Genomic DNA, 88,141 nt, shown 5'->3' on the forward strand with positions numbered 1-88,141 from the left:
CCAAACAAAAACTCCCGATACAAGACCGGGCAGAATCCGAATCAGAAAAATCCGATCACAAACACCAGAAACATCTGGCAAAAAAACGTTGCGCCCCCAAACGGGAAAATGCGGACACAACAAAAAACAACAAACAAAAACCACCAAACACACTATTGAGTTCTCAAACAACAGCCCCGACTGACCGCGCAAAGATCCCGCGGCTAAAAGCCGCGATCGCTACTGCGGGCAAATGAGGACCCTCACCTAAGTGAGTGACCTCTCGGGAGTCGGCCGCGCTCTCCGGGTTTTGGCCCGTGTCGCAGCGACTCCGATAAGTTACGTCAGGGATAACGCCGAGTCAAATGGCCTGCTAGGGCGGCTTTTTCGGGCCGATCCCAGCGCGCGCACGGCTGGCGTGCGTTGACTGCTGAAGTGACAACGCATGGGCGTGCGCAGTTGTTCCCGGCCCACCAAAACTCCCTGACCTGGACTTTTCGGCCCAGATGTCAGCCGGCCCTGTGCACGCCGGCGACATTGCGCTTGCCGCGGCGCAACACGAGCCACCGCCCGTGGAGGAAGTCCGACGGCTGTGCCACCCACTCTTCTGTGGCGATCCTCACGTTGTTCACCGACACGCCACCTTCGGCGATCGTCCGCCGAGCCGCCCCCTTACTGGCAGACAAACCGGTCGCGACCAGGAGGTCGACGATCGAATCCTCGCCTGCGGGAGGCACTTCCACGACATCGTTGTTACCGGCCTCCCGCAACGCAGCCGCGAGGGTGCGCTCGTCGAGATCGGTCAGCTCTCCCCTACCGAACAGCGCCTGGCTGGCGAGTTCCACCGCATCGGTGGCCGCCTGGCCATGGATGAGGGTCGTGAGTTCGCGCGCGAGGCGGCGCTGGGCGGCGCGCTCATGCGGACGTTCGGCGGTGGCCTCCTGGAGTTCGGCGATCTCGCCGGCGTCGAGGAAGGTGAACCACCGCAGATACCCGACGACGTCAGCATCGGCGGTGTTGATGAAGTACTGGTACCAGGCGTAGGGGCTGGTCATCTCCGGATCGAGCCACAGGCTGCCGCCGCCGGTCGACTTCCCGAACTTCCTGCCCTCTGAATCCGTCACCAGCGGCGTCGTCAGCGCATGTACTCCGGCGCCCGCCTTCTGACGGACCAGCCGCACGCCGGCGATGATGTTCCCCCACTGATCGGAACCACCGATCTGCAGCGAGCACCCGTACCGCTGATGCAATTCCACGAAGTCGTTGGCCTGCAACAGCATGTAGCTGAACTCGGTGTACGTGATGCCCTCGCCCTCTAGACGTCGGCGCACCGTGTCCCGGTCGAGCATGACGTTCACCGAAAAGTGCTTGCCGACGTCACGAAGGAACTCGATCGCTGACATCTCCTGGGTCCACGACAGGTTGTCCGCGATGATCGCGCCTGTCGGCGAGTCGTCGAAATCGACGAACCGCTCCAGCTGACCGCGGATTCGCACGGCCCAGTCCGCGACCGTGTCCGCGGTCTGCAGCGTGCGTTCGCCGACCTCACGCGGGTCGCCGATCATGCCCGTCGCACCGCCGGCGAGCACGATCGGGCGGTGCCCGGCCTGCTGGAATCGCCGCAACGTCAACAGCGGGATGAGGTGCCCGGCGTGCAAGCTGGGAGCGGTCGGGTCGAACCCGGAGTACACGGTGACCGGGCCGTCGGCCAGGGCTTCTCCGAGTGCGTCACGGTCGGTCGACTGCGCGATCAGCCCACGCCAGTCCAATTCGTCGAGGATGTCACTTCCCACGCACCGATCTTCCCGTACTAGTCGCTGTCGCCGGGAGCCGGTGCCCGCGGACTACGTCGGTAGGGCGACACTTCCGCACGACCTGCCACCCAGAAGCGCCACGGGCGATCGGCAGCCTTGCTGACCCCGGTGCGGGGTCCCTCGGCTGCGCGCAGACGGCGCCCCAACGAAAGACGGACCGGCGCAAGCGGATCGAAGAGGTCGAGGCCGTTGTCCCCCATCTCGATGCCGAGTGCCGAACACAGATTGCCTGGGCCTCTGGCCAGTGCGGACTCTTTGACCAGCTCGCCCCGGCGATCGCGGGCGGCACCCACGCCGTCGTCGATCACTGCCGCTCGCAGCAGTACCGCACCGGCGACACCATCGGTGGCGCACACCACGTTCGCGCACACGTGGATGCCGTGACTGCGATAGGTGTACAGGTGACCCGGCGGGCCGTACATCACGGTGTTGCGCCCCCCGCGCCCGCGGAACGAGTGCGACGCCGAGTCTGGCCACGGCCCGTCGGCCGGTCCCCCGTATGCCTCGACTTCGACGATCGTCGCCGTGACCTCGCGGCCCGTCAGCCGGGCGCCGAGCAAAAGCCGGGCGGCTCGAACGGGATCGACGGCCAGACGATCAGCCCCGGATGCGGGCTCTATCTCGGGGCTGAGCTCGGTGTCGTCCACCATCGGTCGCCATCCTACGGCTGCTCTTGACACCGTTCCGCGACCAGGCGCACTATTCATCACATGATGAGTTCATCGCACGATGAATTAACGTCGCTGCCGCGCGACGCCGCGATCGACATCGAGAATCTGCACGTCCGCCGCGGTGGCAGGACCGCAGTGGACGATGTCACCGTCCGCGTGACGCGCGGCACCATCACCGGTCTGCTGGGGCCGTCCGGATGCGGCAAGAGCACGGTGATGCGCAGCATCGTCGGCACACAGATCGTGTCGAGCGGATCCGTACGGGTGCTCGGCCTGCCCGCCGGCTGCGCGGCACTGCGCCATCGCGTCGGCTACGTCACGCAGCAGCCGACCATCTATCCCGATCTCCGCGTCGTCGACAACGTGCGGTACTTCGCCGCGCTGTTCGGCAGCGATGCGGCGGATATCGACGAGGCCCTCGACGCCGTGGGCCTCGGCACGCATCGCACCGCGCTCGCCGGCAACCTCTCCGGCGGCCAGCGCACCCGAGCGTCACTGGCCTGCGCGCTGGTGGGGCACCCCGAGGTGCTGGTACTCGACGAACCGACCGTGGGCCTCGACCCGGTCCTGCGCGCCGACCTGTGGGACCGGTTCGCCGCTCTCGCGCGGCACGGCACCACGCTGTTGATCTCCAGCCACGTCATGGACGAGGCCGACCACTGTCAGGACCTGCTGCTGATGCGCGAGGGCCGGCTGCTCGCGCACACCACCCCGAACAGACTCCGAGAGGACACCGCATGTCAGTCGCTGGACGAAGCGTTCCTGTCCGTCATCCGGCACGGCACCGCAGCCGCACGGGCCTGACGGCGGCCCGCCGGGACCGGAGGTGGCGCGCCTACCTCGCCACCACTGTGCGCATCCTGCGGCAGCTGGCCGGCGATCATCGCAGCGTCGCGATGATCCTGCTGGTGCCCAGCCTGATCATCGCGCTGATGTACTTCATGTTCGACGCCGTGCCCACCCGGCCGGGCATGCCGTCGCCGTTCGACAACGCGTGCCTGGTCATGCTCGGTGTCTTCCCGCTCATCGTGATGTTCCTGATCACGTCGATCACCATGCAGCGGGAGCGGGTGTCGGGCACGTTGGAGCGCATCCTCACCACACCGCTGGGTCGCTTCGCGCTGCTCGGCGGTTACGGCACCGCGTTCTCGCTCGCCGCGGCGGCGCAGGCCACCCTCGCCTGCCTGGTGTCGTTCTGGCTGCTCGGTCTCGACACCGCGGGCAGTCCGGTCTGGGTCTTCGCGATCGCCATCGTCAATGCGGTGCTCGGGGTCGGGTTGGGCCTACTGTGTAGCGCGTTCGCCCGCACCGAGTTCCAGGCCGTGCAGTTCATGCCGCTGGTCATCGCGCCGCAGCTGCTGCTCTGCGGCATCATCGTGCCGCGCGAGCAGCTGCCCGACTGGCTGCAGTGGGCGAGCAACGCGATGCCGGCCAGCTACGCTCTGGAGGCACTCCGCCAGGTCGGCGCCCACGCCGAGCTGACGTCGCTGGCCGTCCGCGACTTCCTGATCGTCACCGGCTTCGCGGTGTCGGCGCTCGCCCTGGCCGCAGCGACACTGAGGCGAAGGACACCGTAGGCACCGTGACGACCGACCAGGACCGCAAACGTCCGGGGCGGCCTCCGGGCGCCTCAGACACCCGCGATCGCATTCTGGCCGTCGCGCGAGACCTGTTCGCCCGCAACGGGTTCGACAACACCTCGATCCGGTCGATCGCCTCCGGAGCCGGCGTCGACGGCGCATTGGTGCACCACTACTTCGGTACCAAGACCCAACTGTTCGCTGCCGCGATCCACATTCCGATCGACCCCATGTCGGTGATCGGCCCGCTGCGCGAGGTCCCGGTCGAAGAGATCGGCCACGTACTGCCGTCGCTCCTGCTGCCGCTGTGGGATTCGGAGATGGGCAAGGGATTCATCGCCACGCTGCGATCGTTGCTGGCCGGAAGCGACGTCTCCATGGTCCGCAGCTTTCTGCAGGACGTCATCGCCGCGGAAGTGGGCAGCCGGGTCGACAGTCCGCCCGGCACCGGCCGCATCCGCGTGCAATTCGTCGCGTCGCAGCTGGTCGGCGTGGTGATGGCGCGCTACATACTCGAGCTCGAACCGTTCAGATCCCTGCCGGTCGATCAGGTCGCGGAGACCATCGCACCGAATCTGCAGCGCTACCTGACCGGCGACCTGCCCGCGCTCCGCGCGATCGACTGACGGTCAGGCGCCGTCGGCCGCGGCGGCCAGACGTCGATGCTCGTCGTCGTCCACCGTGACGGCCTCGTCGATCAGCAGGACCGGGATGTCGTCGTCGATGCGGTACTTACGATGCAGCCGAGGGTTGTAGAGACACCCATCGACGTAGAGAAGAGGACCCCGGTCTTCGGGGCACACGAGCAACTCGAGCAGTGCGGGATCGAGCGTCATCCCGTCCGACCGGGCATCGGGAAGATCGTGTCGTTGGGATCCTGGATCATCGGATTGCCCGGGCCCCAGCTCGGCCCCATCGGCGCCTGCACGATGCCCGGAGTCGCCGGCGGCGGCACCGCGGGCTGCTGGACCTGATTGGATGCCTGCATTTTGATCTTGCGCTGCGTCATCAGCGTCGCCTGCAGAGCTTCGACGAGCGGAGCCTGGTTCGGACGCTTGTCGAGTGCATCCGCCAGTGCCGCGGTGTTGGCGCGCGAGGGCTTGAAGCCCTGCATGCGCAGCGTCATCACCTGATCGATCAGCTTCGAGACCTGACCGCCACCCGACCCGGTGTTGTACTGCTCGTTGATCATCATGAGGATCCGATCGGGTGACACCGGCGGAGGCGCATCGCCTGTCGCCGGCGCTGCGGCCGGATCAGCGGCCGCCACCGGGGCCGACAGCCCCGCGGCAATGCCTCCGACCAGCGCGGCACCGGCCAGCGCTGTTCCGGCGGCGCGGCGCCAGGTGCGTGGTGACATGAATCCTCCTCGAGTCGCCAGCGCGAGCCTAACAGTGAGGCACGCGCCCGGCATCACTGCTGTGTGCCGGCAATCTCGCTGCGAACAGCCGCAGTCAACCGCTTGTACCGATGGGTATCGGCATCCCGGTACCAGGCGTTACGGGACGCTTTCGGAACACCGTCTGCCTGCAGCGGTCCGGCGAGTGGGCGGTACGTGGCGGTCAACGTCATGTCGGCGACGACGTGCACGATGTCAGGCGCCGCGCCGACGGGCAGATCGGAAAGCGCCTCGGAGAGATCAGCTGTCGTGATGCTGCCGCCCGGGCGCAGCGCCAACGCCGTCACCGCCAGCGTGTGGGCGTCGACGGGCACCGCATAGGTGACCGCCATGTCGACCGCGCCGAGGCGGCTGACCGCGTCGTTGACCGTGGCCGCGAAGACCGGTCCGCGCGCGGTGTGGATCACCGCGGCCCGGGTGTCGACGAGCCAGTAGTCGCCGTCCTCGTCACGACGGAACAGGTATTCGGTGGACACCCAGGTGTCCGCCGGCGCGAACACGCCACGCTTGACCGAGGCCAGCGGATCGACTGGACCACGCGGATGAGCGAGCAGGACGCCGACCTCGTTGGTGTCGGCGCGGCGGACGAAACCGCGGTCGTCCTCGAGGATCAAGTTGTCCTCGGGGTCGTAGGCGGCCAGCGCGATCTCCCCGCCACCGGGCAGCGGCCTGCCCTTGCTGCCGACCTTCGCACCGGCGACGTTGGCCAGTACCGCCTGCCCGTCGGTGGTTGCGAAGAACTCGACGACCTTGGCCGGTTCGAAGACCTCCACGACCCGTTTCCACAGCCCACTGGGCATACCGGAACCGATGAACACCCGCACCGGGTGATTGCCCGTCAGCGAGAACTCGGGGTCGTCGATCACCTCCCGCAGCATCGCCCACGTGTAGGACACCACCGTCACGCCGTACTGCCGGATCTCCTGCAGAAAGCGGTCAGGCCGCGGTCCCCGGGACAGTGCGATGCGCGCACCCGCCACCACCGCGCCACCCAGACTCACCAGCAGACCCGACTGATGGTGCAGCGGCGTCAGGCAGTAGACCGTGTCGTTGCGGCCGAGGTTCGCCGCCGACGCGGTGCCGAACGCCGACAACGCCCACCGGTAGTTGGTGATCTGCCGGGCGACGAGCTCACCGCTGATCGTGCTGAATCCGATGAAGGCCAGGTCGCGGGCAAGTCCGGGGTTGGGGCGGTACCAGCCGGGCAGTTCGACGCGCTCCGGGTCGATCTGCTCCATGTCGATGACGCCCGCGTCGTCGGGCAGGTGCAGGTCGCGGGACTCGCCGCCACCGAGGACGAGCACCCGCGTATCGAGGGTGCGGGCGGCGTCCAGGTGGCCCGGGTCGGCGATGATCTCGGTGACCGCGCCCAGCCGAGCCGCCGCGGCGAGGTCGGCATCGGGGGGCATCAGCACCGCGACCGCCCCGAGCCGCGACAGCGCGGCGATCGCGACCAGCGCGCTGGGCCGGGTGTCCATCAGCACGCCGACCCGCGCGCCCTGACGCACCCCGACCCCGATCAGGCCGCGCACGACGTTGTTGATGCGGCGATCCACCGCCTCGTAGGTGTGCACGCGACCGTCGAACAGCAGCGCCTCACCCTGCGGGGCATCCCGGGCCTGCTCACTCATGATGCGGCCCAAAGAGATCCGGGTGTGATCGTTGACCTGGCCCAGTCGCGCGAGGCGGGGCAGGGTGCGTGCGGTCTCGACGGCGAGCGTGCGTGCCGACCGATTCGCCGCGACCAGCGCATCGGCAGCGGACTTCGCCAGCGTGAGTGCCATCTCCGTCGCCGCGGCGGTGCCGTGCGCCAGCCGGGAGGTCAGGGAGACCCCACTTTCCGAGGATTCGGCGGGTGACAGCGCCATCGGCGCCACGCCCTCGGGCTTGGCCCCGGACCCGTCGAGCCACTGCACCCACTGCGCGACCGTCGGCCACGTCTGGTTGGCCGCCTTGGACCCGACGACCAGACCGAAATGTCCGGCGCGGATCAGGAACTCGTACACGTCGGCCTGCGGTGCGGCCCGCTTGATGCCGCGCACCGAGGCGGGCTGACCGATGTCGTCCACCTCGCCGACCACCGCCAGCACCGGGCAGTCGATGTCCGACAGAGTCACCAGATCGCCGTGGACGGAGAAGCCCCCGGTCATCATCCGGTTGTGGGCGACGAACTGTTTGAGCAGTTCGGAGATCGCCGGGCCGGACCACGCGATCCAGCCCTCAGAGGCCAGGAAACGGCGCTGCTGCTCGCGCGGGAGCAGGGCTTCCCTGTCGTGCAGCTGCAGCAGGAACTCCACCCGCGACTGAGCGGTCTTGATCGGGTCGAGCATCTGGAAGCCGGTACGGGCCATCCACCCGGGGATGTCGATGCGGCTGAAGACGTGGTCTGCCATGAAATCGGCGGCTGCCGGGGCGAGGGTGGCCGGCAGGTTCATCGGCAACGCCGCCAGCGTGTCGACCGGTGAGCCGAATGCGATGAGGCTCGCCAGATCTTTCGAGCGGCGGTAGGCCGCGGTCTGGTAGGCGAACATGCCGCCCTGCGAGTAGCCGGCCAGGTGGACATCGCGCCCGGTCACCGATTTGACCGTGTCGACTGCCTCGCTGAGCGCCACGATGTGGTCGGCCAAGGTGCGCTGCATGCCGCCTTCGACCTTGTCCGGCGAACCGAAGTCGATCACCCACGGGTCGACGCCGGCGCGGTGCAGGATGCCGACCGCCCCGTCCTCACGGGTGACGTCCCACATGTCGGCCGACATCATCATCGGGTGGACCATCAGCACGGGCGGGCCCGCGGGTGCGGCGCCGGGCCGGGCGTCGGGCGGGAAGTAGCGGCGCAGCCGGTACATCGGCACGCTCTCCACGATCTGGAACGGCGAAGGCACCGATCCGGTCTCCAGGCCGCCGTAGCGGAGCACCTCGAGACCGTTCTGAGCGGTCGCGACCAACCGACCGAACGGGCCGGTGATCGCCGACAGATCCACCAACGCCTGCTCCCCTATCGCCGACCCCGAACCTCTGATCCCCCCAGTGCAGAGGTCATCATGGCACAGCGGAGGCCTATCATCGGCGCCTGATGGCGAACCTGATCAACCTGGAAAAGGTGACCGTGGGCTACGGCACCCGTACGTTGCTCGATGCGGTCAGTCTCGGTGTCGAAGAGGGCGACGCGATCGGTGTGGTCGGCCGAAACGGCGACGGCAAGACGACGTTGCTCAAGGTCCTCACCGGCACACTGGCACCCGATTCCGGACGGGCCACCCACACGTCAGGGCTCTCTGTCGGCTATCTGCGACAGGCCGACGACTTCGCGCCGGAGGACACGGTGCGCGGAGTGATCGTCGGGGGTCGGCCGGACCACATCTGGGCTGCCGAGGCGAACACTCGTGCCGTCGTCGAACACCTGCTGTCCGGGGTGTCGCTGGACGCCCCGGCAGCGGATCTGTCCGGCGGCGAACGGCGCCGCGTCGCGCTCGCCGAGGTGCTGCTGGCCGCCCACGACGTGCTGGTGCTCGACGAACCCACCAACCACCTCGACGTGGAGGTGATCGGATGGCTGGCCGAGCACCTGTCCGCGCGGCCGGCGCGGGCGCTGGTGGTGGTCAGCCACGATCGCTGGTTCCTCGACGCGGTCGCCACGAGCACCTGGGAGGTGCACGACGGCGTGGTCGACGCCTACGAGGGCGGCTATGCGGCGTTCGTGCTGGCGCGCGCCGAACGCATGCGGATGGCCGCAGGCACCGAGGCGCGGCGCAGGAACCTGATGCGCAAGGAACTGGCGTGGCTGCGGCGCGGGCCGCCGGCGCGGACGTCGAAGCCGAAGTTCCGCATCCAGGCCGCCAACGACCTGATCGCGAACGAGCCGCCGCCGCGTGATTCGCTGGCGTTGCAGCGTTTCGCCACCTCGCGGCTCGGCAAAGACGTGTTCGATCTGCACCGGGTCGGCCTGCAGGTGGGCGACCCGCCCCGCACGCTCCTCGACGGCATCGACTGGTCGATCGGGCCGGGCGCGCGCATCGGGCTGGTCGGGGTGAACGGCACCGGGAAGTCGTCGATCCTCAAGCTCCTCATCGGTGAGATACCCCCGACCTCGGGCACGGTGAAGCGCGGTCAGACGCTGTCGATCGGATACCTGAGCCAAGCCCTCACCGAACTGCATCCCGACGAGCGAGTGCTCGACGCGGTCGAGAGCAACAAGCGTCTGACCGAGGTCGCGGGCGGTCGCGAGGTCAGCACCTCGACGCTGCTGGAGGACTTCGGCTTCACCGGAGACAAGCTGACCACCCGCCTGGGCGAGCTGTCCGGCGGTGAGCGGCGGCGGTTGCAGTTCCTACGGCTGCTGCTCGACGAGCCGAACGTGCTGCTGCTCGACGAGCCGACCAACGATCTCGACATCGAGACACTGACCGTCATCGAGGACTATCTCGACGGCTGGCCCGGCACGCTGATCGTGGTCAGCCATGACCGCTACTTCCTCGAGCGCGTCAGCGACGTGACCTACGCGTTGACCGGCGGCGGACGCTGCGATCTGCTGCCCGGGGGCGTCGAGCAGTACCTGGCCTCACGGTCGGCGGCCGATGCCCCGGCGCCCGCGCGCACCGACCCGGTGCGCGGTGAATCCGCCGCGGCGCGCGATCGCCGCGCGGGCAAGGAGATGTCGAGGATCGAGAACCAGCTCGCCAAGCTCGACGACCGGATCGCCGCTGTGCACGAGGCGATGGCCGACGCCGCCGCCGACCACGTGCGGGCCGGCGAACTCAACGGTGAGCTCGGCGACTTGCTCTCTCGGAAGGACGAATTGGAGCAGGCCTGGCTCGAGCTGGCCGAGGACGCCGGATGAGGACGGGGCTGTCCTATGTCGCGCGCCCTTTCGTGCTGTGCTGGCGGTATTGGCCTCAGCTCGCCGCCTGCTATCTGCTCGGGCTGCTGGGGCGCCGGGCCGCGATCGAGCTGGCTGCGTGGGCCGGGTGGGACAACGACCTGTGGGCCGCGCTGATCATGCCGCTGGCCGGTCTGGCGCGGCTCGGGTCCTACGTGGCGATGTTCTTCGTGCTCCGGCAGGGCATCCCGGCGCTGGCCGCACTGCCGACCCGCACCGCGCGCCGCGTCGATGTCTTCGCCACCGTCATCGTGCCGTTCTTCGCGATCTACCTGGCGTGGAAGATGTTCGCCGAGGACTGGATCGCCTACGAGAACCGCGCGCTGGACTATCGCATCGGCGACGCGATGACGACCCCCGGCACCGCCGATCTGCATCCCGAGTCCCTGCCCGTCGGCACCGTGACGCTGGTGCTGATCGTCGCGGCGCTCGTCCTGCGCTACGTGCTGAGCCGGTTCAAGGACGTGATGCCGCGGTGGATGATCGCGGTCCGGGTGTACGTCGACGCACTCTGGGTCTTCCTCGGCCTCAGCTTCGCCGCCAGCCAGGACGTCACGTTCTTCATCAACCCGACCGGTTGGCTCTCGCAGCGGCGGATCGTGGTGTGGTTCACCGAGACTCGCGCCGAGCTGTTCTCCCACTTCCGGCCTCTCGAGGTCATGTGGGACACAGTCACGTGGACTGTGAGCACCGTGTTCGGCGGCGCGACGATCCCGCTGCTGTGGTTGGCCGTCGCGGCGATCGTCTACGGCGTGTCGATGCCCGCGGACTGGCGCAGCGCCGCACGCCGCGTCGCCGGTCAGCGCGCCGACCTGATCTTCGAGCGCGCCGCGACGCGGCAGAAGCGGGTGCGGGACCGGTGGTCGCAGCTGCCGGAGGTCCGCCGTTCGGAGGCGCGCGACGTGGTGCTGTCCCGGCTCGGCAACTACCGGCCGATCACCGATTCCGCGCGGCTCATCCTGCATGGCGGCGTGCTCGCGTTGGCGCTCTACGTACTCGGCTATCTCGGGCTGGCCTGGCTGGACATGGCGGGCAGCTTCTACCGGCCCGAGGTGCGCGCCGGAAATCTCTTCCGCGGCGCGGCCTGGCTGCTGGGACCCCACCCGCAGGCCTACTGGGATGCCGTGCGCCCCACCCTGGTCTTCCTGTCACACCTGATCATCGAGCCGCTGCGGGTGTGCCTCATCGCGTCGACCGTGGCGTACTGTCTCGAACACGTACGCCCGCAGCAGGTCACAGCACCATCCGCACCGTGATCTGACCGTTGTTCGTCACGTCCAGGGCTGTGGGCACCACGTCGTCGGGCAGCAGGAACGTGAACTGCACGGGCCCGGGCAGGTTGCACAGCGACGTCACCCCCTCGGGCGGGATCGGGGTGTAACCACCGACGCCCTCGGCCGTCCAGCGCGTGGTGCCGTCGGTGATCACGGCGGTGCAGTAACCCTGGTCGGGGGTTCCGGATCTGTCGACGTCGAGCACGGTCAGCACCGTGCCGGCAGGAAGCGGCGGCCCGAACCGCGTCGGGCTGCGATTCAGATGCGTGATCGACGTCAACCGCCAGGTCTGCCCGCCGGCCGAACCGCTCTCGCCCTTTCCGATCACGACGCGGGGCTCGACAGAGTGCCGGTAGGCCGACCAGTCGGCTCGGAAGTCGATGATCACGTACACGGCGAGCGCGCAGACGACCACGACGGCGCCAAGGACGTTGCGCTGCCACAGCTGTGTGGGTCTCATGCGCTCGCCTCCGACGGCGCCAGCCGCAACTCGGCGCTGCGACCGATCGCTTCCGGCGGAATGGCGATCACGAGCCGTGAGTCGAGCAGGTCGCTGCCCACCCAGATGCGCAGCACGAGCGAGTCGAGATCATCGTCGTCGATCAGCGCCGACGCGACGTCGAAGACCCAGCTGCCGCGCTGTTCGATCCCCGGCGCCAGGGAACGCCCGAGGGTTGCGGTCAGGAAGCGGTCGGTGGGAATGTAGGTGTTCGGACCGACGAGCAGGTCGGCGTGCGGCACATCGGTGCTGCCCTGGGCCTCCACCGTCGTCTCGACGACGACCCACCGGCCGGCGGCCGGCACCGAATTGACCAGTGGTGCAACACGAACCGACGTGACGGTGGCGGTGACGCCGCGACCGCGCACGGGCTCACCGGCCTTGCCGTGCACGTCGAAGGGCCCGTAGAGATCGGTCGGCGTGGGAAGGTTGTGCCAGACCAGCGCCGCCGCCGCGACCAACACGAGGACGCATACCGCCGACAGCGTCGACCGTATCCTCGCCCCACTCATCCGGGTTCCTTCACGGTCAGCTCGGTGACACCGTAGTCGGTGAGGCTGTCCAGCCACTCCTTACCGCCGTAGGTCACCATCAGCTGCTTCAACTGTTTCTTCCACACCCGCACGCTGACCGTGTCGCCCGGCTGCAGGGCGTCGCGCGGCACCACCCACAGGTAGGCGAGCTTCTCCGTCAACCCGGGTCCGAGGGTCTGGACCTGCGACCCGTCGCGGATGCGCCACGCGCCGAAGAACTCCTTGCCCGGCACGTCCCGCAGATCGAGCTCGTTGCGCAGGCGTCCCGGCGTTGTGCCGTCGTTGGTCAGCGTGACCGTCACACCGAGGTACCGCTTGCCCGGCTGGGCGGGGCCGATGGTGCGGTTACCGCCGGTGACCTTCGGTAGCAGCGTGGCGCCGTGGACGGTGACGGTGTACTGACCGTCGGAGAAATCCTCGTCGGCGGCGAACGGGACGGCCCCGGTGTTGACGGTGTCGAGACCGCCGAACAGTGCCGCGACTGCGAGGACCACGGCGAGCGCCGCCTTCCACCACTGCCGCACCGGACGTTCCGCCAGCCAGCGCCGCATTCGAGGCCGCAGCCGGGCGCGGCGGCTCGGCACCGCGGGCTGCTCGGCGGAGTCCATGGTGGCAGATGCTAGCGGCGCAGCCGGATTCGCAAGTCGTCGGACGCAGCCCGGACCGCGCTGAGCTGCCGGGCCACCTGGACCGGGGCGGTGCCGCCCCGCGCGTCACGCGAATTGACCGACCCTTCGACGGTCAGGACGTCGCGAACCTCGGGACCGAGCTCGGAATGGATCGCGGCGAGTTCGGCGTCCTCGAGGTCCTCCAGACCGACGCCGCGCGCCTCCGCGGCGCGCACCGCCGCACCGGCCGCCTCGTGTGCCACACGGAATGGAACACCGCGGCGCACAAGCCATTCCGCGATGTCGGTGGCCAGTGTGTATCCCAGCGGGGCGAGCGCGACCATCCGGTCCTCGTCGAAGTCCAGCGTCGCCACCAGGCCCGCCATCGCCGGCAGCAGCAACTCGAGCTGCGCCGCCGAATCGAAGACGGGCTCCTTGTCCTCCTGCAGGTCACGGTTGTAGGCCAGCGGCTGGGCCTTGAGGGTGGCGAGCAACCCGGTCACGTTGCCGATGAGACGACCGGCCTTGCCGCGGGCGAGTTCGGCGATGTCGGGGTTCTTCTTCTGCGGCATGATCGAGCTGCCCGTCGACCACGCGTCGTGCAACCGCACGTACCCGAACTCGGTGGTGCTCCACAGGATGATGTCCTCGGCCAACCGGGACAGGTCGACCGCGATGAGGCCGAAGACGAATGCCGCCTCGGCGGCGAAATCGCGCGCCGCCGTAGCATCGACGGAATTGTCGGCGGCGGCGGAGAAACCGAGCTCCTCGGCGATCGCATCCGGATCCAGCCCCAGGGACGACCCGGCCAGCGCACCCGATCCGTACGGTGACACCGATGCTCGTTTGTCGGCGTCGAGGAGCCGGTCGACGTCGCGTAGCAGCGGGTGAGCGTGCGCCAACAGATGGTGGGCCAGCAGGATCGGCTGCGCGGACTGCAGATGCGTCTTACCCGGCATGATCGCGGTGGGATGCGCGGCCGCCTGGGTGGACAGCGCGGCGACGACGTCGAACACGCCGTCGGCGACCCGGCGGATCGCGTCGCGCAGCCACAGCCTGAACAGCGTGGCCACCTGGTCGTTGCGCGATCGGCCGGCACGCAAGCGTCCGCCCAGATCGGCACCCACGCGGTCGATCAGGCCCCGCTCCAGCGCACCGTGCACGTCCTCGTCCGTCGCGAGCGGGCCGAAGCTGCCGTCGGCGACGTCGGCGCCCAGGCTGTCCAGCCCGGCGAGCAGCCCGTCGCGCTGCTCATCGGTCAGCAGCCCGGCGCGGTGCAACACCCGCGCGTGCGCCTTCGACGCGACGACGTCGTAGGGCGCCAGCACCCAGTCGAAATGGGTCGACTTGCTCAGTGCGGCAAGCGCATCCGAGGGACCGTCGGCGAACCGGCCACCCCAGAGCGACCCCTCGTTCGTGCTCACGGCTGTTGCTCTTCGCGCAAGCGGCTCATCGATCCCCCGCCAGGTCCCGCCGCGCCGAAAGGCTCGACGACAGCCCGTGCACGTGCACGAAGCCCTTGGCCGAGGACTGGTCGAAGGTGTCGCCCTCGTCGTAGGTGGCGAGGTTGAAGTCGTACAGCGATTCGGCGCTGCGCCGGCCGTTGACCGCGATGTGACCGCCGTGCAGCACGAGCCGGATCTCACCGGTGACGTGCTGCTGGGTGTGCGCGACGAACGCCTCGAGCGAGGACTTCAACGGCGAGTACCAGAGGCCGTCGTAGACCAGCTCGCCCCACTTGCGGTCGGTGCCGCGCTTGAACCGGCCCAATTCGCGTTCCAGCGTGACGTGTTCGAGTTCGGTGTGCGCGGTGATGAGCACCATCGCGCCGGGCGCCTCGTAGATCTCGCGGCTCTTGATGCCGACGAGCCGGTCCTCGACGACGTCGAGGCGGCCCACGCCCTGCGCCCCGGCGCGGGCGTTGAGTGCTTCGATCGCCTGCAGCACCGTCACCGGCTGGCCGTCGATGCTGACCGGCACGCCCTTCTCGAATCCGACGATCACTTCGTCGGGACTGCTCCAGTTGACCGTCGGGTCCTCGGTGTAGTCGTAGACGTCCTTGGTCGGCGCATTCCAGAGCTGTTCCAGGAAGCCGGTTTCCACCGCGCGGCCCCAGACGTTCTGATCGATCGAGAACGGCGAGCGCTTGGTCACGTTGATCGGGATGTCGTTCTGCTCGGCGAAGGCGATCGCCTTCTCACGGGTCCACGCGTAGTCGCGCACCGGGGCCAGCACCTGCAGGTCGGGCGCCAGCGAGGCGAAGCCGACCTCGAAGCGGACCTGATCGTTGCCCTTGCCGGTGCAGCCGTGGGCGACGGTGCCGCCGCCGTGCTCGCGGGCCGCCTCGACGAGGTGCTTGACGATCAGCGGCCTACTCAGGGCCGACACCAGCGGGTAGCGATCCATGTAGAGCGCGTTGGACTGGATCGCCGGCAGGCAGTACTGCTCGGCGAACTCGTCGCGGGCGTCGACCACGACGGCCTCGACGGCACCGCAGTCCAGGGCGCGCTGGCGCACGACGTCCATGTCCTCGCCGCCCTGCCCGAGGTCGATGGCCACCGCGACCACTTCGCGGCCGGTCTCCTTGCCGATCCAGCTGATGGCCACCGAGGTGTCCAGACCGCCGGAATACGCCAGGATGACGCGCTCGGACATATCTCTTTCTCCCTTGTTCGTATCAGGCTTTGGCGAGGCTCTCCAGAGCCTCGCCGAGTTCGGCACCGGTCATCGGCTCGCGCGCGATGACGAAGATCGTGTCGTCGCCGGCGATGGTGCCGACGACGTAGGGCAGTGCGGCCCGGTCGATCGCACTGGCCAGGTAGTGCGCCGCACCCGGGGGTGTGCGCAGGACGGCGAGGTTGGCGCTGGCGTCGGTGGCGACCAGCAGGTCACCGAGCAGCCGCGACACCCGTTCGGTGCCGCCGGTGACGCCGCGCACCGGGCTGCCGTCCTCGGGCACGATGTACACCCCGCCACCGCCGTCGGCGCCGCGCAGCTTGACCGCACCGAGCTCTTCGAGATCGCGCGACAGCGTCGCCTGCGTCACGTCGATGCCGTCGGCGGCCAGCAGCGCCGCCAGCTCGCCCTGGCTGCGGACCTGCTGAGCGGACAGCAGCGCGACGATGCGGGCCTGGCGGCCCGCGCGGGTGGAGGCGGTCACGAATGCTCCAGCAGCCACACCAGCAGCGCCTTCTGGGCGTGCAACCGGTTCTCGGCTTCGTCCCACACGGCGCTGCGCGGACCGTCGATCACGTCGTCGGTGATCTCGTGCCCGCGATGAGCCGGAAGGCAATGCAGCACAACCGCTTCGGAGTCTGCGCGGGCGAGCAGATCGGCGTTGACCTGGAATGGACGGAACGGCCGGACCCGGTCGAGTCCGTCGTTCTCCTGACCCATGGAGATCCAGGTGTCGGTGACCAGCACGTCCGCACCGGCAGCCGCAGTCTGCGGGTCGTCGGTCATCGTCACCGTGGCACCGGTCTGCTGCGCCCGTGCCTCGGCGGCCGCGACGAACATCGGATGCGGGGCGAAGCCGTGCGGTGCGGCGATCGTGACGTCCACGCCTGCGGTGACTCCGCCCAGCATCAACGAGTGCGCCATGTTGTTGGCCCCGTCGCCGAAGTAGCTCAGTCGCAGCCCCTTCAGGCCGCCCTTCCACTCGGCGAGGGTCTGCAGATCGGCGAGCACCTGGCACGGGTGGAACTCGTCGGAGAGCGCGTTGACGATGGGCACGCTCGAGCCGGACGCCATCGCCGTCAGCCGTTCCTGGGCGAAGGTGCGCCAGACGATCGCGTCGACGTAGCGGGAGAGCACCGCGCCGGTGTCCTCGAGCGTCTCCTCCCGGCCCAGCTGCGTGCTGCGTCCGTCGACGACGACGGCGTGGCCGCCGAGCTGCGCGATACCCATCTCGAAGGAGAAACGCGTCCGGGTGGAGTTCTTCTCGAAGATCACCGCGACGCCGCGGGGCCCCTCCAGCGGCCGGCGGCTGAACGGCTCCCTCTTCAGGTCGGCGGCCAGCGCGAGCACCTCGGCCTGCTCGTCCGGGGTGAGGTCGTCGTCGCGCAGGAAGTGCCGGGTCATGAGTCACCCGCTGTGTCGAGGATGGCGGGTAGGGCGGTGACGAAGGACTGCGCCTGCTCCTCGGTGAGGACCAGGGGCGGGGCGAGCCTGACGATGCCGGGTGCGGCGGCGTTGACGAGGAAGCCCGCGTCGCGGGCGGCGGCCTCGACCGGCTTGGCGACCTCGGCGGTCAGCACGATGCCCCGCAACAGCCCGCGGCCGCGGACGTGGTCCACCAGCGGATGGCCGAGCTCCTCGATGCCGTGGCTCAAGGTCTTGCCCAGCACGTCGGCGTGCTCGATGAGGCCCTCGTCGGCGAGCACCTTCAGCACGGCCAGTGCGGCCGCGGTGCACACCGGGTTCCCGCCGAACGTGCTGCCGTGCAAGCCCGGCGTCAGCAGCTCCGCGGTCGGTCCGATGGCCAGGCACGCCCCGATGGGCAGGCCGCCGCCGAGACCCTTGGCCAGCGTGACGATGTCGGGGGTGATGCCGTCGTGCTGGTGGGCGTAGAAGGCGCCGGTGCGCCCGATGCCGGTCTGCACCTCGTCGAGGACGAGCAGGGCACCGTGGCGTGCCGTGATCTCCCGCGCGGCGACGAGATAGCCCGCCGGCGGGACGACGACGCCACCCTCCCCCATGATCGGCTCGAGGAAGACCGCGGCCGTCTCCGAATTGACAACGCGTGCAAGTTCTTCGATGTCCCCGTAGGGCACGTGCGTCACGTCGCCGGGCAGCGGCGCGAACGGCGCCTGCTTGGCAGGCTGCCCGGTCAGCGCCAGCGACCCCATGGTCCTGCCGTGGAAAGCACCCTCTGCGGCAACGAGTTTGGTGCGACCCGTCAACCGCGTGATCTTGAACGCGACCTCGTTGGCCTCGGTACCGGAATTGGCGAAGAACACCCGGGCGGGCGCTCCGAGGTGGTCGACCAGGGCCTCGGCCAGCGCAATGCCCGGCTCGGTGGCATACAGGTTCGAGGTGTGTCCCAGCGTGCTCATCTGTCGGTGCACCGCCTCGATCACCGCGGGGTGCCCGTGGCCGAGCACGTTGACCGCGATCCCGCCGAGCAGGTCGACATAGGACTTGCCGTCGACGTCGGTGACCACCGCACCCTGCCCGCTGGCCAGGGCCAGCGGCGGAGTGCCGTAGTTGTTCATCATGACCGCGGACCAGCGGTCGAGCAGAGTGTGGCTCATCACGGCACCACCTTCGTGCCGGCACCTTCGTCGGTGAACAATTCGGCCAGCACGCAGTGCTCGACGCGGCCGTCGATGACGTGTGCGCTGGGCACGCCGCCGGTGATGGCACGCAGGCAGGCCTCGATCTTGGGCACCATGCCCTCCTCCAACGTGGGAAGCAGTTGCGTCAAAGCGGCGGAATCGATTTCGCTGACGAGCGAGTCGCGGTCGGGCCAGCTGGTGTAGAGGCCCTCGACATCGGTCAGCATCAGCAGTTTCTCCGCCCCCAAAGCCTCGGCCAGGGCAGCCGCGGCGGTATCGGCGTTGATGTTGTGAACCCGTCCCTCGACGTCCGGCGCGATGGTGGACACCACGGGTATCCGGCCCGCCGCGATCAGATCCCGCACCGCGTCGGTGCTGACCCGCTCGACATCGCCGACCAGTCCGATGTCGGTGGCCACGCCGTCGACCAGCACACTGCGGCGCACCGCGGTGAACAGGTGCGCGTCCTCCCCGGTGATCCCGACCGCGTAGGGACCGTGCGCGTTGATCAAATTGACCAGTTCGCGGCCCACCTGACCGAACAGCACCATGCGTGCGACGTCGAGCACCTCGGGTGTGGTGACACGGAATCCGCCCTTGAATTCGCCGGCGATTCCGAGCTTCTTGAGCATCGCGCTGATCTGCGGACCCCCGCCATGGACCACGACAGGGTGGACGCCGCAGTTGCGCAGGAACACCATGTCCTCGGCGAAGGCCACCTTGAGCGTCTCGTCGGTCATCGCGTTGCCGCCGTACTTGACCACGACGATCTTGCCGTGCAACGCCTTGAGCCAGGGCAGCGCGGCGGCGAGGACCAGCGCCTTCTGCGACGTGGCGATGGTCATGAGCTGTAGGCCGAGTTCTCTTCGACGTAGGCGTGCGACAGGTCGGTGGTGCGGATCGAGGCCGAGGCGGCGCCGACCCCCAGATCCACCGTGACCACGATGTCCTCACCCGTCAGATCGACGTCGCGCGCGCCCGGCGCCCCCACGCTGTCCACACAGACCGGAAAGCCGTTGAACGACACGGTGATGCGATCGGCATCCAGCGGAACCGGCGCCATACCCACGGCGGCCAGTACCCGGCCCCAGTTGGCGTCCGAGCCGAACAGCGCGGTCTTGACCAGGCTGTCGCGAGCGATCACCCGCGCAGCGGTCACCGCGTCATCCTCGGTTTCCGCACCGGTGACGGTGATGAGAATTCGCTTGGTCACGCCTTCGGCGTCGGCCTGCAGTTGGGCGCACAGGTCCTCACAGACCGCGAGCACCGCGGCATCGAGATCGTCCTGACTCGGCGTGACCTCACTGGCCCCCGACGACAACAGCAGCACGGTGTCGTTGGTGGAGCAGCTGCCGTCGACGTCGAGGCGATCGAAGGTGGCCGCGGTCGCGCGACGCAGCGCACGGTCGAGCGCAGCGGCATCGGCGACGGCGTCGGTGGTCAGCACGCACAGCATCGTGGCCAGCGACGGCGCCAGCATGCCCGCACCCTTGGCCATACCACCGACGGTCCAGCGGTCCTGATGGTGCAGCGCAACCTGTTTGGGCACCGTGTCCGTGGTCATGATGGCCCGAGCGGCCTCCTCCCCACCGGTGAGGCCGCCGGCCATCTCGTGCACGATCTCGGTGACGCCGGCGCGCACCTTGTCCATCGGGAGGCGATCACCGATCAGGCCGGTCGAGCACACGGCGACCTCGATCGCCCCTGTCTCGGTGCCCCAGTCCGACAGTGCCGCGGCGACGGCTTCCGCGGTCGCATGCGTGTCCTGGAAACCGGCCGGGCCCGTGCAGGCGTTGGCGCCCCCGGAGTTGAGGATCGCCGCGCGTAGCCGACCGGTGGTGAGCACCTGCGTCGACCACAGCACCGGCGCGGCCTTGATCTTGTTGCGGGTGAACACCCCGGCCGCGGCGTGATCGGGTCCCTCGTTGAACACCAGGGCGAGGTCGAGCGCGCCGGATGCCTTGATACCGGCGGCGATTCCGGTCGCCCGGAATCCGGCGGGCGCGGTCACCCCCTGCGTGCGCAGCAGCCGGGCGCTGTCAGCCAGATCGGTCACGGAGCCACCCCCACAGTCGTCAGTCCATCGGTCTCGGTCCAGCCCAGCGCGAGGTTCATCGACTGCACCGCCGCGCCGGCGGTGCCCTTGACCAGATTGTCGATCGCGGCGATCGCGATGAAGGTCTGCGCATCGGTGTCGACGGCGATGCCGAGCTGGGCTGCGTTGCCGCCGACGACGGCCCCGGTCTGCGGCAACCGACCTTCAGGCAGCAGGTACACGAAAGGTTCGGCGTCGTAGGCCTTTTCGTAGACCGCACGCAGGTCGGACAGCGAAGCCTGGGTGCGCGCTGTGCATGTGGCCAGGATGCCGCGGGCGGTCGGGATCAGCACCGGGGTGAACGACACGGTGACGTCCGCACCGCCGGCGACTGCGGTCAGGCCCTGGGCGATCTCGGGAGTGTGCCGGTGCTTGCCGCCCACGTTGTACGCCCGCGCCGAGCCGATCACCTCGGCGGCCAGCAGGTCGACTTTCGCGGCGCGGCCCGCACCCGAGGTACCGCTGACCGCGACGACGGTCACGGCCGGCTCGACGAGTCCGGCCGCCACCGCCGGCCACAACGCCAGCAGGGCGGCGGTCGGGTAGCAGCCCGGCACGGCGATCCGGGTGGCGCCGCGCAACCGCTCGCGGGCGCCGGGCAGCTCGGGCAGTCCGTAGGGCCAACTGCCCGCGTGCTCGGAGCCGTAGAACCGCTCCCACGCGGCGGCGTCGGTGAGCCGGAAGTCCGCGCCGCAGTCGATGATCACGGTGTCGGGACCGAGCTGCTCGGCCAACGCGGCGGAGTGGCCGTGCGGCAACCCCAGGAACACGACGTCATGGCCCGCCAGCACCTCGACGTCGGTGGGCTCGAGGACCCGATCAGCGAGCGGCAGAAGATGTGGGTGGTGTTCGGCGACGGTGGTTCCGGCACTCGCTGCCGCGGTGAGGGCGCCCAGGGTCAGCGTGCCCTGCGCGTATGCGGGGTGCCCGAGCAGCAGCCGAAGGATCTCTCCTCCGGCGTATCCACTGGCTCCGGCCACGGCGACGGACGTCATGTCACGATCCTTGCATGCTTATGCAGGAACATGCAAATTCATTATTGAGCCTGGTCAGCGCCGCTGCTGGGCACCCACAGCGCTAGCCGCTGCGGCCACCGCGGCGTCGCGCGCCGCGCTGGCCTCGTCCTCGGTCAGCGTCCGGTCGTCGGCGCGGAAGCGCAGCGCCAGCGCCAGCGACTTGCGCCCCTCGCCGACCTGCGGTCCGGCGTAGACATCGAAGAGCCGGACGTCTTCGAGCAGCTCGCCGGCGCCGTCGCGCACCGCGTCGACGACCCGCTGTGCCGGCACCTCCTCGTCGACGACGAGCGCGACGTCCTGGAACACGGCGGGGAACGGCGAGACGCGCGGAGCAGGTAGCAGCTCGGTGATCGGCACCGCGTCGAGGTCCACTTCCAGCGCACAGGTGCCCTTGGGCAGGCCCGAGCGTTCGATGACCGCGGGGTGTAGCTGACCGGCGTGGCCGACGACCGTGTCCCCCAGGCAGATCGCGGCACACCGGCCGGGATGCCACGGCAGGTACTCGACGCTGCGCAGCGTGAACTCCACGCCGGCGGCCCGCCCGATGATCCGGACCGCCTCGAACGCGTCGAACGGCTCGACCGGCCGTCCGGGACCCCACGGGCCTGCGGGCTCGCGCAACCCGGCCAGCACCGCACCGACGTGCTGCGGCTGGCGCGGCAGCGACGCGTCCAAAGTGGCGATCTCGTCATCGGTGGGGCGACGGTCGGTGGGGATGCGGTCGACCGCGCGGGTCGTGGTGGTGGGTTCGACGACCTGCGCGAGCGCGAACAGCGCCGCGTCGGTGGCACCGCGGGAGACGTTGCGGCTCAACGCTTCCAGCAGGCCGGGCAGCAGTGTGGTGGCCAGCGCCGGGCGGTCGGACTCCAACGGATTGAGCACCCGGGTGGTGTGCCGGCGCGGGTCGTCGGCCGGCAGCCCCCACTGGTCGAAGATTCCTGCGGGCAGGAACGGCGTCGGAAGAATCTCCACGAAGCCGCCGAGCGCCAGGGCTGTGCCGATTGCCCGGCGCCGCCTCTGCGCCGGTGTCAGACCGCGGCCGGCGGGAGCGGCGGGCAGCACCGACGGGACGACATCGAGGCCCTCGAGCCGCATGACCTCTTCGACCAGGTCCGCCGGCTCACGCAGATCAGGACGCCAGCTGGGCGGTACGGCGGTGAGCTCGTCACCGTCGACGGTGACCGACGCGCCGATCTGCGTCAGCCGCCGCTGCGCGGTCCCGGGTGCGTACTCGACCCCGGCCATCCGGTCGGGCAGGCCGACGGGCATGCGGACCGGCGCCGGCGACCAGTCCTCGCGGGGCGGCTCGCCCCGCCAGTCGGTGAGCGTGGGTTGCACGGTGCCGCCGGCGATCTCGGCGAGCAGCGCGGCTCCCCTGTCGAGCGCGGCGACCGAGATCGCCGGGTCGACGGTGCGTTCGTAGCGGCGACCCGCTTCGCTGTGCAGTCGGAGCCGGCGCTGGGTGCGCGACACCGCGGCCGGATCCCAGACCGCGGCCTCGAGCAGGACGTCGGTGGTGCTGTCGCGGACCTCGGTGGTGCCGGCGCCCATGACGCCGCCGATCGCAGCAGTCGCGGCATCGTCGACGATCAGGACGTCGGCCGGATCGAGCCGACGCTCGACGTCGTCGAGCGTGACGACGGTCTCCCCCGGCTCGGCGAACCGCACCCGGAAGCCTCCGTCGATCAGGCTGCGATCGTGCGCGTGCATCGGGTGGCCGAGTTCGAGCATGACGTAGTTGGTCACGTCGACGGCCGGTGAGATCGCGCGAATCCCACTGAGCAGCAGGCGCCGTCGCAGCCACCACGGCGAGACCGCCGCCGGGTCGATACCGGTGACCGGACGCAGTGCGAAACGCTGCACACCGGCGGCGGGATCGATCGTGACCGGCAGCGCATCACCCTCGCTGGGGAGGCCGGGAACCTCGAGCGCCGGATCGACGTAGTCGAGGTCGTAGGCGTTGGCGATCTCGCGGGCCATGCCACGCACCGACAGGCAGTAGCCGCGGTCCGGGGTGATCGCGAGGTGGAACACCACGTCGTCGAGCCCGAGCACCTCGTGGGCGGAGTCGCCCGGTGCAGCGGTGCCCGGCGGGAGGACCATGATGCCGGAGTGGTCGGCGCCGAGGTTGAGCTCGGCCGACGAGCAGATCATGCCGTCGGAGGTGCGGCCGTAGGTCTTTCGGGTGGCGATCGTGAACTCGCCAGGCAGCACAGTGCCGGGCAGAGCCACCACGACCAGGTCGCCGACTGCGAAGTTGGTTGCTCCGCAGACGATGTCGCGCGGCTCGCCGTCCACGTTCTGTGAGCCGACGTCGACCTTGACCGCCCTGATGGGCTTCTTGAACTCGGTGAGTTCCTCGATCGATTCGACCCGTCCGATGGTCAGCGGACCGCGTACGGGTCCGACCGGGATGATCTCCTCGACCTCGTGACCGATCCGGATCAATGTCTGCTCGAGCTCTTCGGGGGTCACGTCCCAGCCTGGAGCCCCGGCTGCCACGACGTCGCGCAGCCAGCTGTAGGGAAGACGCATCAGGCGCCCACCCCGAACGGCAGTGAGAAGCGCACGTCACCTTCGACCATGTCGCGCATGTCCGGGATGCCGTTGCGGAACTGCAGAGTGCGCTCCAAACCCATGCCGAACGCAAAGCCGGAGTACTCGTCGGGGTCGATCCCACACGCGCGCAACACATTCGGGTTCACCATGCCGCAGCCGCCCCATTCGACCCAGCCGGGTCCACCCTTCTTGTCGGGGAACCACACGTCGACCTCGGCCGACGGTTCGGTGAACGGGAAGAAGTGCGGCCGCAGCCGGGTCCGGCCCTGCGGCCCGAACTGCGCGCGCGCGAACGCGTCCAGCGTGCCGCGCAGGTTCGCCATGGTCAGTCCTTTGTCGACGGCCAGTCCCTCCACCTGGTGGAAGACCGGTGTGTGGGTGGCGTCGAGTTCGTCGGTGCGGAAGGTTCGTCCGATCGAGACGATGTAGACCGGCAGCTCACGGTCGAGCAGGGCACGGATCTGCACCGGGGAGGTGTGGGTGCGCAGCACCTGACGTGAGCCGTCGGGCGCCACCTGGAAGGTGTCCTGTTCGCTGCGGGCGGGGTGGTCGGGCGGGAAGTTCAACGCGTCGAAGTTGAACTGCTCGGTCTCGACTTCCGGGCCCTCGGCCAGCTCCCACCCCATCGCGACGAAGGTGTCGGCGACGTGCTCGGCCAGCAGCGTGATCGGGTGTCGGGCCCCGATCGGCTGACGCGTCGAGGGCAGCGTCACGTCGATGCGTTCTGCGACCAGTACCGCGGCGTCGCGTTCGGCGCGCAGCGCAGCCAGCCGCTCGTCGTAGGCGCTCTGCGCGGCGGTCCGTGCGACGTTGACCCGCTTGCCCGCCTCGGCCCGCTCGGTCTTGGGCAGGGCGCCCAGAGCCTGGCGGGCCAGCGCGATCGGCGACCGGTCACCGAGGTGGTCGGTCTTCGCGCGAGCCAGGTCGTCGAGGGTCGCCGCGTCGGCGAAAGCGCGAGCGGCTGCGTTGACCGCATCGGTCAACGCGTCGTCGGTGAGGTTCCCTGGCTGATCAGCCACCCGGCGATCATAGGCGATGGCGCGTTACCCTCACGCCGTGGTGATCCGGCCGCTGGTGATCGCAGGAATCTGGCTGCTCGCGGTGGGCGCGGTGGCGCTGACCGTGCTCGCGCACGCAGGGTGGGGCGTCGCGGCGGCGGTGCTGCTGGGGCTCGCCCTGCTCGGTTCGTGGGACCTGATCCAGCGCCGGCACACGATCCTTCGGCTGTACCCGATCCTGGGCCACGTGCGGTTCCTGATGGAGATGATCCGCCCGGAGATCCGGCAGTACTTCATCGAGTCGAACATCGAGGCGACACCGTTCGACCGGGAGACGCGGGATCTGGTGTACGAACGCGCCAAGGGCACCAAGAGTGACGAACCCTTCGGCACCGAGCGCGACGTCACCGCGCTCGGCTACGAGTTCCTGCGCCATTCACTGCGTGCACGATTCGCCGACGACCTCGATCCGCGGGTCCGTCTCGGCGGCCCGGACTGCACGCAGCCCTACGACATCGCGCTGCTCAACGTCTCCGCGATGAGTTTCGGCGCGCTGTCGGCCAACGCGATCAGAGCACTGAACACGGGCGCGGCGCGCGGCGGCTTCGCCCACGACACCGGCGAGGGTGGGATCAGCCCCTACCACCTTGCCGGCGGCGGCGATCTGATCTGGGAGATCGGGTCGGGATACTTCGGGTGCCGGGATGCCGACGGGCGCTTCGACGCCGCCCAGTTCGCGGAGAAGGCCGCGCTTCCCGCGGTGAAAGCCATCTCGATCAAGCTGTCCCAGGGCGCCAAGCCCGGACTCGGTGGCGTGCTGCCGGGCGCGAAGGTCAGCGCCGAGATCGCCGAGACCCGCGGAGTCCCGGTGGGGCGCACCGTCGTGTCCCCTCCCGCGCACACCGCATTCGGCACGCCGGTGGAGTTCGCGCACTTCATCGCGGCGCTGCGGCGCGCCTCCGGCGGTAAGCCCGTCGGTTTCAAACTGTGCGTCGGCGCCCGCACCGAGTTCCTGTCGCTGTGCAAGGGATTCCTGGCCACCGGGATCACGCCCGATTTCGTGATCGTCGACGGCGCCGAGGGCGGAACCGGTGCCGCCCCACAGGAATTCGAGGACCACGTCGGGATGCCGTTGACCGAGGGCCTGATGCTGGTGCACAACTGCCTCGTCGGCACCGGGCTGCGGGATCGGGTCGCTGTCGGCGCCTCGGGCAAGGTGGCGAGCGGGGTCGACATCGTCAGCCGGGTCTGCCAGGGCGCAGATTTCACGATGGCCGCGCGCGCGATGATGTTCGCGGTCGGCTGCATCCAGGCGCTCAAGTGCCACACCAATCGCTGCCCGACGGGTGTGGCGACCCAGGATCCGGCCCGTGGCCGTGCCCTCGACGTCGCCGACAAGGCCGCCCGGGTGGTCAACTTCCAGCGCGCCACCGTCGCCAGCGCCGCACAGATCGTGGCCTCCATGGGGCTCGAGGGCTTCGACGAGCTGTCTCCGGCCATGCTGAACCGCCGCATCGAAGGGCAGCGCACCAACACCTACGCCGAGGTCTACGAGTGGCTGGCACCCGGGGAGCTGCTCGGGGATCCGCCGCAGTCCTGGCGTTCGGACTGGATCACCTCGTCCGCTGACGAGTTCGTGTGAGAGCCGTGCCGCAGACGTTCGATGCCGGCGGCGGCGAGTGCGCCCGCGGTGCCCCACGCGCCGCCCTCGATGACGCCGACCAAACCGTCGGCGAGCATCAGGAACGCGAACGCCGACCCCACGCACAGCAGCGCTGCCGTGGGCGCCGTCCAGCGCGCAGGTGCGCGGAACCGCGTCGAGACGACCATGCCCAGACCCAGCGCCACCACGTGCCCGACGTCGGTGAACCCGCCGCCACCGGTCACCACGACCACCGCGGCCGCACTCCAGAACCCGATCCACGCCGCGCGCCATCGCGCGGGTAGCGCCGCGGTCAGCACCCCGACCACCGCCATCGCGCCGTAGCTCATGCCGACATCGGACGCGCGCGCGATCGACGCCGACAGCCATTCGAGTTTGACAGCGGCGACCAGTCCCACGGCCACCAGCAGCGTCGCCCCGACGTGGCCGGTCGCGAACATAAGCGCGGTCCGGCTACCGCCGAGGGTCAGCTCGGCCACCAGGAGCAGGCAGACCAGGCCGGGCAGCCACAGGTAGATCGGGCCGGCGTCGACGACGAAGGCGCTGCTGATCAGCGTGCCGAATCGGCCGCGGCTCAGGTTGTGCAGGTTCGTGCTGGCGTGCCGGATCAGCGCGTCGTGCATCGCCGGATCCATGCGCAGCATGGCCGCGGTGACCGCCGAGACCAGGACGGCATAGCTCAGCGTGAACCGCGCGCGGCGGAGGCCGACCAGCAATCCGGACTGCACCTCATCCACTATGCGCCGGGGGCTGCGCCGTTCTCGTCCTCGTTACCTGCGAACTGCCTGCGAGTTCTCACCCGGTACATCACGAAGTCGTCGGGTACGCCGTCCTGCTTGCCCGCGAACACGGGTTTCCGTAGCCGTTTGACGGTGACACCGAGACGGTCGAGCTCCTCCTCCGGGATGCGCTCCAGTGTCGCGGCCGAGACCACGAGCTCACCGCGCGTCGCGCGTTCCATCACCCGCGCAGCCAGGTTGACGTCGATGCCCAACCAGTCCGCGCCGATCCGCTGTGGACGGCCGGTGTGCACCCCCACCCGCATGCGCGGGGTGTACCCGTCGAGCTCGACGGTCCTGATCGCCTCCCGGGCGGCCAGCACGGCACACAGTGCGGTCTGCGGATCGGCGAACACCGCCATCAGACCGTCGCCCATGCGTTTGACGATGTGTCCCCGTGCCTCCAGCAGCGGCGGTTCCACCACCTGCGCCACCCGGCGGAGCAACCGCAGCGTCGCATCGTCTCCGGCGCGCAGCGACCAGGCGGAGAAGCCGACGAGGTCGGTGAACACGAGCGTCACCTCGTCGTTGGCGGGCCGGCCCGACACCCGCTCCGTGAGGGCCTGCCACACCTGCAGAGCGCCGAGGCTCACTTCGCGGGTCAGTGCCTCGCGCTGCAGCAGCCGGTCAGCCGCGCGGGCGGCCGCGCGGGGCCTGCCCTCCCCTGCCGTCGAGAGCGGGTCGCCGAACTCGGGATCGCCCGGCAGTGCGCGGCGGGCTCGCCGCAGGAACGCGACGGCGCCGGCGTGGTGGTTGACCGTGTGCAGCCATCCCCGTGGCCCCGACGAGTCACTGTCCTCCACAGCGGTCAGCGTAATCGGAGTGAATCGACGGCATCGAGAGGCTCTGAACGACCAGGTCACGCACACGCGACCGCCCGATGGCGGTGGAGTAACAGCAAGAACCGAGCCATAGACAACGGTCGTTGTCAGTCGTTAGCGTGAGGTGATGCGATCACCGGCGATGGCGCAGCGCACCTCGGCATCGGACCCGCTGGGTCCGGACTCGCTGACGTGGAAGTACTTCGGCGACGTCCGCACGGGCATGCTCGGCGTGTGGATCGGCGCGATACAGAACATGTACCCCGCACTCGGCGCGGGTGTGGAAGACCATTCGATCCTGCTGCAGGAACCGCTGCAGCGGGTCGCCCGCTCCGTGTACCCGATCATGGGCGTGGTCTACGACGGTGAGCGGGCCGCCCAGACCGGCGCGCAGATCAAGGGCTACCACACCACGATCAAGGGCGTCGACGCGTCGGGCCGCCGCTACCACGCGCTCGATCCGGACACGTTCTACTGGGCGCACGCCACGTTCTTCATGCTCATCATCAAGACGGCCGAGTACTTCTGCGGCGGCCTCACGGACGCGGAGAAGCGGCAGCTGTTCGACGAACACGTCCAGTGGTACCGGATGTACGGCATGAGCATGCGGCCGGTGCCCGATTCGTGGGAGGAGTTCTGCGAGTACTGGGATCGGACGTGCCGTGAGGACCTCGAGATCAACCGGGCGACCCGGGACATCTTCTCGATCCGCATCCCCAAACCGCGCTTCGTGCTGATGCCGACGCCGCTGTGGGACCAGATGTTCAAGCCGATGGTCGGCGCCCAGCGTTGGATCGCGGCCGGGCTCTTCGATCCCGCCGTGCGGGAGAAGGCCGGCATGCGGTGGACGCCCGGCGACGAGGTGCTGCTGCGGCTGTTCGGCAAGCTGGTCGAGCTGGCGTTCGTCGCGGTGCCCGACGAGATCCGGCTGCATCCCCGGGCGGTGGCCGCCTACCGGCGGGCCGACGGCACGATCGCGCCCGACTCGCCGCTCGTCGAGGCGCCCGCGTTCATGGGGCCGCCGCGGGAGCGCCGCGGCCTTCCCATGCACTACGTGCCCCACGGCAAGACACTCCTCGATCGCGCCGGCGCGCTGGTGCACACCACGTTCGCGCTGGCGGCGTTGCGGCCGGCACGCCCGCGGGGTCGCACCGCGGCCTGACACAACTGATCAGGACGTGCGATCTCGGCGCGAGCTCACGCGGTGAGAGCTGCCGGTGGTGGTGTCGCGTCGAGACAGCACAGACGGTCGCCTGGTCCGCTCCTGAGTTTCGGCCCGCTGCTGGCGATCGGCCCGATGACGACCGCCGATCCGCCGCTGATCGTCGGCCTGCGCGCTGCGTGGACCGGTGATGACCCTGTCGCGCAGGGAGTGTCGCGCGCTCGTCGGCATCGCAGCCGTTGTCGCGTCCGCAGCAGACCCTGTCGGAACGGGAGCCAGCAAGGTGGGCGGCACACCCACCTGCCAGCGAGGACGTTGGTAGGCCCGGTTGATCATGGGGCGCAGGAACTTGTCCAACTTCGCCAGCTTGTCCGGCGCCATGCCCGCATCCTTCAGAGGCGTCAGCAACGGCAGCAGCGGTGTCGGGATCATGATGGTGGTCGTCGTGCCGCCGAGGCGGTTGGTCGTGATCGAGTACTTCGTCGGTTGCGTGAGAACGTCGTAGAACGCCGAATCGTAGTGCAGCTGATCGGCTCCCATGATCGCGTTGGCGACGGCGAGCAGGTTGAACGGGCGATCCGGGAAATCGGCGATGGCGTCGTATTCGGCCTTGATGACGAAGACGTTGTACGGGGTGACGGGCAGCGGAATGTAGCGGCTGCCGACGAACATCTCTCGGCTCAGATAGCCGTAGACGGCGACGTTCATCTCCGACGGATCGGGTGCAACACGTCCCGCCTCGGGGTGCCGGAGGTCGTACATCAGTCTCTCCAACGTCAGTCCGACAGTCGGCGACCCTTCGGACACCCCACCGATCGTCTTGAACCCGGGCGTGTCGTAGATCGCCTGGTACAGAAGGTCCGCCGACGCGTTCAGGGACGCTCGGAAGGAGTCGGTGCTGACGTACGGGATGCCGACGCGAGTGTCGTACTGCCCGAAATAGCCGCCCAGTGCGTGCTCATCTCCTCTTCGGTGAGCGTCGCGTGCGAGCCGTGCCCGCCGACGAGGAGGGCGGTGGTCGTCGCGTCGGCCATCCCGGGTGACGAGCCCACTCCCGTCAGGGCGGCGCACACAGCGCCTGCGGCCATCAGCGTGTTGAAATCCTTCATCGTCCACCGCCTCGTTGCGCTTTGCTGACAGCACCGAGGTTATGAAGGGCGGTGCGGCTCCTCTAGGGACCAATGTCGTATCTGCATGGGACGTTGGCGGCGGACTGAATGAGACTCTGTTCGCATGGCTAATCTTGTCGGAGTGGCTGGATCAGGCCGACAACCGCGCCTTCACGCCCCTGACAGAATGTGGGCACCGACAGATGAAGGAGCACCCGGATGGAATTCGGCAACAGCACAGCGTTGATCACCGGCGCCAGCGGTGGCATCGGCGAGGAGTTCGCCGTGGCGCTCGCAGCGCGCGGCGCCGATCTCATCCTGGTGGCCCGCCGCGCCGACCGGCTCGAGGCGCTGCGGGAACGCTTGACTGCGCGTCATCCCGGCATCACCGTCGACATCGTGACCGCCGACCTCGCCCGGCCGGGCTCCGGCGCCGAGTTGGCGGCACGCGTCGGTGAGCTGAACCGCGGCGTCGACGTCCTGGTCAACAACGCCGGCATCGGGCTGCACGGGGCGTTCCACACCCAGGATCCCGACGCCAATGCCGGTGCAGTGCAATTGAATTGCGGAACCCTGGTCGATCTGACCGCACGCTTCCTGCCCGCCATGATCGGACGCCGCCAGGGCGTGGTGATCAACGTGGCCTCCACCGCGGCGTTCCAGCCCACGCCCGGTATGGCGGTCTACGGCGCGACGAAGGCGTTCGTGCTGTCCTTCACCGAGGCGTTGTGGCACGAGAATCGCAAGACCGGGGTGCGGATCCTCGCGCTGTGCCCTGGAGCGACACAGACCGAGTTCTTCGACCGCACCGGCGAGAAGTTCATGACCGACGGGCGCCAGAGCGCCACCGAGGTCGTCGACACCGCGCTCGCAGCACTCGACAAGTCCTCGCCCACCGTGGTGTCCGGAGTGCGCAACGCGATTCTTGCGATGGGGTACCGCGTGGCACCGCGCAAGCTCTTGCTCGCGGTGTCAGAGCGGATGCTCAAGGCCGAATAGCCGGTCAGCGTTGTTCGGTGCGGCGGCTGCGGGCCGACGCGTAGAGGCAGATCGCCGCTGCCGAGGCGACATTGAGGCTCTCGGCCTGCCCTGACATCGGAATGCGCACCCGCGCGGTCGCCAGTGCGGACACCTCGTCGGCGAGGCCGTGCGCCTCGGCGCCGAACAGCCACGCCGTCGGCGCCGCGTCGACGTCGTCGACGCTCGCATCCCCATCGAGGACCGTGGCCAAGATCTGCAGGCCAGCGGCCTTCAGTCGGGAAACCAGCTGCCGCACATCGGGTTCGCTCAACACCGGAACCGAGAAGATGCTGCCCGCCGAGGCACGCAGGCATTTGCCGTTGTAGGGGTCGACGCTCTCGCCGGCGAGCACGACGGCATCGGCGCCCATCGCGTCGGCCACCCGGATCAGGGTGCCGGCGTTGCCGGGCTCGGAAATGCCGACCGGGACGGCCAGCATCGTCGGCCGCGCGGCCAGCACGCCGTCGAGGTCCAGGGTCGGCTGCTCGCACACCGCGACGAGCCCCACCGGAGTCACGGTGTCGGACAACGCTTTCGCGGCCTTCTCCGTGACCAGCTCGACCGTCGTCCCGGTCAGCAGGTCGGCGAACCGCTCCGCCGCGGCCTCGGTGGCGAACACCTCGGAAACGAGTCCGCGCCGCAACGCGGCCTCCACGAGGTTGGGTCCCTCGGCGAGAAAGCGTGCGGCGCGGCGGCGCCCGGTGTGGCGGTGCAGCTTGACTGCCGCCACCACCCGGGCAGATCGCTCCGTGAGCTCTGACAGAGTCAGGCAGCCTCACCCGACGGTGCATTGACATCCTCGGGCAGCGCCGCCTTGGCCGCCTCGGCCAGCGCGGTGAACGCAGCCGGATCGCTGACGGCGATCTCGGCGAGGTTCTTGCGGTCCACCTCGATGCCAGCGGCCTTGAGGCCCTGGATCAGACGGTTGTAGGTGATGTCGTTCGCCCGTGCGGCGGCGTTGATGCGCGAGATCCACAGCTTGCGGAATTCGCCCTTGCGAGCACGCCGGTCACGGTAGGCATAGGTCAACGAGTGCAGCTGCTGCTCTTTGGCCTTGCGGTACAGGCGTGACCGCTGACCGCGGTAGCCCTTCGAGGCCTTCAGGACTGTGCGCCGCTTCTTCTGCGCGTTGACTGCGCGCTTCACGCGTGCCATGGGTGTTTCCTATCTGGGTTGGTTAAGGGAGAGGGCGCGAGCGCCCGAAAGAGTCAGCCGTTGAGCATCTTCGCGACACGCTTGGTGTCGTTGGCAGCCACCGCGGTGCGGCCGTCGAGCCTGCGGGTGCGCTTGCTCGCCTTGTGCTCGAGCAGGTGGCGACGGCCGGCCTTCTGGCGGACGATCTTGCCGGTCCCGGTCTTACGGAACCGCTTCGAAGCGCCGCTGTGGGTCTTCGCCTTGGGCATGTTTCCTCAGTTCTGTGGTGTGTCGGTTGGGGCTTCGGGCGCCTGCGCGCTGGCGCGCTGGGCTGCCGGTGCGTCCGCATCGTGGGCCGCCTTGGCACGAGTCTTCGCACCGCGGTGCGGGGCCAGCACCATCGTCATGTTGCGGCCGTCCTGCTTGGCCGACGTCTCGACGAAGCCGTAATCGGCGACATCGGCGCCCAGGCGCTGCAGGAGGCGGAAACCCAGTTCGGGCCGGGATTGCTCACGGCCGCGGAACATGATCGTCACCTTGACCTTCGATCCGGCTTCCAGGAAGCGGATGACGTGACCCTTCTTGGTCTCGTAATCGTGCGGATCGATCTTGGGACGGAGTTTCTGCTCCTTGACGACGGTCTGCTGCTGGTTCTTGCGAGACTCGCGAGCCTTCTGCGCCGTCTCGTACTTGAACTTGCCGTAGTCCATGATCTTGCACACGGGCGGCTTGGCGTCCGGCGCTACTTCCACGAGGTCGAGATCGGCGTCGGCGGCGACGCGGAGTGCATCTTCGATGCGCACGATGCCTACCTGTTCACCGCCCGGTCCGATCAGACGGACTTCAGGTACGCGGATGCGCTCGTTGACGCGGGTCTCAGTGCTGATGGGGCCTCCCGGGGTAGATCCTGTTGGTCACGCGCAGAATCCCCGCCCCGGCGGCAGACGTCCCCATAGGAACGAATAAGCCCTGCTCAACGCAGGGCCCAAAGCCGACCAGGCCAGATACCGATGACGTCGTCACCGATGTCCGGACCGGACCGCGCTACCTTGGATGGGTCATCGGCAGGCGGTGGGAGTGGGACTCCACTTGCTGTCCCTGGCGTCAGCCGGGACGGTCGCGCATGCCAGTCTAGCAGGCATGACCGAGAGCTCTGAACATCCCGAACCGGACGCCGGACCGCCCGCGCGCGAGCTGGCCGACGTACCCGCGGTCGAGGTGATCACCCGTGCCGCGGTGATGCTGATGAGCGCGGCGGCCGAGAAGCTGGGCCTCTCGGCCGACGATCCGGACGACAGCCCCCACCGCGACCTCGACGAAGCGCGTCGCCTGATCACCGCGCTGGCCGGATTGGTGACCGCGTCGGCGGAGTACCTCGGTCCGCACGCCGGGCCGGTCCGCGACGGCCTCAAGAGTCTGCAGCTGGCGTTCCGCGAGGGCAGCGCGGCTCCCGATGAACCCGGCAAAGGTCCCGGCGAGAAGTACACCGGCCCGGTCTGGTGAGTCGGCGCGCGGCCGACATGCAGCCGCGACGCAGCGTGAGGGCCTATCCTCGCGGCCTATGACCACCACTGGCGTTGCCAGGACACGACCTGCCACCAGTTTCGGCTGGGTCCCTGCTGCAGCCGGCTGGATCGTCGGCGTCATCGCGACGCTGTCGCTGCTGGCGAGCATCTCGCCGTTGATCCGCGCGGTGATCAAGGTGCCGCGCGAGTTCGTCGACGACTACGTCTTCAACTTCCCGGACACCAGCTTCGCGTGGGCCTTCGTACTGGCGCTGCTGGCCGCGGCGCTGGCCGCCCGCAAACGCCTCGCGCTGTGGATCCTGGTCGGCTACATGGTCGCCGCCGCCGGGTGGAACCTGATCGCGCTGATCGACGGCGGCGAGCGGTGGTTCGAGAAGGTCGGCGAGATCATCGGTGTCGGCTTCCACATCGTCGCGGTCGTGTGCCTGGTGCTGGCACGCCACCAGTTCTGGGCCCGGGTGCGCAGGGGCGCTCTCCTGAAAGCGGCGCTGACACTGCTCGCCGGTATGACGGTGGGCACGCTGGTCGGCTGGGCGCTGCTGGAGGTGTTCCCCGGGAGCCTGGCCCGCTCGGATCGCTTCTGGTACGCGCTCAACCGGGTGGGCGCGTTCGCCGGCGCGGACGCCGACACCTTCGCAGGCCACCCGCATGTGTTCGTCAACGCGCTGCTCGGCCTGTTCGGCGCGCTGGCGCTGATGGTCGCCGCGATCGTGCTGTTCCAGTCGCAGCGCGCGGACAACGCGCTCACCGGCGAGGACGAATCCGCGATCCGCGGCCTGCTGGAACTGTTCGGCAAGAACGATTCGCTGGGCTACTTCGCCACCCGACGTGACAAGGCCGTCGTCTTCGCCCCCAACGGCCGCGCCGCCATCACCTATCGCGTCGAGGTCGGGGTGTGCCTGGCCAGCGGTGACCCCGTCGGTGATCCGCGCGCGTGGCCTGCCGCGATCGCCGCCTGGCTGCAGCTGTGCGAGACCTACGGGTGGGCCCCGGGTGTGATGGGGGCCAGTTCGACAGGGGCGCAGGCGTTCCGCGAGGCCGGGCTGAGCGCCCTTCAGCTCGGCGACGAGGCGATCCTGCATCCCGACGAGTTCCGGCTGTCCGGACCGGACATGCGTGCGGTGCGGCAAGCGGTCACCCGCGCCCGCCGCGCCGGTGTCACCGTGCGGATGCGCCGCCATCGAGATCTGTCGGCCGACGAGATGGCCGCGGTGATCACCCGTGCCGACACTTGGCGCGACACCGAGGACGAACGCGGCTTCTCGATGGCCCTGGGCCGACTCGGAGATCCCGCGGACGGCGATTGCCTTCTCGTCGAGGCGATCCAGGAGTCGGCCGCTGGTGGCACCGAGGCCGCCGAAGTTGTCGCGATGCTCTCGCTGGTGCCGTGGGGCACCAACGGGGTGTCCCTCGATCTGATGCGCCGCTCCCCCGGATCGCCCAACGGCACCATCGAATTGATGGTCAGCGAGTTGTGCCTGCAGGCCGGGGAGATCGGCGTGACGCGGGTGTCGCTGAACTTTGCGATGTTCCGGTCGGCGTTCGAGCAGGGCGCCCAACTCGGCGCCGGGCCGGTGGCCCGCATGTGGCGGGCCCTGCTGGTGTTCTTCTCCCGGTGGTGGCAGCTGGAGACGCTGTACCGGTCCAACATGAAGTACCAGCCGGAGTGGGTGCCGCGCTACGCATGCTACGAGGAGGCGCGCCTGGTGCCGCGAGTCGGGGTCGCCTCCGTCATCGCCGAAGGCTTTCTCGTGCTTCCGTTCTCGCGCCGCCACGAACAACCTCACACGGGACACCACATCGCGGTGCCCGGCTCGCTGATCGCGACCGGCGCGTTGCACAGCGACGGCAGCGCACCCGACCCGGGCGGCTTGGGCGCCGAGGCACCCGCAGACAGCCCCGCGCCGCGGTTGCCCGAGCAGGTGCGGGTCCGCATGGCCAAGCTGAAGGCGTTGCAGGACGACGGCGTCGATGCCTATCCCGTCGGCAGTCCCCCCAGCCACACCGTGGCCCAAGCGCTCGAAAGCCCCGAGGGCGCAGCGGTGACCGTGGCCGGACGGGTGCTGCGACTGCGCGACTACGGCGGCGTGCTGTTCGTCGAGCTTCGGGACTGGTCCGGCGATGTGCAACTGCTGCTGGACAATTCGCTTCTCGAATCCGGCTGCACCGCCGACGTCACCCGGACCATCGACCTCGGCGATCTGATCGAGGTGGCCGGCGCGATGGGGCGCAGCCGCAACGGCACATGGTCGCTGCTGGTGCGCTCCTGGCGGTTGATCGGCAAATGCCTGCGTCCCCTGCCGGACAAGTGGAAGGGCATGACGGACCAGGAAGCCAGGGTGCGTGCCCGCTACGTCGACCTCGCGGTCAACACCGAGGCCCGCGAGCTGATCCGGGCCCGCAGCGCGGTGCTGCACTCGATCCGGGAAACGCTGGTGGGCAAGGGTTTTCTCGAAGTCGAGACGCCCATCCTGCAGCAGATCCACGGTGGCGCCAACGCGCGCCCGTTCCTCACCCACATCAACGCCTACGACCTCGACCTGTATCTGCGGATCGCCCCGGAGCTCTACCTCAAACGGCTCTGCGTGGGTGGCGTCGAGCGGGTCTTCGAACTCGGCCGCGCGTTCCGCAACGAGGGCGTCGACTTCAGCCACAACCCCGAGTTCACGCTGCTGGAGGCCTATCAGGCGCACGCCGACTACCGGGTGTGGATCGACGGTGCCCGCGAACTGATCCAGAACGCCGCCCAGGCCGCCAACGGCGAGCAGGTGTTCCTCCGCCCGCGCGAGGACGGCACTCTCGAACCGGTCGACATCTCCGGACCGTGGCGGGTCACCACCGTGCACGACGCGGTGTCCGAGGCGCTGGGTGAACACATCGGGCCCGACACGGATCTGCCCACACTGCGGCGCCTGTGCGACAAGGCGACGATCCCGTACCTGACGCACTGGGACACCGGCGCCGTCGTCCTGGAGATGTACGAGCACCTCGTCGAGGACCGCACCGAGGCGCCGACGTTCTACACCGATTTCCCCACCTCGGTGTCCCCGCTGACCCGTCCCCACCGCAGCATCGCCGGGGTCGCCGAGAGGTGGGATCTGGTGGCCTGGGGTGTCGAACTGGGCACCGCCTACAGCGAACTCACCGATCCCGTGGAGCAGCGCCGCCGCCTGCAGGAGCAATCGCTGCTGGCCGCCGGCGGAGACCCCGAGGCGATGGAGCTCGACGAGGATTTCCTGCAGGCCATGGAGTACGCGATGCCCCCCACCGGCGGGCTGGGGATGGGCGTGGACCGGGTCGTGATGATGATCACCGGCCGCAGTATCCGCGAGACATTGCCGTTCCCGCTGGCCAAACCTCGTTAGCAGCGACGTCACAGCGTGCTCCAAGCTTGGCGCGTCAAGGTGGAGCTGTGACGACGTCCGGTCCCTTCTCCCAGACCTTTTGGGAATCCACTCGCCACCATCTGTCCTTGATGCACGGGTGGCTGCCCGTGGTCGTGCAGGTTCTGGCGTTCGTTGCCCTGGTGACCGCCATCGGCTGGCGCACCCGCCGCTGGCGGCTGGTGTGGCTGCCGTGGTCGGCGGTGATCGGGGTGATGCTGACCGTCGGCGCGTACTGGTACACCGAGACCGCGGGAGTGGCCGACGACTCCAACCCGGCGCCTCAGACGCTGTGGGTGTGGATCGCGTTGTCCGGTATTGCGGTCGGCGTGCTGGTATCGGGGTGGCGTGATGCGCAGTGGTGGCGTCGAGCGGTGGCGCTGGCAGCGGTTCCGCTGTGCGCCCTGTGCGCGGGGCTGGCGCTGAACCTGTGGACGGGCTACTTCCCCACCGTGCAGACCGCGTGGAGCCAGCTCACCGCGGGCCCGCTGCCGGACCAGACCGATCAGGTGACGGTCAAGGCGATGCAACGCACCCACACGATCCCGATCAAGGGCAGCGTCGTACCGGTCGACATCCCCGACACCGCATCGGGTTTCAAGCACCGCGGCGAGTTCGTCTACCTGCCGCCCGCCTGGTACGCCACGGATCCGGCGCCTGCGCTGCCGACGGTGATGATGATCGGCGGGGAGTTCAACACCCCCGCCGACTGGATGCGCGCCGGCAACGCGATCAAGATCCTCGACGACTTCGCGGCCGCACACCACGGCGTCGCTCCCGTGGTCGTGTTCGTCGACCCGGGTGGCGCGTTCAACAACGACACCGAATGCGTCAACGGCTCGCGCGGCCAGTCGGCCGACCACCTGACCCGCGATGTCGTGCCCTACATGAGGGCGAACTTCGGCGTCAGTGCCGCCGCGGCGAACTGGGGTGTGGTCGGCTGGTCGATGGGTGGCACCTGCGCGGTGGATCTGGCGGTCATGCACCCCGACATGTTCAGCGCGTTCGAGGACATCGCCGGTGACCTCGCTCCGAACTCCGGCAACCAGGCCCAGACCGTCGCCCGGCTGTTCGGCGGCAACAGCGCCGCCTACGCGTCGTTCGATCCGAGCACGGTGATCACCCGGCACGGCCCGTACCACGGGGTGCAGGGCTGGTTCGACGTGAACGGACCGGTGCCCGGGTCGGGAACCGGTAAGCCGAACGACCAGGCGGTCGCCGCGTCGACGCTGTGCTCGCTGGGCAGCAAGGCGGGTATCGACTGCGCGGTGGTCAACCAGCCCGGCAACCACGACTGGCCGTTCGCCTCCACCGCGTTCGCGACCGCGCTGCCGTGGATGGCCGGCGCGATCGGCACCCCGGGGGTGCCGCCGGCGGCGCTGCCGGGTGGCCCACCGGCGCCGCCCCCACCGGCGGCGATGGTGGAGAAGACGGCCGCCCGCTGACGTGGGTCGGTAGCGTGGGGAGCATGCCCGAGGACCCGTCCGCCCCCTCCGCACCCGCCGACAGCGGTTACACCGACGACGGGGTGCCGACGTACGACGCGGTACGCGAGAAGATCGAGAACCGGTACGCGACCTCGCTGGGTTCGGCCGAGCTGGCCGCCGAGACCCCGGAGGGCCGGACCGTGGCCGAGCAGTACGACGCGCGCCAGCGTGCCGCGGCAGAGCGGCTGGCAGAGATCCGGAAGTCCATGCGCGGCGATGAGGCCGACAAGAACTCTCAGTAGCTCTCAGTAGTCGGCGTCGGCGGCCAGGAGCTCGGCCACGAAGGCGTCCGCGCCGGAACGGGCGAGCCGCGATCGCGCGACCGCGCGCACTCGCTCACGCTCCGAACGGGATTCGCCGGCATCTCCCTTCACGACACCGGCACCCACGACCACCGTGGCCGATGACCAGTCGTGGTCCCAGGCCGCGTCCTCGGTCAGGGGGTCGCCGCCGTCGAAGAGCGGCACGGTGGCCACTCCTGTCGCGTCCAGCGTGCCGGCGCCGCCATAGCCCGCGCAGCTGAACCGGACCGGGATGCCGTCGGGCGACGCGGTGCCCCACACCTCGGCGCGCACCACCGCCGCCACCGTCGTCCCCGACGACTGCACCGACCAGGCGACGGTGTCCTCGGCGGCGTCGAAGAGTCCGGGTGGTACCGCCGACCAACGCACCGAGTCGCGCCCCTCGGCGATGGCCTCCCCCGGCCGGACTTGCCGCGCATCCGATCCTGCTACGAGCGCAAAGTCGTCTCGCCGCCGTTGCGCCGGGACTTCCAGGGTGCCGGGGGACATCACGCCGATGTCCTCGGCGAGCTCGAGACAGGACTGCGCCAGATCGGCGATGCGTGAATCATCATGGTGGACAAGCACATCGAAAAACGGTGCATGGGGGCGCAGCAGCCCGGCGACATCGGCGTCGAACGCGTCGTCGTCGAAGAATTCCTGCGCCGCCTCGGTCAGCACCGCCAGTTCGCCGTCGAGGAGCGCCATGTCGAGGTCGGCGATGCCGTCCCGCCGGCTGGCCGGCCACCAGCGCCGCAGCCAGTGCCCCACTGCGAGGCGGCGGAGCTCGTCCAGCGAACCGGGCGCGACGACGACATCCGGGAGGTCCGCCACGCTGCCGGACTCGATGCCCGACTCGGTGCCCGATTCCCCCTCCTGCAGCGCCGTCACCACCGCCGCGTGACCCTCCTGCCCGACGACGCGCCACAGCCATTCGGCGTGCGCGACGTCGGTGAACACGATCTGGGGTTCTGCCTCGGGGGCGTCGACCGGCCAGCTGAGTACCGCACCCGCGACCTCGAGGACCGCCGCCAACGGCGGCGACGGCGGGGTCGGTCCGGTCGTCCACAGTCCGGCGTCGTTACGCAACTTCACGACGCCATGCCTTCCGCACCGAGCATCGCCTTGATGCGTTGGCGATGATCCAGGCTCACGGACCGGGCCACCCCGTCGAGCAGCGCACGCACATCGTCGGCGTCCGAGCACGACTCCTGCCAGACGTCGCGACCGTGCAGGCGCGCCCACAGCCGGTTCAGGTAGGGCCGACGGAAGCAGGCGAGTTCATCGATGACCTGCTGTTGCCGCGGATGCACCGCTGCGCCGTCGGCCAGGTAGCGACGGGCGTGCAGCACGTAGGCCTCCTTGCGGAGCCGCGCCTGGATGCGCGCTGACAGCCCGTACCGCGGATGGGCGCCGGGCTCCAGCGGTGCCAGATCGGTGGCGACCTCGATGCCTGCGAGCAGCGTCGCCTGCTTGTCCTCCCCCAGCAGACCCCACGGCGCGGCCGAGCGGTCGACCTCCTCGGCGCACAGCAGCGCGATGTCGGGCAGCTCGTCGCGGTCCATGCCGCGGCGCAGTGTCGCGCGCACCCGGTCGACCACGCTGCGGTCCAGCGGCCGCTCCCTGTCGATCCGCGTCGCCCGCGTCACCACGGGGCAGCGTTGGGGTTGGGTCGACGACAGCCCCAGGTCGGCCAGTGACCAGGGCAGGTCCGCGCCCTCGACCCTGGCCGCCGCCCCGAGGTTGTAGGGCGTCGCGTCGTCGACCAGGGCCGACCACACCCGTGCCCGGGCGGCCCCCGCGGTGTGACCCGCAGCGTCGGCCAGGACGGTGCCCAGGCCTGCGAGGAACGGTTCGCTGGCCTGCTGCCCGGGGCGGACGTCACGCCATGCCCGGTCGAGCTGCTCGTCGAGGTCCGCGACGACGGCCGGGTCGGCGACATGCGTGTTGAGCAGGTCGATGGCGGTCCGGTCACGGTCGGCGTGCACCTCGCGCAGCACGCGTTCGGCCTCGGCGCCGTGTGCCTCGCCGGCGGTGACCGCGAGCTCGTAGCAGACCGGGAAGTACAGCTCTTGGGCGTTGCCCTGGGTGATGCGCAGTCGGCGGCGCTCACGTTTGAGCATCTCGAACCACGCGGCCGTGTCCCTCAGCGTCGTCGCCTGCTCGACGATCGCGCGGTGCATCTCGACGGCCACCTCGGCGGGGACCACCGGTGCGGAGAAGCGGGTGTTCACCCGAAGTCGCAGCACCAGGGGGTCGATGATGCGTTTCACGGTTCGGGTCAGCGGCGCGCCGTCGTCGGCGCTGAGGCACTCGACGCCGGGACCGATCGCCCGCCACGCTGCGTCGATCACCGCGCGGCGCGGTTGCCGCACGCCCACCGACGGCCCGGCTTCCGCGTTCACGCGAACAGAATAGGAGCTGCGCCGCCTTTCCAGGACGGTCATCGGGCACCGTCGGTGGCGAACGTGACCAGCGCCGCCCAGTACAGCGGGCTGGCGGTGCCGTCCCCGGCTCGCCAGCGGGCGAGTTGGGTGCGCTGCCAGGCGTTCACCGCCCGGCCCGCCTCGGGAGCATCGTGCGCGGTGTCGACCGCGATCACCACGTCCCCCATCGGGTCGGCCGATTCCCCTGCGTCACTGCAGAATCGGCGGAATCCTGCCGTGGTGGGCAACGACCACAGGGTGGCGGTCACCAGGACGGCTCCGTTGAGGATGAGGGCGGCGACGAGCCCGGTGGCCTCGTCGAACCGGTAGTCCCCGCCCGACGCGCAGGCCAGCAGCGCGACGCGGGCGGGCATCGGCAGGGCCGCGGCCATCAGTTCCCCCGCGCTCAGCGGATCGGGTTCGGCGAGATGGATCGCCGCCCGGTCGGCATGGCCGGCGTCCCCGTCGGCGGCCGTCGCGTGTCCGACGTAGAGCAGCCGGCTGGGAGCTGCGCGCAGCTGCGCCGCGAGCCATGACCGGTCGGCCTCTGTGCGGCGGAACAGCTCCACGGCGGTTCCGGTCGGCGGCAGCACTTCTCGCCGCTGCATCAGGGCTGAGAAGTGTCGGGTCACCGGGTTCTCGGGTGCCGGCCTGCCCAGTACCGAGCCGAGCGCCGAGTCGGGTCGCTGGCCGGGCACCCTCGGGTCGAGGACGAGCAGCGGCGCGCGCTCGGGGCGCCACGCCGACGGCCGACGCGGCGCGTTCGCGATGTTGGGCGGTGCGGCGAGCAGGATGTCGACCAGCTCGATCAGACGCCTCCCGTCGGCGGGCATGGCGAGGATCGACCAGGGCACCTGAGCCAGCCGGGCCGTGGGCGCGGCGAACAGTACGGCACCGGGTTCTGCGGCGCGGTCGACCAGCAACCGCCACGCCTGCTCCGGCATGAGGGTCTCGCCGAGCACCTCCGCGAGGTGCTGTTCGGCGGCATGCGATGCGAAAGACCCGGCGGTGACGGCGCGTTGCACCGCGTCCGCGGTGCTCTCCTGCGGTCGCGGATCGGGCAGCGCGTCGGCCAGCAGATCCCGGACGGTGCCCATCGCGGCCTCGTCCATCACCCAGGTCACCGTGGCCTCGGCACGGCCGACCACCCGCAGGCTGGCGTACGTCGCGACCCCGACATCGGCGTAGCGCAACAGCAGAGCCTCGGCGGTCACGGCCATGTGGACCACTCGCTCTCGGCGGCGACGACCTCGCGGCCGTAGCGGGTCGCCGCGAGGTCCCGGTACCGGCGCAGCACCAGGTCGCCGCCCGGATCCATGCGCAGCGGCGGCAGCGCTCCCAGCCGGGTCAGAGGGCCTGCGCCGACCACCGCGCCTCCGGAGGCGACCAGGGCGTACTCCTGGGCGTCCTCGACGGGAACCGTAGGCGTGGCGGTGTCCGCCCACGCGGCGTTCTCTGCTTCAGGGGCGATGAATGTGCCGCGCGCACAGTGATATTCGATCAATTCGCTGAGCAACTCGGTGTTGCCCCACTCCCACGCGACGGCGAAGGCGCCCGCAAGCATGCGGGAGGAGACGTAGGTGGCCCAGCGCATCCGGGCGTCGGCGTCGGCGATCGAATACCGCACGGAGTCGACCGCCAGGGCGGCGGGGATCTTCAGCTCGGCCGCATCGGCCAGCTTCTGCTCGGCGGTGCCGGGATCGGCCTGAGCCTGGGCGCGCAGCAGGGTTCCGACATGATCGTCGAGGCGGGCGTATTGCAGCCAGCTGTGTCGGGGCCACCCGTCCAGCAGCGTCCTGGCCTCCTCGACCCGGGCGGTGGCTGCGGCGAAGTCGCCGCGGAAGATGTCGACCCAGCTGCGCTGCAGCAGGATTCGGTGGATGTGCAGGGGCCGGCCGAGTTCGCGCCAGTGCCGCTCGGCGTGGCCGAGGCGCTCGTCGGCGTCGTCGTAGGCGCCGACGGAGATCGCGATCAACCCGAAGTAGAGCCAGCACCGCGAGACATCATGGGCCCGAATGTGTTCGGCTATCGCGGGATAGGCCTCGTGCACGAGCTCCTGAGCCTTCGGCCGGTCGCCCGCGGCCCATGCCGCCGTCGCCCGCTCCAACTGGGTGCGGGAGGTCGCCAACCGCCAGTTTCGTGCCTTCGCACGCGCCCCTGCCCGGCGCAGCCACGGCTCGGCTTCGGTGAGCCGCCCCGTCTCGACGCAGAAGCGCCCGTACCCGGTGCCCGCGAGAACCCGTAGCGCATCGAAGGGTTCGCTGCCGTCCCCCGGACCGTCGACCGCGTCGAGCACCTGCTGCCACAGCGGCAGGGATTGCACGTGCAGATCGTCGTCGCACAGCGCGACCGCGCACAGAATTCGCGCGTAGGTGATCAGGTACGCGTGCTCGGCAGCCAGGTCGGGAGCCGGATCAGCGACCACGCCGGCCTCCTCGATCAAGGACTGCAGAAGCGTTGCGGCCGTTTCGTGTTCGCCGTGCGCTGCCGCGTAACCGGTGTCCAGGAACAGAGCGCGGCGGGTGTACCGACAGATCATGCGCGCGGTTTGCGGATCCGGGGAGGCAAGCGCCGTGTGATGCTGCAGGCAGTCGCGAATTCTCTTCACGGCCTCGGTGACCCCGGCGTAGGCGGTGCGCACCAGGTAGATCTCGCCCAGTTGGGCGAAGACCTCGAGGGCGAGGTCGTCGCGGTCGGCCTCCTCGATGCGCGGCATCAGCGACAGCAGAAGCTCTTTGGCGGCTTCCTCGTCGGCGGCGAACGCGAGGTGACGAGCCTCCTCGAGATCCTGCTCGATCGTCACCGCGTCATCATAGGAAGCGGCGGGCGTGCCGGGCACGCCCGCCGCTCGGTCGCGCATGTCTCAGCTGCAGGTCACGGTCACCGTGAACGGTTCGGTGATCATGCCGGCCATCGGATTGCTCATGTCGGCACCGACCGCCTCGCCGGTGATCGTGTACCGGTCGCCGTCGACCTTGACCTCCGCCGAACCGCTTTTGGCGCCCATCGCGTTGGCGACGGCGAGTGCGTTGCCGTCGACGACCATGCCGAGCGACTCGACCACCGGGGTAGCCTCGTCGCTCATCACGATGCCCAGGCCCTGCTGACCGCCGATCGCGCCGCTGGCGACGGTGACCTTGCCACCCTGTTTCACGCAGGTGACCGAGTTCAGGTCCAGTCCCGCCAGATCGGCACCGTCGACCTTGACCTCGGTGTTGCCGCCCCGGGCGACCGCGGAGGTGGCCGGCTGGGAGCTACCGGGTGCGGGTGACTCCTTGTCGCTGGAGCAGCCCACCAGCATGGCGGTGCCTGCGGCCAGACCGATCACACCTGCGACAACTCGTTTCATCGTTGCTCTTCCCTTCGTCGTACTCCGCCTCGGTGGCGTCGTGTGAGAACAGTGAAAGGGGGCCATCGGGCTACCGATCCCAACTTCTGTCACCGGCGGCCGCTACGGTCGGCAGGCGTGCGCACCATCACCGTCGAGCAGCGCCGGGCCCGCCTGGCGCGACGACACCAGCTGAGCCCGACTGCGGCGGCGTCGGCGTCGGTAGCCGACGTGACCGAACGTCTTGTCGCCCTGCACGCCACCGACCCCGCAACGCCGTATCTCTCGCTGTGGGCCCGGCTGCCGGATGTGGCTCGCGATGACGTCGATGCCGCGCTGTACCGGGATCGCTCGGTGGTCAAGCATCTCGCGATGCGCCGGACGCTGTGGGTGGTGCGGCCCGCGGACCTGCCCGCGGTGCAGGCGGCCGCCAGTGACCGGGTTGCCGCCAACGAGGCGCGGCGGCTGGCCGCCGACGTGGAGCGCGCCAGCGTGGCTGCTGACGGCGCAGCCTGGCTGGACGCCGCCGGCGCCGCAGTGCTACGGCATCTACGGGACGAAGGTCCGCGCAGCGCACGCGAGTTGCGTGAGACGTTGGCCGAGCTCACCGGAACCTACAACCCTGCGCCCGACAAGGCATATGGCGGCGAGGGCCACCTGGCGCCGCGGGTGTTGACGGTGCTGTCGGCTCGCGGTCACATCGTGCGCGGCGTCAACGACGGCGGCTGGCTGACGTCGCGGCCACGCTGGACGCTCACCGAGGCATGGCTGCCTGGTCTCGCCACCGCCGCAGAGGCCGACGCCGCCAGCGCCGAGTTGGTGCGCCGCTGGCTGGCGACCTTCGGCCCCGCGACGCTCACCGACATCAAGTGGTGGTTCGGAACGACATTGACGTGGGCTCGAAAAGCGTTGTCCGCCATCGGTGCCGAGGAAGTGCGACTGGACGGTGGCACCGGGTATGTGACACCAGGCGATGAGGACGAGCCGGATCCCGAGCCGTGGTGCGCCCTGCTGCCATCGCTGGACCCGACGACGATGGGGTGGTTCGACAGGGACTGGTACCTGGGCCCGCACCGGGCCGAGGTGTTCGACCGCAACGGCAACGCCGGGCCGACCGCGTGGGTCGACGGCCGGGTGGTCGGCGCGTGGCGTTCCGACGATGCCGGTCGTGTCGAGCTGGTCCTGCTGGAGAACGTCGGGCGCCGAGCGGCCTCCGCCCTCGCAGACCGGGCCGCGGAGCTCACGGGCTGGCTCGGTGGTGCGCGGGTCAGTCCCCGGTTCCCGTCCCCGGCCTGTAAGCGCTGACCCTCAGGTCAGGAAGGCATCCCGATGGCTGACGGCCCAGTCACCGAAAGCGGTGGCGGGGCGGCCGGTGACCACCTGAACTGCCTGCGTCACGTCGGCGGGTTCGGTGACCTCGAAAGCCCACTGGGCCATCAGCAGGTCGAGGTACTGCGGCGGCAGCACCTGGCCGTAGAGGGCACGGGCGTGCGCATCCGAGAGCAGGGTGATGTCGATCGATGCGTTGATCGCGCGGCCGACGAGGCCGACTTGCTCACGCATCGTCAACGACTCAGGCCCGGTGAGGACGATCTTCTGCCCGTCGAGCGCAGAGGTGGTGAGGGCTTCGACGGCGACCGCGGCGATGTCGTCATCGGCTATCGGCGCCTGCTGCGATTCCGGGAAAGGCAGCCCGACACTCCGGTGCTCGCGGATCTGCCGCGCCCAGAAGCGGATGGCGTTGCGGGCAAAGGCACCGGGGCGTAGGCACACCGTGGTGAATCCGCCGTCGATCACCGCGTTCTCGACGGCGAGGTGGCGCTGCTTGTTGTACTCGACGAACGGCTCGGTGCGCGTGGTGTCGATCGTGGACAGCACGACGACTTTTGCGACTCCTGCCGCCGCCATCTCCTCGGCCAGTTCGCCCAGCACCTGCGGTGGGGCGAAGCTGACGAGGAACACGGCATCGACGTCCTCGAGTGCGGGGCGCAACGTGCGCGGCTCACTGAGATCGCTCGCGACGTTGTCCACCCCTGGCCACCGCTGCGGGTCCGGTCGCCGACTTGTCGCACGCACCTCCACACCGGTGTCACGCAGGTGGCCGATCAGCGTGGAACCGACCCCGCCGCTCGCTCCGGTGACCAGTACTCGCATCGTCGTTCCTTTCGTCGTCTCGATATCGACGCTACGAACGACCAGTCATCAGCACCAATCATGAGTCGTGATGTGCGACATTCATCAAGTGAATCTCGCCGGTGTGGACCTCAACCTGCTCGTCGTTCTGCACGCGGTCATCGAAGAGCGCAGCGCCACCCGGGCCGCGGCACGTCTGCATCTGACCCAGCCCGCGGTGTCGAATGCGTTGGCACGCTTGCGGATTCTGCTGGGCGACCCTCTGGTGGTGCGTACCGGCCGCGGCCTGACCCCTACTCCCGCCGCGCTGGCTGTGCAGCCCCGCCTGAACGAGGCCCTGCGCCTCGTTCAGGGGATCGTGGCCGGTCTCGACGCGTTCGATCTGGCCACGACGACCCGCGAGTGGGTGATCGCCTTCGCTGATCTCTATGGCCCCCTGCTGCTGCCCGGGCTGGACCGTCTTCTCCAGGAGCGCGCTCCCGGGTCACGCGTGCGAGTGCAGGCGCTGGACCGGATCAGCGTTGCTGACGCCCTGGCCAGCGGCGAGATCGATGTCTACCTCGGCATTCCCTCGACCACACCGGCAGCCTGGCACTGCGAACCTGCATTCACCGACGACATGGTCGGCATCATCGCTGAGCAGCACCCTGACGCCGGCACCGCAATGACGCTCGAACGATTCGTCGACCTACCGCACGCGCACGTCCGGATCAGCGCAGGGCGCGGTCGCGAAGTCGACGACGCCCTGGCTCGTATCGGCCTGACCCGGCGGATCCGACTCACCGTGCCGCACTACAGTTCCCTGTTCCCTGTCGTCGAGAACGGCCACTGCATCGCCGTCGCTCCCCGCTGCTTGGCCGAACACCATGCCCGCACCTCGGCGATCACGCTGTTCGAGATTCCGCTGCAACTCCCGGCCTACGACGTTCGCGTGTTCTGGCACTCCCGATCAGACACCGACCCCGGCATCACGGCGTTCCGCGGACTCCTGCACGAGGCCCTCGGCGTCAGGCGCTGACCTTCCTGCGGGTGCGCGACTTGGGTTTCGGCCGTGCCATGCCCAGGGTTTCGGCGAGGAAGTGACCGGTGTAGCTGTCCGGGTTGACCGCCACGTCTTCCGGCGTACCCGTCGCGACCACCGTGCCGCCGCCGGAACCGCCTTCGGGCCCCATGTCGATGATCCAGTCGGAGGTCTTGATGACGTCGAGGTTGTGCTCGATGACGATGACCGTATTGCCTTTGTCCACAAGGCCGTTGATCACGGTCAGCAGCTTGCGGATGTCCTCGAAGTGCAGACCCGTGGTCGGCTCGTCGAGGATGTAGATGGTCCGGCCGGTCGACCGCTTCTGCAACTCGGAGGCCAGTTTCACGCGCTGCGCCTCGCCACCCGACAGCGTCGGCGCCGGCTGCCCGAGCCGCACGTAGCCGAGGCCGACGTCGACGAGCGTCTTGAGGTAGCGATGAATCGAGCTGATCGGCGCGAAGAACTCCGCCGCCTCCTCGATCGACATGTCGAGCACCTCGGCGATCGTCTTGCCCTTGTAGTGCACCTCGAGGGTCTCGCGGTTGTAGCGCGCGCCCTGGCACACCTCGCACGGCACGTACACGTCGGGCAGGAAGTTCATCTCGATCTTGATGGTGCCGTCACCCGAACACGCCTCGCAGCGGCCACCTTTGACGTTGAACGAGAAGCGCCCGGGCTGATACCCGCGCACCTTCGCCTCCGTCGTCGCGGCGAACAACGTCCGGATCTTGTCGAACACCCCGGTGTAGGTGGCCGGGTTCGAGCGCGGCGTGCGGCCGATCGGTGACTGGTCGACCCGCACCAGCTTGTCCAGGTGATCCAGGCCGTTGACGCGGGTGTGCCGGCCCGGCACCAGACGCGCGCCGTTGAGCTTGTTGGCCAGCACAGACGCCAGGATGTCGTTGACGAGCGTCGACTTGCCGGACCCGGACACCCCGGTCACCGAGGTCAGCACACCGAGCGGGAACGCCACGTCGATCTCGCGCAGGTTGTGCTCGCGCGCCCCGACGACGGTGAGCTGACGCTTCTTGTCGGGCACCCGGCGCATCTCGGGGACCTCGATCTCCTCCTTGCCGGACAGGTACGCGCCGGTGATGGAGTTCGGGTTCGTCAGCAGGTCCTGGTAGGTGCCGCTGTGCACGATCTGGCCGCCGTGCTCACCGGCGGCGGGGCCGATGTCGACCACCCAGTCCGCGTGAGCGATCGTGTCGAGGTCGTGCTCAACGACGATCAGTGTGTTGCCGAGGTCACGCAGCCGCACCAGCGTGTCGATCAGGCGGCGATTGTCCCGCTGATGGAGGCCGATCGACGGCTCGTCGAGCACGTAGAGCACGCCGACGAGACCGGATCCGATCTGGGTGGCCAGCCGGATGCGTTGGGCCTCACCGCCGGACAGAGTGCCGGCAGCCCGCGACAGCGACAGATAGTCCAGGCCGACGTCGAGCAGGAAACCCAATCGGGACTGGATCTCTTTGAGCACCTGTCCCGCGATGGCGGCCTCGCGGGTGCCGAGGGTCAGCGCGTTGAGGAACGCCGCGCAGTCGGCGATCGACAGTTCCGCGACCTCGGCGATCGACTTGGGGCCGTACTCGCCGGCCGTCATCGTCACGGCGAGGATCTCGGGCTTGAGGCGGGTGCCCTGGCATTCGGGGCACGGCACATCGCGCATGAAGCCCTCGAGGCGCTCCTTCATCTGCTCGGAGTCGGTCTGTTCCATGCGGCGCTGCAGGAACGCCATCACGCCTTCGAAGTCGGCGTAGTAGGACCGGGTGCGGCCGTAGCGGTTCTTGTACCGCACGTGCACCTGCTCGTCGCAGCCTTCGAGAATCGCCTTGCGCGCCTTGGCGGGGAGCTTCTTCCATGGGGTGTTCACGTCGAAGCCGAGCTGGTCACCGAGGCCGGCGAGCATGCGGGTGAAGTACTCGGCGGTGTGCCCCATCGACCACGGGGCGATCGCACCCTCGGCCAGTGTCAGGTCGGAATCGGGCACCACCAGGTCCGGGTCGACCTCTTTGCGGATGCCGAGGCCGGTGCACTCCGGGCACGCGCCGTAGGGCGAGTTGAACGAGAACGACCGGGGTTCCAGGTCGTCGACGGCCAGCGGGTGACCGTTCGGACAGGCCAGCTTCTCGGAGAAGCGCTGCTCGCGGTGGGGGTGGTCGTCTTCGCGGTCGACGAACTCGAGCACGACGATGCCGTCGGCGAGGTTCAGCGCGGTCTCGACCGAGTCGGTCAGTCGCTGCTTGGCCGACGCCTTGACCGTGAGGCGGTCGACGACCACCTCGATGTCGTGCTTCTCCTGCTTCTTCAGCTTCGGCGGATCCGTCAGCGGGTGCACCACGCCGTCGACGCGGACACGGCTGTAGCCCTGGGTGTTCAGCTTGTCGAACAGGTCGACGAACTCACCCTTGCGGGTGCGGACCACCGGGGCCAACACCTGGAACCGCAGGCCCTCGTCCATCGCGAGCACCTGGTCGACGATCTGCTGCGGCGTCTGGCGTGCGATCCGTTCCCCACAGACGGGGCAGTGCGGCGTGCCGGCGCGCGCGTACAGCAGACGCAGGTAGTCGTAGACCTCGGTGATGGTGCCCACCGTCGACCGCGGGTTGCGGTTGGTCGACTTCTGGTCGATCGACACCGCGGGCGACAAGCCCTCGATGAAATCGACGTCCGGTTTGTCCATCTGGCCGAGGAACTGCCGGGCGTACGCCGACAGCGATTCCACGTAGCGCCGTTGGCCCTCGGCGAAGATCGTGTCGAAGGCCAGCGACGACTTGCCGGACCCGGACAGCCCGGTGAACACGATCATCGCGTCGCGCGGCAACTCGAGATCGACGCCCCGCAGATTGTGCTCCCGGGCACCCTTGACGACTAGGCGGTCAGCCACGTTGTCCTTTCCCTCCGAGAAGAAGATGTGCCCGATGCGTCCGCTGGACGCAGTACAGACTCATGCTAGGTCGACCCACCGACAGGTTTCACCCGCGGTGGCGGCGCAGGTCGCGCGGCGAAGTAACGTGGGTCACCATGACCGTCGTCGACGACAACTACACCGGCCACGTCGAACCGCACACAGCGGCGCGGCGCACTCTGCCCGGCGCGTCGATCGTCAAGGCCTCGGTGGGTCCCATGGACAACAACGCTTACCTGGTGACCTGTTCCCGAACCGGCGAGACGCTACTCATCGACGCCGCCAACGACGCCGAGATCCTGCGCACCCTCGTCGCCGACCACGCGCCGAAGCTGTCTCTGATCGTCACCACCCATCAGCATCAGGACCACTGGATGGCGCTCGAGGAGGTGGCCGGCGCCACCGGCGCTCCGACCGCAGCGCACCGCCTCGACGCCGAACCGCTGCCGGTCACACCGCAGCGACTGCTCGCTGACGGGGACCGCATCGACATCGGCGACCTGCATTTCGACGTCATCCATCTGCGTGGCCACACCCCCGGCTCGGTGGCGCTGGCGCTGCGCGGCGCCGATACCGGCGAGGACGGGCAGGACCGCGTGCACCTGTTCACCGGGGACTGCCTGTTCCCCGGTGGCGTGGGCAAGACCTGGAAGGACGGGGATTTCGAACGACTGCTGGGTGATGTGTCCAGCCGGGTGTTCGACGTCTTCGCAGATTCGACCGTCGTGTATCCAGGGCACGGCGACGACACCACCCTCGGAACCGAGCGGCCACACCTGGACGAGTGGCGCGAACGCGGTTGGTGACCGCGGGAGGTGCCGAGAATCATCAGGAAGGGAACATGAACACCGAACAATTCAGCAAGGTGCAGCGCGGCGCCGGCTTCATCGCGGCCCTCGACCAGAGCGGCGGCAGCACGCCCAAGGCGCTGAAGCTGTACGGCATCGACGAGGACGCCTACTCGGGCGACGCGCAGATGTTCGACCTCGTGCACGAGATGCGGACCCGCATCATCACCAGCCCGAGCTTCGACGGCGACCGGATCCTGGGCGCGATCCTGTTCGAGGACACGATGGATCGTGACGTCGACGGCCGGCCCACGGCCGACTACCTGTGGAACGTCAAGAAGATCGTGCCGTTCCTCAAGGTGGACAAAGGCCTGGCCGACGAGCAGGACGGCGCCCAGGTGATGAAGCCGATCCCCGGGCTGGACGACCTGCTCAGCCGTGCCCGCGACAAGGGCGTCTTCGGGACCAAGATGCGGTCGGTCATCAAGGCTCCCGGCGCCGGCCTGCAGGCGGTCGTCGACCAGCAGTTCGAGATCGGCAAGCAGATCCTTGCTGCCGGCCTGGTGCCGATCATCGAACCCGAGGTCGACATCCACAGCCCGCAGAAGGCCGAGGCCGAGGATCAGCTGAAGGCCGCGCTGCTCGCCGCGTTGGACGCCCTCGATGAGGGGCAGTCCGTGATGCTGAAGCTGACGCTGCCCACTACCGACGACCTGTACCGCGAACTCGTCGACCATCCGAAGGTGGTCCGGGTGGTTGCGCTGTCCGGCGGTTACGACCGCGACCAGGCGTGCGACAAGCTGGCCGCCAACCACGGCGTGATCGCGAGCTTCTCGCGCGCGCTGACCGAGGGTCTGACCGCACAGCAGAGCGACGAGGAGTTCGACGCGACTCTGGACGCCGCGATCACCGCGATCGCCAAGGCTTCTGCGACCTGACCTCACCGAAGACGAGAAAAACCCTGGGTCGGTTCGCCGACCCAGGGTTTTTTGTGTTCAGGTGTCAGGACGTGTGCACGATGAGCACGTCCGACTTCGCCCGGCGCGCGACGTTCGCGGGCACCGAACCCAGCAGCCGGCCGGCGATGGTGCTGAGCCCGACGTTTCCGACGACGAGCAGGTCGGCGCCCACCTCCTCGACGAGGTCGACGAGGGCATCCACCGGAGCGCCGATGACGGCCTTCTCCTCGATGTTCTCGGCGCCGGCAGCCTTGGCACGGTCGCGGGCCTCACGCAGGATCGCGTAGATCGGGGCGTTGCCGGACATCTTGTAGCCCTCGTCCTTGAGCAGGTCCGCCGCGCGCTGATCCTCGCCCTGCGGGAAGTAGGCCGTCGAGACGATCAGCTTGGCGCCCGCTCCGGCGGCGATCTGACCGGCACGATCCACCGCACGCAACGACGAGTCCGAACCGTCCGTGCCGACCACCACGGTTTGGTAGGCGCTCATTCATATCCTCCCGATGTGAGTTGCTGCTCTGCCATTCCCAGGCCAATCGTGACAGTAACCCGGTATCCGGCGAACACGGGTGCGATTCACGACACCCGCACGCCATTTGCCCAGGATCGACGTGATTGCACGCTGGCAACGTCACCTTATTGCGTACGACGTGACCCGTCCGACACGGCGGTCGCCAGGCGGTGCCCTCACACATCAGATCTCGCGTGTCCGGTGGACGGTCAGCCGCCCGATCCTGACACAGGTTCGTTCTCGGATACCGGAACATCCTGTTGCGCGGACATTTTGGTGGTGTCGGCGGCGACTCCGGTCACCCGCCGGGCGGCGAACGTGGCGGCCTCGTCGATCATCCCGTTCCACACGTAGGAATAGTGAGCGAACATGTCGAACCCCTTGGAGCAGTACGGGTCGTTCGTTGCGCACAGGTCGATGGCTCTGCTGCCGTAGAGCGGGCTGATCGTGGTCAGCGGTCCGAGATTGGCGTAGTCCCGCGAGGGGTTGCCGAAGACGGCGATCGCCGCCACGTGGTTGACCATCGCGTCGGGCAGCGGCGAGGGCGTGAAGAACCACAACTTGCGCTTGCCGATGGTGATGAGGTCGATCACCCCTGCGCCCTGGGAGATTCCGCCGAGCACGATTTTGGTCGTCGGACACATGCCGGCGATGTACTGCACGTGTTTGTTGGCGTCGACCGCTCCCTCGGAGGTCGATTTCGAGAAGTCCCAGCTGGCCGAGTAGTCGACCGCGTAGGCCTCGATCTTCTTGGTGCTCAACTTCTTCTGCAACGCTTTGACGAACAGCGTGCCCACTGGACCGAAGCCCGGTTTGTCGCTGGTGCCCCGAGCGAACACCACCTCGACGTCGGGGCAGGAGGCCGCCACTGCGATCGGCGCGCGAACGGTCATCGCGCACAGCGCCAGCGCGCTGGTGACCGCGATGCCGAGCGCACGAGCTGCCTGGCGAGTGCTCACGCGAACACCGTGGCACAGTTTCAGCAAACGTTGCCACACCGGCGACTCAATGGTGATCGTTGCGTTGCCGAACTGTGTTGCGGCGGCGCTACAAAGCACTGCGACGTGCCGTTATTTGCCGACGACCCTTTCGCTCAACGGATAACCGTTGACGCGTGCGTCGATGTCAGTGGGCGGCGCCGAGCTCGACCAGTAGTACGCCAGCCACGATCAAACCCATCCCCGCGAGCATCGTGGGCGTGAGCGGCTCGCGGAAGAGGACGCGCGATGCGGCGGCGGTCAGGGCGACTCCCGCAGCGGCCCAGATGCCATAGGCGATACCGAGCGGCATGCCGTGCTGCAGCGATGCCGAGAGCAGGGTGAACGCGATGACGTAGCCGATGATCACCACGACGTAGAAGAGGTGACGGCCGCCGGCGGCGACCCGCAAGGCCAGGGTGCCGGTGACCTCTGATCCGATGGCCGCCAGCAGCAGGACATATTGCATCAGGGCGCCCCGGCAGCGGCGTCGTCTGCGGTGTCATCGGCGCGGTGAGAGCCCATCTCGACCAGCAATACGCCGCCGATGATGAAGACCATGCCGATACCCATCACGACGGTGAACGCCTCACCGAAGATGATCGACGACAGGATCGCGGTGAGCGCCACGCCGATCGCACCCCAGATGCCATAGGCCACACCGAGGCCCATGCCCCGTTTGAGCACGAGCGCCAGGAACACGAACGAGGCGAGGTAGCCGCCGACCACGACGATGTACAGCGTGGGTGTGGTGACGGCGGCCTTCAGCGACAACGTCGCGGCGACCTCACTGACGATGGCGCAGAGCAGGAGAAGCCACGTCATGAGGACTCAAGGTACCCGGACACTTCGTGCGAGCGGATGACGGGATTCGAACCCGTGTAGACGGCTTTGCAGGCCGGTGCCTAGCCACTCAGCCACACCCGCACTGCCCGTCACTGTGCCTGCCCGCACGGCGCCGGCCCAGGCTTGCGCTCACCGTGATCCTGGCCCGGGCACGGGCCGGCCGCTGCGCGCCGCGGAGACGGCGGCCGCTGCCGCCAGCACCGCGAACACGCCGAACAGCCAGTGCGCGGCCGTCGCGTCTCCGCGATCGGCGACGTTGACCACGACCCCGGCCAGCGCGGCTCCGAACGCCCCGCAGATCACCTGCACGGTGTTGATGGCTGCTGCGGCCGCGGGCCCCTCCGCAGGATCACGCACCTTGCCCATCGCCCACGCCGACAGGTGCGGCCACGCCATACCGATCCCCGACCCGGTGATCACCAGTGCCAGCGCCCACGCCGCGACGAACCACGCCGACACGTCCTGCCGCTGCGTCACCGCACCGAGCGCCAAGCCTGTCGCCATCACCAGCGGTGCCACCGCCACCACGCGCACGACGACGGCGGGCCTGCTCAGCGACGCGCTGGTGATCTCCCCCACCGTCCATCCCACAGCCAGGCCCGCGCCGAGAAAGCCCGCCGCCAAGGGCGCGAGATGGGCTAGCCGCTGCGCGAACAGCGGCACGTACATGTCCACCATCGTCGCGGCCATCAGCGTGCCGAGCGTCAGGTAGACCCACTTCAACGGTCCAGGGGCGAACGCACTCGGCGGCAACACCGCGGCGCGGGCTCGACGGTCGACGAATACGAACACCGGGATCAACACCAGACCCGCGGCCACCAAACCCGCCGTGGCCCGCGCGTCATGCGGGACCCCGGCCGCCGACACCAGCAGCGCGGCCGTGCCGAGCAGCAGCAGCGAGCGGATCGGGATGCCGACCCGCGCCGGTGGTGTCGCGTCGGCCGCGCGGCCGGGTAGCGCCACCGGCACCAGCAGCGACATCGCCGTCGTCATCACCACGAGCAGCCCGAAAGCCCAACGCCACGAACCGAACTGGGCGAACAAGCCGCCGGTCGCCGGCCCGACCAGGGTGCCGACGCCCCACATCGCGGACACCAGGGCCGAGGCTTTGGTCCACAATCTGCTGGGTAGTGCGGTGTTGATGACGGCATACCCGAGTCCGGCCAGCATGCCGCCGGCCGCACCCTGTACCGTCCGGCCGACGAGCAGCAGCTCCATCGTGGGTGCCGCGGCGCACGCGAGGCTGCCGACCCCGAACATGCTCAGCCCGAACAGGTATGAGCGCCGCGGACCCCACCGCGTGAGGACGGAATGCACGGTGGTGGCAGCGACCACCGATCCGACCAGATACACCGTGGTGACCCACGCGTAGAGCCGCTGCCCGCCGATGTCGGCGACCGCGCTGGGCATCAGGCTGATCGTGAGGAACTCGTTGGTCGCATACAGCGCCACGCCGCCGGCGAGCACGGTCGAGGCGCCCAGGTATCGCGGGCCGAGGAGGTCCCGCCACGTTCCCGCGTTCTGGCGCTCTTCCGCTGCTTCGTCGGCGTCGATGTCGGTCACGCCGTCGACCGTAGGACCTCAACAGCGCTTGAGATCAACCTATTTCAGCCCCGCCGCGTCCATGCCCCGCAGTTCCTTCTTGAGATCCTGGATCTCGTCGCGGATGCGCGCGGCCAACTCGAACTGCAGATCGCGTGCCGCAGCCATCATCTGAGCCGTCAGATCCTTGATCAGATCAGCCAATTCGGCGCGTGGCATGTTGCGGGTGTCGCGGCCCTCGATGACGCCGGCGCTGACCGCCCGGCCGGGTTCGCCCTGCGCGCGCCGCCCCCGCGAGGCGTTGCGGCCCGAACCGCCCACCTCCACCGCCGCGTCGGTGTCGTCGGCCTCCCGGTACACTTGGTCGAGGATGTCGGCGATCTTCTTGCGCAGCGGCTGCGGATCGATCCCGTGTTCGGTGTTGTAGGCGATCTGCTTGGCCCGGCGCCGATCGGTCTCGTCGATGGCTTCCTTCATCGAGTCGGTGATCTTGTCGGCGTACATGTGCACCTCGCCGGAGACGTTGCGCGCCGCACGGCCGATGGTCTGGATCAGGCTGCGGGGCGAGCGCAGGAAGCCTTCCTTGTCCGCGTCGAGGATCGCCACCAGTGAAACCTCGGGAAGGTCGAGGCCCTCTCGCAGCAGGTTGATGCCGATGAGCACGTCGTACTCCCCCAGCCGCAGCTGCCGCAGCAGCTCGACCCGACGCAGGGTGTCGACCTCCGAGTGCAGGTACCGCACCCGGATGCCCATCTCCAGCAGGTAGTCGGTCAGATCCTCCGCCATCTTCTTCGTCAGCGTGGTGACCAGCACCCGCTCGTCGCGCTCGGTGCGCAGGCGGATCTCCCCGATCAGGTCATCGATCTGACCCTTCGTCGGCTTGACGATCACCTGCGGGTCGACCAGACCGGTCGGCCGGATCACCTGCTCGACGAACTCTCCCCCGGTCTGGCTGAGCTCGTACGGGCCCGGTGTAGCCGACAGATACACCGTCTGACCGATGCGGTCGGCGAACTCCTCCCAGGTCAAGGGTCGGTTGTCGACGGCCGACGGCAACCGGAAGCCGAACTCCACCAGGTTGCGCTTGCGGGACATGTCACCCTCGTACATGCCGCCGATCTGCGGCACCGTCACGTGCGACTCGTCGATGACGAGCAGGAAGTCCTCCGGGAAGTAATCGATGAGAGTCGCGGGGGCCGAGCCGGCGGGCCGGCCGTCGATGTGGCGCGAGTAGTTCTCGATGCCCGAACAAAACCCGACCTGACGCATCATCTCGACGTCGTAGTTGGTGCGCATCCGCAACCGCTGCGCCTCGAGCAGTTTGCCCTGACTCTCCAACTCCGCCAGGCGGGCCTCGAGTTCGGCCTCGATGGTGGAGATCGCCTGCGCCATCCGCTCCGGCCCGGCGACGTAGTGGGTGGCCGGGAAGATCCGCAGCGAGTCCACCTGCCGGATGATGTCGCCGGTCAGCGGGTGCAGGTAGTACAGCGCCTCGACCTCGTCACCGAAGAACTCGATGCGCACCGCGAGCTCCTCGTACGACGGGATGATCTCCACGGTGTCGCCGCGCACGCGGAACGTCCCGCGGGTGAACGACATGTCGTTGCGGGTGTACTGAACGTCGACGAGCAGCCGCAGCAGCCCGTCGCGGGGCACCTCGTCGCCGACCTTCAATTCCACCGAACGGTCCATGTACGACTGCGGAGTGCCCAAGCCGTAGATGCACGACACCGACGCCACCACCACCACGTCGCGGCGGGAGAGCAGGCTCGACGTCGCCGAGTGCCGCAGCCGCTCGACGTCGTCGTTGATCGAGCTGTCCTTCTCGATGTAGGTGTCGGTCTGCGCGATGTACGCCTCGGGCTGATAGTAGTCGTAGTACGAGACGAAGTACTCGACGGCGTTGTGCGGCAACATCTCCCGCAGTTCATTGGCGAGCTGGGCGGCCAGTGTCTTGTTCGGCGCCATCACCAGTGTGGGCCGTTGCAGACGCTCGATGAGCCAGGCGGTGGTCGCCGACTTACCGGTACCCGTCGCGCCGAGCAGGACGACGTCGCGTTCCCCGCCGCGGATACGCTGCTCGAGCGCCTCGATCGCCGCCGGCTGGTCACCGGCGGGCTGATACTCGCTGACCACTTCGAACCGGCCGCCCGCCCGCACCACCTGATCGACAGGGCGGTACTCCGAATGAGCGAGCACCGGGTGTTCAGTCGCGAAAGCCATGTTCACCAGGGTAGAACCCAGCACCGACAACTTCTCTTCCCCGCCGGTTCCCCCCGGACCCCCGCGCTGCCTATCCTGATCGGCATCCATCCACCCAAACGCGAGACCTTCGACCTCGTCGCCCGGACCAACACCGATCCGAAAGGCGTCGTGCGGGACGTCGACGTCTACGACCTGCACCCCTGGGGGCTGTACATGGCCAGGCCCGCCCCGGGTCGGGCCCAGTTCGGCTACCTCGAGTCCTGGTTGCTGCCGGCGCTGAACCTGCGGGTGACCGTCTTCCATTTCCATCCCGGCCATGAACGAGACCAGGACTTCTACCTCGACGTCGGCGTCTACACGCCCGGCCCGCAGCTCTGGATCGGCGAAGACCACTACCTCGACCTGGTGCTGCGCACCGGCCGCGGGGTCGACGTCACCGACGTCGACGAACTCGTCGCGGCGCTCGGCGACGGCCTCCTCGACCCCGGCGACGCCGAGCGTGCGATCCACACCGCGGTGCAGACCGTGGAGGCGCTCGCCCGGCACGGCTACGACCTGGACCGGTGGCTGGCAACCATCGGCATCACGCTGACGTGGCGCGGAGCATAGACTCCCGATGTGAGTTCGAGGAGACGGACGCGGGGCGCCCGCACGATCGCGGCCGCCGCGATCATCGCGGCGGGTGCGCTCACGGTCCCAGCCGGCGGAGCCATCGCCGTAGCCGATCCTGCTGCCCCCGGCGCGGAGCCGCCCGCACCGCCGGTTCAGCACAACGTGATCTACCGTGCGCGCGCCGACGGCACCTCGCGCGGCGCGGTGGTCGCCTACAAGCAGGACGACCAGAACGTCAACAGCGCGCAACCGACGATGCTGCCGGGGCAGACGTTCGAAGTGGACACGGTGCTGACCGACCCCAAGCTGGCCGGGATGCAGATCTCGATCCAGTGGCCCTACGGCTCGAACCTGCACTGCGAGATCCTCGTCGACGACCAGATCGTGGCGCAGGCCGATCAGTTCATCGCGCCGCGGTTCTTCCGCGTCAAGGACGATCCGCTGTACGGCACGTTGCAGTGCGGCGCCCCGCTGGACATCCCGGCCGGTGGCGAGCCCACACCGCCCGCTGACCCCGCCGCGGCCGCGGACCCCGCGCCACCGCCTACCTGAGGACTTGACCCTCACGGACCGTGAGGCACCAACCTGGTCAACGTGACGCAGGAGATGGGTGTGGAAGAACTCACCGTCGGTGAGGTCGCGCAGCGGTTCGGTATCACGGTCCGGACGCTGCACCACTACGACGACATCGGGTTGCTGACCCCGGGACGCCGCAATTCGTCGGGATATCGGGTGTACACCGCCGAGGATCTGACTCGGTTGTCCCAGATCATCGTCTACCGCCGGCTCGAGCTGCCCCTCGACGAGATCGCGCAGCTCCTGGCCGACGGCGACAACGTCAGCCACCTGATTCGTCAGCGCGAACGCGTCATGTCCCGGCTCGAGGAGATGAGAGATCTCGTCGAGGCAATCGATCAGGCATTGGAGAAAGCAATGGCGAACACCCCCATGACCGACGACGACATGCGCGAACTCTTCGGGGAGGGCTTCGACGATTACCAGGCAGAAGCGCAGGAGAAGTTCGGCGAGTCCGAGCAGTGGAAGGAGTCCCAGCGCAGGACGAAGTCCTACGGCAAGGAGGACTGGATCCGGATCAAAGCCGAGGGCGAGGCGGTCGAGAAGGCCCTCTCCGAGGCCTATCGCGCCGGACTTCCCGCCGACTCCGACCCGGCGATGCACGCGGCCGAACAACACCGACTCCATGTGAACCGGTGGTTCTACGACTGCCCGCCGGCCATGCACCGCACCTTGGGCGACATGTACGTCAGTGATCCACGCTATGTCGCCCGGTACGACGAATCATTCGAGCTGCCGGGCTTCGCGGCGTACTGCCGAGACGCGATCCATGCGAACGCGGACCGCCACTGAAGGCTCTCAGGCGTAGGGGCGCCAGCCCGTCGCATCGGCCCACGCCCACGCTCGGCGGTACGCGTCGGCGAACCACGGCTCCTTGGCGTCCGCGTAGTCACCGGTGGTGGCATGGCCCTCGGCGGCTACGCGGCGTTTGAGCTCCAGGTACTCGGCGCGCGCCGCCGGCTCGGCTGTCAGCCAGTCGACGAACAGCAGCGCGAACCGCTGGTTGGGCCACCCGTCGACCCGGACATGCACGTTGGTCGGACGGCCGGGGTCGGCCGAGCAGTAGAGCCGCTTGCCCCACTGGCCGTCGACGCCGTCCTTGGCCGTGTCCTTAGCGATGTCCTCGGTGATCTCCGTGCGGACGTACCCGGCGCCCAGCAGCGCCTCGGCGAGGTCGTCGGCGACATCCAGAGACGCGACGGTGACCTGTACGTCGATGACGTCTTTGGCGTCGAGTCCGGGTACCGCCGTCGAACCGATGTGATCCACCCGTGAGGCGTGATGCCCGCAGGCCGTGCGCAGCCTGGCGAGAATCCGTTCGGCCTGAGCGGGCCACTCGGGATCTGGCGGAACCAACCGTGGCTCAGTGGGGGCCGGCCGGCCTGCGCGCAGGTTGTCGGCGAACGGTCCCATGCGGTCGTTCCACAGAGTTCGCGCGGCGGCCTTCAATTGGTCGGCGGTGCCGGCATTGTCGAGCCAGACATCGGCGACGGCCCGCCGGTCGGCCTCTGTGGCCTGCGCCGCGATGCGTGCCCGCGCGTCGTCTTCGGTGAACCCGCGGTGTTCGATCAGCCGCTTCACCCGGACCTCTTCGTCGGCGTGCACGATGATGACCAGGGGAAAGAAGGGCGCCATGTGCGATTCGACCAGCAGCGGGATGTCCTCGACGATCACCGCGTCGTCGGCCGCGGCGGCGATCAGCTCCGAACGTCGTTGTCCGACAAGCGGATGCACGATTCCGTTCAGCGTCTTGCGCTTCTCTTCATCGCTGAATGCGATCGCGGCCAGCGCGGGCCTGTTCAACGTTCCGTCCTCGGCGAGGATGTCCTCCCCGAATGCCTCGACCAGCTTGGCGAGCCCCTCGGTACCAGGCTCGACGACCTCCCGGGCGATGACGTCGCCGTCGACGACGATGCCGCCGAGTTCGCCGAACGTCGCCGACACCGTCGACTTGCCCGCCCCGATTCCTCCGGTCAACCCGATTCGCAGCACGCCCCACAGTCTGTCAGGACGACTGCCACGCAGACGACGAAGGCCCCGACTCTTCCGAGCCGGGGCCTTCGATCGTGAACTGACTTACGCGTTGCCTGCGAGCTTCTCACGCAGCGCGGCGAGCTGGGCGTCGCTGGCGAGCGAGCCCCCGGTCGACTCCTCCGAGCGACCGTTCGACGACGATGACGAAGTCGTCGGACGCGCCGCCTCTTCGGCTTCGGCCGCGGCGAACTTCTCCATCTGCGCGGTGTGCATCTTGTACCGGCGCTCGGCCTCGGCGTACCGGGCCTCCCACTCGTCCCGCTGCTTCTCGAAGCCTTCGAGCCATTCATTGGTCTCGGCGTCGAAGCCCTCGGGGAAGATGTAGTTGCCCTGGTCGTCGTAGCTGTCGGCCATGCCGTACTTCCAGGCCTCGAACTCTTCGCTGTTGTAGTCCTCGTTGGCCTGCTTGAGGCTCAGCGAGATGCGGCGACGCTCCAGGTCGATGTCGATGACCTTGACCATCGCGTCGTCGCCGACCTGGACCACCTGATCCGGGACCTCGACGTGACGCTCGGACAGCTCGGAGATGTGCACCAGGCCCTCGATGCCCTCTTCGACGCGGACGAACGCACCGAACGGCACCAGCTTGGTGACCTTGCCGGGCACGATTTGACCGATCGCGTGGGTGCGGGCGAAGTGGCGCCACGGATCTTCCTGAGTCGCCTTGAGCGACAGAGAAACCCGCTCGCGGTCCATGTCGACGTCCAGCACCTCGACGGTGACCTCGTCGCCCACCTGCACCACCTCGGACGGGTGATCGATGTGCTTCCAGGACAGCTCGGAGACGTGCACCAGACCGTCGACGCCGCCGAGATCGACGAACGCGCCGAAGTTGACGATCGAGGAGACGACACCCTTGCGGATGGCGCCCTTAGTGAGCTGGTTGAGGAACTCGCTGCGCACCTCGGACTGGGTCTGCTCCAGCCAGGCGCGGCGGCTGAGCACCACGTTGTTGCGGTTCTTGTCGAGCTCGATGATCTTGGCCTCGATCTCCTTGCCGATGTACGGCTGCAGATCGCGGACTCGACGCATCTCGACCAGCGACGCGGGCAGGAAGCCGCGCAGGCCGATGTCGAGAATCAGGCCGCCCTTGACGACCTCGATGACGGTGCCCTTGACGGCCTCGTCCTTCTCCTTGAGCTCTTCGATGGTGCCCCAGGCGCGCTCGTACTGGGCGCGCTTCTTGGACAGGATGAGGCGGCCTTCTTTGTCCTCTTTGGTGAGGACCAGCGCTTCGACCTCGTCGCCGACGGACACAACCTCATTGGGGTCGACGTCGTGCTTGATCGAGAGTTCGCGAGAAGGGATGACGCCTTCGGTCTTATAGCCGATGTCGAGCAAGACCTCGTCGCGGTCCACCTTGACGATGGTCCCTTCAACGATGTCGCCATCGTTGAAGTATTTGATGGTCTTGTCGATGGCGGCGAGGAAATCCTCCGCGGAGCCGATGTCGTTGAGGGCTACTTGCGGAGACGTGACGGAGGGACTTGGCATGTGGTGGGTTGCTCCGGACAGGTTCAATCGTAGGGACAGAGAGTGTTTTGTTGATCGCACCCGCGAAAAGAACGCACAGGTACCTGTCAAGGCTACTCGACGGGGCACACGCAGGACAAACCCACCCCCAGCGGCCGCTACTGTGCTCAGCGTGACACGTGTTCGCCGGGTCGGCGCACCTCTGGGTCTGCTCATCGCACTCGGCACCGTCGCCGGGCTGATCGTGATCGTGCTCACCGCCATCAATCCGGTCGGGACGTCCATCGGTTTCGTGCTCTCCAGCATCGCGATGACCGTGGTGGTGCTGTCCTACCTGTGGCTGGACCGCTGGGAGCCGGAGCCACCCCGGCTGCTGCTGCTGGCCTTCCTCTGGGGCACGTCGGCGGCTGTCGTCATCTCGGCGGTCCTGCAGATCGTGCTCGAGGCCTGGGTACACCCCGCAGGCTCCAGCGACATCAGTCCATTCACCCTGGTGGTGGGCGCGCCGGTGACCGAAGAAGCCGCCAAGGGCGTGTTCCTGCTGCTGATGATGACGGGCGTCCGGCGCTACGAGCTGAACTCGCTGACCGACTGCCTGGTGTATGCGGGCCTCGTCGGCGCCGGGTTCGCTTGGCTGGAGGACATCCTCTACATCGCGAACGGTGAGTCGGTGGCCGAGTCGCTGGTGACCGCGGCCCTGCGCCTGATCATGTCGCCGTTCGCGCACTCGCTGTTCACCACGATGACGGCGATCGGGGTCTGGTACGCGCTGCATCGCCGCTCGGCCGCCGGCAAGGCAGGAGCTCTGCTGCTCGGGTACGCGGCGGCGGTGCTGCTGCACGGGATGTGGAACGGTTCGTCGCTGCTCGGGGCGGGCGCCTACTTCGCGGTCTACGCGCTGTGGATGGTGCCGGTGTTCGCGCTCGCGATCACGCTGGCCGTGCGCAGCCGCCGCCGCGAGCAGGTCGTGGTGGCGGGCAAGCTGCCCGGAATGGTGGCCGCCGGATTGGTCAGCCCGAACGAGGCAACCTGGCTGGGATCGATGAGGGCGCGCAAGCTCGCCGTCGACACGGCGCACCGCTTCGGCGGAAATCCGGCGGCGGCCTCGGTGCGGCACTTCGCCCACCGCGTTATCGAGCTGGCGTTCGTGCGCGACCGGATCGATCGGGGCTTCGGCGATCAACGCGTCACGGCCCTGCTCCACGAGGAGACCTACGCGCTGTACGCGGCACGCGCCACATCACCGGCGTTACAGCACATGGCTGGCTTCCGTGCGTACTGAAGGCCCACGGGCCGCCATACTCGGCTGGTGATCCAGCACATCCTCAACTACCTCGGCATCGCGGCCGCCGCGGCGTCCGGTGCAGTCCTCGGGGTCCGCAAGGGGTTCGACGTGTTCGGGATCGCGGCGATGGCGGTGCTGACCGGCGTCGGCGGCGGAGTGTTGCGTGACGTCCTGCTCGACATCGATCCCCCGCAATCCCTGCAGCGCTGGCCCGATGTCACCGTGTGCCTGGCCGCGGCAGCCCTGGCCACGCTGTTCGCGCGCACGGTCATCAGGCTTCATCATCCGGTCGCGATGCTCGATGCCGTCGGGATGGGGTTCTTCGCCACCTCGGGTGCCGCGCTGGCCGTCGACCACGGCGCCAGCTGGTTCGCCGCGGCGCTGCTCGGCATGGTGTCGGCATTGGCCGGCACCATCATTCGCGATGTCACGGCCCGCGACGTGCCCGTCGTGATGGGCCCAGACGACATGTACGCCGTTCCGGCGATGCTGGGCTCGGTGATCTACGTCGTCATCGACTACTACGGCCCGCAGTGGATCGGCGTCGCCGTCGGCACACTGGTGGCGACACTGCTCCGGCTGGCGGCGATCACCTTCCACTGGCGGCTTCCGACCGGTCCTCGCGAGCTGATCGTGCGCGGCAATCCGCCGTCGTAGTCGCTATGTCTTGAAGTAGACGATCTGATGCGTGGTGGCCAGCAGGGTGCCCGAACGACTCCAGATCTCTGCGGACTGATCGAAATAGCCACCGGCGAATCGGTTTGCCGATGCGCAGCCGAGAACGAAATCGTCTCCTGCAGAGGCGAGTTCGAGGTCGGTGGCGTGAAAGTAGGTGGTCAGCGAGATCGTGCCGGCCGGCGTGGGCGCGCCGAGCCGCAAGTAGATCCGCGGATAGAAGATGTCGCTGGCGGCAGTGAGCGCGGCGAAGTCGAGAGGGCGTCCCATTCGATCGCGTGCCCACAGCATCGTCGTCGATGAGTCTGACGGCGCCGCACCCTTGGTGGGAGCCGCGCCGTCGATGAAGCGCATGTCGTAGTTGCGGGCCCACGCGATCATCGGCGGCAGCCCCCGCTCCTCCACCTCCTCGGGCCCGGGAACGTGAGGCATGCGCTTCTCGGTATCCGACCACGTATCGCGCCGTAGGCCGAACACCGCAGTCGCCGTCGTCGTGATGGTCCCGTCTTGAACCAGGTCGACGAACCAATGCTGGTTACTCCGGTTGGTGCGCAGGGGACGCGCGGTGACGTCGAACTCGCCATCGGCAATGGGTGCCGCGAAGTTGACGGTGAGCGCCAGGGGCGCACCGGTGCGCTCCGGATGCATGTCGATCGCGCGCAGCATCAGAGCCGCGGTCATGCCGCCGAATGGACCGACCATGTTCGCCCACGCGGCAGTGGTCTTCCCGCGCAGCACGCCGGCCTCGACCGGTTGGAGTCGAATCGACTCATCGAACGAATGCTCGGCCACGTCGTTGCCTCCTGCTCATGCCCACCACATTATGTAGGTGTGCATATATAGCAGATGTTCAGTGCGCCGCGGTGTCCCAGCTGCGGCCGTACCCCACCGACACCTCCAGCGGGACGTCGAGCGCATAGGCGCCACCCATGTGTTCGCGCACCAGCGCTTCCAACGCGTCCCGTTCGCCGTCGGCGACCTCGAAGAGAAGCTCGTCGTGCACCTGCAGCAGCATGCGGGAGTTCAGGCCGGCGTCGGAGATCGCGCGGTCCACGTTGATCATCGCGACCTTGATGATGTCGGCGGCACTGCCCTGGATCGGCGCGTTCAGCGCCGCCCGCTCCGCGGCTTCGCGCACGTTGCGGTTGCTGCTGTCGAGTTCGGGCAGGTAGCGCCTGCGACCGAACACCGTCGAGGTGTAGCCGTCCTTGCGGGCCTGGTCGACGACGTCGCGCAGGTAATCGCGGATACCGCCGAAGCGGGCGAAGTACTGATCCATCTGGACCTTCGCCTCCTCGGTGGAGATCTTGAGCTGCGCGGACAATCCGTATGCGCTCAAGCCGTAGGCCAGGCCGTACGACATCGCCTTGACCCTGCGTCGCAGTTCCGCCGTCACCTCGTCGATCGGGACGTCGAACGCCCGGGACGCCACGAACGAGTGCAGGTCCTCACCCGTGTTGAACGCCTCGATCAGCCCCTCATCGCGGGACAGGTGCGCCATGATGCGCATTTCGATCTGGCTGTAGTCGGCGGTCATCAGCTCGCCGTAGCCCGTGCCCACTGAACCGCCGACAACGAAGGCGTCGCGGATCCGGCGGCCCGCCTCCGTGCGGATCGGGATGTTCTGCAGGTTGGGCTCGGTCGAGGACAACCGGCCGGTGGCCGCGATCGTCTGGTTGAACGTCGTGTGGATCCGGCCATCGCCGGCCACCGAGTTCAGCAACCCGTCGACGGTGACCTTCAGGCGCGTGGCGTCTCGATGGGCCAGCAGATGCTGCAGGAACGGGTGGCCGGTCTTGTCGAAAAGGCCCTGTAGCGCGTCGGCGTCCGTGGTGTAGCCGGTCTTGGTGCGCTTGGTCTTCGGCATCTCCAGCTCGTCGAACAGCACCACCTGCAGCTGCTTGGGTGAGCCGAGGTTGATCTGCTTGCCGATCACCGCGTAGGCGGCCTCCGCGGCGTCGCGAATCTGGCCGGCGAATTCGCTCTGCAGCGCGGTGAGCATGTCCAGATCGACGGCGATGCCCGCGGTTTCCAGATCGGCGAGCACCCGTTGGACGGGCAGCTCCATGCTGCCCAACAACGCCGAGGAGTCGATGCGGGCCAGCTCCTCATCGAGGGCGTCGGCGAGATCCTTGACCGCATTGGCCCGCAGCAGCAGCGTCTGCACCGCTTGGTCGTCGACGCCGTCGCTGTCGTCGAGCAGCGAAAGTTGTTGCTGCTCAGCATTGTCGGCACGCAGTTCACGCTTCAGATACCGCAGCGAGAGATCGTCGAGGGTGAAGCTGCGCTGACCGGGCCGCACCAGGTAGGCCGCGAGCGCGGTGTCGGAGGTGACACCGGCGAGCGTCCACCCCCGGCCCTGCAGATCGTGGATCGCGAGCTTGGCCTCGTGCAACGCCTTCGGCTGTGAGGGGTCGGCGAGCCAGGACGCCAACGCGGGCTCGTCCTCGGGACTGAGCGAGGTCGTGTCGATGTAGCGGCCGTCGCCGTCCGGCGCGACCAGCGCGAGCGCGGTCGCGTCGCTGTCGAACGCCAGGTGGTTGCCGACCACCGCGATGCCGAAGCGGCCGCCGTCGGCGTGCTCGGCGAGCCAGGCCGCCAACGTGCCGGGCGCCAGGGCTTCGCCGCGCACCTCGAAGCCCTCGTCCACTTCGGGATCGGCCGAGGCCAGCGTGTCGAACAACCGGTCGCGCAGCACCCGGAACTCGAGGTCGTCGAACAGGCGGTGGATCTGGTCGCGGTTCCAGGGCTGCATCCGCAGCGTGTCCGGAGTCTGGGCCAGCGGGACGTCCTTGACCAGATCGGTCAGCTCGCGGTTGAGGATGACGCTGGACAGGTGCGCGCGCAGCGCGTCACCGACCTTGCCCTTCACCTTGTCGACGTTGTCGACGAGGGACTGCAGCGTTCCGTACTCCGAAATCCACTTGGTCGCGGTCTTCTCCCCCACGCCCGGGATGCCCGGCAGGTTGTCGCTCGGGTCGCCGCGCAGGGCTGCGAAATCGGGGTACTGCGCCGGCGTCAGCCCGTACTTCTCGACGACCGCCTCAGGGGTGAACCGCGTCAGCTCGCTGACCCCCTTGCGCGGATAGAGCACCGTGACGTCGTCGCTGACCAACTGCAGCGAGTCGCGATCACCGGTGACCACGAGCACCCGGTAGCCCTCGTTCTCGGCCTGCGTGGCCAGCGTTGCGATGATGTCGTCGGCCTCGAACCCCGCCTCGGCCAGCACCGTGATGCCCAGCGCCCCGAGCACCTCCTTGGTGATGTCGATCTGTCCGCGAAACTCGTCCGGGGTGGCCGACCTGCCCTCTTTGTACTCCGGGTACTTCTCCTTGCGGAACGTCTGCCGGGACACGTCGAAGGCGGCGGCGATGTGGCTGGGCTGTTCGTCGCGCAGCAGGTTGATCAGCATCGCGGTGAAGCCGTACACCGCGTTCGTGGTGAGCCCGCCCTGGGTCTTGAAGTTCTCGGCAGGCAGGGCGTAGAACGCGCGGAAGGCCAGCGAATTGCCGTCCAGCAGCATCAGGGTCTGTTTCTGATCGGTCGCCGATGCGGTCTTGGCTGGGCTCACGGCCTTCACTCTAGGCATCCCGACCGACACGGCGACCGGCGGGAATGAACGCGAGGTCGGGGCGGTTACAGCAGATGCCCTTCTTATGTAACATCGTTCTATAACGAGCAGGAGCCCGTCATGACGAACATCGTCTTCATCCACGGCCTGTGGGTCGCCCACACCGCGTGGCAACCCTGGATCGACTACGTCGCCGAGCACGGCCATTACGCCGTCGCCCCCGCCTGGCCCGGCGAGCTGCCGACGGTCGAGGAGACCCGGCAGAACCCCGCGGCGCAGGCCGGCGTCGGCATCGACGAACTGACCGCCCACTTCGCGAAGGCTGTCGCCGAGTTCGACACCCCGCCGGTGGTGATCGGCCACTCCTTTGGCGGCCTGATCGCCCAGAAGCTACTGGGCGAGAACAAGGCCGCGGCAGCCATCGCGATCGACCCCGCCCCGATCAAAGGCGTGACGGGACTGCCTCTCGCGCAGTTGCGCTCGGCGTTCCCGGTGCTGGGCAATCCGCTCAATCGCGGGCGCGCCAAGGGCCTGACGCGGGCACAGTGGCGGTACGGCTTCGGCAACGCGTTGAGCCAGGAGGAATCCGACGCCCTGTGGGAGCAATGGTCGATCCCTTCCCCGGGCAAGCCGTTGTTCGAGGCAGCCGGCGCCAGCCTCCACCGCCACTCGCCGGCCGCAGTCGACACCGCCAACGCCACGCGCGGACCGCTGCTGATCACCGCCGGATCGGCCGATCACACCGTGCCGCACGCGACCGCCGAAGCGGCGCACCGGTTGTACCGTAGCGATGCCGTCACCGACTTCCACGAGTTCGAGGGTCGTGGCCACTCGCTGACCATCGACCACGGGTGGCGCGAGGTCGCCGACGACGCGCTGGCGTGGCTCGCGCGTCAAGGCATCACCGAGGCGGCGTGACGGTGACCCGGCGCCGCACCGCGAGTGAACAGGTCTCGGCCGCGCTGTTGAGCGCGGCCGAGACGGTCCTCGACCGCGACGGTGCCGGCGCGGTGACGGTGCGGTCCGTCGCCCGAGAGGCCGGGGTGGCACCGATGGGCGTCTACAACCGATTCACCAGCAAGGACGGTCTGCTCGCCGCCCTCGCCCTTCGGGCATTCGACGATCTCGCCGCTGCGATCGACGTGGGGTCCGACACCGGTAGCCCGGCAGACCGCCTGCGCCGCGCCTGCCAGGGGTACCGCCGGTTCGCGCTCGCCCATCCCGCGCGCTATGCACTGATCTTCGCCACGGGATCACCCGCCGCAGACCCGGCCTCGCCCGTGACCACTCGGGGCCGCGAGGTGTTCACCGTCCTGGTCGACATGGTCGCCGGGCTCGCTCTGCGCGCCGATCTCGACCCGGTGGACGCAGCCCAGGCGATGTGGAACGGCCAGCACGGCGCAGTCACCCTGGAACTCGCCGGGGTGAGTCAAACATCAGATGCAGCAGCATCTTTCACCGAGACGATCGACGCGCTCATTCGCGGTCTGCAGACCTGAGGGAACGGCGCGCCAACGCGCAGAACGCTCGCGCAGCCGGGCCGGCGGAGTCACGGCGCCACGCCCACACCAACCGTCCGCGCAGCGTCGGCGTCAGCCGCAGGGCATGCAGGCCGGCGTCCCCGCGCGCCATCGACCGGGGCAGGATGGCGACGCCCAGTCCGTGGCGGGCCAGGTCGGCCAGCTCCTGCGGATTGGTCGCCTCGAAGCCGATTCGTGGCTGCACGCCCGCCGCCGCACAGGCCTCGTCGAGGCGGGATCGCAACCCGGTGCCGACGGGCAGCGAGATCAGCGGCAGTTCGCACAGCTCGGGCAGCGTCACCGTCGCGCGTCGCCGTAGCGGATGGTCGAGAGCGACTGCGGCCTCGATGATTTCGTCGGTGATGGGGACACCGTCGAGCCCGTCGGGCATCACGTCGGCGGCAACTGACACGATCGCCAGGTCGAGCCGTCCATCGGCGAGCCTGCCGAGCAGCTCATCGGAGTTGTCCGTGAGCAGGGTCAGCTCGACCTGTGGATGGTCACGGTGGAAATCGGCCATCAGAGCGGCGACGTCCACTGGATGCAGTGTCACCGTGCCGATCGCCACGGCGCCCCGAACGATGTCGGCCACCTCGTCGACGGCGTGCTGACCGGCACGGACCGCGGCCAGCGCGGCCCTGGCGTGGGGCAGCAGTGCCGCGCCGGCTTCGGTCAGCCGCACCTCGCGACTGGACCGCGTGAGCAGCTGCTGACCGACCATCCGCTCCAGGCGTCGGATCTGCGCGCTCACCGCGGGTTGCGCCACCCGTTCGCGCTGCGCGGCCCGGGTGAAGCTGCCCTCTTCCACGACAGCGACCAGATACTCGAGCTGACGCAGCTCCATAACGATCGATTATAGGAACGAGAACGAAGATGTATTGGACTTATGGCCGACCACGGTTCACCGTGGAAACATGACCACGTACGTACTCGTTCCCGGAATGTGCCACGGCGCATGGTGTTTCGATGACATGGCCACCGCGCTTCGCGCGGCCGGTCACCACGTCGTAGCCGTCACGCTCAGCGGCGTCGCGGAGCGCGCCCACGTGCTGCCCGGCGGGGTGAATCTCGACACTCACATCACCGACGTCGTCGCCGCCATCGATCCCACCAGCGACGGACTCGTCCTGGTCGGGCACAGCTACGGCGGGATGGTGATCACCGGTGTCGCCGACCGCATCCCCGAGCGGGTGGACTCGCTGGTGTTCATCGACGCTGTGGTGCCCCGCGACGGCGAATCCTGTTGGGATCTGGTCAACGACGACGAGCGGCGCTGGTATCTGGACGTCGACGAGAGCGGCTTCGGGGTGCCGCCGCTGCCGTTCTTCGACGCGCGAGCGACGTCGCACCCACTGGCGTCGGTACTGCAGAAACTGAAGCTGCGCGGTGACCTCGACCGGCTCCGGCAACGCACCTACGTCTATGCGCTCGACTGGCCCGGCGAATCCCCGATGCGCCTGTCCCACGACCGCGTCCGCGACGATCCGGCCTGGATCACCCATGAGCTCGACGGCAAACACAACCTGATGCGCGACAGACCCGACGAGCTGCTCGACGTCCTGCTGGCGTCGAGCCCTCGGTAGCCTTCGAGCATTTGAATTGGAACACGTTTCAGTTTTCCGCCGGGACTGGGTACGCTGACCGCGTGTCAGCTTCCACGCAACCCGCCGTCGACGGCTGGTTCGCCACCGATGGTTCTGGCGAGGCCTACCTCATCGGCGCCAAGTGCCATCAGTGCGGGACCTACGTCTTTCCCCCACGCGAGAACAACTGCCCCAATCCCGGCTGCGACGGCGACGACCTGGCCCAGGTGCCCCTGTCGCGGCGCGGCACGCTGTGGAGCTACACCGAGAACCGCTACGCACCACCGCCGCCGTACCCCTCGCCGGATCCCTTCGAGCCGTTCGCCGTCGCCGCGGTGGAACTGGCCGCCGAAGGACTGATCGTCCTGGGCAAGGTGGTCGAAGGCACGCTCGCCGCCGACCTGAAGGTCGGTATGGAGATGGAGTTGACCACGATGCCGCTCTACGTCGACGACGACGGCACAGAGCGCATCGTTCATGCCTGGAGGATCGCCTGATGGCACCGGATCATTCCCCCGAGTCGCTTCGCTCCGGCCCGCCGGAACCCGTCTACATCCTCGGTGCCGGTATGCACCCGTGGGGCAAGTGGGGACGCGACTTCACCGAGTACGGCGTCGTCGCGGCCCGCGCGGCGTTGGCCGAGGCCGGATTGGACTGGAAGCAGATCCAACTCGTCGCCGGGGCCGACACCATCCGCAACGGCTACCCCGGCTTCGTCGCCGGTGCCACGTTCGCCCAGAAGCTGGGCTGGAACGGCATTCCCGTCACCTCGAGCTACGCAGCCTGCGCCAGCGGATCGCAGGCGCTGCAGAGCGCTCGCGCGCAGATCCTGGCCGGACTGTGCGACGTTGCGCTCGTGATCGGCGCCGACACCACGCCGAAGGGCTTCTTCGCTCCGGTCGGCGGTGAACGCAAGAACGACCCGGACTGGCAGCGCTTCCACCTGATCGGCGCCACCAACACCGTGTACTTCGCGCTGCTCGCCCGGCGCCGGATGGATCTCTACGGCGCGACGCTCGAGGACTTCGCGAACGTCAAGGTCAAGAACGCCCGCCACGGTCTGAACAACCCGAATGCGCGCTACCGCAAGGAAGCATCCGTCGAGGACGTGCTGGCCAGCCCTGTGGTGTCCGATCCGCTGCGGCTCCTCGACATCTGCGCCACCTCCGACGGTGCGGCCGCGGTGATCGTGGCCAGCAAGGCGTTCACCGAGAAGCACTTCGGTTCCGTCTCCGGTGTTCCCTCGGTGCGCGCGGTGAGCCTGCAGTCGCCGCAGTACCCTCAGCATCTGCCCGAATTGCCCGATATCGCAACGGATTCCACCGCCGTCGTGCCGGGTCCCAAGCGAGTGTTCAAGGACCAGATCCTCGATGCCGCCTACGCCGAGGCGGGAATCGGACCCGAGGACCTCAGCCTGGCCGAGGTCTACGACCTGTCCACTGCGCTGGAACTGGACTGGTACGAGCACCTCGGACTGTGCAAGAAGGGTGAGGCCGAGCAGCTGCTGCGCAGCGGCGCGACCACCATCGGCGGCCGCATCCCGGTCAACGCCTCCGGCGGGCTGGCGAGCTTCGGCGAAGCCATTCCCGCGCAGGCCATCGCTCAGGTCTGCGAACTCACCTGGCAGCTCAAGGGACAGGCCACCGGCCGTCAGGTCGAGGGTGCGACCGTGGGCGTCACCGCCAATCAGGGCCTGTTCGGCCACGGCTCTTCGGTCGTCGTCGCCCGGTAGCTGCCCGGCGAGCGCGCGGGTCTGCACACGACACGCCGCGACACACTGGCATTTCGCGTGCGCTCGCGGCTGAATGAGCGGGTGGCAGATGTCATATCGGTGCGGGTGAAACCCGGCAGCACGAAGGGACCGCTTGTCGAGACGGGCCCCGACGGCACGCTGACGATCTATGTACGCGAGCGCGCCGTGGACGGCAAGGCGAACGAGGCCGTGATCCGGGTGCTTGCCGAGCATCTCGACGTGCCCCGCAGCCATGTGACACTCGCCTCGGGTGCCACGTCGCGACTGAAACGCTTTCGCGTCGACTAGCGCTCGCTCACACCGCAACGACGGCGCGTGGAATGCCAGCCGGAGCGGCGCGTCGTTGTACAGACACGCGCGCTCGCCGAAGGAGGTGACCCCTCAGGCGACGCCGAGGTAGGCCGCGCGAATACTGTCGTCTGCCAACAACTCTCGGGCGTTGCCCGACCGGGTGACCTCACCGGTCTCCAGGATGTAGGCCCGGTCCGAGCGGCTGAGCGCCTGCTGGGCGTTCTGCTCGACGAGCAGCACGGTGGTTCCGGTCGAGTTGATCTCGGCGATGATCTTGAAGATCTGCGAGATGACCATCGGCGCGAGACCCATCGACGGCTCGTCGAGCAGCAGCACCTTGGGTCGCGCCATCAACGCCCGGCCGATCGCGAGCATCTGCTGCTCTCCCCCGGACAGCGTGCCCCCCACCTGGGTCTTGCGCTCCGCCAGCCGCGGAAACGTCTCGAGAATCCAGTCGAGCTTCTCGTCGTGCTCGGCTTTCGACGCGAACTTGCGCCCATAGCAACCCATTTCGAGATTCTCGAGGATGGTCATGCCGGGGAACACGCCGCGCCCCTCGGGCGCCTGGATCAGGCCGTCGGTGACGCGTCGGTGCGCCTTCACCTTGCTCACGTCCTGCCCGTCGAACCACACCGAGCCCGACGTCAGCGGCAGCAGCCCGGAGATCGCCCGCATCATCGTGGTCTTGCCCGCGCCGTTGGAGCCGAGCAGCGTGACGAGCTCGCCCTCGTGCACCGTCAACGACACCGAATGCAGCGCCTTGATCCGGCCGTAGTGCACTACGACATCGCGGGCCTCCAGCAGCACCGGTCGGGACTCAGCTGAGCTCGTCATCGGGCACTCCCAGGTAGGCGGCGATGACCTTGGGGTCCTCGCGGATCTCGGCGGGCAGGCCGTCGGCGATCTTGCGACCGAACTCCAGCACCACGATGCGGTCGGTCACACCCATCACCAGGCGCATGTCGTGCTCGATCAGCAGCACCGTGTAGCCGTCGTCGCGGATCTTGCGGATGAGGTCGATCAGCGCCGACTTCTCGCTCGGGTTGAACCCGGCAGCGGGCTCGTCGAGGCACAGCAGCTTCGGTTCGGTGGCCAGGGCGCGGGCGATCTCGAGGCGCCGCTGATCACCGTAGGAGAGGTTCTTGGCCTTCTCCTCGCCGCGATGCGCGATGCCGACGAAGTGGAGCAGCGCCGCCGAACGTTCGATCGCCGAGCGCTCTTCGCGCCGGTGCCTCGGCGATCGGAACAGCGCACCAGGCACCGACGTCCGATGCCGCGCGTCGGTACCGACCATCACGTTCTCCAGCGCCGTCATCTCCCCGAACAGCCGGATGTTCTGGAAGGTGCGGGCGATGCCCCGCCGGGTGATCTGGTGCCGTTTGATCCGTCCCAGCGTCTCACCGTCGAAGGTCACCGACCCGGCGCTGGGCCGGTACACACCGGTGATCGCGTTGAAGCAGGTGGTTTTTCCCGCCCCGTTCGGTCCGATGAGGCCGAGGATCTCGCCGCGCCGGATGTCGAACGTCACCGAGTCCAGCGCGGTCAGACCGCCGAACTGCACCGTCAGATCCTTGGTGGCGAGCAGCACCTCACCCTCGTCGGCCGCGATCTCGCGGTGTACGCCGGCCAGGTCCTCGATGCTCATCGCGCCGACTCCTTCTCCGACGGGCCGGTTCTGAGCAGATTGCGCGCCGCCTTGCCGTAGGTGAGCAGCTGCTGGCGAGCCGGGAAGAAGCCCTGCGGCCGGAAGATCATCAGGACGACGAGCGCCAACCCGAAGAAGAGGTATTTCAGGTTGCCCATGTCGATGCCCAGGAAGTGCACGCCGAGAAGGCGATTGGGCAGGTAGACGATGATGAACGCGCCCAGGATCACACCGAGTTTGTTGCCCTGGCCGCCGAGTACGACGGCGCACAGGAACAACATCGAGTTGATGATGTTGAACGTCGGCGGTGCGACGTACTGCACCTGGCCCGCGTAGAGCGCCCCGGACAGCCCACCGATCGCCGCGCCGATCGTGAACGCCCACAGCTTGAACTTGAAGGTGTTGACGCCCATCACTTCTGCGGCGTCCTCGTCTTCGCGCACCGCGATCCAGGCTCGCCCGACCCGGCTGCGTTCGAGATTGCCGACCAGCAGCAGGATGATGACGATCAGCAGCAGTCCCACCCAGAACCACCAGGTGCCGTAGTTGGCGTCGCCGGTGGAGTTCGACACGGAGAACACGCCGCGCGGGTTCTTCTCGGTCTCCAGGATGTGCGGGAAGGCGACTCCGTTGAGGCCGCGGGGCCCGTTGGTGATGTCGGCCAGGTTGTCGGCCAGCAGGCGGATGATCTCGCCGAAGCCGAGTGTGACGATCGCCAGGTAGTCGCCGCGCAGCCGCAGCGTGGGGAAGCCGAGAATCAGCCCGGTCAGTGCGGTGACGGCCATCGCCAGCGGAACACACGACAACCACGCCCACGGCTCGCTGAAGAAGCCCGTCGCGCCCATCCGGTTCCACGGGCTCTCCGGGCTGGTCAACAGCGCGACCGTGTAGGCGCCCACCGCGTAGAACCCGACATACCCGAGATCGAGCAGACCCGCCTGTCCCACAACGACATTGAGGCCGATCGCGATGATCGCGACCATTGCGAACTGCGCCATCGTGCCGCCGAAGCTGATGCCGGGAGTGTCGATGAAGGGCGGGGTGAACAGTGGCGACAGCCCGACGCCGAGGAACAGGATGACGCCGAACACCCACTTCTGCGGACGCGACAGACCGTCCCACCAGTCCGTCACCCTCGAGATGAAGCCGCTCATGCTCGTGCCTTTCCGAGGCTCTCGCCGAGTATGCCCGTCGGGCGCACCAGCAGCACCAACACCAGCAGCACGAACGCCACCACGTCCCGCCACTGCGTACCGAAGACGGCCTGGCCGTAGTTCTCCATGATGCCCAGGATCAGACCGCCCAGGAGGGCGCCGCGCAGATTGCCGATACCGCCGAGCACCGCGGCCGAGAACGCCTTGATGCCGAGCAGGAAGCCGCCCGAGTAGATGATGCCCTGGGGAACCTTGAGCGTGTACAGCAGTGCTGCCGCGCCGGCGAGCAGTCCGCCGATCAGGAACGTCGTCATGATGATGCGCTCCCGGGACACCCCCATCAGCGTGGCGGTGGTCGGATCCTGCGCGACGGCACGGATGCCGCGGCCGAACTTGGTGCGGTTGATCGCGATGTCGGTCAGCACCGCGAGCACGAGTGCCGCGACGATGATGACGATCGTGACGTTGGAGACGGCCACCCCGAAGAAGGTGAACTGAGTCTTGGGCTGCACCAACACGATCGGCTGCTGAGCGTTCGGCCCGCCGTAGCCCGGGATCAACTTCGGCAGGATGAAGAGCACGAACTGCTGCAGCACGAACGACATGCCGATCGCGGTGATGAGGAACGTCAACGAGCGGGCGTGACGTTTCCGCAGCGGCCGGTAGGCGATGAACTCCAGACCGACGGCCGCGCCGCCGGAGACGAGCATCGCGAACAACATCGCCACGCCGAGATAGACGACGGTCAGCAGCACCCCCTTGTTGTAGGCGTTGCCGCTGGGGGTGAAGCCCAGGATCATGTCCAGCGCGAAATACGCGCCGAACATGCCGAGCATGAAGATCTCGGAGTGGGCGAAGTTGATCAATCGCAGCACCCCGAACACCAGGGTGTAGCCGACCGCCACCAGGGCGTAGATGGCGCCCCAGGACAATCCGTCGATCGTCAGCTGCCAGAAGCTGTCGAACAGCGCCCCGACGTTGAAGTTGATGTTGGCGGCCAGGAACATCGGTGTGGCGTACTCCTCAGGGAGTGCAAAACGCGTCCGAGCCATCAAGCCCGGACGCGTTTCGCGTCAACAGTTACTGAACCTCGTACATCCAGATCAGCGTCGTGGTGAGCTCACCAGCGGGGGTCCACTGGTACTTACGAGCCACGCCCTGGCCGTCGTAGTTGCGCACGAAGTCGAGCAGCGCGGGCCGGGTGATCGCCCCGGAGTCGATGCCCTTGAGCAGGATCGTCCCCAGGTCGTAGCCCTCGGTGCTGTACGTGCCGGGCTCCTGGTTGAACTTCTTGGTGTACTCGTCGGCGAAGGCACCGGTGGCCGGGCCGCACGGGCAGGACAGCAGCGCGCCCTTGGAGGATTCACCGGCCTGCTTGACGAACTCGGGGTCCTTGGTGCCGTCGGCGCTGACGAACTTGCCTTCGAAGCCGCCGTCCTTGAGCTGCTGGATGAACGGTGCCGCCTCGGCGTAGTAGCCGCTGTAGAACACCGAATCCGGCCCTGCACCCTTGACCTGCGTGACGGCGGCCGAGAAGTCCTTGTCGCCCTTCTTGACCGAGATGTTGCATGCCGCGTCGGCCACCGGGCCCAGCGTGTCACGCACCGCCTGAGCCAGGCCCAGGCCGTAGTCGGTGCTGTCGTCGACGACGCACACCTTCTTGTTGGAGAGCGTGTTCTTCAGGTAGTTGGCGACCGAGGGGCCCTGCACGCCGTCGTTGGCCAGCCCGCGGAAGAAGGTCTTCCAGCCGTTCTCCGAGAGGGTCACGTTGGTCGCCGACGCGGTCGCGGCGACGAGGCCGGCCTGGTCGAAGACGCCGCCGGTGGCTTTGGTCTCCCCGGAGAACGCCGGCCCGACGAGACCGATCGTGTACTGGTCGTCGACGATCTGCGGCGCGATGGCGGTGGCCTTCTGCGGATCGCCTTCGGTGTCGAACGGCTTGAGCTGCACCTGGCAGCCCGGGTTGGCGGCGTTGTGCTTGTCGATCGCCAGCTGCACGCCGTTCTTGATGTTGATGCCGAGCGCGGCATCGGGACCGTTGAGCGCCCCGGCCATCGCGATCGACACCGGCGGGCAGGTGGCCTTGCCGTCACCGGCCGGATCGGCCGGTGCCGCACCCTCGGCGGCCTTGACCTCCGCGCCGTTCTCGTCGATCTGCACCTTCTCGACGATCTTCAGATTCGCCTGCGACGCCTGCTCCTCGGGCGCACCCTGACTGCAGCCGGCCAAGGCCAGCACAATCAGGCTCGCTCCCCCGAGAGCAAATGCATTGCGTGCCACGCGACCGCGCACGTCCCACCTCCGGTTCATGTGTTGATCGACACCGACGTGCCTCCCCCGGACGGTGTTGGCGGCGGTGCTTCGCCGACGACCATAACCAACGCATCGCCGTGGTGCGCGATGTTGAGGAACGCGCGGCGCGCATCCGGCGCCCGAATCCGATATCTGGCGGTTCCGGAAACGCAGTCTTAACGGACGGGGTGCTGTTCTGCCGTCATTCCGCGGGTGCGGCGGCCTCGGCGGCCGGCGGGTCCAATGTTTCGAGGACGACCTCGGCGACACGCTTCATCGTGGTGCGGCGGTCCATCGCGGCCCGCTGAATCCACTTGAACGCCTCCGGTTCGGTCATGTTCTGCTTGCTCTGCAGCAAACCCTTGGCCCGTTCGACGAGCTTGCGCGTCTCCAGGCGGTCGGAGAGGTTGGCGACCTCTCTCTCCAACTCGGTGATCTCGCTGAACCGGCTGACCGCCACCTCGATGGCCGGGATCAGGTCGGTGATGTTGAAGGGTTTGACCAAATAGGCCATGGCGCCGGCGTCGCGGGCGCGCTCGACGAGCTCGCGCTGGCTGAAGGCGGTGAGGATGACGATCGGCGCGATGCGCTTGGCGGCGATCTCCGCGGCGGCATCGATGCCGTCGCGCCGCGGCATCTTGACGTCCATGATCACCAGATCAGGCCGCAGGGATTCGGCGAGGTCGACAGCCTCCTGACCGTCTCCGGCCTCCCCGACGATCTCGTAGCCCTCCTCGCGCAGCATCTCGGCCAGGTCCAGGCGGATCAGCGCCTCGTCCTCGGCGATGAGCACTCGGTGCGGCGCGGCGGCATCTGTCGGGGACCCAGTCATGCTCCACATTCTGTCCGGCGAAGCCCGAATGAGCGAGCGCGGGGCCATCCTCTAAGGTGAGAGGCCGCACTGAGCGCCGCAACGCAACGTGCAGGACGCCCCCGTATCCCAACTGGCAGAGGAAACGGATTCAAAACCCGTCCAGTGTGAGTTCGAATCTCACCGGGGGCACAACCACTTGACTCTAAACGACGCAGGTCAGACGCTTGCGGCTGTCGGCTTCTCGGCCGGAGGCGCCGGTTTTGCCCACAATTTGCCCACGGACTCATCCAGTTTGGCTGCAACACCGCTCAGATCGTCATCGAACAGATCGGCGTAGACGTCCAGCGTCATCGCGGCCGACGCGTGGCCCAGCATCCGTTGCACCACCTTGACGTTGGCGCCCGCGGAGATGGCCAGCGACGCCGCGGTGTGCCGCAGCGCGTGTGCGGTGATCCGCGGGAACGTCGGGTCGGCAGCCATGCAACGGTCGACCGCACCGGACAGCCACGACTTATGCGACGACGGCGGCCCGAGGTGTCCACCCGATTGCGATGGCCAGATGAGGTCACCGCGGGCTTTGCCTTCGCAGCACACCGAGAGGGCGTCGACGACGAAGCCCGACAGCGGCACGGTGCGGTGGTGCCCGGTCTTGAGCGTGCCGACGTGGACCTGGCGGCCGACGAGGACCGCGTTCTCGTGGAGCTCTACGCGGCGGCGCAGGAAGTCGATGTCGGCGACGCGTAGCGCGGCGGCCTCGCCCCACCGGAGGCCGGCGGTTCCGAGCAGCAGCACGAGCGGCCCGTACTGGCCGGCCTCGACGGACAGGGCGTGGAGCTGCGCGGCGGTGAGGTAGGTGTTGCGGCGCTTCTGACGTGTCGGGAGCTTGACGCCGCGGGCGGGGTTGGCAGCCAAAAGTCGATCGCGTACAGCGTCGTCGATGATGCGCGCCAGCACGGAGTAGGCGGTGGCCACCATCGACGCGCTGAGGGGCAGGGCCGATACCCAGGCCTGGACGTCGGTGTAGCGGACATCGGAGATGCGGGTGCGGCGCCACCGCGGTTCGACGTGAACCCGCCAGGCCGACTCGTAGGAGCGGAATCCGCTGGGCTTCATGTGGCCGCGTTGCCGCTCGAGCCAGAGCGGTCCGAGTTCGCCGATGGTGACGCGGCCGAGCGTCGGCGCGACGTACTCGCCGCGCATCTTGGAGACCTCGACGGTGGCGGCGAAGGCTTCGGCGTCGCGTTTGGTGGTGAAGCCGCGTTTGTCGGTTTGGCGACGGTCGGGTGTGCGGTAGCGGACGCGGTATTTGGTTGCGCCGCTGGCGGTCTGGTACTTACTGATCGTTGCCACGCGCCGCTCGCCGCCTCTCGGTCAGCTCCTGCTGCATGTATTCGGCGACCTCGCGGAGGACCCACCGGGGCAGGGCGTCCTTCGCGAAGTCCACCCACTCGTGCAGGGCAATGTCTTCGATCGCGCCGGGATCTATCAACGGGTCCTCCGCGCGGAGCCATGCCCACAGCTGCGCAGCGGTCGGGCGACCGGCCAGCCCAGGCACTTCGACCTTCTGCTCGGGGTCATCAAGCGGGTACGGCATCAGCAGAGTGATCGGAGAGATCTGTAGCGCCAGTGCCAGTGCGAACAGGTCGTCGACGTCTACCCGCCGCTCCCCCGCCTCGATACGCCGCAGCCCGAGCGCGGGAATTGGCCGGCCAGCATCCTTCATGCGCTCAGACAGCTCGGTCACCGGCATCCGGCGCTTCTCTCGGATGCGAATGAGGTTGCTGCGCACCGTCTCGCCGATATCGCCCAGTGGGCGCGCCTTGGTCCCGCGCGCCTTCTCACTTTCCGCCATGGGTGCACCATAAGTGATCCGTTCTGATAAGACCGCTCTTCACACTTGACTTTTTCCAAATCTAACATCACAGTTATCAGTTGTGATCACTCTGATCATCAGATAGGAGATTTTTCATTCATGGACAGTGGAGCGCTACCAGCGGTGATGACAGCCGCTCAGGTGGCTGAATTTCTTCAGACCACGGTGGCGGCCCTCGCTCAGGATCGCTACCTCGGGCGCGGTGTTCCGTACGTGAAGGTGGGCGATAAGCGGATTCGGTACCTCAGGGAGGACGTACTGAAGCATTTGCGAGACAACAGGATCGGTGCCGCATAGATGCGCGAGTATCCGAACTTCGAAGACCTCGGCCTGGTCGACGACGACCACACCGAAGACATGCGAACGGCCCCCGTCATCCCCGGTGCGCCAACACCGGGCGGGAGCCGCAGCAACCAGTCAACCCCTGAAGACCGAAAGGCATAACCATCATGACACAGAACATCGATACCGCGACGACCTGGCGTGACCTCGCCGATCAGCTCACGGCCGAGCAACTCGCCATGCTGCGCTACTTCGACGAGCGCACTCTCGACGGCGTCGCACAAGAATTCGTCCGGCAGAACGAGGCCGAGGCCGCGCTGAAGGCCAACTACGACCCCGACCGCGAGTCGGAGCTGATCAACGAGCGTCTGGCCGACTTCCCCTTGCCGGCCGGCGAACCGCATGCAGACGAGTGGTACGCGGTGAGGGACAGCGACGGCGACGCGACCAGGAACCTTGAGTGGGCGTCTTACAACCTCGAGGACAGGCGCGGGGTGGGCGCCGACGTCGCTGGCACGCAGTGCGAGGACGGCACAGTCAGCCGATACGTCTACGTCTACGCCGCGGATCAGGCGCTGAAGGCCAGTCAGGCCCGCGCACTCGCGCGGATTCTCGACACCGCCGCCGACACACTCGACCAACTGGAGCGCGCCGAGTGAGCGGCGACAACGAGGCGCGAATTGCCCGGGCCCGCGCTACGCGCGCCGGCCTACGCCTGTCCCAGCGGCGCCGTCTATATCGGCTCATCGACGCCACCGGAACCGTTGTGCATTCAGGGAGTCTGCGCGCCACCACCGCCTACCTGCTGCTCAACGCCCCGCCGCACCGACCGCCAGGACCGCCCCGACTGCCGACACCGCGGAAATGGAAGCCGGCTATCGACATCCTCCTCGCAGAGCTGGTGGCCGCCAGGCGCAGCCCCGCCACCATCGAGCTCCGTGTCCGCGCCATCCTGACCTACGCGCACGCCCACCCGGGAAGCGATCCGCGCACCGTGACGCGCGCTGAACTCGCTCACTACATCGGCAGCAGTGACTTCTCCGCTCGGTACGCCCACAACGTCCGGTCCTCACTGCGCATATTCTTCGATGCCCTGCAGGAGAACGAATTTCGGGACGACAACCCGGCTGCACGCCTGCCGAAAGTGAGAATCCCGCGGTCGCTGCCACGACCGTGCCCCGACGGTGCGATCCTGCACGCAATCCAGACAAACAGCGACCCCCGCGTGGCCCTGGCCATCCGCATCGCCGCAGAGACCGGGCTGCGGCGCGCGGAGATCGCGCGCATCAAGAGATCCGACGTCGAGGGTTGGCCCGGAAGCTACTCCCTTCGGGTGTTCGGGAAAGGTGGCCACGAGCGCACCATCCCCTTGGGCGACGACCTCGCCCGCACGCTCCGAGAGGGCGACACGGTTCACGTGTTCAGTTCACCATCCGGCGGGCACCTGACAGCCAACTACCTCGGCAAGCTGATCGGAAAAGCGTTGCCAGACAACTGGACTACGCACACCATGCGCCACCGCTTTGCGACGAAGGCGTATCAGCACTCGGGGGACATCCGTGCGGTGCAAGAACTCATGGGGCACAACTCGCCGACAACGACAGCTATCTACACCCAGGTCGATGACACCTCGCGGCGCGTCGCCGCCGCGGCAGCGCGAATAACTTTCGCGCCAGCGGAACTGACGTTGACCGAGACCCCCGTCCCTCTGATCCGCCAAGAAAGTGAGCCGACACAACGGTGAGCGGACAGCTCGTCGGTGAGGTGCTAGCCGCGTCAGACAGCCTGCGAGAACGCGGGCTGTCCGACGTCGGCTTCCACGCCCTCATCGCCATCGCCGAGAAGGCCAACACCTTCACCAGGCAAGCCTCAGTCCGATGGGACCACATCCGCGCGGGCCTCTTCGGAAAGTCGCAACGCACCGCCGAGAGGGCCATCCAGGACCTCAAGCGGAGCAAACTCATCGTGGTGGTGCGACCCGGCTTCAACACCAACCACGGCCGCGCCGCAGCCCCGATCTACGAGATCCTCCCGCTGACCGATCCCGCCACCCAGACGGCGGAATCGGTACGGGGCGATACCGACACTCAGATGGCGGTATCGGTGGGGGGCGATACCGCCAAACCGGAGGGGCGATACCGCCAAATCGGGGACCGATCCCGCCACCCAGATGGCGTACTTGACGTTTCTATTGACGGTTCTCTTGACGGGGGTGGCGGCGTCGGCGCTGACGGCATCGCCCGATGCGCTCGCCACCTCAACGAACTCCAACCCCCCAACTGCCCCGACTGTCAGCGAATCCGCGAAGAGAGCGAACTGGCCGCGGAGCGATGGCGGGCCGCTACGCGCGCCGCCATCGATGCGTGCGATTGCGACTACTTCGGGCGGCTCGACGACCTCACCGACTGCCCCCACCACGACAACTTCCGCATGATGGAGCGCGCTGGATGACCGAGCCCTCATATCTCGACCCGGCACGCACCCGCCACCTGTGCGACGTCGGCATGCCCGGATACCTGCTCAGCATTGCCCTCGAGTACGAGGGCACCGAACAGCCGCTACTCGTGCAACTTGCAACGCTTTTCCACCCCACCCGATCGACCTACCAGCGCGGACAGGACGTCGCGCCCCACGACCAGCTCGGCCCACTCCCCGAACGAATCCAAGAGCGCGTCGCGCTCTCACCGCTGCGCTGCGCCCGACAAACGAAGCGCGGCCGACGCTGCCGGGCCATCGTGCACCAACCCGGCACCGCGTGCGCACGCCACACTGACGCCAAGGATCGGGCCGCCCGATGAGCATCCTCGACCAGTTCCTCGAGTCACTGGCCGGTATCCCCGACCTGCCCGGGGCGCGATGCCGCGGCGAGCACGCCCTGTTCGACGCCGGCCGATCACACGAAACAGCGGATACCCTGCGGGACCGACACGGCCAGGCCCTCGCCATCTGCGCCCGCTGCCCCGCCCTGGACGCCTGCGGCCAGTGGGTCGACAGCTTGCCGAAATCCCAACGGCCACATGGCGTGATCGCTGGCCGACGCTACGTTATCGTCGACGGCCGCGTCCTCGACGTCGCAGCGCGAGGCCAACATGGCTGACGAAACGCACCGCACGCTGCTCGCACAGGCCGTGGACGGCCAGTTCCAGATCACTGGCGCCGGCCTCGCAGTCCTCCTCGGCATATCGCTGACCGAGCTGGCTGCCCGCTGCGGTGACCTCGAGCGCGGTTACGACGCGCTGCCGGTGGACCTGCAGCAGCTTGGGCAGCGCCGCAGCCGCGAAGGCCAAGCCCGCGGCGGCGCCAGCCACGCCGTCTACGTCCTCGCGTTCTGGGCGATCACCGACCTCGGCGATCGCCTCATCGAACTCGACCTCGACGAGGCGGCCGGCTCACTGTGGGCCGTCACCACCGAGCCAATCCGATAGCCCGGCGCCGTGTGGCTCTCCGACGACCAAAAGCGCATCACCGAATACCTCGCGCTCGAGGTAATCCTGAATCGGCAACGCCGCGGCCAACCCATCCCCCAAGCCATACGCGACCTGATCAGCGCCATTGCCGCTAGCGGAACTCCGGATTGCGCCGAACCTGCACACTCAGACCGTGATGACGACGACTGGATCGGTAGCCGGCCCGCGGCACGCATCCTGCGGTGCACCCCGCGCCGCGTCCGAGACATCGCCAACGACCTTGGCGGGCGAAAGACCGGCCGCGACTGGCTCTTTCACCGCCCAACAGTGATCGATTACGCGAGGAGCAAGAATGGCTGACGACGTCCTACGCGACATGGTCAAGCACTACCTGACCGAAATGCCGGCCGCCGACCGCGACGCCCTGGTCGCCGAGATCGCCAACCCCGCCGGCGGCGAACCCGGTGGCGGTGCGGGTGGCCCAGCCGGCGGCGACCAGCAGCGCCCCGAGCCGAAACAGACTCTCGCCGAACAGATCAAGCAGGCCAGCAGCGTGTCCGACGGCGCCGACCTGTACGCCCGAATGCACACCCAGTCCGAGGCACGCGAATACGGGCGCAACAAATGACCGACTACCACGCCGGCATGCTCGCCGCCATCCCCGGCTACACCGAACAGACCGCTCGCGTCCGCACGCTGAAGCGGTGGCACACCGCCGCCACCGACCACATCAGCGAAGTACAAACGGACGACCAGCTGCGCGACGACATGGTCAACCTCCTCACCACATCGGCAGCGCACGAGGACGTCAACCCACCCGACCTCTCGCCGCTAATCCTCGCCCACGAGAACGGCCGAAGCCGCGCCATGCGCGCCCTCAACGCGCACGCCGCCGCACTCGACAACGCCGAACGCGCCCTCGAATCCATCCGCAACGCCGGCACCGAACACGCCCTCGACTACCTCGAGGAACAGCTCGACACCCTCAAGGCGCAGTGGAGCAAGCTCGACATGGCCGCCGCCCCGAAGACAGCCGAAGCCGCCATCGACGCCGACCGGGTCAAGGAATACCGCACAGTCGATGGATTCGTGCGCAGCTACTTCGACTTCCGCGCCGCACACCGAGCACTCCTCAGCATCGACGCCCGCGGCCACGGCACCGGGAACTTCACCACCCAGCTCGCCCTGGTGGGCCAGATGCGCGACCACATCGACGCCGAACCCGAATGGGCGCGCCGCCGCCTCGTCGCGGCCAAGAGCAGCACCGCGGCCAACCCCATCGCCCGCTCACACGTTGAGTGGCTCAGCGCAGCACCACAGCCGATCGGTGACCGCGGCGGCCCCTCGACCCAGAATTACCTCGTTCCCTCGGGTGTCACCGCTGCGCAGTGGGTCGACCACGTCTTCCAGCACGACGTGTGGGTGCCCAACGCCGATCAGCTCGTCGACGCGTTCGAGCTCGCGATGCGCGCCTGCCGGCCACAGGTCGACAACGAAGTCGCCGGCCTCCTGCAAGCCCGCTACTACCGCGCCCGCGGCGCCGCCACCTGACCTGCCCGGGTGCTGCGGCGTCCCCCTCAGTCCCGCTGCAGCACCCGGGCAACACCCCAACAACCACACGAGGAAAGGAAACCACCCGTGGCACACAAGCAAGCGTTCAACAGCCAGCTCACTGGCCGCATGCAGAACCTCAACTACGCATACGGCGAATGGGTCAACGAGCTGTCAGAAGAGGACTACCTCGCCGAGCTCGACAGGACGAGAAACAACGGCAGGGCCAACGCCCTCCCGCCGACCAGCTGACGCCACAGACCTGCCCCCGGCCGGCGCGACGAGGTCGTGCAACACCTCGCTTACGCGACGCCGGGGGCAGTCCCAACACGAAAGGCCACGCACGATGACGACTCGAAATCCATCCCAGTCGTCGTCTCAGTGGCGTGTCCTGACCCCCTGGGGGAGACCCCCTGCCCCCGGCGTCGCGTAAGCGAGGTGTTGCACGACCTCGTCGCGCCGGCCGGGGGCAGGTCTGTGGCGTCAGCTGGTCGGCGGGGGGGCGTTGGCCCTGGCGGTGTTTCGCGTGCGGTCGAGCTCGGCGAGGTAGTCCGCTTCTGGCAG

90 protein-coding genes and 2 tRNA genes are annotated in these 88,141 nt (G+C 68.4%); 39 read left to right on the forward strand and 53 right to left on the reverse strand.

Annotation, left to right across the window (positions count from 1 at the left end; translation table 11 throughout):
- Positions 1-236 (forward strand): hypothetical protein (locus DMB80_RS28390; RefSeq protein WP_205538731.1); only part of this gene is annotated, 236 nt, incomplete at its 5' end.
- Positions 237-488: 252 nt separating this feature from the next.
- Here the strand turns inward: DMB80_RS28390 and tyrS are convergent.
- Together tyrS and DMB80_RS16605 are read right to left on the reverse strand one after the other, a co-directional pair.
- On the reverse strand, positions 489-1,772 hold the full coding sequence (gene tyrS / locus DMB80_RS16600; protein WP_111510875.1) for a tyrosine--tRNA ligase: 1,284 nt from the start codon (positions 1,770-1,772) through the stop codon (positions 489-491).
- A gap of 17 nt (positions 1,773-1,789) precedes the next feature.
- Positions 1,790-2,443 (reverse strand): DNA-3-methyladenine glycosylase, encoded by a 654-nt coding sequence (locus DMB80_RS16605; protein ID WP_111510876.1) that lies wholly within the window; start codon positions 2,441-2,443, stop codon positions 1,790-1,792.
- Between the two features lie 60 nt (positions 2,444-2,503).
- Here DMB80_RS16605 and DMB80_RS16610 point away from each other — a divergent pair, with 60 nt between their 5' ends.
- From DMB80_RS16610 to DMB80_RS16620, 3 genes are read left to right on the forward strand one after another with little or no spacing between them, the layout of a single operon-like run.
- Positions 2,504-3,268, forward strand: coding sequence for an ABC transporter ATP-binding protein (locus tag DMB80_RS16610; protein WP_111510877.1), 765 nt, complete (start codon positions 2,504-2,506; stop codon positions 3,266-3,268).
- A complete protein-coding gene (locus DMB80_RS16615) occupies positions 3,202-4,041 on the forward strand; it encodes an ABC transporter permease (RefSeq protein ID WP_111510878.1) in 840 nt (279 codons plus the stop codon). Before DMB80_RS16610 ends, DMB80_RS16615 begins: the two co-directional genes overlap by 67 nt.
- Positions 4,042-4,046: 5 nt before the next feature.
- Positions 4,047-4,670: a TetR/AcrR family transcriptional regulator gene (locus DMB80_RS16620; RefSeq protein WP_111510879.1), complete on the forward strand. Its 624-nt coding sequence runs from the start codon at positions 4,047-4,049 to the stop codon at positions 4,668-4,670.
- Positions 4,671-4,673: 3 nt separating this feature from the next.
- Here the strand turns inward: DMB80_RS16620 and DMB80_RS16625 are convergent, their stop codons facing one another.
- Genes DMB80_RS16625 through DMB80_RS16635 form a run of 3 tightly spaced genes read right to left on the reverse strand, consistent with a single transcriptional unit; the run spans position 4,674 to position 8,427 of the window.
- A complete protein-coding gene (locus DMB80_RS16625) occupies positions 4,674-4,880 on the reverse strand; it encodes a Trm112 family protein (RefSeq protein ID WP_046365253.1) in 207 nt (68 codons plus the stop codon).
- Positions 4,877-5,404: a hypothetical protein gene (locus DMB80_RS16630; protein ID WP_111510880.1), complete on the reverse strand. Its 528-nt coding sequence runs from the start codon at positions 5,402-5,404 to the stop codon at positions 4,877-4,879. The genes DMB80_RS16625 and DMB80_RS16630 overlap by 4 nt, the downstream gene beginning before the upstream one ends.
- 53 nt (positions 5,405-5,457) lie before the next feature.
- Positions 5,458-8,427, reverse strand: a complete 2,970-nt coding sequence (locus DMB80_RS16635) for an acyl-CoA synthetase (protein ID WP_420812193.1) — start codon at positions 8,425-8,427, stop codon at positions 5,458-5,460.
- Between the two features lie 89 nt (positions 8,428-8,516).
- On the opposite strand from DMB80_RS16635, the gene DMB80_RS16640 reads away from it, so the two are divergent.
- Positions 8,517-10,280: an ABC-F family ATP-binding cassette domain-containing protein gene (locus tag DMB80_RS16640; protein WP_111510882.1), complete on the forward strand. Its 1,764-nt coding sequence runs from the start codon at positions 8,517-8,519 to the stop codon at positions 10,278-10,280.
- Positions 10,277-11,575, forward strand: a complete 1,299-nt coding sequence (locus tag DMB80_RS16645; RefSeq protein WP_240431234.1) for a hypothetical protein — start codon at positions 10,277-10,279, stop codon at positions 11,573-11,575. The genes DMB80_RS16640 and DMB80_RS16645 overlap by 4 nt, the downstream gene beginning before the upstream one ends.
- Here the strand turns inward: DMB80_RS16645 and DMB80_RS16650 are convergent.
- The 13 genes from DMB80_RS16650 to pheS are packed head-to-tail and all read right to left on the reverse strand — an operon-like array spanning position 11,553 to position 25,198.
- Complete coding sequence (locus DMB80_RS16650) at positions 11,553-12,053, reverse strand: hypothetical protein (protein WP_111510883.1); 501 nt, start codon at positions 12,051-12,053, stop codon at positions 11,553-11,555. The two genes, DMB80_RS16645 and DMB80_RS16650, sit on opposite strands and share 23 nt — an antisense overlap.
- Positions 12,050-12,604: a hypothetical protein gene (locus DMB80_RS16655; RefSeq protein WP_111510884.1), complete on the reverse strand. Its 555-nt coding sequence runs from the start codon at positions 12,602-12,604 to the stop codon at positions 12,050-12,052. Before DMB80_RS16655 ends, DMB80_RS16650 begins: the two co-directional genes overlap by 4 nt.
- The gene (locus DMB80_RS16660) at positions 12,601-13,233 is read right to left on the reverse strand and encodes a DUF4352 domain-containing protein (protein ID WP_111510885.1); all 633 of its coding nucleotides are present in this window, start codon (positions 13,231-13,233) and stop codon (positions 12,601-12,603) included. Before DMB80_RS16660 ends, DMB80_RS16655 begins: the two co-directional genes overlap by 4 nt.
- An 11-nt stretch (positions 13,234-13,244) precedes the next feature.
- On the reverse strand, positions 13,245-14,657 hold the full coding sequence (gene argH / locus DMB80_RS16665) for an argininosuccinate lyase (RefSeq protein ID WP_111510886.1): 1,413 nt from the start codon (positions 14,655-14,657) through the stop codon (positions 13,245-13,247).
- Positions 14,658-14,682: 25 nt separating this feature from the next.
- Complete coding sequence (locus tag DMB80_RS16670) at positions 14,683-15,888, reverse strand: argininosuccinate synthase (RefSeq protein WP_111510887.1); 1,206 nt, start codon at positions 15,886-15,888, stop codon at positions 14,683-14,685.
- Between the two features lie 22 nt (positions 15,889-15,910).
- The gene (locus DMB80_RS16675) at positions 15,911-16,459 is read right to left on the reverse strand and encodes an arginine repressor (RefSeq protein ID WP_082133492.1); all 549 of its coding nucleotides are present in this window, start codon (positions 16,457-16,459) and stop codon (positions 15,911-15,913) included.
- The gene (gene argF / locus DMB80_RS16680) at positions 16,390-17,313 is read right to left on the reverse strand and encodes an ornithine carbamoyltransferase (RefSeq protein WP_111510888.1); all 924 of its coding nucleotides are present in this window, start codon (positions 17,311-17,313) and stop codon (positions 16,390-16,392) included. The genes DMB80_RS16675 and argF overlap by 70 nt, the downstream gene beginning before the upstream one ends.
- Entirely contained in the window at positions 17,310-18,485 is a 1,176-nt protein-coding gene (locus DMB80_RS16685; protein ID WP_111510889.1) for an acetylornithine transaminase, read from the reverse strand. The genes argF and DMB80_RS16685 overlap by 4 nt, the downstream gene beginning before the upstream one ends.
- Entirely contained in the window at positions 18,485-19,354 is an 870-nt protein-coding gene (gene argB, locus DMB80_RS16690) for an acetylglutamate kinase (protein ID WP_111510890.1), read from the reverse strand. The genes DMB80_RS16685 and argB overlap by 1 nt, the downstream gene beginning before the upstream one ends.
- Positions 19,351-20,565 (reverse strand): bifunctional glutamate N-acetyltransferase/amino-acid acetyltransferase ArgJ, encoded by a 1,215-nt coding sequence (gene argJ / locus DMB80_RS16695; protein ID WP_111510891.1) that lies wholly within the window; start codon positions 20,563-20,565, stop codon positions 19,351-19,353. The genes argB and argJ overlap by 4 nt, the downstream gene beginning before the upstream one ends.
- Positions 20,562-21,599, reverse strand: a complete 1,038-nt coding sequence (gene argC / locus DMB80_RS16700) for an N-acetyl-gamma-glutamyl-phosphate reductase (protein ID WP_111510892.1) — start codon at positions 21,597-21,599, stop codon at positions 20,562-20,564. The genes argJ and argC overlap by 4 nt, the downstream gene beginning before the upstream one ends.
- A gap of 54 nt (positions 21,600-21,653) precedes the next feature.
- Positions 21,654-24,155 (reverse strand): phenylalanine--tRNA ligase subunit beta, encoded by a 2,502-nt coding sequence (gene pheT / locus DMB80_RS16705; RefSeq protein ID WP_111510893.1) that lies wholly within the window; start codon positions 24,153-24,155, stop codon positions 21,654-21,656.
- Positions 24,155-25,198: a phenylalanine--tRNA ligase subunit alpha gene (gene pheS / locus DMB80_RS16710; protein WP_111510894.1), complete on the reverse strand. Its 1,044-nt coding sequence runs from the start codon at positions 25,196-25,198 to the stop codon at positions 24,155-24,157. The genes pheT and pheS overlap by 1 nt, the downstream gene beginning before the upstream one ends.
- A 43-nt stretch (positions 25,199-25,241) precedes the next feature.
- Between pheS and DMB80_RS16715 the strand changes: the two genes are divergently transcribed.
- Positions 25,242-26,819 (forward strand): FMN-binding glutamate synthase family protein, encoded by a 1,578-nt coding sequence (locus DMB80_RS16715; RefSeq protein ID WP_420812196.1) that lies wholly within the window; start codon positions 25,242-25,244, stop codon positions 26,817-26,819.
- Here the strand turns inward: DMB80_RS16715 and DMB80_RS16720 are convergent.
- Together DMB80_RS16720 and DMB80_RS16725 are read right to left on the reverse strand one after the other, a co-directional pair.
- A complete protein-coding gene (locus DMB80_RS16720; protein WP_205538732.1) occupies positions 26,726-27,568 on the reverse strand; it encodes a rhomboid-like protein in 843 nt (280 codons plus the stop codon). The genes DMB80_RS16715 and DMB80_RS16720 overlap by 94 nt on opposite strands.
- 8 nt (positions 27,569-27,576) lie before the next feature.
- The gene (locus tag DMB80_RS16725; protein WP_111510895.1) at positions 27,577-28,422 is read right to left on the reverse strand and encodes an adenylate/guanylate cyclase domain-containing protein; all 846 of its coding nucleotides are present in this window, start codon (positions 28,420-28,422) and stop codon (positions 27,577-27,579) included.
- Positions 28,423-28,582: 160 nt separating this feature from the next.
- Between DMB80_RS16725 and DMB80_RS16730 the strand changes: the two genes are divergently transcribed.
- Positions 28,583-29,602 carry an oxygenase MpaB family protein gene (locus tag DMB80_RS16730; protein ID WP_205538737.1) on the forward strand — a complete coding sequence of 340 codons (1,020 nt, stop codon included), beginning with the start codon at positions 28,583-28,585 and terminating at the stop codon, positions 29,600-29,602.
- Between the two features lie 9 nt (positions 29,603-29,611).
- On the opposite strand, the gene DMB80_RS16735 is transcribed toward DMB80_RS16730, so the two are convergent.
- Together DMB80_RS16735 and DMB80_RS28625 are read right to left on the reverse strand one after the other, a co-directional pair.
- Positions 29,612-30,553 (reverse strand): PE-PPE domain-containing protein, encoded by a 942-nt coding sequence (locus tag DMB80_RS16735; RefSeq protein WP_240431240.1) that lies wholly within the window; start codon positions 30,551-30,553, stop codon positions 29,612-29,614.
- Entirely contained in the window at positions 30,475-30,711 is a 237-nt protein-coding gene (locus DMB80_RS28625; protein WP_240431241.1) for a hypothetical protein, read from the reverse strand. The genes DMB80_RS16735 and DMB80_RS28625 overlap by 79 nt, the downstream gene beginning before the upstream one ends.
- A gap of 219 nt (positions 30,712-30,930) precedes the next feature.
- Between DMB80_RS28625 and DMB80_RS16740 the strand changes: the two genes are divergently transcribed.
- A complete protein-coding gene (locus DMB80_RS16740; protein WP_111510898.1) occupies positions 30,931-31,710 on the forward strand; it encodes an SDR family NAD(P)-dependent oxidoreductase in 780 nt (259 codons plus the stop codon).
- Positions 31,711-31,714: 4 nt separating this feature from the next.
- Here DMB80_RS16740 and DMB80_RS16745 read toward each other — a convergent pair whose 3' ends face one another.
- Genes DMB80_RS16745 through infC form a run of 4 tightly spaced genes read right to left on the reverse strand, consistent with a single transcriptional unit; the run spans position 31,715 to position 33,752 of the window.
- Positions 31,715-32,464, reverse strand: coding sequence for a TrmH family RNA methyltransferase (locus DMB80_RS16745; RefSeq protein WP_111510899.1), 750 nt, complete (start codon positions 32,462-32,464; stop codon positions 31,715-31,717).
- A gap of 32 nt (positions 32,465-32,496) precedes the next feature.
- A complete protein-coding gene (rplT, locus tag DMB80_RS16750; protein WP_046366217.1) occupies positions 32,497-32,886 on the reverse strand; it encodes a 50S ribosomal protein L20 in 390 nt (129 codons plus the stop codon).
- A 53-nt stretch (positions 32,887-32,939) separates the two neighbouring features.
- Entirely contained in the window at positions 32,940-33,134 is a 195-nt protein-coding gene (rpmI, locus tag DMB80_RS16755; protein WP_046366216.1) for a 50S ribosomal protein L35, read from the reverse strand.
- A 6-nt stretch (positions 33,135-33,140) separates the two neighbouring features.
- On the reverse strand, positions 33,141-33,752 hold the full coding sequence (gene infC, locus DMB80_RS16760) for a translation initiation factor IF-3 (protein ID WP_073682027.1): 612 nt from the start codon (positions 33,750-33,752) through the stop codon (positions 33,141-33,143).
- Positions 33,753-34,005: 253 nt separating this feature from the next.
- Between infC and DMB80_RS16765 the strand changes: the two genes are divergently transcribed.
- The 4 genes from DMB80_RS16765 to DMB80_RS16780 all read left to right on the forward strand — a co-directional run bounded on the left by DMB80_RS16765 (position 34,006) and on the right by DMB80_RS16780 (position 39,503).
- Positions 34,006-34,368 (forward strand): DUF1844 domain-containing protein, encoded by a 363-nt coding sequence (locus tag DMB80_RS16765; protein ID WP_046366214.1) that lies wholly within the window; start codon positions 34,006-34,008, stop codon positions 34,366-34,368.
- 58 nt (positions 34,369-34,426) lie between these two features.
- Positions 34,427-37,756: a bifunctional lysylphosphatidylglycerol synthetase/lysine--tRNA ligase LysX gene (lysX, locus tag DMB80_RS16770; RefSeq protein ID WP_111510900.1), complete on the forward strand. Its 3,330-nt coding sequence runs from the start codon at positions 34,427-34,429 to the stop codon at positions 37,754-37,756.
- A gap of 110 nt (positions 37,757-37,866) precedes the next feature.
- A complete protein-coding gene (locus DMB80_RS16775) occupies positions 37,867-39,219 on the forward strand; it encodes an alpha/beta hydrolase (protein ID WP_111510901.1) in 1,353 nt (450 codons plus the stop codon).
- A gap of 23 nt (positions 39,220-39,242) precedes the next feature.
- On the forward strand, positions 39,243-39,503 hold the full coding sequence (locus DMB80_RS16780) for a hypothetical protein (RefSeq protein WP_111510902.1): 261 nt from the start codon (positions 39,243-39,245) through the stop codon (positions 39,501-39,503).
- Positions 39,504-39,506: 3 nt separating this feature from the next.
- Here the strand turns inward: DMB80_RS16780 and DMB80_RS16785 are convergent, their stop codons facing one another.
- Genes DMB80_RS16785 through DMB80_RS16805 form a run of 5 tightly spaced genes read right to left on the reverse strand, consistent with a single transcriptional unit; the run spans position 39,507 to position 45,317 of the window.
- Positions 39,507-40,637, reverse strand: coding sequence for a hypothetical protein (locus DMB80_RS16785; RefSeq protein ID WP_111510903.1), 1,131 nt, complete (start codon positions 40,635-40,637; stop codon positions 39,507-39,509).
- Positions 40,634-41,989 carry a hypothetical protein gene (locus DMB80_RS16790; protein ID WP_420812194.1) on the reverse strand — a complete coding sequence of 452 codons (1,356 nt, stop codon included), beginning with the start codon at positions 41,987-41,989 and terminating at the stop codon, positions 40,634-40,636. Before DMB80_RS16790 ends, DMB80_RS16785 begins: the two co-directional genes overlap by 4 nt.
- Complete coding sequence (locus DMB80_RS16795) at positions 41,986-43,197, reverse strand: CHAT domain-containing protein (RefSeq protein ID WP_162938573.1); 1,212 nt, start codon at positions 43,195-43,197, stop codon at positions 41,986-41,988. Before DMB80_RS16795 ends, DMB80_RS16790 begins: the two co-directional genes overlap by 4 nt.
- Positions 43,179-44,771 carry a hypothetical protein gene (locus DMB80_RS16800; RefSeq protein ID WP_162938574.1) on the reverse strand — a complete coding sequence of 531 codons (1,593 nt, stop codon included), beginning with the start codon at positions 44,769-44,771 and terminating at the stop codon, positions 43,179-43,181. The genes DMB80_RS16795 and DMB80_RS16800 overlap by 19 nt, the downstream gene beginning before the upstream one ends.
- Positions 44,772-44,831: 60 nt before the next feature.
- On the reverse strand, positions 44,832-45,317 hold the full coding sequence (locus tag DMB80_RS16805; RefSeq protein ID WP_111510907.1) for a lipoprotein LpqH: 486 nt from the start codon (positions 45,315-45,317) through the stop codon (positions 44,832-44,834).
- 117 nt (positions 45,318-45,434) lie between these two features.
- On the opposite strand from DMB80_RS16805, the gene DMB80_RS16810 reads away from it, so the two are divergent.
- Complete coding sequence (locus DMB80_RS16810; protein WP_111510908.1) at positions 45,435-46,601, forward strand: winged helix DNA-binding domain-containing protein; 1,167 nt, start codon at positions 45,435-45,437, stop codon at positions 46,599-46,601.
- 3 nt (positions 46,602-46,604) lie between these two features.
- Here the strand turns inward: DMB80_RS16810 and DMB80_RS16815 are convergent, their stop codons facing one another.
- On the reverse strand, positions 46,605-47,450 hold the full coding sequence (locus DMB80_RS16815) for an SDR family oxidoreductase (protein ID WP_111510909.1): 846 nt from the start codon (positions 47,448-47,450) through the stop codon (positions 46,605-46,607).
- Between the two features lie 88 nt (positions 47,451-47,538).
- On the opposite strand from DMB80_RS16815, the gene DMB80_RS16820 reads away from it, so the two are divergent.
- Positions 47,539-48,447, forward strand: coding sequence for a LysR family transcriptional regulator (locus DMB80_RS16820; protein ID WP_111510940.1), 909 nt, complete (start codon positions 47,539-47,541; stop codon positions 48,445-48,447).
- Here DMB80_RS16820 and uvrA read toward each other — a convergent pair.
- A complete protein-coding gene (gene uvrA / locus DMB80_RS16825; RefSeq protein ID WP_111510910.1) occupies positions 48,437-51,340 on the reverse strand; it encodes an excinuclease ABC subunit UvrA in 2,904 nt (967 codons plus the stop codon). The genes DMB80_RS16820 and uvrA overlap by 11 nt on opposite strands.
- 137 nt (positions 51,341-51,477) lie before the next feature.
- On the opposite strand from uvrA, the gene DMB80_RS16830 reads away from it, so the two are divergent.
- Positions 51,478-52,167, forward strand: coding sequence for an MBL fold metallo-hydrolase (locus DMB80_RS16830; RefSeq protein ID WP_111510911.1), 690 nt, complete (start codon positions 51,478-51,480; stop codon positions 52,165-52,167).
- Positions 52,168-52,202: 35 nt separating this feature from the next.
- Positions 52,203-53,087 (forward strand): fructose bisphosphate aldolase, encoded by an 885-nt coding sequence (locus DMB80_RS16835; protein ID WP_111510941.1) that lies wholly within the window; start codon positions 52,203-52,205, stop codon positions 53,085-53,087.
- 64 nt (positions 53,088-53,151) lie between these two features.
- On the opposite strand, the gene DMB80_RS16840 is transcribed toward DMB80_RS16835, so the two are convergent.
- From DMB80_RS16840 to uvrB, 7 genes are all read right to left on the reverse strand, one after another.
- On the reverse strand, positions 53,152-53,595 hold the full coding sequence (locus tag DMB80_RS16840; protein ID WP_046366427.1) for a universal stress protein: 444 nt from the start codon (positions 53,593-53,595) through the stop codon (positions 53,152-53,154).
- 230 nt (positions 53,596-53,825) lie between these two features.
- Complete coding sequence (locus DMB80_RS16845) at positions 53,826-54,575, reverse strand: cutinase family protein (RefSeq protein ID WP_240431235.1); 750 nt, start codon at positions 54,573-54,575, stop codon at positions 53,826-53,828.
- Between the two features lie 166 nt (positions 54,576-54,741).
- Positions 54,742-55,062 carry a DMT family transporter gene (locus DMB80_RS16850; RefSeq protein ID WP_110797951.1) on the reverse strand — a complete coding sequence of 107 codons (321 nt, stop codon included), beginning with the start codon at positions 55,060-55,062 and terminating at the stop codon, positions 54,742-54,744.
- The gene (locus DMB80_RS16855; protein ID WP_048424246.1) at positions 55,062-55,418 is read right to left on the reverse strand and encodes a DMT family transporter; all 357 of its coding nucleotides are present in this window, start codon (positions 55,416-55,418) and stop codon (positions 55,062-55,064) included. The genes DMB80_RS16850 and DMB80_RS16855 overlap by 1 nt, the downstream gene beginning before the upstream one ends.
- A gap of 31 nt (positions 55,419-55,449) precedes the next feature.
- Positions 55,450-55,520, reverse strand: a tRNA-Cys gene (locus DMB80_RS16860).
- Between the two features lie 48 nt (positions 55,521-55,568).
- Complete coding sequence (locus DMB80_RS16865) at positions 55,569-57,002, reverse strand: MFS transporter (protein ID WP_240431236.1); 1,434 nt, start codon at positions 57,000-57,002, stop codon at positions 55,569-55,571.
- A 39-nt stretch (positions 57,003-57,041) separates the two neighbouring features.
- Positions 57,042-59,204 (reverse strand): excinuclease ABC subunit UvrB, encoded by a 2,163-nt coding sequence (gene uvrB / locus DMB80_RS16870; protein ID WP_111510912.1) that lies wholly within the window; start codon positions 59,202-59,204, stop codon positions 57,042-57,044.
- A gap of 84 nt (positions 59,205-59,288) precedes the next feature.
- Between uvrB and DMB80_RS16875 the strand changes: the two genes are divergently transcribed.
- Genes DMB80_RS16875 through DMB80_RS16885 form a run of 3 tightly spaced genes read left to right on the forward strand, consistent with a single transcriptional unit; the run spans position 59,289 to position 61,166 of the window.
- Positions 59,289-59,795, forward strand: coding sequence for a ribonuclease FAU-1 family protein (locus DMB80_RS16875; protein ID WP_162938580.1), 507 nt, complete (start codon positions 59,289-59,291; stop codon positions 59,793-59,795).
- A 9-nt stretch (positions 59,796-59,804) separates the two neighbouring features.
- Positions 59,805-60,350 (forward strand): hypothetical protein, encoded by a 546-nt coding sequence (locus DMB80_RS16880; RefSeq protein WP_111510914.1) that lies wholly within the window; start codon positions 59,805-59,807, stop codon positions 60,348-60,350.
- Between the two features lie 60 nt (positions 60,351-60,410).
- The gene (locus DMB80_RS16885; protein WP_111510944.1) at positions 60,411-61,166 is read left to right on the forward strand and encodes a MerR family transcriptional regulator; all 756 of its coding nucleotides are present in this window, start codon (positions 60,411-60,413) and stop codon (positions 61,164-61,166) included.
- 6 nt (positions 61,167-61,172) lie between these two features.
- Here DMB80_RS16885 and coaE read toward each other — a convergent pair whose 3' ends face one another.
- A complete protein-coding gene (gene coaE, locus DMB80_RS16890; protein ID WP_111510915.1) occupies positions 61,173-62,366 on the reverse strand; it encodes a dephospho-CoA kinase in 1,194 nt (397 codons plus the stop codon).
- 84 nt (positions 62,367-62,450) lie between these two features.
- Complete coding sequence (gene rpsA / locus DMB80_RS16895) at positions 62,451-63,902, reverse strand: 30S ribosomal protein S1 (RefSeq protein ID WP_046363854.1); 1,452 nt, start codon at positions 63,900-63,902, stop codon at positions 62,451-62,453.
- A gap of 151 nt (positions 63,903-64,053) precedes the next feature.
- On the opposite strand from rpsA, the gene DMB80_RS16900 reads away from it, so the two are divergent.
- On the forward strand, positions 64,054-65,163 hold the full coding sequence (locus DMB80_RS16900; protein WP_240431237.1) for a PrsW family intramembrane metalloprotease: 1,110 nt from the start codon (positions 64,054-64,056) through the stop codon (positions 65,161-65,163).
- A gap of 27 nt (positions 65,164-65,190) precedes the next feature.
- Complete coding sequence (locus DMB80_RS16905; protein WP_046363852.1) at positions 65,191-65,823, forward strand: trimeric intracellular cation channel family protein; 633 nt, start codon at positions 65,191-65,193, stop codon at positions 65,821-65,823.
- 3 nt (positions 65,824-65,826) lie between these two features.
- On the opposite strand, the gene DMB80_RS16910 is transcribed toward DMB80_RS16905, so the two are convergent.
- Together DMB80_RS16910 and polA are read right to left on the reverse strand one after the other, a co-directional pair.
- On the reverse strand, positions 65,827-66,633 hold the full coding sequence (locus DMB80_RS16910; protein WP_111510917.1) for an acyl-CoA thioesterase: 807 nt from the start codon (positions 66,631-66,633) through the stop codon (positions 65,827-65,829).
- 58 nt (positions 66,634-66,691) lie between these two features.
- Complete coding sequence (gene polA / locus DMB80_RS16915) at positions 66,692-69,430, reverse strand: DNA polymerase I (RefSeq protein ID WP_240431238.1); 2,739 nt, start codon at positions 69,428-69,430, stop codon at positions 66,692-66,694.
- Positions 69,431-69,532: 102 nt separating this feature from the next.
- Between polA and DMB80_RS16920 the strand changes: the two genes are divergently transcribed.
- Together DMB80_RS16920 and DMB80_RS16925 are read left to right on the forward strand one after the other, a co-directional pair.
- Positions 69,533-70,330: an alpha/beta hydrolase gene (locus tag DMB80_RS16920; RefSeq protein WP_111510918.1), complete on the forward strand. Its 798-nt coding sequence runs from the start codon at positions 69,533-69,535 to the stop codon at positions 70,328-70,330.
- The gene (locus DMB80_RS16925; protein ID WP_162938575.1) at positions 70,327-70,911 is read left to right on the forward strand and encodes a TetR/AcrR family transcriptional regulator; all 585 of its coding nucleotides are present in this window, start codon (positions 70,327-70,329) and stop codon (positions 70,909-70,911) included. Before DMB80_RS16920 ends, DMB80_RS16925 begins: the two co-directional genes overlap by 4 nt.
- Here DMB80_RS16925 and DMB80_RS16930 read toward each other — a convergent pair.
- Positions 70,889-71,776, reverse strand: a complete 888-nt coding sequence (locus tag DMB80_RS16930; protein WP_111510920.1) for a LysR family transcriptional regulator — start codon at positions 71,774-71,776, stop codon at positions 70,889-70,891. The two genes, DMB80_RS16925 and DMB80_RS16930, sit on opposite strands and share 23 nt — an antisense overlap.
- A gap of 70 nt (positions 71,777-71,846) precedes the next feature.
- On the opposite strand from DMB80_RS16930, the gene DMB80_RS16935 reads away from it, so the two are divergent.
- The 4 genes from DMB80_RS16935 to DMB80_RS16950 all read left to right on the forward strand — a co-directional run bounded on the left by DMB80_RS16935 (position 71,847) and on the right by DMB80_RS16950 (position 74,556).
- The gene (locus DMB80_RS16935) at positions 71,847-72,515 is read left to right on the forward strand and encodes an alpha/beta fold hydrolase (RefSeq protein WP_111510921.1); all 669 of its coding nucleotides are present in this window, start codon (positions 71,847-71,849) and stop codon (positions 72,513-72,515) included.
- A gap of 62 nt (positions 72,516-72,577) precedes the next feature.
- On the forward strand, positions 72,578-73,012 hold the full coding sequence (locus DMB80_RS16940) for a Zn-ribbon domain-containing OB-fold protein (protein WP_046363846.1): 435 nt from the start codon (positions 72,578-72,580) through the stop codon (positions 73,010-73,012).
- A complete protein-coding gene (locus tag DMB80_RS16945; protein ID WP_111510922.1) occupies positions 73,012-74,247 on the forward strand; it encodes a lipid-transfer protein in 1,236 nt (411 codons plus the stop codon). Before DMB80_RS16940 ends, DMB80_RS16945 begins: the two co-directional genes overlap by 1 nt.
- Before the next feature lie 81 nt (positions 74,248-74,328).
- Positions 74,329-74,556 (forward strand): DUF167 domain-containing protein, encoded by a 228-nt coding sequence (locus tag DMB80_RS16950; protein WP_111510946.1) that lies wholly within the window; start codon positions 74,329-74,331, stop codon positions 74,554-74,556.
- A 93-nt stretch (positions 74,557-74,649) separates the two neighbouring features.
- Here DMB80_RS16950 and DMB80_RS16955 read toward each other — a convergent pair whose 3' ends face one another.
- The 6 genes from DMB80_RS16955 to DMB80_RS16980 all read right to left on the reverse strand — a co-directional run bounded on the left by DMB80_RS16955 (position 74,650) and on the right by DMB80_RS16980 (position 80,482).
- Positions 74,650-75,393, reverse strand: coding sequence for an ABC transporter ATP-binding protein (locus DMB80_RS16955; protein WP_111510923.1), 744 nt, complete (start codon positions 75,391-75,393; stop codon positions 74,650-74,652).
- Positions 75,377-76,204: an ABC transporter ATP-binding protein gene (locus tag DMB80_RS16960; RefSeq protein ID WP_046363843.1), complete on the reverse strand. Its 828-nt coding sequence runs from the start codon at positions 76,202-76,204 to the stop codon at positions 75,377-75,379. The genes DMB80_RS16955 and DMB80_RS16960 overlap by 17 nt, the downstream gene beginning before the upstream one ends.
- Complete coding sequence (locus DMB80_RS16965; protein ID WP_111510924.1) at positions 76,201-77,358, reverse strand: branched-chain amino acid ABC transporter permease; 1,158 nt, start codon at positions 77,356-77,358, stop codon at positions 76,201-76,203. The genes DMB80_RS16960 and DMB80_RS16965 overlap by 4 nt, the downstream gene beginning before the upstream one ends.
- Positions 77,355-78,365, reverse strand: coding sequence for a branched-chain amino acid ABC transporter permease (locus DMB80_RS16970; RefSeq protein ID WP_111510925.1), 1,011 nt, complete (start codon positions 78,363-78,365; stop codon positions 77,355-77,357). Before DMB80_RS16970 ends, DMB80_RS16965 begins: the two co-directional genes overlap by 4 nt.
- Before the next feature lie 73 nt (positions 78,366-78,438).
- Positions 78,439-79,650, reverse strand: a complete 1,212-nt coding sequence (locus DMB80_RS16975) for a branched-chain amino acid ABC transporter substrate-binding protein (RefSeq protein WP_111510926.1) — start codon at positions 79,648-79,650, stop codon at positions 78,439-78,441.
- 202 nt (positions 79,651-79,852) lie between these two features.
- A complete protein-coding gene (locus tag DMB80_RS16980; protein ID WP_111510927.1) occupies positions 79,853-80,482 on the reverse strand; it encodes an ANTAR domain-containing response regulator in 630 nt (209 codons plus the stop codon).
- A gap of 97 nt (positions 80,483-80,579) precedes the next feature.
- On the opposite strand from DMB80_RS16980, the gene DMB80_RS16985 reads away from it, so the two are divergent.
- A tRNA-Leu gene (locus tag DMB80_RS16985) sits at positions 80,580-80,653 on the forward strand.
- Positions 80,654-80,680: 27 nt separating this feature from the next.
- Here DMB80_RS16985 and DMB80_RS16990 read toward each other — a convergent pair.
- Positions 80,681-81,814 carry a site-specific integrase gene (locus tag DMB80_RS16990; protein WP_111510928.1) on the reverse strand — a complete coding sequence of 378 codons (1,134 nt, stop codon included), beginning with the start codon at positions 81,812-81,814 and terminating at the stop codon, positions 80,681-80,683.
- Positions 81,798-82,316 (reverse strand): helix-turn-helix domain-containing protein, encoded by a 519-nt coding sequence (locus tag DMB80_RS28395; RefSeq protein WP_205538735.1) that lies wholly within the window; start codon positions 82,314-82,316, stop codon positions 81,798-81,800. Before DMB80_RS28395 ends, DMB80_RS16990 begins: the two co-directional genes overlap by 17 nt.
- A gap of 470 nt (positions 82,317-82,786) precedes the next feature.
- On the opposite strand from DMB80_RS28395, the gene DMB80_RS28160 reads away from it, so the two are divergent.
- The 10 genes from DMB80_RS28160 to DMB80_RS28165 all read left to right on the forward strand — a co-directional run bounded on the left by DMB80_RS28160 (position 82,787) and on the right by DMB80_RS28165 (position 87,829).
- Positions 82,787-83,278 (forward strand): hypothetical protein, encoded by a 492-nt coding sequence (locus DMB80_RS28160; protein WP_162938576.1) that lies wholly within the window; start codon positions 82,787-82,789, stop codon positions 83,276-83,278.
- Positions 83,275-84,363, forward strand: coding sequence for a tyrosine-type recombinase/integrase (locus DMB80_RS17005; protein ID WP_162938577.1), 1,089 nt, complete (start codon positions 83,275-83,277; stop codon positions 84,361-84,363). Before DMB80_RS28160 ends, DMB80_RS17005 begins: the two co-directional genes overlap by 4 nt.
- On the forward strand, positions 84,360-85,070 hold the full coding sequence (locus DMB80_RS17010) for a hypothetical protein (RefSeq protein ID WP_111510931.1): 711 nt from the start codon (positions 84,360-84,362) through the stop codon (positions 85,068-85,070). The genes DMB80_RS17005 and DMB80_RS17010 overlap by 4 nt, the downstream gene beginning before the upstream one ends.
- The gene (locus DMB80_RS17015) at positions 85,067-85,417 is read left to right on the forward strand and encodes a hypothetical protein (RefSeq protein ID WP_111510932.1); all 351 of its coding nucleotides are present in this window, start codon (positions 85,067-85,069) and stop codon (positions 85,415-85,417) included. The genes DMB80_RS17010 and DMB80_RS17015 overlap by 4 nt, the downstream gene beginning before the upstream one ends.
- A complete protein-coding gene (locus DMB80_RS17020; RefSeq protein WP_111510933.1) occupies positions 85,414-85,716 on the forward strand; it encodes a hypothetical protein in 303 nt (100 codons plus the stop codon). Before DMB80_RS17015 ends, DMB80_RS17020 begins: the two co-directional genes overlap by 4 nt.
- On the forward strand, positions 85,709-86,044 hold the full coding sequence (locus DMB80_RS17025; RefSeq protein WP_111510934.1) for a hypothetical protein: 336 nt from the start codon (positions 85,709-85,711) through the stop codon (positions 86,042-86,044). Before DMB80_RS17020 ends, DMB80_RS17025 begins: the two co-directional genes overlap by 8 nt.
- 9 nt (positions 86,045-86,053) lie before the next feature.
- On the forward strand, positions 86,054-86,386 hold the full coding sequence (locus DMB80_RS17030) for a hypothetical protein (RefSeq protein ID WP_111510935.1): 333 nt from the start codon (positions 86,054-86,056) through the stop codon (positions 86,384-86,386).
- Complete coding sequence (locus DMB80_RS17035; RefSeq protein ID WP_111510936.1) at positions 86,379-86,654, forward strand: hypothetical protein; 276 nt, start codon at positions 86,379-86,381, stop codon at positions 86,652-86,654. The genes DMB80_RS17030 and DMB80_RS17035 overlap by 8 nt, the downstream gene beginning before the upstream one ends.
- A complete protein-coding gene (locus DMB80_RS17040; protein WP_111510937.1) occupies positions 86,651-87,577 on the forward strand; it encodes a hypothetical protein in 927 nt (308 codons plus the stop codon). The genes DMB80_RS17035 and DMB80_RS17040 overlap by 4 nt, the downstream gene beginning before the upstream one ends.
- An 87-nt stretch (positions 87,578-87,664) precedes the next feature.
- Positions 87,665-87,829 carry a hypothetical protein gene (locus tag DMB80_RS28165; RefSeq protein ID WP_162938578.1) on the forward strand — a complete coding sequence of 55 codons (165 nt, stop codon included), beginning with the start codon at positions 87,665-87,667 and terminating at the stop codon, positions 87,827-87,829.
- Positions 87,830-88,141 lie beyond the last annotated feature (312 nt).

The sequence above is a fragment of the Mycobacterium kyogaense genome, assembly GCF_003254575.1.
In the GTDB taxonomy this organism is placed as follows: Bacteria; Actinomycetota; Actinomycetes; order Mycobacteriales; family Mycobacteriaceae; genus Mycobacterium; species Mycobacterium kyogaense.

Coding starts and splice junctions, on each gene's coding strand:
- DMB80_RS16605 (WP_111510876.1), bottom strand. CDS start 2,443: ATGGTGGACGACACCGAGCTCAGCCCCGAGATAGAGCCCGCATCCGGG.
- DMB80_RS16610 (WP_111510877.1), top strand. CDS start 2,504: ATGATGAGTTCATCGCACGATGAATTAACGTCGCTGCCGCGCGACGCC.
- DMB80_RS16615 (WP_111510878.1), top strand. CDS start 3,202: ATGTCAGTCGCTGGACGAAGCGTTCCTGTCCGTCATCCGGCACGGCAC.
- DMB80_RS16625 (WP_046365253.1), bottom strand. CDS start 4,880: ATGACGCTCGATCCCGCACTGCTCGAGTTGCTCGTGTGCCCCGAAGAC.
- DMB80_RS16630 (WP_111510880.1), bottom strand. CDS start 5,404: ATGTCACCACGCACCTGGCGCCGCGCCGCCGGAACAGCGCTGGCCGGT.
- DMB80_RS16640 (WP_111510882.1), top strand. CDS start 8,517: ATGGCGAACCTGATCAACCTGGAAAAGGTGACCGTGGGCTACGGCACC.
- DMB80_RS16645 (WP_240431234.1), top strand. CDS start 10,277: ATGAGGACGGGGCTGTCCTATGTCGCGCGCCCTTTCGTGCTGTGCTGG.
- DMB80_RS16650 (WP_111510883.1), bottom strand. CDS start 12,053: ATGAGACCCACACAGCTGTGGCAGCGCAACGTCCTTGGCGCCGTCGTG.
- DMB80_RS16655 (WP_111510884.1), bottom strand. CDS start 12,604: ATGAGTGGGGCGAGGATACGGTCGACGCTGTCGGCGGTATGCGTCCTC.
- DMB80_RS16660 (WP_111510885.1), bottom strand. CDS start 13,233: ATGGACTCCGCCGAGCAGCCCGCGGTGCCGAGCCGCCGCGCCCGGCTG.
- DMB80_RS16670 (WP_111510887.1), bottom strand. CDS start 15,888: ATGTCCGAGCGCGTCATCCTGGCGTATTCCGGCGGTCTGGACACCTCG.
- argF (WP_111510888.1), bottom strand. CDS start 17,313: ATGACCCGGCACTTCCTGCGCGACGACGACCTCACCCCGGACGAGCAG.
- DMB80_RS16685 (WP_111510889.1), bottom strand. CDS start 18,485: ATGAGCCACACTCTGCTCGACCGCTGGTCCGCGGTCATGATGAACAAC.
- argB (WP_111510890.1), bottom strand. CDS start 19,354: ATGACCATCGCCACGTCGCAGAAGGCGCTGGTCCTCGCCGCCGCGCTG.
- argC (WP_111510892.1), bottom strand. CDS start 21,599: ATGACGTCCGTCGCCGTGGCCGGAGCCAGTGGATACGCCGGAGGAGAG.
- pheT (WP_111510893.1), bottom strand. CDS start 24,155: ATGCGTCTTCCCTACAGCTGGCTGCGCGACGTCGTGGCAGCCGGGGCT.
- DMB80_RS16730 (WP_205538737.1), top strand. CDS start 28,583: ATGGCGCAGCGCACCTCGGCATCGGACCCGCTGGGTCCGGACTCGCTG.
- DMB80_RS28625 (WP_240431241.1), bottom strand. CDS start 30,711: ATGAAGGATTTCAACACGCTGATGGCCGCAGGCGCTGTGTGCGCCGCC.
- DMB80_RS16740 (WP_111510898.1), top strand. CDS start 30,931: ATGGAATTCGGCAACAGCACAGCGTTGATCACCGGCGCCAGCGGTGGC.
- rplT (WP_046366217.1), bottom strand. CDS start 32,886: ATGGCACGCGTGAAGCGCGCAGTCAACGCGCAGAAGAAGCGGCGCACA.
- rpmI (WP_046366216.1), bottom strand. CDS start 33,134: ATGCCCAAGGCGAAGACCCACAGCGGCGCTTCGAAGCGGTTCCGTAAG.
- DMB80_RS16765 (WP_046366214.1), top strand. CDS start 34,006: ATGACCGAGAGCTCTGAACATCCCGAACCGGACGCCGGACCGCCCGCG.
- lysX (WP_111510900.1), top strand. CDS start 34,427: ATGACCACCACTGGCGTTGCCAGGACACGACCTGCCACCAGTTTCGGC.
- DMB80_RS16775 (WP_111510901.1), top strand. CDS start 37,867: ATGCACGGGTGGCTGCCCGTGGTCGTGCAGGTTCTGGCGTTCGTTGCC.
- DMB80_RS16780 (WP_111510902.1), top strand. CDS start 39,243: ATGCCCGAGGACCCGTCCGCCCCCTCCGCACCCGCCGACAGCGGTTAC.
- DMB80_RS16790 (WP_420812194.1), bottom strand. CDS start 41,989: ATGACCGTCCTGGAAAGGCGGCGCAGCTCCTATTCTGTTCGCGTGAAC.
- DMB80_RS16805 (WP_111510907.1), bottom strand. CDS start 45,317: ATGAAACGAGTTGTCGCAGGTGTGATCGGTCTGGCCGCAGGCACCGCC.
- DMB80_RS16815 (WP_111510909.1), bottom strand. CDS start 47,450: ATGCGAGTACTGGTCACCGGAGCGAGCGGCGGGGTCGGTTCCACGCTG.
- DMB80_RS16830 (WP_111510911.1), top strand. CDS start 51,478: ATGACCGTCGTCGACGACAACTACACCGGCCACGTCGAACCGCACACA.
- DMB80_RS16835 (WP_111510941.1), top strand. CDS start 52,203: ATGAACACCGAACAATTCAGCAAGGTGCAGCGCGGCGCCGGCTTCATC.
- DMB80_RS16840 (WP_046366427.1), bottom strand. CDS start 53,595: ATGAGCGCCTACCAAACCGTGGTGGTCGGCACGGACGGTTCGGACTCG.
- DMB80_RS16850 (WP_110797951.1), bottom strand. CDS start 55,062: ATGCAATATGTCCTGCTGCTGGCGGCCATCGGATCAGAGGTCACCGGC.
- DMB80_RS16855 (WP_048424246.1), bottom strand. CDS start 55,418: ATGACGTGGCTTCTCCTGCTCTGCGCCATCGTCAGTGAGGTCGCCGCG.
- uvrB (WP_111510912.1), bottom strand. CDS start 59,204: ATGGCTTTCGCGACTGAACACCCGGTGCTCGCTCATTCGGAGTACCGC.
- rpsA (WP_046363854.1), bottom strand. CDS start 63,902: ATGCCAAGTCCCTCCGTCACGTCTCCGCAAGTAGCCCTCAACGACATC.
- polA (WP_240431238.1), bottom strand. CDS start 69,430: ATGCCTAGAGTGAAGGCCGTGAGCCCAGCCAAGACCGCATCGGCGACC.
- DMB80_RS16920 (WP_111510918.1), top strand. CDS start 69,533: ATGACGAACATCGTCTTCATCCACGGCCTGTGGGTCGCCCACACCGCG.
- DMB80_RS16930 (WP_111510920.1), bottom strand. CDS start 71,776: ATGGAGCTGCGTCAGCTCGAGTATCTGGTCGCTGTCGTGGAAGAGGGC.
- DMB80_RS16935 (WP_111510921.1), top strand. CDS start 71,847: ATGACCACGTACGTACTCGTTCCCGGAATGTGCCACGGCGCATGGTGT.
- DMB80_RS16945 (WP_111510922.1), top strand. CDS start 73,012: ATGGCACCGGATCATTCCCCCGAGTCGCTTCGCTCCGGCCCGCCGGAA.
- DMB80_RS16955 (WP_111510923.1), bottom strand. CDS start 75,393: ATGACGAGCTCAGCTGAGTCCCGACCGGTGCTGCTGGAGGCCCGCGAT.
- DMB80_RS16960 (WP_046363843.1), bottom strand. CDS start 76,204: ATGAGCATCGAGGACCTGGCCGGCGTACACCGCGAGATCGCGGCCGAC.
- DMB80_RS16965 (WP_111510924.1), bottom strand. CDS start 77,358: ATGAGCGGCTTCATCTCGAGGGTGACGGACTGGTGGGACGGTCTGTCG.
- DMB80_RS16970 (WP_111510925.1), bottom strand. CDS start 78,365: ATGTTCCTGGCCGCCAACATCAACTTCAACGTCGGGGCGCTGTTCGAC.
- DMB80_RS16980 (WP_111510927.1), bottom strand. CDS start 80,482: ATGACTGGGTCCCCGACAGATGCCGCCGCGCCGCACCGAGTGCTCATC.
- DMB80_RS28395 (WP_205538735.1), bottom strand. CDS start 82,316: ATGGCGGAAAGTGAGAAGGCGCGCGGGACCAAGGCGCGCCCACTGGGC.
- DMB80_RS28160 (WP_162938576.1), top strand. CDS start 82,787: ATGACACAGAACATCGATACCGCGACGACCTGGCGTGACCTCGCCGAT.
- DMB80_RS17015 (WP_111510932.1), top strand. CDS start 85,067: ATGACCGAGCCCTCATATCTCGACCCGGCACGCACCCGCCACCTGTGC.
- DMB80_RS17020 (WP_111510933.1), top strand. CDS start 85,414: ATGAGCATCCTCGACCAGTTCCTCGAGTCACTGGCCGGTATCCCCGAC.
- DMB80_RS17025 (WP_111510934.1), top strand. CDS start 85,709: ATGGCTGACGAAACGCACCGCACGCTGCTCGCACAGGCCGTGGACGGC.
- DMB80_RS17035 (WP_111510936.1), top strand. CDS start 86,379: ATGGCTGACGACGTCCTACGCGACATGGTCAAGCACTACCTGACCGAA.
- DMB80_RS17040 (WP_111510937.1), top strand. CDS start 86,651: ATGACCGACTACCACGCCGGCATGCTCGCCGCCATCCCCGGCTACACC.